The sequence below is a fragment of the Serratia sp. BNK-23 genome, from assembly GCF_047456145.1.
Taxonomy (GTDB): Bacteria; Pseudomonadota; Gammaproteobacteria; order Enterobacterales; family Enterobacteriaceae; genus Serratia; species Serratia nematodiphila.
In genome coordinates, this window is sequence record NZ_CP179900.1 from 3,916,993 (window position 1) to 4,028,546 (window position 111,554).

Consider the following 111,554-nt stretch of genomic DNA (forward strand, 5'->3'; position numbering starts at 1 on the left):
CCGGTATGCTCGGCCATCAGTTCGTTCATGCGCGCTTTCACCTTGAGGATTTCACGCGCGTGGATTTCGATGTCCGTCGCCTGGCCCTGGTAGCCGCCCAGCGGCTGGTGAATCATCACGCGCGAGTTCGGCAGGCAGAAACGTTTGCCTTTGGCGCCCGCGGTCAGCAGGAAGGAGCCCATCGAGCACGCCTGGCCCATACAGATGGTGCTGACGTCCGGCTTGATGAACTTCATGGTGTCGTAAATTGACATGCCCGCGGTAATTACCCCACCCGGCGAGTTGATGTAGAGGTAAATGTCTTTTTCCGGGCTTTCCGCTTCGAGGAACAACATTTGCGCCACGATCAGGTTGGCCATGTGATCTTCCACCTGGCCGGTCAGGAAAATGATGCGCTCTTTCAGCAGGCGGGAATAAATGTCGTAAGAACGCTCCCCGCGTGAAGTCTGCTCTACCACCATCGGCACCAGCGCCATGTTCGGTGCAAATTGATCTCGTTCGCCACTGTATGACATTACCGTCTCCTAATAGAAATTGCCTTGGCGGCCAGGGTGTCACCCTAATACGCCGATTCTACTTGAGAACGGCCATGATGACTATGCTCAAGCATTCGACCCGCGCCACACGTACCCGACGGTTATTTCATCCCGCGCACTTTGGCAAACAGCCCCAGAATTATTCTTTACAGATTGGGGGAGCCCGGCGCGATTTCAAGCCCAGAGGCCGATTTTCTCCGCGCGCCGAAAACGATGCCGTTATTCTGACCGTTATCATGCCAGCCAGTTCCCCAGGCAACAGGGTAAATATAGTGCATATTGCCCCGCTTAACCTGAGATTAATCAGCAACGTGGCAAAAAGAAAAGCCCGCAACCTGAGGTTGCGGGCTTTTTCATCGTGCGCCGGTTCGCCAGGCGAAACCGGGGGCGCCGTTCATCGCGCCCGGCACGCCGGCATTACGCCTGTTGAGTCTGGTTCATCAGCTCGCTGAAGGTAGTGGCTTTTTCAGTCACTTTCGCTTTCGCCAGCAGGGCTTCAACCGCTTGCTCTTCCAGAGCCACGTTGCGCATGTTGTTCATCAGCTCTTTGTTTTTGCTGTAGAACTCAATGACTTCGCTCGGATCTTCGTAGGCAGAAGCCATTTCTTCGATCAGCGTCTTCACGCGGTCTTCGTCAGCTTTCAGATCGTTGGTGCTGATCACTTCGCCCAGCAGCAGGCCAACCACTACGCGGCGTTTCGCTTGCTCTTCGAACAGTTCACGTGGCAGTTCCAGCGCTTGCTTCTCGTTGCCGCCGAAACGCTGTGCAGCCTGACGACGCAGCACGTCGATTTCGCCGTCGATCAGGGCAGCAGGCACGTCGATTTCGTTCGCGCTCACCAGGCCTTCGATCGCCTGAGACTTGATGCGGTTACGCACGGCGCCTTTCAGCTCGCGCTCCATGTTCTTGCGAACCTCGGTGCGCAGGCCGGCAACGGAACCGTCCGCCACGCCGAAACGCTTGATGAACTCTTCGGTCAGTTCCGGCAGCTCGCGCTCTTCAACTTTCTTCAGCACGATAGCGAATTTGGCCGCTTTGCCCTTCAGGTTTTCCGCATGGTAGTCTTCCGGGAAGTTCACGTCGATGGAGAACTCTTCGCCCGCTTTGTGACCGACCAGGCCTTCTTCGAAGCCTGGGATCATGCGGCCCTGGCCCATTGCCAGCACGAAGTCGGACGCTTTGCCGCCTTCGAACTCTTCACCGTCGATAGAACCGGTGAAGTCAACGGTCACGCGATCTTCAGCTTCCGCCGCGCGATCGGTTTCTTTCCAGGTGGCCTGCTGCTTGCGCAGGGTATCCAGCATCGCGTCGACGTCTTCGTCGTTCACTTCAACTACGGGTTTTTCGACTTCGATGTTTTCCAGGCCTTTCAGCTCAACTTCTGGATACACTTCGAATTCAACGGCGAAAGTGAAGTCTTCACCTTCTTTGTACTCGCCCGGCACGTAGTTTGGTGCGCCGGCCGGATTAATCTTTTCTTTGATGATCGCGTCAACGAAGCTGCGCTGCATCGCTTCGCCCAGCACGTCCTGACGAACAGAGGCGCCGTAACGCTGTTCCACGATGTTCATCGGCACTTTGCCTTTGCGGAAGCCGTCGATACGCACGCTTTTCGCTGCGTTGATCAGCTCTTTCTTCACCGCCTGCTTGATAGTATCAGCCGGTACAGTAATAGAGAGACGGCGCCCAAGGCCTTGAGTGGTTTCTACTGAAACTTGCATCTTGTTACCTCAAAAAAATCACAGTGCTCGGTCAACTCCGTTCCAAGAACCAGGACGGCTACAGATAAGAACCGAGTTCCCTGATGACAGAAGCGTCCCGAAACCATTCCGGAAAAATAAGACGCGACATTATAGCGGCGCATGCGTGGCGAGTCGAGGAAAGCTAGGCGGCGCAGGCGCGCTAAAACTCACACTTTTGCCGATTCGATCGCCCAAAGGCCGCCAAAACAGACCGAACGTTGGCCACATTGCGCGTCGGCCGTGTCGTCGTCAAAAACAGAAACGGCCCGCAGGCCGTTTCAAAATTCGTCAGTAGTAATACCCTAATTCAAGGGCAAAGTTCCACTGATACCTGAAAATTTCCCCCTCAGGCCAGCGTGCCGGCGCCGCGGCACGGCGGCGAGGCCGGCACGGTATCCTGCAGACCTTCCCACTCTTTGAGCGTATAGGTGTGCAGCGCCAGCGCGTGTACGCCGTCCGCCAGCTCCTCCGACAATACGCCGTAGATGGAGCGGTGGCGCGTCAAAAAACGTTCGCCGACGAAGCGATCGCTGACCAATACCACTTTGAAATGGCTTTCTGAACCCGCCGGAACGTTATGACGATAGCTTTCATCAACGACTTCCAGATACGCGGGCTCAAACGCCGCCCTTAACTTTGCTTCTATTTGCTCGCGAATCATAGGATCTCCTTACAACACCGGCAGAGGACCGTGCCCATCTAGTTCAATATTAGCCGGTTTTCCCCCGTTTAGACCATCGCCGGGACAAATTTCTCTTTTCTGCGGTCAAATGATGAGCGCCATCCCCGCCGCTTGGGGGATTATCCGATTGAGCGGGCCAAAAAAGCGTGTTTTTATCAACGGCAGGTAAAAATTTGTCACTCAGGCGCCTTCCGCGCTTCCACCGCACGGCGGCGATGCTATGATGTCGGCAATTTGTTGTCGGCTATCCCGCTCTGATTATTACTAAATCCATCGAGAATGAGACAGAAAACATGTTAAAGAAACTTTGTCTTCCTTTGCTGGCCGCCCTGCTGCTGGCCGGCTGCGCGACCAGCAGCAACACCCTGAACGTCACGCCGAAAATCGTTCTGCCGCAGCAGGATCCTACCCTGCAGGGCATCACTGTCAGCATCAACGGCGCGGATCAGCGCGCCGACCAGGCGCTGGCCAAGGTGAACCGCGACGGCCAGTTGGTCACGCTAACGCCATCGCGCGATCTGCGTTTCCTGCTGCAGGAAGTGCTGGAGAAACAGATGGGCGCACGCGGCTACATGATCGGTGCCGACGGCCCGGTGGCGCTGCAAATCGTCGTCAATAACCTGTACGCGGACGTCGCCGAAGGTAACCTGCGCTACAACATCACCACCAAAGCCGACATTTCGATCATCGCCCAGGCGAAGAACGGCAACAAGCAGGTGAAGAATTACCGCTCGACCTATAACGTGCAGGGCGCCTTCACGGCGACCAACGAGAAGATCACCGACGCCGTCAACTCCGTGCTGGGCGACGTGATCGCCGACATGGCTCAGGACACCAGCGTCAACGATTTCATCAAGCAAAACGCGCGCTAATCGGCGCGCCTGGCGCCGCCCGGCGGATCGGGCGGCGCAGACAGGGAACTCATGTCGAAACACTATCTGAACATCTTCACCCAGCGTAACTCCGCCATTCTGCTGCTGCTGGGCTTCGCGTCGGGTCTGCCGCTGGCATTGACCTCCGGCACGCTGCAAGCCTGGATGACCGTCGAAAATATCGATCTGAAAACCATCGGCATCTTCTCGCTGGTAGGCCAGGCCTACGTCTTCAAATTCCTCTGGTCGCCGTTCATGGACCGCTATACCCCGCCGTTTCTCGGGCGGCGGCGCGGTTGGCTGCTGATCAGCCAGCTGTTGCTGGTGGCGGCGATTGTGGCGATGGGCTTTATGCAACCCGCGCAGCACCTGTGGTGGCTGGCGGCGTTGGCGGTGCTGGTGGCGTTCTGCTCCGCCTCGCAAGATATCGTGTTCGACGCCTATAAAACCGATCTGCTGAAAGCCGAAGAACGCGGCACGGGCGCGGCGATCTCGGTGCTGGGTTATCGGCTGGCGATGCTGGTTTCCGGCGGCCTGGCGCTGTGGCTGGCGGATCGCTATTTCGGCTGGCAAGCCACCTACTGGCTGATGGCCGGATTGATGCTGATCGGCGTGGCCGCCACGCTGTTGGCGCCGGAGCCGGATGAAAGCATCCCGGCGCCGCGCACCATGGAACAGGCGGTCGTCGCGCCGCTGCGCGATTTCTTCGGCCGCAACAACGCCTGGCTGATCCTGCTGCTAATCGTGATGTACAAAATGGGCGACGCCTTCGCCGGCAGCCTGAGTACCACCTTCCTGATCCGCGGCGTGGGGTTCGACGCCGGTGAAGTCGGGCTGGTGAACAAAACCCTCGGCCTGTTCGCGACCATCGTCGGCGCCCTGTTCGGCGGCGTGCTGATGCAACGTCTCAGCCTGTTCCGCGCGCTGATGCTGTTCGGCGTCCTGCAGGCGGTCTCCAATCTCGGGTATTGGATCCTGGCGGTGACCGACAAGAGCCTGCTCACCATGGGCAGCGCCATCTTCCTCGAAAATCTGTGTGGCGGCATGGGCACCGCGGCCTTCGTGGCGCTGCTAATGACGCTGTGCAACCGGTCGTTCTCCGCCACCCAGTTCGCGCTGCTGTCGGCGCTGTCCGCCGTAGGGCGCGTCTATGTCGGCCCGATCGCCGGCTGGTTCGTTGAAGCCCACGGTTGGCCGTTGTTCTACCTGTTCTCTATCGCCGCTGCCCTGCCCGGCTTGCTGCTGCTCGGTATCTGTCGTCAGACGCTGGAGCACACCCAGCAGCATGGCAATTTTATGCCGCGCACTGAGTTTTCAGAATCTTACCGTTGGGCGCTGCGCTTACTGACGCTAGGCTGTTCGCTGTTGGGCCTGTGGTTGCTGTTGCTTATCACCAATGCGCTGGATTGGACTCAGGCCCCGCAGTTGGCCGATCGGCTGCTGCAGGTCGGCGCCGCGTTGAGCCTGCTCGGCGTCGCCATGGGCAGTACGTTGGATTACCTCGCCCTGCGCCGCACCCGTTTGGCATAATCTGACCGGCCGGTGATTTCACCGGCCGAAAAAAAGCGATCCGGGGATATATTTATTTCGGTAAAAAAAGATAATCGGCGCGGAAATTATTTTTTTATCCGACTGCCGCACTCGGAAATAAAATTAAATTCACCTTTAAGACACAATTATTTTACATTAAATAAACCTTTTCTGCGTATTTCCCCGCCGCGCATTTCTTCGCCAAATTCATCATACCTTTAGTTTTCCTTAACATACGGGCTGCTCGTCACGATTCAGCGTGCCAACGCGTTGTTGTCATTGGTAAATTGTCACGCAGGGTTACATCTGTGACCCCCTTAACAGAAAGTGTCAACAAGCCGCTGACACTCCCTTAAGCATGTTTACAGTACTGCAACCTTCCCGTAAAATGCCCGCACACATGAAACGACAATTGAGCCTTTGTTATTGAGGTCGTTAGATGAGACTTAAGAAATACAATAAAAGTATTGGGATGCTGTCATTAATCGCAGGCACTGTATTGCTCAGTGGCTGCGATATGGTTTTGATGAATCCCAAAGGAGCAATTGGTGTTGAGCAACGGACACTGATTATCACTGCAATCGCATTGATGTTGATCGTAGTGGTGCCAGTTATCTTCATGGCGTTCGCCTTTGCCTGGAAGTATCGCGCTTCCAACAAAGACGCCAAGTACAGTCCGAACTGGGCCCACTCCAACAAGATCGAAGCGGTCGTCTGGACCATTCCTATCATTATCATCGCCATCCTTGGCACCATTACCTGGAAGACCACCCACGAACTCGATCCGTTCAAGCCGATTGTCACCGACAAGAAGCCGATGACGATCGAAGTGGTGTCGCTCGACTGGAAATGGCTGTTCATCTACCCGGAACAAGGCATTGCGACCGTTAATGAGCTGGCTTTCCCGAAAGATGTTCCAGTCGAATTCAAGATCACCTCTAACTCGGTAATGAACTCGTTCTTTATCCCGCAGTTGGGTGGACAGATTTATGCGATGGCCGGCATGCAGACCAAACTGCACCTGATCGGCAACGAAGCCGGTGCCTACAAAGGCATCTCCAGCAGCTACAGCGGCGCAGGCTTCTCCGGTATGAAATTCACCGCGATCGTTACCCCGACCGAAGGCGACTTCGATCAGTGGGTGGCCAAGGTGAAGGCATCGTCTAAAAACCTGAACACCACCGACGACTTTAACAAACTGGCAGAGCCGAGTGAAAACAACCCGGTTGAGTACTTTGCCGCTGTCAAACCGAATTTGTTCAAAGAAACAATTGCCAAATTCATGGGCGACATGGATATGCACAAGGGCGCTGGCGCGCACGAAGGCATGGACATGAGCCAAGGTATGGACATGGGTGAACATGCTGCTCACGCCGGAGCCGAGGAATAACTGATGTTGGGAAAATTAACACTTGATGCGGTTCCGTACCACGAACCGATCATCATGGTCACCGTAGCCGCAATTATTGTCGGGGGCCTGGCAGTGCTGGCGCTGCTGACGTATTTCGGTAAATGGAAGTGGCTGTGGAGCGAATGGCTGACTTCGGTCGACCATAAAAAAATTGGTATCATGTACATCATCGTGGCGATGGTCATGCTGCTGCGCGGCTTTGCCGACGCCATCATGATGCGTAGCCAGCAGGCGTTGGCGTCCGCCGGCGAAGCCGGGTTCCTGCCGCCGCACCACTACGACCAGATCTTCACCGCGCACGGCGTCATCATGATCTTCTTCATGGCGATGCCTTTCGTGGTTGGCCTGATGAACGTCGTGGTGCCGCTGCAAATCGGTGCGCGCGACGTCGCCTTCCCGTTCCTGAACTCCCTGAGCTTCTGGTTCTTCGTGGTGGGCGTGGTGCTGATCAACATCTCCCTGGGGGTCGGTGAGTTCGCTCAGACCGGTTGGCTGGCGTATCCGCCGCTGTCGGGTAAAGAGTACAGTCCTGGCGTCGGGGTCGATTACTGGATCTGGAGTCTGCAGATTTCCGGTCTGGGTACCCTGCTGACCGGCGTGAACTTCTTCGCCACCATTCTGAAGATGCGTGCCCCTGGCATGCCTATGATGAAGATGCCGGTGTTCACCTGGGCGGCGCTGTGTACCAACGTCCTGATCATCGTTTCTTTCCCAATTCTGACCGTCACCATCGCGCTGCTGACCCTGGATCGCTATCTGGGCACCCATTTCTTCACCAATGATATGGGCGGCAACATGATGATGTACATCAACCTGATTTGGGCCTGGGGTCACCCAGAGGTGTATATCCTGGTTCTGCCGGTGTTCGGCGTGTTTTCCGAAGTCACCGCGACCTTCTCCAGAAAACGCCTGTTCGGCTATACCTCACTGGTATGGGCAACCATCGCGATCACCGTTCTGTCGTTCATCGTCTGGCTGCACCACTTCTTCACCATGGGGTCCGGCGCGAACGTTAACGCCTTCTTCGGTATCGCCACCATGATCATTTCCATCCCGACCGGGGTGAAAATCTTCAACTGGCTGTTCACCATGTATCAGGGCCGCATCAAGCTCAACTCCGCAATGCTGTGGACCGTTGGCTTCATCATCACCTTCTCCGTGGGTGGTATGACCGGCGTTCTGCTGGCGGTGCCGGGCGCGAACTTCGTGCTGCACAACAGCCTGTTCCTGATCGCGCACTTCCACAACGTCATCATCGGCGGCGTGGTGTTCGGTTGCTTCGCGGGCCTGACCTACTGGTTCCCGAAATCCTTTGGCTTCACGCTGAACGAAAAATGGGGCATCCGCGCGTTCTGGTTCTGGATCATCGGCTTCTTCACCGCCTTCATGCCGCTGTACGCATTGGGCTTTATGGGCATGACCCGTCGTATCAGCCAGAACATCAACCCTGAGTTCCACCCTCTGCTGCTGGTTGCAGCCGGCGGTGCGGCGCTGATCGCCTGCGGCATCCTGTGCCAGCTGACCCAGATCTTCGTCAGTATCCGTGACCGCGAACAGAACCGCGATCTGACCGGTGACCCATGGGGTGCTCGTACTCTGGAGTGGTCAACTTCGTCTCCACCGCCGTTCTATAACTTTGCCGTAGTGCCGCAGATTCATGACCGTGACGAATTCTGGGACATGAAAGAAAAAGGTGAAGCCTATAAGAAACCGGCTAAATACGAACCGATTCATATGCCTAAGAACACCGGCGCCGGCGTTATCATCGCCTTCTTCAGCCTGGTATTCGGTTTCGCAATGATTTGGGAAATCTGGTGGATGGCTCTGGCCGGCTTCATCGGTATGATCGTTGTCTGGATCGGCAAGAGCTTCGATCACGATGTTGACTACTATGTGCAGGTTGATGAAATCGAGCGCATTGAGAACCAACACTACGAACAAATCCGTAAAGCAGGCGTGAACCATGTCAACTGAAACTCTGACCAATCATAACGCAGCCCATGCAGAGCATGGGCACCACGACGCGGGAGAGACCAAAGTCTTCGGATTCTGGATCTACCTGATGAGCGACTGTATTTTGTTTGCGAGCTTGTTCGCGACTTATGCAGTCCTGGTGAACGGGACCGCTGGCGGTCCCTCAGGCAAAGACATCTTCGACCTGAAGTTTGTTCTGGTCGAAACTTTCCTGCTGTTGTTCAGCTCCATCACCTACGGCATGGCGATGATCGCCATGAACAAGGGTAAAGTTGGCGGTGTAAACACCTGGTTGTTCCTGACCTTCCTGTTTGGTCTGGGCTTCGTGGCGATGGAAATCTATGAATTCCATCACCTGATCGCCGAAGGCTTCGGGCCAGATCGCAGCGCGTTCCTGTCCAGCTTCTTCGCGCTGGTCGGCACCCACGGTCTGCACGTGACTTCCGGCCTGATTTGGATCATCGTGCTGATGATTCAGGTGAGCAAGTTCGGCCTGACCGCGACCAACAAAACCCGCCTGATGTGCCTGAGCCTGTTCTGGCACTTCCTGGACGTGGTCTGGATCTGCGTATTTACCGTTGTCTACCTGCTGGGGGTTATGTAATGAGCCATTCATCCCATGAAACCTCTCACGGCGGCGCAAGCCACGGCAGCGTGAAGTCATACCTGATCGGCTTTATCCTGTCGATCATCCTGACGGTAATTCCATTTGCGATGGTAATGAACGGCACTGCCTCTCATTCCACCATCCTGGCGGTTGTTGTCGGTATGGCGGTTATCCAGGTGATTGTTCACCTGGTTTACTTCCTGCACATGAACACCTCATCGGAAGAGCGCTGGAACCTGGTGGCATTGCTGTTCACCGCTATGATCATCGGTATCGTTGTTGTAGGTTCACTCTGGATTATGTACAACCTCAACATCAATATGATGGTCGATTAAGAGCTGAGCTGCACGTGATGATTAAGCAATACCTGCAAGTCACTAAACCAGGAATTATTTTCGGCAATTTAATTTCTGTCGTTGGGGGATTCCTGCTCGCTTCCAAAGGGAGCATCGACTATCCCCTGTTTCTCGCCACCCTGGTGGGTGTCTCGTTGGTGGTCGCGTCGGGCTGTGTGTTTAACAACTACATCGACCGCGACATCGACAAGAAAATGGAGAGAACGAAGAATCGGGTGCTGGTAAAAGGCCTGATCGCGCCGAGTGTCACCCTGGTTTATGCGACCGTGTTGGGTATTGCGGGCTTCGCGTTGCTGTATATCGCGGCCAACCCGCTGGCCATGTGGCTGGCGGTGATGGGCTTCGTGGTTTATGTCGGCGTTTACAGCCTGTACATGAAACGCCATTCGGTCTACGGCACGCTGATCGGCAGCTTGTCGGGCGCCGCGCCGCCGGTTATCGGCTACTGCGCGGTGACCAACGAGTTCGACGCCGGCGCGTTGATCCTGCTGGCTATCTTTAGCCTGTGGCAGATGCCGCATTCTTATGCGATCGCTATCTTCCGCTTTAAAGATTACCAGGCGGCCAACATTCCGGTGCTGCCGGTGGTGAAAGGCATTTCCGTCGCCAAGAACCACATCACGGTCTACATCCTGGCATTTATGATCGCCACGCTGATGCTGACCCTGGTGGGCTACGCCGGCTACAAATACCTGATCGTCGCTGCGGCGGTGAGCGTATGGTGGCTGGGCATGGCGCTGCGCGGTTATAAAACCGAAAACGACAGCGTCTGGGCGCGCAAACTGTTCGTGTTCTCCATCGTCGCCATCACCTCGCTGAGCGTGATGATGTCGATCGACTTCAGCGCCACGGCGGCGCCTGAAGCGCTGGTGACCTACGTTTGGTAAGCCAAATCATCTGTGAATGGGCCGCTTTTGCGGCCCATTTTATTTGTCACGCCGAAAAGCGGCCAAACTGTAATATCTGTTAAACAACATTCGATTTACCCCCCCTGCCCCGCACACTAAAATGACGCAGCTTTACAGAAATCATGCCATCAGGCGCTGTCTCAACGTCTGATGGCATGGTTTTTACCGAGGTTTGATGTGAACGATAATTCAATGACCCCGCAGGAGCGTCGCGCCACCTGGGGATTGGGCACCGTCTTTTCCCTGCGCATGCTCGGCATGTTTATGGTATTGCCGGTGCTGACCACCTACGGCATGGCGCTCAACGGCGCCAGCGAAGCGCTGATCGGCATCGCCATCGGCATCTACGGCCTGGCGCAGGCGGTGTTTCAGATCCCGTTCGGCCTGGTGTCCGATCGCATCGGCCGTAAGCCGCTGATCGTCGGCGGCCTGCTGATCTTTGCCCTCGGCAGCGTGATCGCCGCCGCGACCGACTCTATCTGGGGCGTGATCCTCGGCCGCGCGTTGCAAGGCTCCGGCGCGATCGCCGCCGCGGTAATGGCGCTGCTCTCCGATCTGACCCGCGAGCAGAACCGCACCAAAGCGATGGCGTTCATCGGCGTCAGCTTCGGTATCACCTTCGCCATCGCCATGGTGTTGGGCCCTATAATTACCCACGCCTTCGGCCTGCATGCGCTGTTCTGGATGATCGCCGTGCTGGCGCTGGCCGGCATCGTCATCACCCTGGCGGTAGTGCCTTCCGCCGATACCCATCTGCTGAACCGCGAGTCCAGCATCGTGCGCGGCAGTTTCCGCAAAGTGCTGAGCAACTCGCGCCTGCTGAAGCTCAACTTCGGCATCATGTGTCTGCATATCCTGCTGATGTCGAGCTTCGTGGCGCTGCCGCTGGCGATGGAGAAAGCCGGGCTGGCGGCCAGCGAACACTGGATCGTCTACCTGGTGACCATGCTGGTGTCGTTCGCCGCCGTGGTGCCTTTCATCATCTATGCCGAAAAATATCGCCGCATGAAGCAGGTGTTTATGGGCTGCGTGGCGGTGCTGTTTTGCGCCGAAGTGCTGCTGTGGCTCTCCGGCGCGCACCTGTGGGGCATCATCGCCGGCGTGCAGCTGTTCTTCATGGCCTTCAACGTGATGGAAGCCATTCTGCCTTCGCTGATCAGCAAAGAATCACCGGCCGGCTATAAGGGCACCGCGATGGGAGTCTACTCCACCAGCCAGTTTATCGGCGTAGCGATCGGCGGCAGCCTCGGCGGCTGGCTGTACGGTTTGCAGGGGGCAGGCCTGGTGTTTATCGCCGGCGCGGTATTGGCCGCCGTTTGGTTCCTGGTCAGCAGCACCATGAAAGAGCCGCCGTATGTCAGCAGCCTGCGCATTACGCTGTCTGAACTGGCGGTGAAGGATTCGGCGCTGGAAAGCCGTCTGAGGGCGCAGCCCGGCGTGGCCGAGGCGATCGTGGTGCCGGAGGAGCGCAGCGCCTACGTCAAGGTGGACACCAAGCAGACCAATCGCGGTCAGTTGGAAGCGCTGGTCAATTCGCTGTAAAGAAACGGGGCCGGCAATGCCGGCCCCGTCGAGATTAATCGCGGAAGTTCTTGAACTGGAACGGCTGCCCCAGATCGCCGCCGCGCACCAGCGCCATCACGCTCTGCAAATCGTCGCGTGACTTGCCGGTCACCCGCACTTCTTCGCCCTGGATCTGCGCCTGCACCTTCAGCTTGCTGTCTTTGATCAGCTTGACGATTTTCTTCGCTACAGAGGTTTCAATCCCCTGCTTCAGCTTGGCTTCCACGCTGTAGGTTTTACCGCTGTGGGTAAACTCTTCCGGGATCTCCAGCGCGGCGCCGTCGATGCTGCGCTTGCTCAGCTTTTCGCGCAGAATGTCGAGCAGCTGCTGCACCTGGAAATCAGACTCGGTGGCAACCTTGATGCTTTGATTCTTCTCGTTTAGCTCAAAGCTGGCCGGCACGTTGCGAAAATCCCAGCGGGTGCCGAGATCGCGGGTGGCGTTCTCAACGGCGTTACGCACTTCCTGCATATCAATTTCGGAAACGATGTCGAAAGATGGCATACTTCTTCCTCCTGAATGAGTGCCTAATAGCTTAGGCGATTTTGATGCCGAGCATGATAACCGCTTTGCCGCCTCAGACAAAATCTGCTGAACGCACGCAGGGATAGCGCTTCAGGCTGCCATAAAGCCTATAGTTAGATCACGGTAATTGAGCGGTATTCCCGTGTTTCCAAGGAGACTGAATGAAAATAACCATTCTTGGTTGCGGCGCGCTCGGACAACTGTGGCTCTCCCGGCTGTATCAGCAGGGCCACGATGTACAGGGATGGCTAAGAGTGCCGCAGCCTTTTTGCGCCGTGAACGTGATCGAGCCGGAAGGCGTCTCGTTTAATCGCAATTTGCCCACCAACGATCCTGAGCACCTCGCGCAGAGCGAGCTGCTGCTGGTGACGCTGAAAGCCTGGCAGGTCTCCAGCGCGGTCAGTGCGCTGCTGCCGAAGCTGAACCCTCAGTGCGCCATTTTGCTGTTGCATAACGGCATGGGTACCCAGGAGGAGCTGCCGCAAAACGGCCAGCCCATCCTGCAGGGCACCACCACCCACGCCGCGCGCCACGAAGGCAGCACCATTATTCACGTCGCCACCGGCATCACCCACATCGGCCCCACCTCACCGGCCGCCCAGCATCTCAGCCACCTGGCGGAAGTGCTGCATCAGGCGCTGCCCGACGTCGCCTGGCACAACAACATCGCCTCGGCCAACTGGCGCAAGCTGGCGGTCAACTGCGTGATCAACCCGCTGACGGCGCTGTACGGCTGCCGCAACGGCGATCTGCAGCGCTACCCGGAGCAGATCGAAACGCTGTGTCGTGAAGTCGCCAGCGTGATGGCGATGGAGGGCTACCACACCTCCTGCGAAGGCCTGATGCAATATGTGATGGACGTGATCCACAGCACCGCCGACAACGTTTCGTCGATGCTGCAGGATATCCGCAGCCAGCGGCATACCGAGATCGACTACATCACCGGCTACCTGCTGCGCCGTGCGCGCAGTCACGGCCTCACGCTGCCGGAGAATGCGCGGCTGTTTGAATTGATTAAACGAAAGGAAAATGAATATGAGCGTATCGGCGCTGGTTTGCCTGGCACCTGGTAGCGAAGAAACCGAAGCCGTCACCACCATTGATCTGCTGGTGCGGGCGGGCGTTAAAGTCACTACCGCCAGCGTCGCCGGTGACGGCGAGCTGACTATCGTTTGTTCGCGCGGCGTCAAGCTGCTGGCCGACGCGCCGCTGGTGGCGATCGTTGATGAGCCTTTCGACGCCATCGTGCTGCCCGGCGGCCTGAAGGGGGCGGAATGCTTCCGCGACAGCCCGTTGCTGGTGGAAAAAGTGCGGCAGATGCACCTGCAGGGGAATATCGTCGCCGCCATCTGTGCGGCGCCGGCGCTGGTGCTGCAGCACCACGATCTGTTCCCGGTCGGCAACATGACCGGCTTCCCGGGCCTGAAAGACCAGATACCGGCGGAAAAATGGATGGAGCGCCGTGTGGTGTACGACGCACGCGTCAAGCTGCTCACCAGCCAGGGGCCGGGCACCGCGATGGAGTTCGCGCTGAAGCTGATCGATCTGCTGCTCGGCAAGGCCAAAGCGGCGGAGATCGCCGCGCAGCTGGTGCTGATCCCCGGGATGTACGATTTCCGCGACTGAGCGGCTTGCCGATAAAAAAAGGGCTGAACACCGGTTCAGCCCCTCTCGTTTACGCCGCTGCCCGCGTTACGGGCGATAAACTTTCACGTTGCTGAAGCCCTGCTCCAGCAGGTACAGCGCCTGCAGGCGGCTCATCACGCCGCGCTCGCAGTACAACAGATAAGTTTTGCTCTGATCCAGATCGCCGAACTGGGTGCTCAGCTTGTAGAACGGCAGCGCTTTCACTTCAACCTGTTCCAGCTGCAGCGGCTTCTCTTCCTGCTCGTCGTTGGAGCGGATATCCAGGATCACCTCGTCGGCGCCGAAGGCCGCAACGGTTTCCACTTCGGTCACCTGCTCCTGCGCCTGCTCGGCGATGGAGCGAATATCGACGTTCTTCGCTTCGCTCACCACCCGATCGAGAATGCTGAAATCGAAGTGGCTCTCTTCCTCTTCGATCTTGGCCTTGACGGCTTTCACCGTCGGGCTCTTCGAAATCACGCCGCAATATTCCGGCATGGTTTTGGCGAAGTCTTCGGTGCCGATTTCGCGCGCCAGCTTGATGATGTGCTCTTTATCGTGCGAAATCAGCGGACGCAGGATCAGCGTATCGGACGCATTGTCGATCAAGCGCAGGTTGGTCAGCGTCTGGCTGGACACCTGCCCCAGCGCTTCACCGGTCACCAGCGCCTGCACGCCATAGCGTTCGGCCACTTGCGAAGCGGCGCGCACCATCATGCGCTTGAGCACCACGCCCATCTGGCCGTCGTCGACCTTCTCCAGGATCTCGCCCACCACCGGCTCGAAGTCGATGGCGACGAAGCGCACCTTGTGCGAGCTGGCGAAACGGTTCCACAGGTAGTGCGCCACCTGCTTCACGCCAATCTCGTGCGCGGCGCCGCCCAGGTTAAAGAAGCAGAAGTGCACGCGGCAGCCGCGACGCATCAGCATATAGCTGGACACGCCCGAGTCGAAACCGCCGGAAATCAGCGACATCACGTCTTCCTGAGTGCCGACCGGATAACCGCCGATGCCTTCGAGGCGGCGTTTAACCAACATCAGCTTGTCGTCTTCGATCTCGAGGTTTACCGTGACCTGCGGGCGGGTCAGGTTAACGCGTGCGCTGTCGATATGCTGGTTCAGACCGCCGCCGACGTAGCGCTCCACGTCCTGCGAGTTGAACGCCTGCTTGCCGCGGCGCTTGACGCGCACGCAGAAGGTTTTGCCTTCCAGCTGGGCGCGGTAGGCTTCCAGCGTCTGCTCGAAGATGTGGTGAATATCGGTATAAGCGCGATCTTCCACTTCCAGAATATGGTGGATGCCGGGAATGCGCGTCAGCGCGTCGGCAATGATCGGCCGCTGGTTTTCATCTTTGGCGCGAACTTCGATATGATCCCAGTGACGGACGACCGCCAGCGTTTCATCATACTGCTTCAGGACGTTGCGAATATTGGTCGAGAGAATCTTGATAAAGCGCAAGCGCACAGATTGGCTCTTGATGGTGATTTCCGGGAACAATTTAATGATAAACTTCATGGCGGTCTTTGTTGTCAGATAAGAATTACGGCGCGGAGTATATCACCATATCGCCGTGCTCTGCGCACAAAACCACACATGAGCGCCATGATTTGCTAATCAAGATCCGCTAGGATAGGCTCTGGCGCCACGGTTCACATGATGACGTAAAAAGAAAATTATGCCGAAAAAACCAGCACAATCAGCCAGTACAGAGCAAACTGCCAGCTTTGAAAGCGCCCTCGGCGAGCTGGAAAGCATCGTGACGCGTCTGGAGTCGGGCGAACTGCCGCTGGAAGACGCGCTGAACGAATTCGAACGCGGCGTGCAGCTGGCGCGCCAAGGCCAGCAGAAACTGCAACAGGCGGAACAGCGTGTGCAGATACTTCTTAACGACAGCGCCGACGATGCGGCGCTGGCGCCTTTCACACCGGATGCCGAGTAACCGACATGTCTGAGATCGCCCCATCGGCCGCTTTTGCCGATCAACTGCAGATTTTCCGCCGGCGCGCCGATCGCGCGCTGCTGGACTTCATCGCCCCGCTGCCGTTCAACGACGGCAACATGGTGGCGGCGATGCGTCACGGCGCCTTGCTGGGCGGCAAGCGTCTGCGTCCGTTCCTGGTGTACACCACCGGCCAGATGTTCGGCGTGTCGCTGAGCAACCTGGACGCGCCGGCGGCGGCGGTGGAATGCATCCACGCCTACTCGCTGATCCATGACGATCTGCCGGCGATGGACGACGACGATCTGCGCCGTGGCCAGCCGACCTGTCACATTAAATTCGGCGAAGCCAACGCGATCCTGGCCGGCGATGCGCTGCAAACGCTGGCGTTTTCGATCCTGGCCGATGCCGAAATGCCCGACGTGGCGCTGCGCGATCGGCTGGCGATGGTTTCCGAACTGGCGAGCGCCAGCGGCGTAGCCGGCATGTGCGGCGGCCAATCGCTGGATCTGGAAGCCGAAGGCAAGCGCGTCGATCTGCAGGCGCTGGAGCAGATCCACCGCCACAAAACCGGCGCGCTGATCCGCGCGGCGGTGCGCCTGGGCGCGCTGAGCGCCGGCGAAGCCGGGCGAGCGGCGCTGCCGCAGCTGGATCGTTACGCCGCTGCGGTTGGCCTGGCGTTCCAGGTGCAGGATGACATTTTGGACGTTGTCGGCGAGACTGAAAAGATCGGCAAGCGCCAGGGCGCGGACCAACAACACGGAAAGAGTACCTACCCGGCGTTGCTCGGGCTTGACAGCGCGAAAGCAAAAGCGTGGGATCTCTATCAGGAAGCATTAGCTGCATTAGACACTTTGGCAGCGCAATCTTATAACACAGCGCCATTGCGAGCGTTAGCCAGCTTCATTATTGAACGCGACAATTAACGTGTGACGTTAACTCCTCTGATATGAGTATCGAATGAGTCTTGATATAGCCAAATACCCAACCCTGGCGCTAGCGGAAAACCCCGAGGAACTCCGTTCGCTGCCCAAAGAGAGCTTGCCGAAGCTGTGCGATGAGCTGCGGCAATACCTGCTGAACAGCGTCAGTCGCTCCAGCGGCCACTTTGCCTCCGGGCTGGGTACCGTCGAACTGACGGTGGCGTTGCATTTCGTCTACAACACGCCGTTCGATCATCTGGTGTGGGACGTCGGCCACCAGGCCTACCCGCACAAAATCCTGACCGGCCGCCGCGATCGGATCGCCACTATCCGGCAAAAGAACGGCCTGCACCCCTTCCCGTGGCGCGCCGAAAGCGAATATGACGTGCTGTCGGTCGGCCATTCGTCAACCTCGATCAGCGCCGGCCTCGGCATGGCGGTGGCGGCAGAGCGTGAAGGCAAAGGCCGCCGCACGGTGTGCGTGATCGGCGATGGCGCCATCACCGCCGGCATGGCGTTCGAAGCGATGAACCACGCCGGCGACATCAATCCGGACATGCTGGTGGTGCTGAACGACAACGAGATGTCGATCTCGGAAAACGTCGGCGCGCTGAACAACCATCTGGCGCAGCTGCTGTCCGGCAAGCTTTACTCCACCCTGCGCGAAGGCGGCAAGAAAGTGCTGGCCGGCGTGCCGCCGATCAAGGAGCTGGTGAAACGCACCGAAGAGCACCTGAAAGGCATGGTGGTGCCAGGCACGCTGTTCGAAGAGCTGGGCTTCAACTACATCGGTCCGGTAGACGGGCACGACGTACAGGGCCTGGTCGCCACGTTGAAAAACATGCGCGATCTGAAAGGCCCGCAGCTGTTGCACATCATGACCAAGAAAGGCCGCGGTTACGCGCCGGCGGAGAAGGATCCGATCAGCTTCCACGCGGTGCCGAAGTTCGATCCCGCCAGCGGCACGCTGCCGAAAAGCGCCGGCGGTCTGCCGACCTATTCGAAAATCTTCGGCGACTGGCTGTGTGAAACCGCCGCCAAAGACAGCTCACTGATGGCGATCACGCCGGCGATGCGCGAAGGCTCCGGCATGGTGCAGTTCTCGCGCGACTATCCGCAGCAATATTTCGATGTGGCGATCGCCGAGCAGCACGCGGTCACCTTCGCCGCCGGGCTGGCGATCGGCGGCTACAAGCCGGTGGTGGCGATCTATTCCACCTTCCTGCAACGCGCCTACGATCAGCTGATCCATGACGTGGCGATCCAAAACCTGCCGGTAATGTTCGCCATCGATCGCGGCGGCATCGTCGGTGCCGACGGCCAGACCCACCAGGGGGCGTTCGATCTGTCGTTCATGCGCTGCATCCCGACCATGGTGATCATGACGCCGAGCGACGAAAACGAATGCCGCCAGATGCTGTATACCGGCTATCACTATAACGACGGCCCGAGCGCCGTGCGCTATCCGCGCGGCACCGGCACCGGCGCGGCGCTGGAGCCGCTCCACATGCTGCCGATCGGCAAAGGCGTGGTGCGCCGCCAGGGGGAAAAGATCGCCATTCTCAGCTTCGGCACCCTCCTGCCGGAGGCCGCGCAAGCGGCGGAAGCGCTCAACGCCACGCTGGTCGACATGCGCTTCGTCAAGCCGCTGGACGAGCAGCTGGTGCTCGAACTGGCCGCCAGCCATGAAACGCTGGTCACGCTGGAAGAGAACGCCATCATGGGCGGCGCCGGCAGCGGCGTCAACGAACTGCTGATGGCCAAACGCCGTCCGGTGCCGGTGCTGAACCTCGGCCTGCCGGACAGCTTCGTCTCGCAGGGCACCCAGGAAGAGCTGCGCGCCGATCTGGGGCTGGACGCCGCCGGCATTCAGCGCCAAATCGAAACCTGGCTGGCGCAGTAATCGCCGCCCGCGCCTGAAAAAACGCCTCCGCTCCCGGGGGCGTTTTCGTTTCCGCCCTCCGGGATCCGCGCTACAGTTACTGTCTGAGCTGTGAATGGGAGGCAAACATGAAGTACCTGAAACTGGGCAACACCGATCTGAACGTCTCACGCATCTGCCTGGGTTGCATGACCTACGGCGAACCGAACCGCGGCAATCACGCCTGGACGCTGCCGGAAGAGAGCAGCCGCCCGCTGCTGAAACAGGCGCTGGAAGCCGGCATCAACTTTTTCGACACCGCCAACAGCTATTCCGACGGCAGCAGCGAGGAGATCCTCGGCCGGGCGCTGCGCGACTATGCACGCCGCGAAGACGTGGTGGTCGCCACCAAGGTCTATTTCCAGCTGAGCAACCTGGAGCGCGGTTTGTCGCGCGCCAAGATCATGCAGTCCATCGACGACAGCCTGCGGCGCCTGGGCACTGACTATGTCGATTTGCTGCAAATCCACCGCTGGGATTACGAAACGCCGCTGGAAGAGACGCTGGAGGCACTGCACGAGGTGGTGAAAGCCGGTAAGGCGCGTTACATCGGCGCCTCTTCCATGTACGCCTGGCAGTTCGCCAAAGCGCTGTACACCGCCGATCTGCACGGCTGGACGCGCTTCGTCAGCATGCAGGATCAATACAACCTGATCCAGCGCGAAGAAGAGCGCGAGATGCACCCGCTGTGCGCCGCCGAAGGCATCGCCGTGCTGCCGTGGAGCCCGCTGGCGCGCGGCCGCCTGACCCGCCCCTGGGGCGAAACCACCGCGCGGCTGGTCTCCGACCAGTTCGGCAAAAGCCTGTACGAGGAAACTGAAGGCATCGACGCCATCATCGCCGAACGCGTCGCCAGCCTCGCCGAAGAACGCGGCGTTTCACGCGCGCAGATCGCGCTGGCCTGGCTGCTGAACAAGCCGGCGGTCAGCGCACCGATCGTTGGCGCCTCGCGCAGCGAGCAGTTGGATGACGCCATCGCCGCGGTCGATTTGAGTCTGTCGCCGCAAGAGGTGGCGGAACTGGAGACGGCTTACGTGCCGCATCGGGTGACGGGGTTTGAATAAAGAGTAGCGGGCGCGAAACGCCGCGCCCGTCTGTCAGAACAGCCCGATCGGCCAGTGGTGGCCAATCAGGTAGATGATACCGGCGGACAGCACGCCGGCGATGATATCGTCGACCATGATGCCCATGCCGCCATGCACGTTGCGGTCGAACCAGCGGATCGGCCACGGCTTCCACATATCCAGAATGCGGAAGATGACGAAACCGGCGGCGACCCAGCGCCAGTCGTTGACCGGCAGCGCCATCAGCGTGATCCACATGCCGACGAACTCATCCCAGACGATGCTGCCGTGATCGTGCACCTTCATGTCTTTTGCCGTGCGGTGGCAAATATAGACGCCGATACAGATGCTGAACATCACCGCCAGCGAGTAGAGCTGCCACGGCAGCTGGATCAGCAGCAGCCAGAACGGGATCGCCGCCAGCGATCCCATGGTGCCCGGCATCACCGGCGACAAACCGCTGCCAAAACCGGTGGCCAGCAGGTGCCACGGATTGCTCATCCGCAGCCGACGCTTGGCTTCATCCATGAGTGCCCGGCTCCGCATTGAAATGATCGAACCCGGCCCAGTCCAGCTCTACCGCTTCGTCGTTGCGATAATAGCGGATGCCTTCAGACAGCGGACCAATTTGGCCGATGCAGGTGTAGTCGGCGCCGAGGTGGCTCAGCGCCACTTCCAACGCGCCGCGGTTGATTTCCGGTACGGTGAAGCACAGCTCGTAATCTTCGCCGCCCGCCAGCGCCCAACGCAGCGCCTGCTCGGCATCCGCGTGGCTGCTCAGCGCCTGCGACATCGGCAGCTCGTCCAGCACGATGCGTGCGCCACAGTCGCTGGCCTTCAGGATGTGTTTCAGATCGGAAATCAGGCCGTCGGAGATGTCGATCGCCGAGCTGGCCAGATCGCGCAGCGCCTGCCCCTGCAGCACCCGCGGCTGCGGGCGCAGATGGCGAGCGATCAGGTAATCGCGCGCCGCCGCCTCCGGCACCGCCAGACGATCCTGCAGAATCGCCAGACCGGCGGCGCTGTCGCCCAGCGTGCCGGTCACGTAGATCCAGTCGCCGATGCGCGCGCCGCTGCGGGTTAACGCCCGGCCGGCCGGGATCAGCCCCTGAATGGTCAAGGTCATGCTCAGCGGGCCGCGCGTGGTATCACCGCCGATCAGCTGCATGCCGTAATAGTTGAGCTGATCAAACAGGCTGTCGCTGAAGGCCTTCAGCCAGGGCTCGTTCACCTCCGGCAGGGTCAGGGCCAGCGAAAGCCACGCCGGATCGGCGCCCATCGCCGCCAGATCGCTCAGATTGACCGCCAGCGCTTTATAACCGAGATCGGCCGGATCGATGTCCGGCAAGAAGTGCACGCCCGCCACCAACGTATCGGTACTGACGGCCACCAGCTGTTTTTCCGGCACTGCCAGCAGTGCGCAGTCATCTCCAATGCCCAACTGTACATCCCGGCGCACGCGCTTAAACCGGTCAAAATAGCGGGCAATGAGGTCAAATTCGCCGCATGCCATATCGATATTCCACGAGAAGAAATTAAGGCCGGGGATACCGGCCTTAATGTTTTACTTTTTCTTGCGAAGGGTTGGCGCCACTTTATCCAGCACCCCGTTCACAAACTTGTGGCTGTCTTCCGCGCCGAAGGTTTTCGCCAGCTCGATCGCTTCGTTGATCGCCACCTTGTAAGGGACATCCTCGCGCATTTTCAGTTCAAACAGCGCGACGCGCAGCACTGCGCGCTCCACCTGGCCCAGCTCTTCGAGCTGACGCGACAGGTATGGCGCCATCAGTTCGTCCAGCATACCTGCATTCACTGCCGCGCCGGACAGCAACTCGCGAAAATAGGCGACGTCAACATCTTTGACATCCTGCTCCGTCAGGAACTGGTGTTCAACATCGGCAAGGTCGTTTTTAGACAACTGCCAAGAGTAAAGCGCTTGAACAGCGCACTCACGAGCGCGGCGACGAGCAGCAGGTTTCACGGAATTCCCCTTAACTAAATTCAGGCTTTAATAGCTTTGATAACATTAATCATTTCAAGTGCGGTCAACGCGGCTTCAGCGCCCTTGTTGCCCGCTTTGGTGCCGGCGCGTTCGATCGCCTGTTCGATGCTTTCGGTGGTCAGCACGCCAAAGGCAACCGGGATTTCGGCATTCATCGCAACGTTGCCGATGCCGGAGCTGGCTTCGCCCGCCACATATTCGAAGTGCGCGGTGCCCCCACGGATAACGGTGCCCAGCGCGATAACCGCGTCGTATTTGCCGGTTTTGGCCAATACGCTCGCCGTCAACGGCAGCTCGTAAGCGCCCGGGACCCAGACAACGGTGATGTTGTCGTCAGCAACCTGACCAATGCGTTTCAGCGCGTCGATGGCGCCTTCCAGCAGGCTGTCGTTGATGAAATTGTTAAAACGTGCAATTGCGATCGCCACACGGGCATTTGGAGTAGCAACAACACCTTCGATAACTTTCATGGGCTTTCCTTAAAAATGGGTTCAATACCCCGCAGGGGGGCGGATTCTATCATATTCTTTCATCGCCTGCGCGGCGCTTTTGTAAAACCGGCGCGCGGGCGCGAGATTCAGTGTTTCGCCCGCAGGCGCAAACGCAGATCGGGGCCGACCTGACGCACGTCGCTAAAGACGAATTCCGGTGCGTCGGCCAGACGCTCAAGGCCCGGCAGGTGGCACAGGCCACGGCCATTATCGCCCAACAGTTTTGGCGCGATGTACAAAATGAGCTCATCCACCAGGCCGGCCTGCAGCAGCGCGCCGGCCAGCGATGCGCCCGCCTCCACCCAGATTGAATTCACCTGGCGCTTGGCCAACAGCATCATCATCACCACCAGATCGACGCCGCCGCCGTGCGCCGGGCAGATAAACTGCTCAACGTCTTGCGGCCAGGTCTGTTCATCCGCCTGCAGCCGCGCCAGCCAGGTGGCGCCCGGCTGCTGCACCACGCGGTGCTGTGGGGTAATGCGATTTTGGCTGTCGAGCAGGATGCGCAGCGGCTGACGCAGATTTTCGCGCGGATAGAGGCGCTGGGTCTCGGCATCCAACTCATCCCAACGCACCGTCAGCGACGGATCGTCCGCCAGCACGGTGGCGCTGGTGCTGAGGATCGCGGCGCTCTGCGCGCGCAGGCGCTGCACGTCCTGACGCGCTTCGGGTGAGGTGATCCACTGGCTCTCGCCGGAGGCCATCGCCGTGCGCCCGTCCAGCGACGCGCCCAGCTTCAGTTGCACATAGGGGAAACCGGTGCGCATGCGTTTGAGGAAGCCCAGGTTGACCGCTTCGGCTTCGGCCAGCATCAGGCCATGACGCACCTCGACGCCGGCCTGCTGCAGCTTGTACAGCCCGCGCCCCGCCACCTGCGGATTGGGATCTTGCATCGCCGCGACCACTCGCGTTACGCCGGCGGCCACCAGCGCATCGGCGCAGGGCGGCGTGCGGCCGTGATGGCTGCACGGTTCGAGCGTGACATAGGCGGTGGCGCCGCGCGCCTTGTCGCCCGCCATACGCAGCGCGTGCACTTCCGCGTGCGGCTCGCCGGCGCGCAAGTGATAGCCTTCACCGACAATTTCGCCATCGCGCACGATAACGCAGCCGACGTTCGGATTGGGCGCGGTGGTGAAACGCCCCAGGCGCGCCAGTTCGAAGGCGCGCGCCATGTAAAATTCGTCGTGATGCATGAAAGATCCTTTAGTCTTGCAGGCGGGCGATCTCTTCGCCGAACTCGCGCACGTCCTCGAAGCTGCGGTATACCGACGCAAAGCGAATGTAGGCCACCTTATCCAGCTTTTTCAACGCGTCCATCACCAGGTTGCCCACCAGTTTGGTCGGCACTTCGCGTTCGCCGGTGGCGCGCAGTTGGGATTTGATATGGTTAAGGGCGTTTTCCACGTCGTCCGAGCTTACCGGGCGCTTTTCCAGCGCTTTCAGCATGCCGCGGCGCAATTTGTCTTCGTTGAACGGCTCGCGCACCTCATCGCTTTTAATCACTCGCGGCATCACCAACTCGGCCACCTCGAAGGTGGTGAAGCGTTCATTGCACACCAGACACTGGCGGCGGCGGCGCACTTGCGAACCGTCCCCCACCAGGCGGGAATCAATGACTTTGGTATCAACGGCGGCGCAGAAAGGGCAATGCATAACACGTCCTGATAAACGTTTTTATAGATAAATGCAGTTTACCCCGAAGTGCAGCCACAACAAAGGGCGGCGGCCATTTGTTGCGACACGCAGCCGGGAAGCGGCGCCGATATGACTTTCCCCTCCGGGCGGACTAAGCTGATAATAGGAGATTCAGCATAGGAAATCGCCGTCATGACAACCTGTTACCCCAAAATCGCCCTGCTCGCCGCCGCCGTGTTGCTGGCAGGCTGCGCGCACAACGCCGCCGTCCCTCAACTGCGCCATCAGGTCGCCGCGCTGAACCAGAAAGTGAGCGTGCTGACCGATCAAACCACCGCGCTGGAGCGGCAGAATATACTCAATCAGCACTCCGACAACGGCGTCTACCTGCTGCCGGCGGCCCGCAGCGCCGCCCGTTTGCAGAGCGGCATCGGCGAGCTGAGCGTTTCGCTGAGCCACATCAAGAGCGAAGCCAACGGCACGCAGGCGCAGCTGCATGTGCGCACCCTCTCACAGGCCACGCTGCCGCCGTTCAACGCGGTGGTGGAATGGGGCCAACTGGACGACGCCACCGGGCGGCCGTTGACCGCCGAGGCGCTGTCGCAACCGATCGCCAGCACCGACTCGCTGCTGCCGAAACCCGGCCAGGACTTTGAGCTGCGCTTCAGCGGCCTGACGCCGGAACAGCTGGGCTATATCCGTCTGCACAGTCTGGTTTCGACCGCCCAACCGGCGGTGGTGCAGCAACACTGAAAACTCGAGGCAAAAAAAAGGAGCGCCGGCGGCGCTCCTTCTCATTTCGCTGAATACTGCGGCGGTTAAGGCAGAATCGAAGGCTGATCCGCGCCCTCTTTTTCCACTTTTTGCTGCAGCATGTGCTCGCGTTTCATCCCCAGTTTCAACGCCAGCGCGGACGCGACGTAGATGGAGGAGACGGTACCGATCGACACGCCGATCAGCATCGCCAGCGAGAAGCCTTGCAGCATCGCGCCGCCGAAGATGTACAGCATCAGCACCACCATCAGGGTGGTCCCGGAGGTCATCAGCGTACGGCTCAGCGTCTGGGTCAACGACACGTTCATGATCTCGTAAGGCGTGCCGCGGCGGATCTTGCGGAAGTTCTCACGAATACGGTCGGAAACCACGATGCTGTCGTTCAGCGAGTAACCGATAACCGACATCAGGGAAGCGACGATGGTCAGGTCAATCTCGATGTGGAACAGCGACAGCACGCCCAGCGTGATGATCACGTCGTGCGCCAGCGCGATAACCGCCCCCAGCGCCAGGCGCCATTCGAAGCGGAAACCAACGTAGATCAGGATACAGATCAACGCCACCAGCAGCGCCATGCCGCCGGTTTGCGCCAGTTCGCTGCCCACGCTCGGGCCGACGAACTCGATACGCTTCACGGTGGCGTTTTTATCCACCGAGTCGTTGATCACGCCGATCACCTTGTTGCCCAGTTCCTGGCCTGCGGTGCCGGTCGCCGGTGGCATGCGCACCATCACGTCGCGGCTGCTGCCGAAGTTCTGGATGATCGGATCCTGGAACCCGGCCTTCTCCAGCGTATCGCGCATCAGGTCGAGGTTAGCCGGCTTCTCCAGGTTGATTTCAATCACCGTACCGCCGGTGAAATCCAGACCCCAGTTAAAGCCGCGCACCGACATGGTGACGATCGACGCGACCAACAGCAGCAACGAGATGCCGAAGGCCAAATAGTCCCAGCGCATAAAGTCGTAGACTTTACGGCCGTAGTTGAGTTGCTCAACAGTATAATCCTGTGCCACAACGCACTCCTCAGATAGACAGCTTGTTAATGCGTTTGCCGCCGTAAAGCAGGTTGACGATGGCACGGGTACCGACAATCGCGGTGAACATGGACGTCGCCACACCGATAGCGGTGGTGATCGCAAAGCCTTTGATCGAACCGGTGCCCACTGCGTACAGGATGACCGCGGTGATCAGGGTGGTGATGTTGGCGTCGACGATACTGGAGAACGCGCCTTTATAGCCCTCATGGATCGCCTGCTGAACGGACCGGCCGTTCTTCAGCTCCTCCTTGATACGTTCGTTAATCAGTACGTTGGCGTCGACCGCCACCGCCAGCGTCAACACGATCCCGGCAATGCCCGGCATGGTCAGCGTCGCCCCCGGCAACAGGGACATCACGCCGACGATCAGCACCAGGTTGGCGACCAGCGCCGTGGTGGCGATCACGCCGAACTTACGGTACCAGACCACCATGAAGACGATGGACGCCACCAGGCCCCACAGACAGGCTTCCAGACCTTGGGTGATGTTCTGCTGACCCAGGGTTGGACCGATGGTGCGCTCTTCGACGATCTGAATCGGCGCGATCAGCGCACCCGCACGCAGCAGCAGCGAAAGCTGACGCGCTTCGTTCGGGTTGCCGATGCCGGTGATGCGGAAGCTGTTGCCCAGACGCGACTGAATGTTCGCCACGTTGATCACTTCTTCCTGTTTCACCAGCACCGCACGGCCGTTGGCGTCTTTCTTGCCGCTGTCCTTATACTCCACGAACAGGGTCGCCATCGGCTTGCCGATGTTGTCCTTGGTGAAGTTGGACATCGACGTGCCGCCGGCGCTGTCCAGCGAGATGTTAACCTGCGGCTGGTTGTATTCGTCGGTGCTCGAAGTGGAGTCGGTGATGTGGTCACCGGTCAGGATCACGCGCTTGTACAGCACGATCGGCTGGCCGTCACGGGTGTATTTCACCTCGGAGTCGCCCGGCACGCGGCCGTTGGCCGCCGCAGTGGCATCCGCATTGGTGTTCACCAGACGGAACTCCAGGGTCGCGGTGGCGCCCAGAATTTCTTTGGCGCGCGCGGTGTCCTGAATGCCCGGCAGCTCAACCACGATGCGGTCGGCGCCCTGGCGCTGCACCAGCGGTTCGGCGACGCCGAGCTGGTTGACGCGGTTACGCAGGATAGTGATGTTCTGCTGTACGGCGTATTCGCGCGCTTCGCTCAGACGGGCGTCCGTCAGGTTGGCTTTCATGGTGTTGGCGCCGTTGGCGGACAGCACCAGATCGCGCTGACGCGGGCCGATGTAGCTGATGGCCTGGTCACGGGCCGCATCGTCGCGGAAGCGAACTTCCACGCCGTTGTTGTCCAGCTTGCGGATAGACGCGTAAGGAATGCCCTTCTCACGCAACTCGCTGCGCAGGGTATCCATGGTCTGTTCCTGCAGCTTGCTCAACGCGGTGTCCATGTCCACTTCCATCAGGAAGTGCACGCCGCCGCGCAGGTCCAGGCCGAGTTTCATCGGCTCTGCGCCCAGCATGGCCAGCCAGGTCGGCGTGGCCGGCGCCAGGTTCAGCGCCACGACGAATTTGTCACCCAGCTCGGTCACCAGCGCTTCGCGGGCGCGCAGCTGAACGTCAGGATCTTTAAAGCGAGCCAGGATGGCGCCATTTTCCAGCGCAATCGACTTGCTCGCGATGTTGTCTTTTTCTAATACGGTACGGACCTGGTCCAGCGTAGTTTCACTGGCGGCGACGCCGCGCGCGCCAGTGATTTGTACGGCCGGATCCTCACCGTAGATGTTGGGAAGCGCATAAAGCAGACCGACGAGGATCACGACGATCAACATCAGATACTTCCACAAAGGATAACGGTTTAGCACGGCAATTCCCTTCGGGAAAAAAGATTACAGGGCCTTCATGGTACCTTTCGGCAGAACGGCCGCCACGAAGTCACGCTTGATCATCACTTCCGTGGTGTCGTTCAGCGCGATGGCGATGATGCCGGTGTCGGCCACTTTGGTCACGCGACCGATCAGGCCGCCGGTGGTCAGCACTTCGTCGCCTTTACCGATGGAGTCCATCAGCTTCTTGTGATCTTTCGCGCGTTTCTGCTGTGGGCGCAGGATCATGAAGTAGAAGATCAGGCCGAACACCACCAGCATAATGATCAGAGAGTACGGGCTTCCCTGAGCCGGAGCCCCTGCGGATGCGACGGCGTCAGAAATGAAAAAGCTCATTGAAATTCCCTCATTAAGTTATCAATTATTAGATCAAGCGTTTAAAGGCGGAATCGGCTTGCCGATCCGACCATAGAAATCCGCAACAAACTGCTCTAATTTACCCTCTTCAATAGCCTGGCGTAAACCCGCCATCAGGCGCTGGTAGTGACGCAGGTTATGAATCGTGTTCAGTCGAGCACCCAATATTTCGTTGCAACGGTCGAGATGGTGCAAGTAGGCGCGGCTGTAATGGCGACAAGTGTAGCAATCACAGTCCTTATCCAGCGGAGAAGTATCATCCTTGTGCTTGGCATTACGGATTTTTACCACACCGTCAGTCACGAACAAATGGCCGTTGCGGGCGTTGCGGGTCGGCATGACGCAATCGAACATGTCGATGCCACGGCGCACGCCTTCCACCAAATCTTCCGGCTTGCCGACGCCCATCAAATAGCGTGGCTTATCTTCCGGAATTTGCGGGCAAACGTGTTCAAGAATGCGATGCATATCCTCTTTCGGCTCGCCTACAGCCAAGCCGCCCACAGCGTACCCGTCAAAGCCGATATCCACCAGCCCTTTGACGGAAACATCACGTAAATCTTCGTAAACGCCGCCCTGAATGATGCCAAACAGCGCATTTTTATTTTCCAGCTCGTCGAAACGCTGGCGGCTGCGCTGCGCCCAACGCAGCGACATTTCCATCGAGCGCTTGGCGTAGTCCCAGTCCGCCGGGTACGGCGTGCATTCATCGAAGATCATCACGATGTCGGAACCCAGGTCATACTGGATCTCCATCGATTTTTCCGGGCTCAGGAACACCTTGTCGCCGTTGATCGGGTTGCGGAAGTACACGCCTTCCTCTTTGATCTTGCGCATCGCCCCCAGGCTGAACACCTGGAAACCGCCGGAGTCGGTGAGGATCGGGCCCGGCCACTGCATGAAATCGTGCAGATCGCCGTGCAGCTTCATGATCTCCTGGCCAGGGCGCAGCCACAGGTGGAAGGTGTTGCCCAGCAGGATCTGCGCGCCGGTTTCTTTCACTTCTTCCGGCGTCATGCCCTTGACCGTGCCGTAGGTACCGACCGGCATAAAGGCCGGAGTTTCCACTACGCCGCGGTCGAAAATCAGGCGGCCGCGGCGTGCGCGGCCATCGGTAGTTTGTAGTTCGTACTTCACAAAGCCTCCAGCATCAGAGAAACAGTCTGATGTCGTTGAAACGGGGCCGCGCCGTGCGCGCAGCCCGGGAAATTAACCGCCGACGGACTCGTTTTCCGCCTGCGGATTACGGCTGATGAACATCGCATCGCCGTAGCTGAAAAAGCGATACTGCTCGGCCACCGCCTGCTGATAGGCGTTCATGGTATTTTTATAGCCGGCGAAGGCCGACACCAGCATGATCAGGGTGGACTCCGGCAGGTGGAAGTTGGTCACCAGCGCGTCGATCACCTGGTAGTGATAGCCCGGATAGATAAAGATGCTGGTGTCGCCGAAGAACGGCGCAATCAGCGCCTCTTTGCTGGCCGCCGCGGCGCTTTCCAGCGAACGCACCGAGGTGGTACCCACAGCCACCACGCGCTTGCCGCGCGCTTTGCAGGCCAGCACCGCATCCACGACCTCCTGCGGCACCTCGGCGTATTCGGCGTGCATCACGTGATCTTCGATGGTTTCCACGCGCACCGGCTGGAAGGTGCCGGCACCGACGTGCAGCGTCACGAACGCCATTTCCACGCCCTTGGCGCGCAGCGCCGCCAGCAGCGGTTCGTCGAAGTGCAGGCCGGCGGTCGGCGCGGCGACCGCGCCCGGCTTCTCGCTATAAACCGTCTGATACAGCTCGCGGTCGGCGTCTTCATCCGGGCGAGCGATATACGGCGGCAGCGGCATATGGCCGGCGGCGTTGAGGATAGTGAACACGTCGCGCTCGTCGTTGAAGCGCAGCTCGAACAGCGTCTCGTGGCGCGCCACCATGGTGGCGGCGATGCTCTCGTCATCCCCCAGCAGCAGCTCGGCGCCCGGCTTGGGCGCTTTCGACGCGCGCACGTGCGCCAGCACGCGATGGTCGTCCAGCACGCGCTCCACCAGCACTTCAATCTTGCCGCCGCTGACCTTGCGGCCGAACATGCGCGCCGGGATCACGCGGGTATTGTTGAACACCAGCAGATCGCCGGCCTCCAGCTTGTCCAGCAGATCGGTGAATACGCCATGCGTCAGCGCCCCGCTCGGCCCGTCCAGCTGCAGCAGGCGGCATGCGCTGCGCTCGGCCTGGGGATAATGGGCAATCAGGGATTCGGGAAGTTCAAACGAAAAATCAGCGACGCGCATGGGTATTCACTTCTTCAATTTAGGACTGGTTGGTAAAAAACAGGCGGCCTAGTCTAAAGCCGGGGGCGGTCAGCGGCAAGAAATAAGGAGGATTTGCCTGACTTCAGGTATAGTTGAGGGATGAATTTTCTCGCTCATCTTCACCTGGCCATGCTGGCGGACAGCTCGCTGCTGGGCAACCTGCTGGCCGACTTCGTGCGCGGCAATCCCGCCGCCGACTACCAGCCCGATGTGGTGGCCGGCATCATGATGCACCGCCGCGTCGACGTGTTGACCGACAGCCTGCCGCAGGTGAAAGCCTGCCGCGACTATTTCAGCGCCCCCTACCGCCGCGTGGCGCCAATTACCCTCGACGTGGTGTGGGACCATTTTCTGGCGCGCCACTGGCAGCAGCTGGAGCCCTCGCGCGATCTGCACCAGTTCACCCAGGAAGCCCGCAGCCAGATCGAACCTTACCTGCCGCTCACGCCGCCGCGTTTTCAGAACCTGAACGGCTATCTGTGGCCGGAGCGCTGGCTGGAACGCTACGCCGAATTGCCGTTCATCGCCCGGGTGCTGCAGGGCATGGCCAGCCGCCGCCCGCGTCTTGAGGCGCTGGCCGGCTCGTTCGCCGACGTCGAACAACATTATCATCAGCTTGAAACACAATTCTGGCAGTTTTATCCGCAAATGATGCGGCAGGCGAAGGAAAAAACGCTCTGAGGTCAAGCCCAAGCGTTTGAAATTGCAGCGCCTTGCAAGAATTTACGTTTTGCCGCTTGCCCTTTTGTGGGAAAAGGTTATTTTTAAAGCTCGATAAATTATATCAACGACTTTGATAGGTGAAAGCTATCTCATCGATTGGTCTTTTACCCTTTATTCACCAAGTCACGGCCCCTATACTGGCCCTTGTTTTTTACATCCACCCTTTAACACCTATTACAGGAGTAATTATGGTCCTGGTAACTCGTCAAGCCCCTGACTTCACTGCAGCTGCCGTACTGGGTAGCGGCGAAATCGTTGAAAACTTCAACCTGAAGAAGCACCTGAACGGCAAACCAGCCGTGCTGTTCTTCTGGCCAATGGACTTCACCTTCGTATGCCCTTCCGAGCTGATCGCTTTCGATCACCGCTATGAAGAGTTCCAGAAGCGTGGCGTTGAAGTGGTTGGCGTTTCCTTCGACTCAGAATTCGTTCACAACGCATGGCGTAAAACCCCTGTCGACAAAGGCGGCATCGGTGAAGTGAAATACGCAATGGTTGCTGACGTTAAGCGTGAAATCCAGAAAGCTTACGGCATCGAACACCCGGAAGCCGGCGTTGCGCTGCGCGGCTCCTTCCTGATCGACAAAGACGGCATCGTGCGTGCTCAGGTGGTTAACGACCTGCCAATCGGCCGTAACATCGACGAAATGATCCGTACCGTTGACGCGCTGCAATTCCACGAAGAGCACGGTGAAGTGTGCCCGGCTCAGTGGGAAAAAGGCAAAGCAGGTATGGGCGCTTCCCCAGACGGCGTAGCAAAATACCTGTCTGAAAACGCTGCCAAGCTGTAATTTCAGCCTGATAGTGAATCAACCGGCCCACGGGCCGGTTTTTTTGTGCCCCTTTTTAGGGCAATATGCCCGCCTTCAGTGCTTTATTTCCCTGTTTCCGCTCACATTTCCCACCCTGTTCACCGCGCGTACGCCCATCTGCGGCTACTATCAATAACGCTGGCTCGCGCTTTGCAAGCGAACACAACACAATAAAAAACTGACAGGGTAGGAATAACTATGTTTTTACAGAAATGGAGCAAACCCCTGACCATGGCGGCGCTGCTGGTCAGCGGCAGCCTGTATGCGGCATCCAACCCGGCGGTGGAAGCCCAAAACGGCATGGTGGTCACCTCGCAGCATCTGGCCTCGCAGGTCGGCGTGGATATCCTGAAAATGGGCGGCAACGCCATCGACGCCGCCGTGGCGGTCGGCTATGCGCAGGCGGTGGTTAACCCCTGCTGCGGCAACATCGGCGGCGGCGGCTTTATGACCGTCCACCTGGCGGACGGCACCGACACCTTCATCAACTTCCGCGAAACCGCGCCGGCGGCGGCCAGCGCCAACATGTATCTGGATGCCGACGGCAAGGTGAAGAAAGATGCCAGCCTGTACGGCTATCTGGCGGCGGGCGTGCCGGGCACCGTGCTGGGAATGGAAACCGCGCGCGAGAAGTACGGCAAACTGAGCCGCGAACAGGTGCTGGCGCCGGCGATCAAGCTGGCGCGCGAAGGCTTTGTGCTGACCCGCGCCGATACCGATATTCTCGACACCACCGTTGCACGTTTCAAACAGGATCCCGAGTCGGCCAAAATCTTCCTGCGCCCGGACGGCAGCCCGCTGCAGCCGGGGGACAAACTGGTGCAAACCGATCTGGCCAATACGCTGGAAGCCATCGCCAAAGGGGGAACCGACGCCTTCTACAAAGGCAAGATCCCGCAGGCGGTAGAGGCGGCGGCCAAACAGGGCGGCGGCATTTTGACGGCGGCCGACTTCGCCAACTATAAAGTCACCGAAACCCCACCGATCACCTGCAGCTATCGCGGCTACAAGTTCGTGTCGGCGCCGCCTCCCAGCTCCGGCGGCGTGACGCTGTGCGAAATCCTCAACGTGGTGGAAGGCTATGACCTGAAAAGCATGGGCTTCAACTCGGCGGCGGCCATTCATACCATGACCGAGGCGATGCGCCATGCCTACATGGACCGCAACACCTACCTCGGCGACCCGGAATTCATCAAGAACCCGCTCGACCGGCTGGTGAGCAAGAGCTACGCCGAGCAGATCCGCAAGAAAATCGTCGCGGACAAGGCCACGCCGTCGGAAAACGTGCAGCCCGGCATGGAACCGCATGAGAAGCCGGAAACCACCCACTATTCGATCGTCGATCACGACGGCAACGCGGTCTCCACCACCTATACCGTCAACGGCCGCTTCGGCGCCGTGGTGATCGCACCGGGCACCGGCTTCTTCCTCAACGACGAGATGGACGATTTTACGGTCAAAGTGGGCGAGAAAAACCTGTACGGGCTGGTGCAGGGCACCGCCAACAGCATTGCCCCCGGTAAGCGCCCACTATCGTCAATGAGCCCGACGCTGGTGACCAAGGACAACAAGATCTTTATGGTGCTGGGCTCGCCGGGCGGTTCGCGCATTATCACCATCACCCTGCAGACCGCGTTAAACGTGATCGACCACGGCATGGCGCCACAGGAAGCGGTGGACGCGCCGCGCATCCATCACCAATGGCTGCCGGATGAGGTGTACTACGAACAGCGCGGCGTTTCCGCCGATACGCTGAAGCTGCTGAGCGGCATGGGTTATAAGATGGTCGAGCAAACGCCGTGGGGCGCCGCCGAACTGATTCTGGTCGGTTTACCGGGCGCGGCGGGCGTCAGCCCGGCCAACTCCGGCAACGATTCGGCAGTTTCCGGTAAAGTGCGTGAAGGCTACCTGTACGGCGCCAACGACGTGCGCCGTCCGGCAGGCTCCGCGGTCGGTTACTGATGTAAATACCCACTCACCTTAATCGCGGGGGCGTTTCTGCCCCCGCACTCCCTTTAGCCCTCGCAGCGCCATACGGTGGCCGACTCTTCCGCCAACTGCAGGCGCAACCCGCCCGCCGTTTCGCTCAACTCTCCCCGCCCTTCCACACGCCGCCACGGGCCACGCGCCAACAGCGGGTTATGCGGCAGCTGCGCCTGGCCGCTGCCGTCGCGCTGCAGCGCCACCAACACCTGCTCCTGCTGATACAGACGCACGAACACCAGCGTTTCGCCGCTGGCGTACAGCACCTGACAGCCGCCGCGGCGCAAGGCCAGGCTCTGTTTACGCAGCGTCGCCATGCGCTGGAACAGCGCCAGCAGCGGCCGGTCCCAGTCGCCGACGTCCCACGGGAACGGCTTGCGGCAGAACGGATCGTTGCCGCCGTCCAACCCAATCTCATCGCCATAATAGAGGCAAGGCACACCGATCCAGCTCAGCAGCCACACCGCCGCCATCTGCATGCGCGCCGCGTTCCCCTGCAACAGCGTGAGGAAACGCGCGGTATCGTGGCTGTCCAGCTGATTGAACTGGATCAGCTGGCGGCTGTGCGGCAGCCCGGCGCGGTAGCCGTCCATCCACTGCGCGCACCCGGCGGCGTCCAGCCGCACCGGGTGGTAGGCCACGTCCAGCCCCGCTAAAAACGCCCGCACCGGCAGCGCGAATCCCATGTAGTTCATCGCCGCATCCTCCACGCCGGCGTGCAGCCAGCGGCGCGCGTCGCCGAAGTGCTCGCCCAAGACATAGGCCTGCGGATTCTCCTGCTTCACCGCCTGATAGATGCCCGCCAGGTGGCGCAGATTGCCGGTGGCGCCGCCGTTCTCCCCCAGCATATGCACCACGTCCAGCCGCCAGCCGTCGATGCTGTACGGCGGGCGCAGCCAGTGACGCACCACGCTGCCTTCGCCCTGATAAATCGCTTCCGCCACCTGCGGCTCGGCGAAGTTGAGCTTCGGCAGGCTGGCGTTGCCCTTCCAGTCGAGCGCGCGGCCGTCCGGGTAGAAGTTGAACCAGCCGCGATACGGCGAATCGGGGTGGTGACAGGCGCCGTTTTCGCCCTGACGATGGCGGTCAAACCACGGGTGCGAATCGCCGGTGTGGTTGAATACCCCGTCCAGCACCAGTTTCATGCCCACCTTGTGAGTGCTTACTCGCAAACGCTGCAGCGCCGCGTTGCCGCCGAAGTGCGGATCGACCTGGTAATAATCCTCGGTATCGTACTTATGCACGCTCGGCGCGGTAAAAATCGGGTTCAGGTACAACGCCGTCACGCCCAGTTGCTGCAGGTACGGCAGTTTGCCGCTGATGCCGTCCAGATCGCCGCCGTAAAAGGTCGAGGCGGCGTGGCGATCCTCCAACGGGTGCTGCCAGTCGCGCCGAATTACCTCGGCGCCGGCCGCATGATGGCGATAGCTGCCGCTCTGGATGCCGTGCTCGCCGCCGCTGCTGGCGAAGCGATCGGGGAAAATCTGGTAGAACAGCTGATCCGCCACCCACTCGGGGCCATTGTCAGGATCGTCGATGGCGAACTGCGCCAGCTGGCCCGGCGGCGTTGGCGACCACCCCTGCGGGCCGAACCACTGTTGGCGATCGGCCCACAGCAGCTTGAAGCAGTATCGCCGCGTCGGCTCGCCCTCATTCAGCGTCAGGCTGGCCTGGTAGCGCCGCATCCCCTCGTGGCGCTGCGCTTTCATCACCAGCAGCCACTCTTCATTGTCCGGTTCGGCGCGCAAAAACACCCGTTCCGGCAGTTCATCCCCTTGTAACCACAGCGTGATATCCAAACGTTGCCCTTGCTTCACAACAAAAGGCGGGACCGGTTGATGCCAGGCGTTAAGCATACTGTTCTCCTGCTGTACCAAACGAAATCGACGGCGTTCTTCAAGAAACGAACAATGCCACGTTAAGTGCAACTCCCCCTCCTCTCTGGCCGCAAAACCCGGGGATGAGCCGGGGGGCGGAGACCGAAAAATAACGCTAACTTGATGTAAAAAAAGGTAAACAGGTACAAATCCTGCACGTTACCCCTTAGGCTAACGCGTTTTAAGTTTACAGGATATTTTTTGCGCATTTTTTAAGGAGCGGTAATGCAACAACAGATAACGCGCTGGCTGGAACAGTTTGGTTTGGAATTCGGCGGAGTGATGTCGCTGTTGATGGTATTGGGGTTGATTGTTCTGATCTCGGTAGCGATCCACCTGGTGCTGCACCGGGTGGTGTTGGCTGCTCTTCAGCGCCGTGGCCAGCAGTCGCAGCGCGTCTGGCAACAGGCCATCACCCAATACAAACTGTTCCAGCGCGTGGCGCTGCTGCTGCAAGGGGTGATCATCAGCATCCAGGCGACGCTGTGGCTGCAGAGCGGCAGCCAGACCCAGGCGGTGATCGTCACCGCCGCGCAGGTATGGATCCTCGCCTTTACCCTGCTGTCGCTGTTCTCGCTGCTGGATACGCTGCTGGCGCTGCTGCGCCAAAGCCCGATTTCCAATCAGCTGCCGCTGCGCGGCATTTTCCAGGGCCTGAAACTGGTGGCGGCGATCCTGATCGGCATCATGATCGTCTCATTGCTGATGGGCAAATCGCCGCTGCTGCTGCTCAGCGGCCTGGGCGCCATGACCGCGGTCTTGATGTTGGTGTTCAAGGATCCGATCCTCGGGCTGGTGGCCGGCATTCAGCTCTCCGCCAACGATATGCTCAAGATCGGCGACTGGCTGGAAATGCCGAAATACGGCGCCGACGGCGCGGTCACCGACATCGGCCTGACCACGGTCAAAGTGCGCAACTGGGACAACACCGTCACCACCATCCCCACCTACGCGCTGATCTCCGACTCATTCAAGAACTGGCGTTCGATGTCGGAATCCGGCGGGCGCCGCATCAAGCGCAGCTTGAATATCGACACCAGCAGCGTGCACTTCCTGTCGGAAGAGGAACAGCGCCGCCTGCAGCGCAACCCGCTGCTGCACAGCTATCTGAATAACAAAACCCAGGAGCTGAGCCAGCACAACCAGGAGATCGCCGTCGATCTGGCCTCGCCGCTCAACGGCCGCCGTCTCACCAACCTCGGCACGCTGCGCGCCTATCTGGAAGCCTACCTGCGCGCTCATCCGCGTATTCACCAGAACATGACGCTGATGGTGCGCCAGCTGGCGCCGACGCCGGAGGGCCTGCCGCTGGAAATCTACGCCTTCACCAACACCACGGTTTGGGCGGAGTATGAAAGCATTCAGGCGGATATTTTCGACCATATCCTGGCGGTGATCGACGAGTTCGGCCTGCGCGTGCATCAGACGCCGACCGGCAACGACCTGCGCGGCATGCTGCGACAAAGCGCGAACGCTTCCTGACGTCGGCTGACGTAACTGTGTCTGCTGGTAATTATTCGCTTTCAATTGCCAGCAGATATCTCCATCCCCTTCTTTTCCCCGGTGAAAACGGCGTTAATGCGCCATCACCTTCACCACCGAGAGGGAAAGCTCTTGCTTAAACGGTTACGTCATCGGCTGTTCACCCTGATGGCCACGCTGCTGTTTATCGGCTGCCTGCACAGCGCATCGCTGGATGAAAGCCGCATGCCCCGCAATCTGCAACCTTCGCTGAGCGCCCTTAGCAGCAATCTGCAGGACATTCGCGAAGTGCTGGCACGCTGCGCCGGCGAGGAAGAGGAGGAACGCCTGAACGACGGCGGTATGCGCATCGAAGCGCGCGCCGCCGGGGATGAGGAAGTGGAAGATAAACCCTAAAAAAACACCGGCCTCAGCCGGTGTTTTTCCATTTAGTCTTGCTGCGTCGCCAACAGCGCGCGTTTTTTCTGGCGGTTGACCTTGAACCAGTACCCCGCCAGCAGCAACACCACCCAGACCAGGCCGGCGTACAGCGAGACGCGCGTGGTCGGGAAGTAGCCGATCAGGCCGATGATGAATACCAGGAACACGATCGCCACCACCGAGGTGAACACCCCGCCGCGCAGCGGGAACGCCAGCTGCTTCACCTGCTCTTTGCTCAGGCTGCGGCGGAAGGCGATTTGGGAGAACAGGATCATGATCCACACCCACACGGTGGCGAAGGTCGCCAGGGAGGCGATCACCAGGAATACGCTCTCCGGCATGATGTAGTTGAGGTACACCGCCAGCAGCAGCGCCAGCATCATCACCACCACCGTCACCCAGGGAATGCCGCGTTTCGACACCTTGCTGAACATCTTCGGCGCATGGCCCTGCTCGGCCATGCCATGCAGCATGCGGCCAACGCCGAACACGTCGCTGTTGATCGCCGACAGCGAAGCGGTGATCACCACGAAGTTGAGGATGCCTGCCGCCACGGTGATGCCCATATGCTGGAAGGTCAGCACGAACGGGCTGCCGTTGGTGCCCACCTGGTTCCACGGGTAGATCGACATGATGACAAACAGCGTACCGACGTAGAACACCAGAATGCGCCACGGCACCGAGTTGATGGCTTTAGGAATCGATTTTTTCGGATCTTTGGCTTCGCCGGCGGTGATGCCGATGATTTCAATGCCGCCGTAAGCGAACATCACCAGCTGCAGCGACAGGATCATGCCGATAACGCCGTTGCTGAAGAAGCCGCCGTTCGACCACAGGTTATGAATGCCGGTCGGTTGCCCGCCGTTGCCGATACCCCAGATGATGATGCCGATGCCGGCCGCGATCATGATGATGATGGTGGCGACCTTGAAGAACGAGAACCAGAACTCCAGCTCGCCGAACACCTTGACGCTCATCAGGTTGATGGCGCCGATGATCAGCACCACGCTCAGCACCCAGATCCAGTGCGGCACTTCCGGGAACCAGACGCCCATATAGATGCCGAAGGCGGTCACGTCGGCGATGGCGACAATCAGGATTTCAAAGCAGTAAGTCCAGCCGGTGATGTAACCCGCCATCGGGCCGAGGTAGTCCTGCGCGTAGCGGGAAAATGAGCTGGCCTGCGGGTTATTGACCGACATCTCTCCCAGTGCGCGCATGATGATGAAGGCCACGATGCCGCCGATCAGGTAAGCCAGCAGCACGCTCGGGCCGGCCATTTTGATGGCGTCCGCCGAGCCGTAGAACAACCCGGTGCCGATGGCCGACCCCAGCGCCATAAAGCGAATATGGCGCGTACTGAGGCCGCGTTTCAGCTTATTGTCGGAGGCGGTGGTGGGTGACTGTTGTTGCATGAAGATGACCCATAGTTTTAAACGTAAAAAAGCCACGGACATGTCCGTGGCCCTGGATTAAGCCGGGGGATTATCAGTGCGCGGTCACTTGGGAACGCGTGCACACCCGATCATAAATCGCGACCAGCGCCAGCATCAGCAGCGAAGGCGGCAACCATGCCAACCCCTGCTCCGCCAGCGGCAGATGAGTGGTCCAGGCCGGCAGCAGCTGCTGGAAGCTGGACGCTTTCACCGCGTCAAGGATACCAAACAACAGGCTGACAAGCATCACCGGCGCGATGATACGCGGCGCGCTGTGCCACCAACGCAGGGTGAAGCTCAGCACCACCAGCACGATGCACGGCGGGTAAATCGCGGTCAGCACCGGAATGGAGATCTGGATCAGGTGGCTCAGGCCGAGGTTGGACACCACCATCGAGAACAGTCCCAGGATAAACACCAGCGTCTTGTAAGAGAACGGCAGGTATTGCGCGAAGAACTCGGCGCAGGCGCAGGTCAGGCCTACCGCGGTCACCATGCAGGCGATGAAGATCAGCGCCGCCAGGAAGAAGCTGCCCAGGCCGCCGAAGGTGTTCTGAACGTAAGCGTGCAGGATCACCGCGCCGTTGGTGGCGTCAGGCACCAGCGCGCCGCTGCCGGAACCCAGCTTGAACAGGCTCAGGTACACCAGCGTCAGGCCCACGCCGGCGATCAAACCGGCCAGAATGGTGTAACGGGTCAACAGGCCGGCGTCTTTCACGCCGCGCGAGCGCGCCGCGTTGACGATAACGATGCCGAACACCAGCGCGCCCAGCGTATCCATGGTCAGATAGCCGTTAACGAAGCCGGAGGAGAAAGGCACGCTCTGATAAGCCGTCGTCGCCGGAATCGGCGCGCCGGCAGGCCACAGCAGCGCGGCGATGCCCAGTACGGCCAGTGCGACGATCTTCAGCGGCGCCAACACATGGCCAACGGTATCGAGCAGGCGGCCCGGATACAGAGAGATGCCGATCACCAGCGCGAAATACACCAGGCTATAGATGAACAGCGGCATGGCGCCGTCGCCGGTCAGCGGGGCGATGCCCACCTCAAAGGACACGGTGGCGGTGCGCGGCGTGGCGAACAGCGGGCCGACGGCCAGGTAGCAGACAGTCGCCAGCAGCAGGCCGGCGCCGCGGCCGATCGGCGAACTGAGGGCGTCGATGCCGCCGCCGACGCGCGCCAGCGCGATGACGGTGATGACCGGCAGGCCCACGGCGGTGATCAGGAAGCCCAGCGCCGCAGTCCATACATGTTCACCGGACTGCAAGCCGACCATCGGCGGGAAGATGATGTTCCCGGCCCCAACGAATAAGGCAAAGGTCATAAAGCCCAGTGCCAGGATATCTTTTGACGTTAAACGATGACTCATACGATGTCGTGTTGCCTGTTCAAATGAAAAAAATTGTCCGATAGCGTGGTGGCGAAACGCCCCACCCGGTTGCCGGCATGCCCGATCGTCGCCGCGCCAAATAAGCACCCTAAACGCAGTCGATCCGGCGTTTATGTCCCTATTCGAAAGTGGCCGCTCATGAAGATGGGCAAAATTTTAGGAGTTATAAAAATGGAGGTTTAATCCGACAACGAAGGCTAAGGTAAACGTTTATAGCGCTTCAAGGCAAGACGCACGGCGAAAAGCAGAGCTATCGACCATATAAACTTTAGCCACCAGTCGATCATATTGGCTATCAATAAATATACACTACATGATTTGTATCATTTTTGAACAACGAATTCACGAAACGTGAAGCATATATCACTTTACCGCGCGAAAACGCCAATAGATGCCCGATTTTCGCGTGGTATAAGCTCCGTTTTGCCGTGAAAAAAGGCGAAAATTACGCCGCTTTTTGTCGCTTATTGCACCGTGGCCGGCGCGAGCGGTGGCAACCCGAGCGCCTGGCGGGTCTTCTGCAGGGCGGCCGGCGGCAGTGGCAGATAGCCGTCGTGATTGACCAGGCTTTGCCCTGGTGTCGACAGCACGCGATCGAGAAACGCGGCGGTCAGCGGCTCCAGCGGTTGATGGGGGGCTTTATTGATATAGATATACAGATAGCGCGACAGCGGGTAGCGATCGTTGCGCACGTTGGCGGCGGTAGGCGCGACATAGTCTTCTCCCGACTCCGCCAGCGGCAGCAGCCGCACGCCGCTGGCGCGAAAACCGATGCTGGCGTAGCCGATGCCGTTGAGCGAACCGGCCACCGCCTGCACTACCGAGGCCGAACCGGGCAGCTCATTGACGCGCGGCATGAAATCGCCGCCGCACAGCGCGCGCAGTTTGAAATAGCCGTAGGTGCCGGACGCCGAGTTGCGGCCGAAGCGTTGCAGCGAGCGCGTCGCCCAGTCGCCGCGCAGCCCCAGCTCGCCCCAGCGCGTCAGCGGCTGGCTTTCGCCGCAGCGCCGGGTGGCGGAGAAAATGCGGTCGAGCTGCTGCAGGTTGAGGCCGCGCAGCGGATTGTCCTGATGCACCAACACCACCAGCGCATCCACCGCTACCGGCACCGCCAGCGGCGCATAGCCGTAACGGTGTTCGAACGCCGAAACCTCGGCCGCCTTCATCGGCCGGCTCATCGGGCCCAGCTGCGCGGCGCCCGCCGCCAACGCGGTCGGCGCGGTCGACGAACCGGCGGCCTGGATCTGCAGGTTGACGTTGGGATAATGCTGGCTGAAATCCTGCGCCCACAGCGCCATCAGATTCGCCAGCGTGTCGGAGCCGACGCTGGACAGGTTGCCCGCCAACATGCCGTCAGGCTGCGCCAGCGCGCCGCGTCCGGCCAGCAGCGCCAGGCAAAGCAACAGCCCTCGGGTGATTCGGGTCATACCGGTGTCTCGCGTTAATTTTTCACCGCATTCTCTGATAAAGCGGCGGGAACAATCAACCGATTGGGCAAGGTAAAGATAAAGCGGGTGCCGATCCCCGGTTCGCTGAGGATCTCCAGCCGCGCGTCGTGATGGCTGAGCGCGTGCTTGACGATCGCCAGCCCCAGCCCGCTGCCGCCGGTCTGGCGCGAGCGGGCCTTGTCGACGCGGTAGAAACGCTCGGTCAGGCGCGGCAGGTGCTCGGCGGCGATGCCAGGCCCGTTGTCGCTGACCTGGAACTGCGCGCCATGCGCCGTCTGCTGCCAGCTGACTTCGATATGGGTGCCCTTCGGCGTGTGGTTGACCGCATTGTACACCAGGTTAGACACCGCGCTGCGCAACTGGTCTTCATTGCCGAACACGTTGAGCTGTTCGTTCACCCGGAAGGTGATCTCGTGATTGCCACCGCTCAGCGATTGCGCCTCACGCTGCAACACCCGCAGCATCAGCGGAATATCCACCCGCTCGTTCATGTCGACATTGGGCGCCGCCTCGATGCGCGACAACGTCAGCAGCTGCTTGACCAGCCCGTCCATCCGGCGGGTCTGCTCTTGCATGGTGCTCAGCGCCTTGCTGCGCAGCGAGCCATCCTGCTCTTCGTCGCCCATCATCTCCAGATAGCCCTGCAGCACCGTCAGCGGCGTGCGCAGCTCATGGCTGACGTTGGCGAAGAAGTTGCGCCGCGCGCCCTCCAACTGACGCATCTGGGTGACGTCGCGCGCCACCATCAGCAATTGCCCTTCGGAATACGGCATCACGCGGAATTCGACGTAGTGTTCGTTGTTCAGCTGCAGCGTCAGCGGGCGCGAAAACTCCTGCTGTTGCAGATAGAGGCTGAATTCCGGATAACGCAGCAGGTTAAGGATGTGCTGGCCGTTGTCTTCCGGCCAGCGAAAGCCGAGCAGATGCTGCGCCAGCCCGTTGCACCAGAAGATATTGCCTTCGACGGTGGTCATCACCACCGCGTCAGGCAGCGATTCGGCCCCGCTGCGAAAGCGCTTGATCAGCAGCGCCAGCTCGCGCCGGCGGCGGCGGTTGCGCTGCTGCATCTGATACAGGCCATAGAACAGCGGCTCCCAGCTCCAGCGGCCGGGCGGCGGCGTCATGCTGCGGTCGATCCACAGCCAATGGGAGAGTTTGAGCTGGTTGTAGAAATTCCACACCAGCGCAGCCAGCGCAGAGGCCAGCAGGAACCAGGGCAGATAACCGAAAATCAGCCCCAGCAGTAAGGCGGGCAGACAGAAAAGAGCCAGCTCCAAAGCCAGCCTCTTCCACGACAGACGTTCTAACACGGCATATTCTCCAGCGCGGCGCGATCAGTAGCGCGTTGAGAACCGGTAGCCGGTGCCCCGAACGGTTTGAACCATTTTATCATGCCCACTGGTTTCTAACGCCTTGCGGAGCCGACGGATATGCACGTCAACGGTACGGTCTTCCACATAAACGTTAGTGCCCCAGACGTGATTAAGCAACTGCTCGCGGCTATAAACCCGCTCCGGGTGGGTCATAAAGAAGTGCAGCAGCTTGAACTCGGTCGGCCCCATATCCAGCGCCTGATCGTTCGCCATTACGCGGTGGGAGGACGGATCCAGGCTTAGCCCTTGCATTTCAATCACTTCTTCCACCGCCATCGGCGAAATGCGGCGCATGACCGCTTTGATGCGCGCCACCAGCTCCTTGGGCGAGAACGGCTTGGTGATGTAATCATCCGCCCCCACTTCCAGGCCGCGCACCCGGTCTTCTTCTTCGCCGCGCGCGGTCAGCATCATCACCGGGATATCTCGGGTCAGCGCTTCGCGCTTCATATGTTTGATAAACTGAATGCCGGAACCGCCGGGCAACATCCAGTCAAGCAACACCAAATCAGGGAACGGCTCAGACAGACGCGTCACGGCGCTGTCATAATCTTCGGCTTCCAACGGTTGGTAACCATTCTGTTCCAACACAAAGCACACCATCTCACGGATCGGCGCTTCGTCTTCCACCACCAGTATGCGTCTTGCCATCGTCAATCCTGCCAATGTGTTAGCGACTTTTCGGGCGCCATTATGCGTCAGTTTTGTGACACTTTTATGAAAAAAACCGGCTGTTATAGGCAGTAAGCATAGCGATTATTTCCCGCAGTAACGAAAAATCATCCGGTTGTCATCATCATTGCGCCGGGACAGCCGCCGCCGCGGCCTTTATAATCATCGCCATTATCTTTACATCCGGGAGTGTCATGCGCCTGATCCACACCTCTGACTGGCACCTTGGCCAGTACTTTTTCACCAAAAGCCGCGCCGCCGAGCACCAGGCTTTTCTGAACTGGCTGATCGAACAGGTAGATCAGCAGCAGGTGGATGCGCTGATCGTCGCCGGGGATCTGTTCGATACCGGCTCACCGCCCAGCTATGCCCGCGAGCTGTACAACCGCTTCGTGGTGGAACTGCAGCGCACCGGCTGCCAGCTGGTGGTGCTGGGCGGCAACCACGACTCGGTGGCGACGCTGAACGAATCGCGTGAGCTGCTCTCCTGCCTGAACACCACGGTGATCGCCAGCGCGCAGGGCGCCCCGGAACAGCAGATCGTGGTGCTTAACCAACGCGACGGCCAGCCGGGCGCGGTGCTGTGCGCCATCCCGTTCCTGCGGCCGCGCGATCTGCTCACCAGCCGCGCCGGCGAATCCGGCGCGCAGAAACAGCAGGCGCTGCAGGAAGCCATCGCCGAACATTATCAAGCGCTGTATCAGGCGGCCTGCGAGCGCCGCGACCAGTTGGGCCTGCCACTGCCGATCGTCGCCACCGGCCACCTGACCACCGTCGGCGTTACCACCTCCGACTCGGTGCGCGACATCTATATCGGCACCCTCGACGCCTTCCCGGCGCAGACCTTCCCCCCGCCGACTATATCGCGCTGGGCCACATTCACCGCGCGCAGAACGTCGCCAAATCGGAGCATATTCGCTATAGCGGCTCGCCGATCCCGCTGAGCTTCGATGAGCTGGGCAAAGCCAAAAGCGTCTTCCTGGTGGATTTCGCCGACGGCGCTTTGCAGCGGGTAGAAACGTTAACGATCCCGCAGTTTCAGCCCATGCAACTGATCAAAGGCGATCTGGCCGAGATCGAACGGCAGCTGCGGCAATTTGCCGACTATGCCGGCGAGCTGCCGGTGTGGCTGGATATCGAAGTGGCGACGCAGGACTACCTCAGCGATATCCAGCGCCGCATCCAGCTGATGGCGGATGCGCTGCCGGTGGAAGTGGTGCTGCTGCGGCGCAGTAAAGAGCAGCGCCGCCAGGCGATCGCGCAGCAGGATAAGGAAACGCTCAACGAGCTGAGCGTCAACGAGGTGTTCGAACGGCGCCTGGCGCAGGAGGCCGACATGCCCGAAGCGCGCCAACGGCGGATGCACCAACTGTTCCGCCAGGTGGTCGAGGCGGTGCAGCACAACCCTGAAGAGAGCAACCCATGAAAATCCTCAGCCTGCGGTTAAAAAACCTCAACTCGCTGCAGGGCGAATGGAAGATTGACTTCACCGCCGAGCCGTTCGCCAGCAACGGCCTGTTCGCCATTACCGGCCCGACCGGCGCGGGCAAAACCACCCTGCTGGACGCCATCTGCCTGGCGCTGTACCACCAGACGCCGCGTCTCAACGTCACGCCAAGCCAGAATGAACTGATGACCCGCCACACCGCCGAATCGCTGGCGGAGGTCGAGTTCGAGGTCAAGGGCATCGGCTATCGCGCCTTCTGGAGCCAGCGCCGCGCCAAAAACGCGCCGGACGGCAATCTGCAGGCGCCGAAGGTCGAACTGGCGCGCCGCGAGGACGGCAAGATCCTGGCGGACAAGGTGCGCGACAAGCTGGAGCTTACCGCCGCCATCACCGGGCTGGACTTTGGCCGCTTCACCAAATCGATGATGCTGTCCCAGGGGCAGTTCGCCGCCTTCCTCAACGCCGACGCCAACGATCGCGCCGAGCTGCTGGAAGAGCTGACCGGCACCGAAATCTACGGGCGGTTGTCCGAACAGGTGTTCGAGTCGCACAAGCAGGCCAAAACCGATCTGGATGCGTTGCATCAACGCGCCAGCGGCATCGAACTGCTGAACGACGAACAGCGCCAGTCTCTGACCGAACAGCTGGCGGCGCTGAGCGCGCAGGAAATCGCTCTCGGCGAACAAACCCAGCGGCAGCAACAGGCGCTGAGCTGGCTGCAGCAATGGCAACGCCTCCGGCAACAGCAAAGCGAGGGGCAATTGCGGCTGGACACCGCCCAGCGCGAGCAGGCGGAGGCCGCCCCGCAGCTGCAGCGGCTGGCGCTCAGCGAGCCGGCCGAGAAATTGCGGCCGCTGCGCGGTGAACGCGATCGCTGCCGCGCCGAGCTGCAAACGATACAACAGCAGGCAGCCCAGCTGACGCAACAGCAGGAACAGCAGTCGGCGCAGTTGACCCCGCTGCAGCAGGCGGTGGAGAAAACCCGCCAGGCGCAGCAAGCGCATGCCGAACACATGCGGCAACAGCAACAGCTGATCGACGAGCAGGTCGCCCCGCTCGACCATCAAATAACCCAACTGCAGTCGACACAGGCCGAACGTAGACAGGCCGGCGATGCCGCCGCGCAGCAGTTCGCCCAGCAGCAGACCGCGCTGGAGCAGCTCACCGCTCAGCGCAGCCAACTGACGAGGCAGGCCGCACAGCATCAGCAGCAGTTGAACACGCTGACCGAAGCGCTGGCCGTTCAACAGCAACAGCAGCAGGCGCTGGAGGCGCAAACGCCGCTGGCCCCGCTGCGCCAGCGCCTGGGCGTCCTGGCGGATCTGCGCCCGACGCGCCAGCAGCTGTTTACTCTCGCTTCTTTATCGCAGCAAATCGTTAAACGGCTGGAACAACAGCGGCAAGAGCTAAACAGCGGTCAACATGAACTTACCCAGTTGGAACCACAGCTAGAACTCATCCGTCAGCGATTTAAGCAGCAGAAAGCCCACCAGGCCGATGTTGAAAAAACCTATGCGCTGGAACAACGGATCGTGGGTCTGGAGGCCGAGCGCGCCCGTTTGCAACCCGGCGCCCCCTGCCCGCTGTGCGGCTCATGCGAGCACCCGGCGGTAGAACAATACCAAGAGGTAAAACTGTCAGAAACCGCGCAACGTCTGGAGCAAATGAAAGTCCAGACCGAAGCATTGCAAAAACAAGGCGTCGAGCTGCGAGCCCGTTACGACAACCTGCAACAGCAATTGCAGCGTCAGCAGCAAACCATCGCGCAGGATGAACAACAGCTGGCCGGCCAACAGCAGCAGTGGCGGCAGCTCAGCGCGCCGCTGGCGTTCGACTTTACGCTGGCGGATGGCGAGCAACTCAGCGCCTGGCTTAGTTGCTGCGACGACGAAGAACGGCGCGGGCAACAGGCGCTGCAGCAGCATGAACAGGCGGCGCAGGCGGTACAGCAGGCGAAGGATGCGCTCATCGCTCTGCAAACGCAGCAGCAGCAGACGCAGCAACAGCTGGCGTTGCTCGAAGAACGCTTTACGCTGCTGCAGAAAGCCCACGCCGACAGCCTGCAACAGCAGCAAGAGCTGCAACAACGCTGGCAAGAAGGCGAGAAGACCCTTGCCGAACGACGCGCGCAGCGGCTGACGCTGTTCGGCGAACAGCAGGTCGCCGAGGTGCGCGAACAGCTGCGCGCCAAACAAACCGCCTGTGAACAGGTCAGTTTGCAGGCCGCCGAGCAGTGGCAAAAGGCGCAGGAACTGCGCGAGCGCCTGGCCGGCCAGCAGGCCGGGTTGCAACAACAACACACCCAGATGCAGGAGCGGCTGCAGCAGGCGCAGCAGCAGTGGCAGCAGGCGCTGGCCGACAGCGAATTCGCCGATGAAACCGCCTTCGCCGCCGCGCTGCTGGACGATGTCCTGCGCCGCGAATTGCAGCAGCGCAAAGAGCAGTTGCAACAGCGGCAGGTAGAGGCCACCGCCCTGCTGACACAGGCGACGCAAACGCTGGAGCAGCACCGGCAGAACCGCCCTGAAGGGCTGGATAAAGCCAACGCGGATCTCGATGCGCTCACCCAATCGCTGGCCGAGCTGGCGCAGCAGTTGAAAACGTTGCAGCTGCGTCAGGGCGAACTGCGCAATCAGCTGGCAAGCGACGCCGAACGCCGTCTCAATCAGCAGGCGCTATTCGAGCAGATCGCCCGCAGCCAGCAAGACTACGATGACTGGAGCTACCTCAACCAACTGATCGGCTCGAAAGAAGGCGACAAGTTCCGCCGCTTCGCTCAGGGGCTGACGCTCGATCATCTGGTGTATCTGGCCAACCTTCAGCTCGGCCGGCTGCACGGGCGCTACCTGCTGCAGCGCAAGACCAGCGACGCGCTGGAGCTGCAGGTGGTGGACACCTGGCAGGCGGACGCGCTGCGCGATACCCGCACCCTGTCCGGCGGCGAGAGTTTCCTGGTCAGCCTGGCGTTGGCGCTGGCGTTGTCCGATCTGGTCAGCCATAAAACCAGCATCGACTCGCTGTTCCTCGACGAAGGCTTCGGCACGCTGGACGCCGAAACCCTCGATACCGCGCTGGATGCGCTGGACAGCCTGAACGCCTCCGGCAAAACCATCGGCGTGATCAGCCACGTCGAGGCGATGAAAGAACGCATTCCGGTGCAGATCAAAGTGAAAAAGGTCAACGGGCTCGGCGTCAGCCGGCTGGAGGCGCACTTCAGGCTGGAATGATCCCGCGGCTTGCGGCGCAGAAGTGTGACCGCGGCGGCACTCCGCGGTGAAAAGCGTTGAGCCGCGGCGGGCACGGGTTATTATGCCAGCATAACAGGATTGTTACTGTATCCCCTCCGCCGCTCAGGCCGCAGGACAGAAACATAAAATACAGGCAAAACCTGACGCCCGGGATCGCTTCCGGGCGTCAGGTTTTTTCGTTTTCAGGATGCTGAAACACCGGGAAAAACCATGAAAATCGCTAAGATACTCAATAATAACGTGGTGATTACGCTGGACGACCGTCAGGCAGAGACGGTGGTGATGGGAAAAGGAATCGGCTTTAAAAAGAAGCCCGGCGATACGCTGGACGAAAGCCTGATCGAAAAGGTGTTCACCCATAACGGCGGTGAAATCGCCGAGCGCTATAAAGAGCTGCTCGCCGAGATCCCATTGGCCTGCGTCACCACTGCCGACAGGATTATTACTCTCGCCCGCGAACGCCTGCCGGGCAAGCTGCATAACATCGTCTACATCACGCTGACCGATCACATCCACTTCGCCCTGCAGCGCCATGCGCAAGGGCTGGATATCAAAAATGCGCTGCTGTGGGAGATTAAAAAACTCTACCCGGCCGAATTCGCCGTCGGGCTGGAGGCGCTGGCTCTGATCGCCCAGCGGCTGGATACCGCGCTGCCGGAAGACGAAGCCGGATTTATTGCCCTGCACCTGGTCAACGCCCAGCTTAACGACGAGATGCACAACACGCTGCACATTACCCGCGTGATGCAAGAGATCCTCAACCTGGTCAAATACCATTTCCGCTTTGATTACAACGAGGAATCCCTGAGCTACCACCGGTTCGTCACCCACTTGAAATTCTTCGCCCAACGGCTGCTGGGGAAAAACTACGTCGACAGCGACGACGACTCGCTGTATCAGGTGGTGAAAGAGAAGTACCGCGAGTCATTCGCCTGCGCAGGTAAGATCAACCGCCACATCGAAAAGCACTATCAGCACCAGCTCACCACGGAAGAGATGATGTTCCTGACCATTCATATCGAACGGGTGCGCAGCGAAAGCGAGGAAAAGCCGGTTTAACGGCGGGCGTCCGCCACCCGCACGCCGTACTGCGGAAACACCGCGTCGGCGGAAATCAGCGTCAGCCCCTCGGCCTGCGCCTGCGCGATCAGCATGCGATCGAAAGGATCCTGATGGTGTGGCGGCAGCTGCCCGGCCTGTTGGCAATGAAAGGCGTCCATCGGCAGCGACAGAAAATCTTCGGCCTCGATGATCGCAAAGATGTCTTCCGGCAGCGCCAGCTTGCCCAGCGCCTGCTTAATCGAGATCTCCCAAATGCTGGCCGCGCTGACGTACACCGCATTGCCCGGATCGGCGATCTGCCTTTTGGCGTTCGCGCCCAGGCAGGCGTCATCGATCAGCCACCACAGCAACGCGTGGGTATCCAGCAGCAGGCGCTTCATTCATCGCCCTCAAACAGCGCCGCAATGGCCGCATCCCCGGCGTTGAAATCCGCCGGCACGGTGAACCTGCCCTTGGCGGCGCCAGGGCGGCGCGCTTCCCCCTTGATGGCGACCAGCTGTACGTACGGCTTCCCTGCTTTTGCAATAATCACGGTTTCTCCCTCTGCGGCTCTGTCCGCCAGTTGGCTCAGATTGGATTTGGCTTCGTGCATATTGGCCTGAATCGGCATACGCGTCCTCCTTAGCTAAGTTAGCTAAAGCATAAAGCGCCGTCCAGTTTTTGTACAGTGAAGGGTTTAAAGCGCGAGCAGCCTCGCGCTTTGTTGCAACGCTTAGCGCTGCTGTTGCGGCCACAGCCAGGCCGCACCGCGCACGCCGCTGGAATCGCCGTGAACCGCCTTGCGGATCGGCGTTTCACACTCGCCGCCGAACACCCAGCCTTTCACCAGTTGCGGCACCGTGCGATACAGACGATCCACGTTGCTCATGCCGCCGCCGAGCACTACCACGTCCGGATCCAGCATGTTGATCACGTGCGCCAGCGATTTCGCCAATCGCATTTCGTAGCGGCCAATCGCCTGCTCCGCCAACGCATCGCCCCGCTCGCTCAGCGCCATGATCTCATGCCCTTGCAGCGCATTGCCGCTCAGGCGCGCATAGTCGGTGGCGAAACCGGTGCCAGAAATAAAGGTTTCGATGCAGCCCGGCTTGCCGCAGTAGCACGGCACTTCGCGGGCGTAGCGCAGCTCATCGTCATCCTGCCACGGCAGCGGATTGTGCCCCCATTCGCCGGCGATGCCGTTGCCGCCGGCATGCGCCTGGCCGTTCAGCGCCACGCCGGCGCCGCAGCCGGTGCCGATGATGACCGCAAACACGGTTTTCGCGCCGGCGCCGGCGCCATCGGTGGCTTCCGACACCGCCAGGCAGTTGGCGTCGTTGGCGATGCGCACCTCGCGCGCCAGCAAGGCCGACAGATCCTTATCCAGCGGCTGACCGTTGAGCCACACCGAGTTGGCGTTCTTTACTCGCCCGGTAAACGGCGACAGCGTGCCGGGAATGCCGATCCCGACCGATCCTCGTTCGCCGGTATGATCCTCCGCCAGTTTCACCAGCCCGGCGATCGCCGCCAGGGTTTGCCGGTAGTCATGGCGCGGCGTGGCGATGCGATGGCGAAACAGCTCCCGCCCGTCATTCGCCAACGCGATCACTTCAATTTTCGTTCCACCCAAGTCGATGCCAATGCGCACGTATTTTTTCTCCTCGATGCCGCGCAGCGTTGTCACAGCCTAATGTAAGCGCGCGAATGAATCACCTGTTTCCCATTCTCCGTCCCGTCCTTCCCTGGTGCGCAAAGCGACGCAATTCGGAGAGAATGGGGCGATTTTTCAGCGTCAATTCGTTATCATGCCGCCCTGCTTTTGACGAATCAGCGTGCCGAACGCACGCCCAGCCAGGGATAACATTATGCTGTGGTTTAAGAATTTGATGGTTTACCGTTTGAGCCGCGAAGTGGCGTTAAACGCGGATGAAATGGAAAAACAACTCAGCGCGTTCGCCTTCACGCCGTGCGGCAGCCAGGACATGGCGAAGACCGGCTGGGTCTCCCCGATGGGCTCGCACAGCGATGCGCTGACGCACGCGGTCAACGGCCAGATCGTCATCTGCGCGCGCAAGGAAGAGAAAATCCTGCCGTCGCCGGTGATCAAGCAAGAGCTGCAGGCCAAGATTGAGCGCCTGGAGGCGGAGCAACACCGCAAACTGAAGAAAACCGAGAAGGACGCGCTGAAGGATGAAGTGCTGCACAGCCTGCTGCCGCGCGCGTTCAGCCGCTTCAACCAGACCTTCATGTGGATAGACACCGTCAACGATCTGATCATGGTCGACGCAGCCAGCGCTAAACGCGCCGAAGACACGCTGGCGCTGCTGCGTAAAAGCCTCGGCTCGCTGCCGGTGGTGCCGCTGACCATGGAAAGCCCGATCGAACTGACGCTGACCGAATGGGTGCGTTCCGGTGAGATGCCGGCCGGCTTCGCCATTCAGGATGAAGCGGAACTGAAAGCGATTCTGGAAGAAGGCGGCGTGATCCGCTGCAAGAAGCAGAATCTGATCAGCGACGAAATCGCGGTGCACATCGAAGCCGGCAAGCTGGTGACCAAGCTGGCGGTGGATTGGCAGGAGCGCATCCAGCTGATGCTGTCGGACGACGGTTCGCTCAAGCGCCTGAAGTTCGCCGACACGCTGCGCGAACAGAACGACGACATCGATCGCGACGACTTCGCCCAGCGCTTTGACGCCGACTTTATCCTGATGACCAGCGAGCTGGCGGCGTTGATCAAAAACACCATCGAAGCGCTCGGCGGCGAAGCCCAGCGTTAATCCCGCCGCAGAAACGACCAGGGCCCAGCCTTCGCTGAGCCCTGCGTTCCCCTAACGAGCAACGTTTATTTGCTCAGGTAGCGGCACAGATAGGCGGTGGCGTCGGCCACCTGCAGGTTGAACTCGCTGTGCCCCGGCACGAAGAACTTCTCGCCCGGCGTAAACACTTGCCAGTCCGGCGCTCCCGGCAGCAGCACTTTCAGCGCCCCGGTGATCACCGTCATTTCTTCCGGCTGCGCGGTGGAGAAGGTGTATTCGCCCTCTTCCATCACACCCACGCTGGTAAGACCGATGCTGCTACTGTCAAAACCGATAGACTTCACTTTTCCGGCAAAATACTCATTCACTTTCAGCATAGACTGGCACCCGCGTAATCATCTTGATGGAAAATCCATATTGGGGGATTGCGGTTGATCTGTCACTGGTTTTTCGCGCGAAATGCGATCGCGGCGCAGAGTAAAACGCTACAGGCCCTCTCGCCGACAGTCAGGGCTGCTGAAGCCCGGGGCGCCTCACGGGCGCAAAACGCCCGTAGTCGCGTCGAGCGCAGATTTATGGCTATTTGAATCAGTCGATTAACTCTGCGGCCAGCTTGGCGACCAGTACGTTCGACAGCAGCACCGGTACCGACAGACGCGCCTGCAGAAAAGCGCGGTGACGCTGGTGATAACCGATACAATCGAGCACCACCACCTCCGCCCCCTGCCGCAGCAGGGTGCAAGCCGCCTGCTCCAGCGCAGCGTCATCCGCCAGATAGGGGCTGGCGACGGCATAGCTCGGCGGCGCCGCCAGCTGCCGCCATTTGCGCGCCTGCTGCCCAACCTGTTCAGCCACCGGCACCACGATGCCGACACGGTGTGTGCCGACGATCGCAGAGATCAACGGCGGGATAATGCGATCCGGTTCCAGCAACAGCACCCGTTCCGCCTGCAATCGACCGAATTCGCCGGTGCATAGCAACAGAATCACCTCGCATCCCGTCGCTTCCAGTTCGCGGATCTTCTCCTGCAACCCGCTTTCGACGCGAGCGGCGCCGAGCGTCACCTGCGTACCGTCCAAAAGACGCGACACCAGCAGCTTGTCGCCCTGTTGCGGTGCATAACGCTCGGCGATCTGCCCGATATCCAGGCCGTCCAGCAAACCGACGTGCCTCACTCGCTCCGCCGGCAGATAAGCAGACAGCAGCGGCATGATATCGCTGCGCGGCGCCTGACCGATGGTCAGCGTGGCGAATGAAGCCGTCATGGGTCTATCTCCTTTTTTGCAGGTGGCTCAGACTGCCGTACAGCGCCAGCAGCCGGTCGTATTCGGTGGCATCATAGAACCGGCAGGTACCGCGGCCGAATTCTTTGGCGACTTCCACCGCGAATTTGACCGCCAACGCGATGTCCGTTTCGTGGCTGGCTCCGGTACCGCAGCCCGGCACCACTGATTCGCTGCAGATCGCCACGCCGACCACCGGCGCTGCAGTAGCGGTCGAGGGCTGCAAGATGCTGTTGAGGTGATGTACACCGTTGCCGTAAGGGGTGATGTCCTGCGTGGTGATCGGGAAAGTCACCGCCGGCCGGCCGCTGGTCATCTCCATGATGCGCAGCAGATCTTCCGCCACCCGCAGGATGTACCCCTCTTTCACCGTCGGCGACAGCGCATAGCCTTTATGATTGATGATGCGGTTGCCTTTGGTGGTGTCGATCGACAGGATGGCGTCAGCCTCCGGCACCACTTCGTTATCGTTCATCGTCACGTCATCGATCGGTGAATCCATAAAATCAACCGGATCGTGCGGCCGGGTCGGCGCGTTCGGGCAAATATGGGTGGTGACGATCACATCGCCCGGCAGCATGTCGCCCTTGCGCTGCATCTCCGCCAACTTCAGCGCGGCGGCAATGGCGGCGATCGCGCCGTCGCCGTCGGACACCAGCCCGATTCGCGTCGGCCGCGCGCCAATGCCGCCCAGGCGGCCGATAATGCCCAGCGTCGGCGCCGCACCACCGCCGAATTTTCCTGCACTGCCGGGGATCTCGATACGCACGAAATCGGTGCCGCCCTTCGGCCCCTCGGCGCGCAAGGTGCTGGCCCGGATCGCCGGGTAAGACGCAAACAGGTCGACGACGTCTTGGCCGCTGACGAATGCGCTATCAATCAATTCAAAAACCTGCAGCGTTTGTTGCAAACTCATGGTCGTTTTACCTCACCAATGTCATCGGCAGGAGCTATTTGCCCTTGCTGGAAAAAATCGAGCTGAAGAAGTTGTAGAGCGCATCGCCGGCGATAAATCCGGCCGCCATAATCTCCATCGGCGTGCGGCCACGATCCCCCCAACGTCGCAGGATCGCCACACGCAGCGCGATGCCGACCAGCACCGCCCACCCGGCCAAGGCGTTGTTGATCAGCAGGCCGGTTGCCAGAAGCACGCCGAGCTGGCGTTTAGGGCCGCCGACCAGCTGCACCAAGGCGCCGGGGATCGCCCAGATCAACAGACTCCAGGCGATGCCCGGCTGCGCGCCGGCCTCGATGGTTTTGGCGTAAACGCGCGCGACCGGCGGGATCAGATCCTGCAGGAAATAGCTGTGGTAAGAGAGGTAAACCACCGGAATGGCGATGATGAAAGCGATCAACGCCGCAAACAGCTGAATGCGACGCCCCAGCAGCTCTTGCTGCAGATCCTCACCGTAGCCGCGCAGGATGAAGCCGGCTTTCAAATCAAAGCCCATGTCGGCGAAGGCCGGCCCGGTGGCGGCGGTAAAACCGGTCAGGATGCATAGCGCCAGCGGTGGGAAACCGATCAGGATACCGACTATCAGGGTGATCAACGCCACCGCGAACGCGGGAAACCAGCCGGAGTGCATGGCAGCGATACCGACGATCAACTCATGAACGAAAGCGGCAAACGCCGCGTAAATCACGAACAGCGCCAACATCGGCAGCGACATCTCGCTAAACAGCCCGCCGACCAGGGCCAAAAAAGCGGCGATGACGATATAGCCGACCGCGCCCAGACCGAGCGCTTTGCTTACGGCGCTGTCGGGTTGGGTATAACCGGCGCTATCAGCGCGGCGGCTGCGGATCACCTGCGCGACCTGGATCAGCGCCACCAGGCCAGCGCCAACCATCACGCCGTGCGGAATAAAATGGGCGTTAATATCGAATCCGGCCACCGGCTCGGCGTAGGCCCGCAGCAATAGCCCGACGCCGAACATGCTCAGCGCCCAGATATTGCCGATAAAGGCGGTGCCGAAAGCCGCCATGGGGATCTTGAGCATTGATCCAGCGATGCCCACCACTACGCCCACCACCAGGAGCCAGGCCTGCTTGCCGCCGCGATCGCCGGCTTTAATCGCCTCTGCGGCGGCGACGCCCGGCGGCCAGGCATTGGCGGCGGGGAACACTTTGGTATCGAACAGACGATAAAGCAGATAGGCGTCGAGCAGCATCGCCGCCGCCACGCCGCAGAACATCGGTAAAATAAGCTGCGGTTGCCCCATCACGTAAGGCACCGCAATCGGCATCAGCAGACAGTTGGCTGCACCGAAAGTGGCGGAGGAGATCACCGTTTGCGCCAGGTTCTGGGTATGCACCGAACGATAGCGTTGGAACATCTGTAGCGGGATGCGCGCCAACAGCATGGCGATCAGCGCGCCGATGATCGAAGTGTTGGGCGTCACGCCCAGCGTGGTGATCAGTTGAACGCCGATGATCGCCCCCATCACCGAAAGTAGCGCCATGACCAACAGCGTGCCGGCCGCTTTTAGCGGATTATTTGATTTCATGCTTGGTTTCCCTGAATATTCCCTGCCGCATGACGGAAATAACGCCAGGCGATAGCTCGCCGCAGCAGTTCCATTATTTGGAACTGTTGGCGTCATAACGTGATTATTTTCTTATTCAGCCTGCCTATTTCTTAACAATAAAATACGGTGGAATATAACTAATGAGTTCCCTGGTGTCGGCACTCGTTAATTATGATGGAATGCTACAGCTCTGACGCGTTATTTGATCTGCTGCCAATAATCATCGCCATATTTTTCCGCCAGTTGGCAGGTGACTGCGGTTAATTCGGCCAGAACTTCCGGTACGAACGGCTGTTCCTCACCCTGCGAAGGGAAGGACAGACACAGCCCCACCGTCTCGCTGCCGTGCTTGTTCACCAGCGCGGTCGCCAGCGAACTGATGCTGTTCAGGGTTTCATTGCGTGCCAACGACCATCCCTGGTGCCTCACCTGCTGCAACTTCTGCAACAGCGCATCCAGCGTTTGCGGCGCATTGGGCGAAGCCGCCCGGTAACCGCCGGCATAACGCGCTCGAACCTGCTCGTCGCTTTCACGCGCCAGTATCGCCCGGCCGACCGAGGTTTCCGCCGCCGGTGAACGGTAACCCGCCGGAGTGACCACCTGCAAAAAGTGGCGGCCGGGAAACATGCGCATCACCATGATATCCTGCCCCTCCAATACCGAAAGGTAGCCGGTACACGCCGTCTGGCGACACAGCTGCGCCATACTGGTCGCCAGGCTGTCCACCAGCGGCATCGACAGATAGTGGCTGGATACCGCCAGCAACAGCGCACCGATGCGGTAACGCCGGCTATCGGGATCGCGCTCCAGCATGCCCTGATTTTCCATGGTCTGCAGCAGGCGCGACACCGTGCTTTTTGGCAGCGCCAATTGATCCACCACGTCGCTGAATGCTATACCCGGCTGACCATGCATCACGCGTTGTTGAGTAAAGAGTTTTAATACCGCAGCGGCATTTTCCAGCGTTGTCATGATCCACCTTTTTCCACTATATGGAACTCAGTTCCTGTTTTATAATTAAAAACTAAAACCCGAACTCCACAGCGTCAAGCTGTTTATTTTTTATCAGCAGAAAAATAAAAGGCATTCGTGCTTTTTAAATTAAAATATCGCGCAGAACGCCAACTTCGTCACGTTGATTAAAATAACGATACGCTTTGAAAATAATAAATAGCAGGACAAGCTGCTGAAAAATGGTTTTGTTCGGGGGATATCTCGTCGCGACTCAAAAACCCGCGCCGCGCAAACTGAAATCGATCGGCAGCGTCAATTCCACCGTGCCGTTGACGTAGGCGTCCGACGGCGGCGTGGGCAGCGGCGAAGCGCGTTTGACCAGCGCCTGGATTTCACGATCCAGCGACGGCAGCCCGGCGCTGCTGACCAGCGTCACCGCCAGCACGTGGCCCTGTCTGTCCAACGTGAAACGCACCTGCCCGACGCCCTGGCGCTTCAGCCGCAGTGCGTCTTTGGGGTAACGCTTAAAGCGATTCAGGCGGCCGCTGATGCGGCTGCGCCAGTTGTCCTCCCCCGCCTGAGCATAGGGCGTCAGGCGAGTTTGCGGCGCGGCCGTTTTATCCGCGCGACCCGGCGGCGGCGCGCCGGCGCTTTGTTCCTGAACCTTCGGCGGCGCGATGATTCTCTCGTGCGGCGGCGTGCGGGGCAGGTTGTTTTTCTTCATCGGCTTAGGCGGTTTTTTCTGTTTCGGCGGCACGGCGATGTTCGGCTGCGCGGCGTCAGGCGCTTTCACTAGCGGCAACGGCTCCAGTGGCGCCGGCGGTTCAACCTGAGGCGGCGGCGTCCTTTGTCCCGGCGGTTGTTTCGCCTCGGCCGGGGCCTGCGGCGCGGCGGCCATCAGCACCATCACCGCCGGCGGCGGCACCCACGGCGGCTCGGCCTTGTCTCGCCAAGGCCAAAGCAGCGCGGCAACCAGCAGATGCAGCGCCAGCACCAACACCAGACAACGGCGCCAGGGCATGGCGGTGCCGGGTGCGGCGAAAGGCAGCGGCGAAACCGACATGCTCACTCTTCCGTCAGCGCCAAATGGAGGCGATCGGTCAGCGGTTTGAACAGATAGTTCATCATCGAACGCTCACCGGTGCGGATGAAGCCTTCGACCGGCATCCCTGGGCGGATCTCCAACCCGCTCAAGCGTTGCAATCCTTCTTCGCTGACCTTGGCGCGCACGCTGTAATAAGGCGCGCCGCTTTTCTCGTCGGTCAGGCGATCGGCCCCGACCAGCGTCACTTCGCCCTCGACGCGCGGCGTGGTGCTTTGGTTGAACGCCGAGAACAACAATTCGACCGGCAACCCCACCTGCACTTTATCGATCAACTCGACCGGGATGCGCGCTTCTACCTGCAGCCCGCGATCGCTGGGCACGATCTCCATCAGTTGCTGACCGGCGCCAATCACGCCGCCTTCGGTGAACACGCTCAACCCCACCACGGTGCCCGCCACCGGCGCTTTCACCTGCGTATGCCCCAGATCGGCCTCCGCCTTGGCCAGGCGGTTATCCAGCTCGTCCAGCTTCATCCGTACCTCGGCCAATTGGCTGCTGACCTCTTTTTGATACTCCTCCCGCCGCTGGATCGCCCGCAGTTTCAGCTCCAGGATCTGGCGCCCCAGACGGCCGATATTGCCGCTGTCCTCGGATGCCTGGCCGTCGATCTGCGCATGCTGCCCCTCCAGATCCAGCAGCCGATTGCGCGCCACATACCCTTGCGCCGCCAGCTTGCGCATGCCGCCCAGTTGCTCCTGCAGCATGGCCTTTTGCCGTTGCTTGCTGGCGTAAGACTGCCGAACCCCTTCCAACATCGCCTGCGATCCGGCGATGCTTTCCGCGATCGCCGCCAGCTCGCTCTGCAGCGCCGCACGGCGGCTGGTGAACAGCTGTTGCTGCAGCAGCATCAGCGACATCACCTCCGGCTCTTCTCGCCGCGTTTGCAGCGATGGCGGGAAAGCGATCGCTTGCAGACCGTCGCGCTCGGCTTGCAGCCGCGCCTGCTGCGCGGCATTGCTCAACTGCTGGCTGCGCAGCGCATCGCGCTGGGTGCGGCTGTCGACGGTATCCATCAACAACAGCACCTGCCCGGCGCGGACCCGGTCGCCCTCATGCACCTGAATCTGCGACACCACCCCGCCGCTCGGGTGCTGCACCGCCTTGCGGTTGCCGGCCACCACCACGCTGCCGGAAACCGGCACGCCTTTGTCCAGCGGCGCCAACAGCCCCCACAGCAGGAAACCGCCAAACCCCAACAGCACCAGCCAGCCTCCCAGCCGCAGATAACGGCCTTCGTCGAACTGCCGGGAAAGGGCGTCGATATCGCCGGGGATCACACTCTGATTGCTCATACTTTTCGTTCACCGCTGGCCGTTTTGGCGAAGTTGGCGTAATTGACGTTGAAGCCGCCGTTGCTGCGCCCGGCATTGGCCGGTGCGGCGGCAGCGGCGGGCGCAAAACCAGGCAGTTTTTTCAGGATGGCGTCGCTGGGGCCGAAGTGCTGTATCTGGCCGGCGCTCAGCACCAGCAATTTGTCGGTGGCCGCCAGGATCGCCGGTTTGTGGGTCACCAACACGATGGTGGTGCCACGCGCCTTCAGCGCTTCGATCGCCCGCTGCAGCGCCCCTTCCCCTTCGCGATCGAGGTTGGCGTTCGGTTCGTCCAGCACCACCAGCGCCGGAGATCCATACAGCGCGCGCGCCAGCGCCACCCGCTGACGTTGGCCGCCGGACAGGCCGCTGCCGCCTTCACCCAGCTCGGTCTCATAGCCTTTCGGTAAATGCAGGATCAGCTGATGCACGCCGGCCAGCGCCGCCGCGGCCACCACCTTCTCGGCGTCGACCTGCCCAAAGCGAGCGATGTTGTCCGTCAGGGTGCCGGCGAACAGCTGGATATCCTGCGGCAAGTAACCGATATGCGGCCCGAGTTGTTGCTTGTCCCACTGCTGAATGTCTGCACCGTCCAGCCGCACGTCGCCGCTGAGCGGCGTCAGCGCGCCAACCAGTTGGCGCATCAGCAGGGTTTTGCCGGAGCCGGACGCGCCAATCACGCCCAGCACCTCGCCGGCCTCCAGACGAAAACTGACGCCGTGCAACACCGGCGCCGTGCCGCCTGGCGCACTGGCGGTCAGCTGATTCACGGCCAATGTACCGCCGGGCGCCGGCAGCGGCAGACTCGGTATTCGTGGCGGGTTAGCGGCCAGCATCACCTCCAGCCGCTGCAGGGACTGGCGCGCCGATGACCACGGCTTCCAGGCGCCGATCAGCTGATCGATCGGCCCCAGCACCCTGCCGATCAGGATCGATCCGGCGATCATCATGCCCGGCGTAATGTCGCCGTTGACCGCCAGCAGCGCGCCGCAGCCCAACATCAGCGACTGCAGCGCCAGCCGCACGGTTTTCGACCAGGCAGTGACCGCGGCGATTTTCTCGCTGGCGCGGTTCTGCAGCAGCAGGAACTGCTGATGCTGCCGCAGCCAGCGCAGGCGCAAGTCGGTCAACATGCCCATGGCGGCGATGGCTTCGGCATTGCGCAGGTTGCCGTTGGCCTGCTGCGTGGCGCTCAGCGCGACGCGGCCGGCCTCCGCCAGCGGCGCCTGCGACACCCGCTGGTTGAGCCAGGCCAGCAGCACCAGCACGATCACCCCGGCGCTGGCCAACGCGCCAAGCCAGGGATGGAGCAGAAAAACCACCAGCAGATAAACCGGGAACCAGGGGGCATCGAAAAAGGCGAACAGCGCATTGCCGGTGGCGAACTGGCGCAGGTTGGTCAGATCGTTCAGCGCCTGCCCCGCCAGCGGGTTGCCGGTTTTCAAATTGGTTTCGAAGGCGGCGTCATAGACTCGCTGATTGAGGCGCATATCCATCTGGGCGCCAAGGCGGATCACCACCTGGCTGCGCACCCACTCCAGCAGGCCCATAAACAGGTAAAGGCCGACCACCATCAGGGTCAGCATCGCCAGCGTCATGCGGTTGCCCGACGGCAACACGCGATCGTAGACCTGCAGCATATACAGCGCCGGGGCCAGCATCAGCAGGTTGATCACTGCGGTAAACAGCGCAATGCCCCAAAATCCGCGCCGGTATGCGGCCAGCACGCTCATCACTTCTCCGCGCCTGACGGCGTTTTTCATGGCGTTTTCCATCGGCTAAAAACGAGAAAACGCCCGCCGGGGCACGCGGCGCCGGCGGGCAAACGGCCGCGATCAGGCCGCCAGCAATTCCGGGCTGTCGGCGTGCTGCACGCCCACCGCCGTCGCCGCCGCCACCTGATCGAAGGTGGAGTTGACGCTCAGACCGTAGTCGTCGAGGATGCCGTTCAGCGCGGTTTCCAGCGCGCCGGTATCGCCGGACATCAGGCCGTACACCACCTGGTGTACCACGCCATCGTGGCCCTGCGCCTGCAGGCTGCTGAGATTCAGGCCGCCGAAGCTGACGTCAGGAACCTGGATGTTGTACGGTGTAGAGCCGCCGCCGTTCAGGCCGTCGCCGAACGACAGGGAGTCCAGTTGACCGTACAGGGTGTGCGCCGGTGCGTTGAACAGGGTGTAGGTCAGGTTGCCGCCCGCCACGAACGAGGTGATGTTGTTGGCGGTGCTGGTCACGGCATATTGGCTGCCGGACAGGCTGCCGCCGTAGAAACCGCCGCTGTTGGAGTCGGTGACATTACCGTTGGTGTGGTTGATATCGCCAAACGACGACGCCCACTCGTTCAGATAGTTATGGATGCTGTAGCTGCCGAAACTGCTGTCATAATTGACTGAAAATGCCATTTCTCTATCTCCATTGATGAACGGCGCCCCTTGCGAGGCGACCTCTGTGCTCAACGATGAGCAACGCCCTTTTACTGCTTAAAAACGGTACTCCACCCCGCCCTGCACGCTGCGGCCGCGCCCCAGGGTATTGGCCAGCGTCTCGCCGTAGCTGACGACGTAGGCGCGGTTGGTCAGGTTCTCCACCGAGCCGCGCAGCGTCAGGCTGTCGGTCAGTTTGTAGCTGGCGTACAGATCGAACAGGGTGTATTTCGGCCAGTCGGCCAGATACGGGTAGTTGGACGGCACCGAGCTGTCCTGATAGCCCGGCGCGAAGCGCACGGTCACCCCGGCGTCCAGCTTGCGATCGAAAGCGCGGCCGCCCAGCGTCACCGAACCGCGATCGCCCGGCAGGTAAGCGGCGGTGCCGAACTGCGAGCCGCCGTCGCAGGACACGGCGTCATTCGCCGTCGGATCCTGCTCCGCGTAGAAATTGCCCGGCCGGGAGTTGGCGCCGTAACGCAGGCGATTGCCCAGCCAGGCGTTCCTGGAGCAAAACTCGTTTTTACCGATCATGTGGGTGTAGGTCAGGTCGGCGTAGAACACCCCGGCGTCATAGTTGAGCTGGTACTCCAGCCCGCGGAAACGGGTTTTCGACAGATTGTTGACGTAGGCGGCGTTGCCGATGCTCGGCTGCACCAGCCCCGGCTTGTCCCGGTTAATCGCCAGGTTGATGTAGTTATCCACTTTGGTGTCGAAATAGGCCACCTTGGCCACCAACCGATCGCCCTCAAACCACAGGTCAGGCTGCTGTACGTTGAACCCCACTTCCCAGGCGCGCGAGCGCTCGGCCTGCAGGAACGGGTTGGGATATTGCGTAGAGGTGCTGTGCGCGCTGCCGTTGGTCAGCGTTTCAGTGATCGCCGGCGGCCGCCAGGATTTGCCGTAGGTGGTATACAGCTCCAGCCACTCCACGCCGGGGCGCACCGCCAGCGCCAGCGTCGGCGACAGCTTGCCCTGATCGCGATCGACGTTCCACTCCTGCTGCGTGGTCGTCGCCAGGCAGTTGCGCAGCCGCAGCTGTTTGCAGGGATTCTCCGCCGTATACGGGAAGTCGGCGTAGCTCAGACCGGTCTGGCCGCGCAGGCGATAGCGGTCGTAACGCAGCCCGCCTTCCAACGTCAGCCAGCCGTCGTAGTCATAGGTCAGATTGGCGAACAGGCTGGCTACCGAACGGTTGCCGGCCGGCGTCACCCCATCCATGCCTTGGCGGGAAGAGTCGCTGGTGGCTTTGTCGTAATAGAACTCCAGCCCGTAATTGGCGCGGAAGTCATGCCCCGGCGCCAGGCTGAAGCGCGAGGTGTTTTGCGCCTGTGCGCCATAGGTACGCAGACGGGTGCGCGTCGCGTAGCCGTTGTCCAGCAGCGAACTGGTGCTGTAGGTGTCGCTGTCATCCTGAGTATCGACGTAATACAGCTTGGCCTGAAAATCGAGCCAGTCGACGTCTTCCGGCGCCAGGCTGTAGTCGAACGCCGCGTTGCGCGCCATCACGTCGGTGTAGCCGGTGCGCTTCCAGCCCAGTTCGTAGGGCGGGCGAGTGCCCAGGTTAGTCAAGGTGCCGGCGATCGGCGATGCGGTCTGGGTCTGCAGATAACTCAGCTGCAGGCGCTGGTTGGCGGGCAGGTTCCAGCCCACCTTGGCCAGCCGCGAGTGCATGCGGTAATGGGTGTCGGGGATTTTGTTGTTCTTGATGCTCTCGGCGTAGCGATCGTAATTGCCGGTGTCGTTATTGATGCGAATGTTGCCGATGTCGCCCTTATTGCCGGGCCAATAGTCGCCGAGGTGGCGTTCGCTGGCGGCCAGCAGGATATCGCCGGTTTCGTTGCCCAATGCCAGTATGCCGCTGCCGATGAAGTGGGTGCCGTTATCGCCGGTGCTGGCGTGCAGCTTGCCGCCCAGCTCTTTGCCCGGCGCCAGGAAATCGCTCGCGCTGACGGTATTGAAGGTGGCGATGCCGCCGAGCGTGCCGGCGCTGCCCATACCGCCGCTGGTACCCTTGTCGATGGTTACGCCGGACAGCAGCTCGGAATCGATATACATGGTGCCGTTACGCTGGCCATGGCCGCTCTTTTGAAAATTCTGCCGCATGCCGTCGATATTCATGTTCACCCGGCCATAGTCTTGTATGCCGCGGATGTTGACCGACAGCGCCGGATCTTGCTGGCTGACGCTGGAATAGGCCCCCGTGGTCTGTTCCAGAATATCGGCCGCGTGCCGCGCCGGGCGGTTGTCCATCTGTTCGCGGCTAATGACGCTGACCGAGCGCGGTTCGTCGTAAACCCAATCGTTGGCGTTGATGCCGCCGGCGCCCAGCACCGTCAGGCTGTCCAGCGCCAGCGCGCCGCCCTCTACGTTAGCCGTCGGCAGCCGGCTCAATACGATCTGCCCCTGCGGCTGCAGGCGGAAAGCCACCGGATTGCCGCCGATCAAGCGCCTCAGGCCCTGTTCAACGCTCATGCTGCCGTTCAGCACCGCCGCCTGCATGCCGTCGAGCTTCACCTCGTCGAAAAACACCTGCATGCCGGCCTGCTCGGCGAAGCGCAACATGGCGCTCTGCAGCGGCTGCGCCGCAATGTTGAAATGCTTTTGCTGTGCGGCCTGCGCACCGTTCGCCTCAGCCTGGACGGCGAGCGCCACAGCCGGCTGAGTCAACATCATCGCCGCCAGCGCGGCGCGTACCGCCGTGGCCAAGCGGCCGGCCGGCGTGGTTCCCTTGTGAATAAGCATGCGTGTGTGTTCCACCCGAAAGAATGTCAAACCAAATGATAATGGAAATCAATCTCGTTTAAACATAAGGACGTTCCGGGAGGCAAAAACCCGTAAAGATTTTTTACAGAAAGTGAAAATAGCGGCGAAACAGGCATCCCGGCCCGCCTGCACCGCTCAGTAAAGCAGCGTGATGCCGGGGAGATTCAGCTGGCGGGCGGAGAGTTCCTGACGAATGGCGCCGACGCCGTCGTCGAGTTTATTGAGCGCGAACACGCCGCTGACCGTACGCGATCTGAGTTCGGGATTGATCGCTACGATGCGGGTCTCGCGATAGCGGTTGAGCTGCGCGAGCGCCTGCGTCAGCGGTTGGCGGTCGATCACCAGCCAGCCGCGCCGCCAGGCGTCATCACCGGCCGTTTGCCGCGTCAGCTGCAGCTGCCCGTTGCGGTAATGCGCCGCCTGGCGTTGCGCGACCACCAGCGAACGCTCACCGCGCTCAAGCGTTACCCGCACGCTGTGCTGATGCACGCTGACGTCGACGCCCTGCTCGGTGCGCGCCACGCTGAACTCGGTGCCCAGTGCCTGGGTGACGCCGTTTTCCGCCTCCACCCTGAACGGGCGACTTTCCGGCCCGCCCAACGGCGCGACGACAAAATAGGCGGCGCCGCTAAGCAGCCGCACCTTGCGTTCGCCTGCGGAATACGCCAGTGCGATCGCGCTGTCGCTGTCCAGCGCCACCCGGCTGCCGTCCGGCAACGCAACTTCGCGCACCTCGCCGCGAACGGTTTGGTAATCCGCCTGCATGCCAATCCATAGATCCGGCCCGCGATAAACGCCGAAGGAAACGGCGATCGCCACCGCCGCCGCCACCGCCCAGCGGGGCCACCTGCGATGGGATGACGTTTTCAGCGTCGCCACCTGCGGTTGTAACGCCTGCCGCTGCTCAGGCGGCAGCTGTCCCAGCGTCGTCCACAGCAGGCGAGCCTGACGCAGCGCCGCCGGATGCTGCGGATCGGCGGCCAGCCAGGCGTCCAACGCTCGCCGCCGATCGGCCGGCAGCGCCCCTTCGGCCAGGCTCACGGCCCAGGCGGCCGCCTGCTGTCGCGCCTGTGCGGTTAGCGGTTTCATAATGGCATAGACCTCTGTTTTTTCTGGTTATAGGTTAAGACGTCTGAGCGCGGATAAACCCGTAAAAAAATTGCCATTATTGTTCTTCCATCCGCGCCATCAGCCGCTCGAGCGCGCTGGCCAGGTGTTTTTCCACCGTGCTGAGCGACACGCCCAGCTGCGCCGCCACCTGCGCCTGGGTCAGGCCATCGAGCCGGTTAAGGCGGAAAATCTGCTGCGTGCGCGGCGGCATGTCCGCCAGCGCCTGCTGCAACAGCTGCAGCAATTGGCTATCGATCGCCAGTTGTTCAAGCGCCGGTTCACCGGAGGGATACTGCGCCAGAATGTCGTCTTCGACCGCTTCGGTCTGCCGCCGCTGCTGCTGGCGCAGATGGTCGAACATCAGGTTTTTGGCGGTTTTATACAGGTAGGCTTCGATATCGAGAATGTTACCCTGCGGATATTGCTCGGTAAGGCGGGTAAAACTTTCCTGCGCCAAATCCGCGGCCAGCTGAGGGTCGCGCAGTTTGGCGTTCAAATAGGCTTGCAGCGGCCGCATATGGCGCAGAAACAGCGCCTGCAACTCGGAATTGGACATCTCTTTTCCCAGAAGTGAAACACCCAATAGGGGCGATAAAAATCACATAAATGATTATCATTATCAATATTGTTCTGGGAAATATGTGCTAACGCGGGGGGATAAACAGGAAACCGGCCTGACGCCGGTTTCCGCTGGGCTGCAGGTCAGTGCTCTAGCGCCTCGTCTTCATAGCGGTGCTTGGCGTCGAGCGCTTCCTGCTCGGTTTCATGTTCACTGAGCAGCGTATTCGGCTCAATGTCGTCGGTGCGCACCTCAAAGCGGCGCAGATGCAGGTTCGGGTCCCCCCGAAACACCTCTACGACGCGGGCACTCCGTGGATAAGCAGGTTGATCATTTTCGCGCATGCCGTTCTCCCGTGTGTTTCACACAGTAGCAAGTATAGCAGCCGCCCTCATTCCGACACGCGCGAACCAAGATCGCGATCGCCGGGAGCCCCCGTCAACAGCTCGGTCAATTCGTCGCAGGCGCAAATACGCCCTTCACGCACGGTGAAGTGCGCCAACACCCGCACGCGGCAGCGGGAACCGTCACGCTTTTCCACCTCGACCAGATGGTGGGTCAGCACCGCCTCGCCCTGCTCCGCCGCCGCGATCACGCTCAGCGTCATGCGGCGAGTTTGCCGCTTCAGCAGCGCCATATGCTGCTCAAACTGCTCGAAGTGCAGCACCTTGCCATCCACCTGCTGGCGGTAGCCTGCGCTGAAGCGGGCGGCGAGCTGGGCCGGCCGATGCTCCGGGCTGGCGACGATCTGCTGCAGCGTATCGAGCACCAGATTCAGCGGGGTAAGTTGAGTCATCACATTTCTCCGAAATAGGGTGAACGGCGATCCTATCCCGGCCAGGCGATGGCATAATAACCACATCAAGACTTTCAATAACGTTAAACGGCCAACATGACGCAGATCCGCAGCCAACGCCTTCAGCATGAAAAAAAGCACCTGACGCCCTGGCACCGGCACGAAGGCGGCCAGATCTATCTCTTGACGCGCGGCATGCTGGCAATGGAACTCCCGGGCCGGCAATGGGCGATCACCGGCGGCACGCTGGGCTGGCTGCCGCCGGGATGCGCCCATCAGGCGCTGGCCTGTGGCGACGTGGCGGGCTGGAGCCTGTATCTGCCGATGGAAAGCGTGCCGGAGATGCCGCCGCTGCCGCAGCTGTTCACGGCCTCTGCGTTGTTGCAGGCCCTGGTGGAGCGCATCGCGCAGTTCCCCGCCGGCCCGCTGAGTGCGCCGCAACGGCGGCTGCTGCAGGTGCTGCTGGACGAAATGCACGCGGCAAGCCGCGCGCCGTTGCAATTGCCGCTGCCGCAGGACGCCCGGTTGCTGAACATCGCCCGTGCGCTGCTGAACGATCCCGCCAGCCCGCGCAGCCAGCGCGACTGGGCCATCTGGGCCGGGCTCAGCCCGCGCACCCTGAGCCGCCGTTTTCTGCAGGAAACCGGCATCAGCTTCGCGCTGTGGCGCCAGCAGGCGCGGGTATTGCGTTCACTGGAGGGGTTATCACGCGGCGAAGCGGTTGGCGAGGTGGCCGACGCCTGCGGCTATGATAACGTCAGCGCCTACATCGCCGCCTTTCGCCGCCGCTTCGGCGTCACGCCCGGGGCCTACTTTGCGGCCGCTCGGCAAACGGAATAGAAAAACGGGCGCACAGCGCCTGAAGAGAAGAAAAGGTTATTTCACCGTCTCACGCGGCAGCACCGCGAGGATTTGTTCCACCACCCGCTGCGGATCGGCGGCGCCGTCCATCACGTAATGTGCGGCATCCTGATACAGCGCTTCCCGCGCGGCCAGCACCTCGCGCATCTCTTCGGCGATCGGCCTGCCGGTGAGCGTCGGGCGCTGCGCATCTTCCGGGTACTCTTCCAACCGCTGCGCCAACACGCTGGCCGGCGCGCGCAGGTAGATAACGGTGCCATGCTGGCGCATAAACTGACGATTCTCTTCCGCCAGGATCGCGCCGCCGCCGGTGGCAACTATAGTTGACGGCTTAGTCACGGTTTGCAACGCGACGGTCTCACGGCGGCGGAACCCCAGCCAACCCTCGCGCTCGACCATTTCCGCCACGCTCATCTGCGCCGCCTGCTGCATAAACAGATCGGTATCGACGAATTGATAGCCCAACGCCAGCGCCAATGCGCGGCCTACCGTGGTCTTGCCGGCTCCGCGAGCGCCTATCATGAACAGGGTTTGTGTCATTACGGGTTGTCCCTTATGCGGTGACTTGAGTGCATTGCATACCAAAATGCCGAGCGGGTGCGATGGCGTGGTGGCAGCATCATACCCTGCCCGCTCTGTATTTCAATATTTACGATAGTGTAAATTCCATGGCACAGCGACTGCCGACGGCAAAGCCGTGCGCCAGATCCTCATCCAGATGCCGCCGCAAGGCGGCCGTGAGCTGCGCGCCCTCAAGCGGCCGGAATCCCAGCCGCCGGTAGTAAGGCGCATTCCACGGCACCTCAATGAAGGTGGTGAGCGTCAGGCGGCCGGCCCCCTGCCGTTTGGCTTCTTCCGCCACCGCGCCGATCAGGCGGCGGCCGACGCCCTGCCGCTGCCAGGTGCCGGCGACCGACAATTCGGCGATGTGCCAGTCTTCCCCCTGAGCCAGCACGGCGATGAAACCGGCGCACTCGCCGTTGTCGCTTTCCGCCAGCCATTCACGGCGCTCGGCGATAAACGCGGCATGCTGCTGCGGGGCCATCACCTCGCCTTCGGCAATAAAGCGCCATTCCGGCTGTTGGCGAAACAACTGCGCCGCCGAGCGTTCAACCGCCATCAGATGCGCGATATCCCGCTGCTGCGCCAAACGAATCTGCAGGCTCATGGGTTCTCCTTAACGTTGGGGCGGTTATTTAAGCAAATTTCACCGCCCGTGGCTTAGAAATCGACACTGCCGCGCAGCACCACCTCACGCGGTTCCCCCACCGCCACGCGCAAATTGCCGCCGCTGGACGGGTAGTAGGTTTTATCGAACAGGTTCTTCACGTTCAGTTGCCATTTCACCCGATAGCCGTTGATCGGCATGGTGTAAGCGGCGAACGCATCGGCAACGGTGTAGTTATCCAGGTAGAAACTGTTGGCGGCGTCACCCGGGCGGCGCCCTACGTAGCGCGCACCGGCGCCAATGCGCACCTCATCGCCGCTGTAGAGACCCGGGCTGCCCAGGTTCTGGCTCAGGAACAGCGAGGCGGTGTGGCGCGCCACGTTGGTCATCTCTTTGCCCTTGTTGTCCGGATCGTCCACCACCCGTGCGTCGGTATACGCATAGGAACCGATCAGGCTCAGCGAGTCGGTGAGATTACCGGCCACGTCCAGCTCCACGCCCTGCGAACGCACGCGCCCGGCGGTGCGCGTCACGGTTTCGCCCGCCACCAGCTCACTGACCATCACGTTGCGCTTGGTGATGTCGAACAGCGCCAACGTGCCGGTAACACCGTTCGGCAGCGCCAGCTTGCCGCCGACTTCCCACGACTTGCCCTGCTCCGGCGGCAGCGAATCAATCTGGGTGGCGATGGAAGAGTTCGGCTTGAACGACTCGGTATAGCTGCTGTACAGCGACATGTAAGGCGTCAGCTTGTAGACCACCCCGGCGCGCGGCACCAGCTTGCCGTCCGAGCTGTCGGTATTGGTCTGGAACGGCCGCCCCTTGCCGGCATAGACGTCGAAAGCGTCGTAGCGCAGCCCGCCCATCACCAGCCATTTATCGGTTAGCTGGATGGAATCCTGCATAAACCAGCCGTAGCTGGTGAGATTTTCCCGCTGGTCGCTGTCTTTGGCGCTGACCGCCGTCGACGGCGGCATCAGGCCGTATACCGGATGATAAATATTGAAATCGCTGTTCTTTTTACCGCGGATCATGTCGCCGCGGTAGGTACGGTTATCTTCAAAATCAAAGCCGAACAGCATCTGGTGGTTGATGCTGCCCCAGTCCACGTCACCATTGAACGTCAGCTGCACCGCGTTGGCGTGGCTGACGGCATGGGCGGTCGAGTCGGCCTGGCGGCTCAATGCGCCGCTCTCCGGGTCCAGCGCCGTGGCGCGCGCCTGGTTGTCGCTGTAGCTGTTGCGGCTGTAGGCGTAGGTCAGCGAGCTTTTCCAGCGCTCATTGAGCGTTTGATCGATCCGCAGGGTGACGCTGTCCTGATCGCCGCGGGTGGCGTTATAAGCCTCGTCGAAACGGCGATCGCGCGGCGTATTCACCGGTTTGCCGGTGCGCGAATCGATAATGGTGCCGCGATCGAACGGCACCAGATATTCCATATGTTCATAGGCCAACCGCACGGTGGTGTTCTCGCCGTACCACATCAGCGAGGGCGCGATCACCGTCTGGCGATTGCGGCCAAAGTTGCGCCAGTAATCGGTTTCATCGTGATCGACGATCATCCGATAGGCAAACCCCGACGTGCCGAGCGGCCCGGTAACGTCGAGCTGGCCACCGCCGCCGTTGAAACTGCTGCCCCAGCCTTCCACGTGGGTATGCTGCTGCAGCTGGGGTTTTTTGGTGATCATGTTGATCATCCCGCCCGGCTCGCCCATGCCGTACAGCATCGAGGCCGGCCCCTTGAGCACCTCCACCCGCTCGGTGGTCGGCGTAAAGTTGCGCGCCTGCACCGAGCGCACGCCGTCGCGCAGAATGGAGCCGTCGCGGTTGTCGCCGAAGCCGCGTTTCATTACCGCGTCCTGGGTGCCCCCCAACGTGTTGGCCTGGGTTATGCCGCTGACGTTGTACAGCGCTTCGTCCAGGCTGCTGACCGCCTGATCGGTAATCACCTGTTGCGGCACCACGTCGATCGCCTGCGGCACGTTCAGCAGGTTGGTTTCGCTGCGGGTGCCGGTAACGCTGGTCAACGGCTGATAGCTCTGCACGCCGTCGGCGTCTTTGCGGCCGACCACCACCAGGCTCTCTTCCTGCGGCGCGGCTTTTTCCGCCGCCCACGCCGGCGATGTCGCGCAGGCTGCCAAAGGCAATGCGCACCACCAGCCGCGCTTGTTGTTATTCATTATCTAACTGACTCCAATAGGTCCCTGAAAAAGGTAACGGCAAAAACTGCTGATACAGCTGTTGGAAGGTCTGCTGCGGGTTGATGTCGGCGAACAGATCCGGGTAAAACGCTTTGGCGAACATCTCGACCAGCACGACATGGTACGGGCTGAGGTAAAAGTTGTGCCAGACGCTCCAGGCGCGGTGGTTTTTCACCGCCTGCAGGCTGGCCAGCATCGGCTGTTTGGCGATCAGTTGGCGGAAGCTGTCGGCGGCCTCTTGTCGGCTGACCTGCGGCCCGAGGCGCAGATCGGACAGCCGTTTGCCCTGCGGGCCGGCCATGCCGGTGGCGAGGTACACGTCGGGATTGGCGCTCAGAATGGTTTCCGGGTTCAGCTCGCCATACACCCCTTTGACGCTGGCGTTGGCGATGTTGTCGCCGCCGGCGAAGGTCAGCAGATCGCCGAGATTGCCGTGCGCGGCGGTGGTGCAACAGGTGTCGCGCCGCCCCAGATGCAGGTGCAGCATCACCTTGGGCTTCGGCCCCTGATAGCCCGCCAGCCGTTGCCGGATCACCGTCATATGCTGCTGATAAAACGCGATGAACTGCTCGGCGCGTTGCTGGCGATTGAGCACTTCGCCCAGCAGCCGCACGCTCGGCACGGTGTTGTTCAGCAGATCGATGCGCAGATCGACGTAGATCACCGCCACGCCGGCCTTACTCAGTGCGGAAACCAGCAGATCGTTGTCGCCGTCTTCACGCGCGTAGCGCGCCAGGATCACCAGATCCGGCTTCAGCTGCAGCAGGCTTTCGATGTTGACCTGGCGAAAGTTATTGCCGCTGATGACGGGGATCTGGGCTATCTGTGGAAACTTCTGCGTATACAGCTGCCAGCTTTGCGCATCAAAGCGCGCCAGATCCGCCGGCCAGCCGACGATGCGCTGCGCCGGGTTGCCCGGCTCCAGCAGCGCCAGCGTATACAGCATGCGGCTCTCCCCCACCACGATGCGCTGCGGGTTGTCCGGCACCGCGACCTGGCGGCCGGTGATGTCGGTTACCGTCTTCGCCTGGGCGGAGAACATGCCGAACCACAGGGAAAGCAGCAGTAAAATGAGGGAAGTGCGCATGATTGAGCCGAAACGGGGGAAATAGTGCGCGCATGATAATCACTCTCATTAGCACTTGCAATCCCACGCCGCCATTGCCAAAAGAAATCCGGGAAACGGCGCCGGGCGCGCGGCAAACACGGCGAAACCGCTAAAATAGCGGCTTTAAAAAGTTAAAAAAATGGCGGAAAAATCGGTTAAATAGGAGGGGGAAACAGCAAAAAAACCGGGAGACCGCCATGACTCAACGCATCATTCCGCTGTCGGAGTGCCCGCAGTTTGCCGATGTGTGCGCCGCCTGGGCTTTCGGCCAATGGGGGTCACAGCGCGGCGGTTCGCTGGCGCGCACCCAGCTGCGTTTCGCCCAATGCAGCCGGCCAAGCGACGATCACCTGACGCTGATGATGATCGACGGCGATCGTCCGGTCGGCATGGCCAGCCTGTGGCCCAGCGACGATCATCAGCGCCAGGATCTCACTCCGTGGCTGGCCGGCGTCTTCGTGCATCCCGATCACCGCCGCAAGGGCATCGCCCACTGTCTGGAGATGGCCATCGTCGAGGCGGCGCGGCAACGCCATCACTCGGTTCTGCATCTCATCACCGACAAGTCGGAAGCGCTGTACGCCGGCTGGGGTTGGCAACCTCTGGAGCGCCGGCGGCAGCATGACGAAGAGGTGGTGGTGATGGCGAAAACGCTGTAGCTAACGCGGCGTACAGACATACACCAGCGCCGGCGGGAAGTTGCGCACTACCCGCAGGCGCTTCCAGTGAAAATAGCGCGACAGCAATTTTTCCGACAGGTGGCTGTATTGGAACAACACCAGCGTGCCGTTGCGCGCCAGCAGCCGCTGCCGGGCCTGCTGAAGAATGCGCACGCTGATCCTGACCGGGATCGACAACAGCGGCAGGCAGGAAAACACCACGTCGTAATCGGTGGCCATCCGGGTCGCCGAATGGCCCATCACCTGCAGCCGCCGATCGTCAATCCCGCGCAGCCGATGCACGAAATGGGGTTGGATTTCGAAGGCCTCCAGCGCCGCATCGGCGCGCATCCGCCCCAGAATACGTTTGGTCAACACCCCGTCGGCCGCGCCCAGTTCCGCGATCGACAGCGCCCGGGTCCATTCAACCTGATTCAGCATCGCCTGACACAGCCACGGGGAAGAAGGCGCCAGCGTACCGACGGTGCGCGGTGAAGCCATAAATTGCTGCAGGTAAGCGAAGTGATTCATCAGTTGCAGCCGGGTCGCATTTAACATTGAGGCCTCCTTGGGTTAAGCCCTCAATGTGAGCCGAATTTCTTAAGTAATCATTAACATGATTCCGAAAGCGGCAGACACAGTTGTAATAAAATGCAACCTCATCAACGGCACGCAAAGAAAAACGGCCGTAATAATGACCTGAGAATAAATCGTTTATACACCGACTATTCAGATAATTATTGCGACCGTTTATTTTATTGGCCGCGTTGCCGCGGCCAGAGCGTAAAAAAACCAATGCTTAGCGATAAATTTCCGCATTGCCGCGCCAGTTGCTGGAATCCCCGGGGGTGTCCAGACCGATAATGCGATAATGGCTGGCGCCGTCCGCCGCGGCTTTTTCTTTAAGGGCGGTGATGGCATCATGCGGTGAGCCGCTAATGCCGGAAACCGACACGACGCCGATGCTTTGCAGATTGGCGGCCTGCTCGCTGTTGACCTGTTTCACCGACGACAGCGGCGCGGCGAAAGTGGAGAAAGAAGCGGCGGCGATCAATACGGCTGCGATACTTGGGATGAGTTTCATGATTGACTCCAGGTGTTCTTGTTTATTAGCTCGTGGTCAGTGATGTTAATTATCCGCTAGCCAATGAAAACGGACGTCATGCAACGTAAAGAACATCAATCATTGTGAGGAGAATAAGGAGGAAGTAAGAGCGGGTGTGTATTTTCAGGCGGGAATGACTTTATAGACCTCACCTTACCCCTATTTGATGAACAATTAAAGACGGTGCGAGATAAAGCATGCGCGCCGCGTCTATTTAAGATTTTTTACCCGCCGGAGCGCGCTGAGCTACGCTGATTTTGTGGCTTACCCTTTTAAGGAAGAACGCTTATGTCGCAAAACCTGCTGCGCGTGCGTGACGGTCAGGGCGCGTCGGTCTCATTTTCCGAGCTGCTGTTCGATCTGATCTACGTTTTCGCCGTGACCCAACTTTCCCACTATCTGTTGCATCACCTGACACTGACCGGCGCGCTGGAAACCCTGCTGCTGTGGTTTGCCGTCTGGCTGGCCTGGCAATACACCGCCTGGGTCACCAACTGGTTCAATCCGGATACCCGCCAGATCCGCCTGCTGCTGTTCTCGATCATGCTGCTGGGGCTGTTCGCCGCCGCCGCGCTGCCGCAGGCGTTTGGCGAGCGCGGCCTGATCTTCGCGCTGTTTTATGTCGCTATTCAGGTCGGCCGCTCCGCCACGGTATTGCGCCTGCTGGCGCCTGGCCACCCATTGAAACAAAACTTTCGCCGCATCCTCGGCTGGCTGTGCATCTCCGCCGTCTTCTGGATCGCCGGCGGGCTGGCGGAAGGCCATACTCGCCTGGCGCTGTGGGCGATCGCCGTCTTGTGCGAATACGTCTCGCCGATGTTCGGTTTTCGCCTGCCGGTGCTGGGGCGCTCGGACAGCAGCAGCGAATGGACCATCGAAGGCCACCATCTGGCGGAGCGCTGCCAGCTGTTCGTGATCGTGGCGCTGGGGGAAACCATTCTGATCACCGGCGCCACCCTGAGCGAAATGGAAAGCTGGAGCCTGCCGGTGCTCATCGCTTCGCTGGTGGCCTTTCTCGGCAGCCTGGCGATGTGGTGGGTTTACTTCGACACCAGCAGCAAAGCCGGCAGCCACGCCATCAGCCAAGCGGAAAACCCCGGCCAGCTGGGCGCTTATTTCCACTACGTGCACGTCGCGCTGGTGGGAGCCATCATCGTCTGCGCCGTGGCCAACGAGCTGGTGATCGCCCATCCTGACGGCCGCATCCAACACGCCACGGCGGCGGTGCTGCTGCTCGGCCCGGCGATTTACCTGTTCGCCAACGCGCTGTATAAACGGTTGGTGTATCGCCGCTTCCCGCTGTCGCACCTGGTTGGGCTGCTGACGCTGGCGGTATTGGCCCCCGCCGCCTATTTAACCGATCTGCTGATGGTCAATGGCCTGACGACGCTGATCATGGTGGTGGTGGCGGTGTGGGAGAGCATCTCGCGCGGCAGAGCGCCGCAGCGGCACGCGGAGACCTGAAGCAAACGGGGGCGTCACCGCCCCCGCTGTGAGATTGATGACAAACCTCATGCCATTGCCGGGTTTGCAGAGAGCAGCGGATAAAAAAACAAGGAAAATCAATTTATTGATTTTCGGCTGATGGCCACAAAGGAGGAAAAACCACGTTTTTTCCTCCTTTTTCAACGGTCTGACGGGGGCGCTGTCGCCCCTTCTCGATCACTTCAAGGGTTGCGGCAAGGTGAGCACCCAGAGCTCACTCAGCGACTCCGGCTGCTCCAGAGGGCGCAATTCGATACGGGCATCGGTCTTGTCGCCGTCGAGGCTCAACCGCCCTCCTTTCTCCAGCTGGTAGTCACCGATTTTTTTGCTCTTTGGCGACGCATCCACCAGCTTCGCCTGCAAGCCGAAATCGTTGTCATTGATCACCGCCAGTGTGCGATCGTCGATCAGCGCCAACCCTTCCGCTTTCTCCTGGCGCCAGCCCAACTGGCGCAGATCCGCCACTTCCCGTTTCTGCGCCAGCTTCACGCCGCGTTTAGCCAGCTCTTGCGCATCGTCGAACTCCAGCGCTTTACCCTGGCCGTCAAACGTACTCAGATCGCTGGCCTGCGCGAGATCCACCAGATAGATCTTGTTGATCATCGTCTTATCTTTATCGGTTCCCTGTTCAATCAACAGGATGCGCTGGTTGTCCAACGCCACGATATCGCCAATCTTGGCGTCTTTGGCTTTTTTATAGCGGTCGATATCGATGGGATAGCCATACATCGCAGTTTTGCCACTGCGCGGATCGAAGCTCACCAGCCGGGTAAACTGCGCCTTGTTTTTGCTTTTACCATCAACATCCAGCGTGCTCTGCACCGCCGCCAGAATGCGTCCATCCGGCATCCGGGTCAGCCCCTCAAAACCGCGGTTAGGCTGGCGCCACTTCAGGATGTTCGGCAAACCGCTCGCCACCGCCTGCTCGCCGGCCTGCGGCGTTGGGCCATATTTGGCGAGAATTTTGCCTTTGTCGTCGACATGGATCAGAAACGGGCCATACTCGTCACACAGCCAATAGCCGCCGTTGCCGTCACCGATGATACCTTCGGTATCCAACCCACGGCGATCGCCAGACAGCGGTTGCAGCGCGTCGTTCAACGCCACTTCGTTCGTGGAACCAATCAGCTCGCTCGGCAGCGGCAGCCCGCTAATCGGCCCTTTTTCGTCATGCAAGGGCCGCGCATTCTCGGCCACGGCCTTGCCGCCGCCGATACGAATGTCCATCAACAGAGGCGTGAATTGCGGATTGGCGAAAATCTTGGCTTCTTGCTTGCCCACCGCAGGGGCATCAGCATTCGGGCCGCGATCGGTCAGCGTCGTCAGCACCAGATCGTCGCCCTGCTTGCGATTGAACGACAGCCCTGAGCCGATCCCCACCGGCAACCCCTGCGGGAAATGCTTGGCAAACGCCCCCTGATAGGCGACGCGTTCCCCGCCGGGGAAGCCGACCACATAACGCGCCACCTCAATATCTGCAGCGTAGGTGAATACCGGAAACAGCGAAGCCAACAGCAGGGAGAGCGATTTTATTCTCATGTTTTTTACCCGAGGTTGAATGAAGCGTTATCAGGCAGAAGAAGATATTAATTTTGCATGACACTTAGATGACAACAGGCGCTTCGTCAAATGTAAAACAAGCAATAAGGTTGGCTGACAAATAGAAATTAGCAATTAACCTGAGCGTATTGAATGGATAAAACCGCTGGAAAAAACCGCCCGAAAATAGCCCGCCATTTTGCTTAGGGTAAATTCTTATAGCAAAGATAAAAAAATCGGCAAACGCGCGTCGGCACGGGAAAAAACGGTGTTTTTCTCATAGACAAAATAAAATACCGGGGATTTAATACCGCCGTTATTCAAGGTGCATTAAGAAAATTCTATAGAATATCTGCATGAACTCAAAAAGCTGTTCTATAGTTTTTAGTGCTAACGCCCGTTAGTCTATTCCGCAGGATGGAATCTATGTCAAAGCGACTTTTTGCTGAATTTTTTGGCACATTTTGGTTGGTGTTTGGTGGTTGTGGTAGCGCAGTATTGGCAGCGGCATTCCCACAGCTGGGTATTGGTTTCCTCGGCGTCGCGCTCGCTTTCGGTCTGACCGTGGTGACGATGGCCTATGCCGTCGGCCATATTTCCGGCGGGCATTTTAACCCGGCCGTCACCGTCGGCTTATTCGCCGGCGGCCGTTTCGCGGCGAAAGACGTTATTCCTTACGTTATCGCTCAGGTCATCGGCGGTATCGCCGCAGCGGCGGTGCTGTATTTGATCGCCAGCGGCAAAGCCGGTTTCGACGCCACCGCAGGCGGCTTCGCCTCCAACGGTTACGGCGAACACTCACCGGGCGGTTATTCTCTGCAAGCCGCGATCGTGATTGAGCTGGTACTGACCGCCTTCTTCCTGATCGTTATTCACGGCGTGACCGACAAGCGCGCGCCGGCAGGCTTTGCCCCGCTGGCTATCGGCCTGACGCTGACGCTGATCCACCTGATCAGCATCCCGGTGACCAACACCTCCGTCAACCCGGCGCGCAGCACCGGCGTAGCGATCTTCCAGGGCACCTGGGCGCTGCAGCAGCTGTGGGTATTCTGGCTGGTGCCGCTGGTCGGCGGCATTATCGGCGGCCTGATCTACCGCTGCCTGCTGGAAGACAAAAAATAAGCGTATCGCAGTCGATCGCGTTTCACGGGGCAGCCTTCATCGGCTGCCCCGTTGCTTTCAGCCCTTCGTCACTTCAAACATCATGATATCGCTGGTAAAGGAGCCGTCCGGCTGAATGGCGAAATGCGCCGCTACCTCTTCCGACACGCTTTGCTGCAGCGCGCGGATCGCGGTAACGAAATGCGCCGGCGTGCGCATGCGCGCCACCCAGCTACCGAACTCCAGCATCAAGCGATCCGCCGTCACCTCACGCACCACCAACCCAGCTTCGGTCAATAACCTCAACCACTCGCCCGGCGCATAGTTGCGCACGTGCGAGGTGTCGCGCAGCACTTCCACGGTTTGCAGGTAGATATCCAGCAGCGGATGCCCCGGCGAGACCACGTCCATAATGATCGCTCTGCCGCCCGGTTTGAGTACCCGCCTGACCTCGCGCAGCGCCTGGCCGACGTCGTGCCAGTGGTGCGCCGAATAGCGGCTGATGACCAGATCGAAGCTGGCGTCTTCAAACGGTAAAGACTCCGCCACGCCCTGCTGCTGCTGAATGTTATTCAGGCCTTTTTCCGCCGCCGCCTGCTTCACCACCGCCAACATTTGCGCCGACAGATCGTAGGCCACCACCTGCGCTACCCTGGCAGCCGCGGTGAAGCTGGCATGCCCGGCGCCGCAGCCCAGATCGAGCAGGCGCGCGCCGGCGTGCGGTTCCAGTAACTGTGCAAGGCGTTGCAAATCCTTGCCCTGCGCGTGTACCGCGCTGGTTAAGTAGGCGTTGGCCTGCTCGCCGAACTGCCGGTCTACCGCGTTTTTATGGCTGTTGCTGATGCTCATGTTTGCTCCCGTTATTATCCGGCTTGCGCCTGTGCCTGAAGGCTTTCGGCTACTATAATCAGGCTACTATACGGGTACAATATGAGCAGTTATCCTGGTATAAATAGGTACCACGCTATGTCATCAGAAGCCTTATCCGGGCCAAAGGCCCTCGGCGCGTTCCTGCGGGCGCACCGCGAACGCATCACGCCGGAAATGCTCGGCCTGCCCAGCTCCTCGCGCCGTCGCACCAGCGGCCTGCGGCGCGAAGAGCTGGCGCAAATCAGCGGCATCAGCGCCACCTGGTATACTTGGATCGAACAGGGCCGCGAGGTATCCATTTCCCCCTATACGCTGGCACGCATCGCCAAGGCGCTGCGGCTCGGCCCCGCCGAACGCCACTATCTGTTTACCCTGGCGCGCGTCGCCGATCCTGAGCAGGAAACGCACCGCGAAACCGCCAATGACGCGGTGCTGCAAAGCGTGCATCAGATGACGGTGCCCTGCTATCTGTTGGACGTGACCTGGAACGTCGTCGCCTGGAACCCGCAGGCGACGACGCTATTCAGCGGCTGGCTGGATGCGGCCAACAGCCCCAACCTGCTGCACTTCATGTTCTTCCACCCGCTGGCGAAAACGCTGGTCAGCGATTGGGAAGAACGCGCGCGCCGCGTGGTGGCCGAGTTTCGCGCCGAGACCAGCCATCATCAAAATACCGAAGAGATGCGCGCCTTTGTGCGCAACATGACGCACAACAGCGCGGACTTTAATCACTGGTGGAAGCAGCATGACGTGATGGCGCGCGAAGGCGGCGAAAGAACCTTCGAGCATCCTCAGCAAGGCGCGCTGCGCTATCGCCAGCTCACCTTCCACCCGGCAGAGCACGCCGGTCTGAAGCTGGTGATGCTGATCCCGCTGCCGCAATTGGTAACAAATTCATAGGCAAGTTTACCCGCCATTTATTTATTGGTTCATGTAAACGCGCTAGGGTGATTGTTACGGATGATAATGATCATCCAGCACCGTTATTTATCTCCTGAGGTACTCCTATGCAATCCGAAGAACAACGCCTTATCGATGGTCTGTTTGGCCGCCTGAAAGAAGCCGAGACCAAGACGGGCCCACGGGATCTCCAGGCAGAGCAGCAAATCAACCAGCATATTCGCGAGCAGCCTTCCGCCCCTTATTACATGGCGCAGGCGATGATCATTCAGGAAGCGGCGCTCAAGCAGATGGATCAGCGGGTCAAAGAGCTGGAGGCCCAGGTGGCGCAGCTGCAGCAAACCGCCAACGGCCAGCAGAGCAGCGGCGGCTTCCTGGCCGGTCTGTTCGGCGGCGGCAGCCGCACGCCAAGCCCGCGTGAACAGTATCAGGCGCAGCAGCAAAATACGGCGGCCTGGAACAACGCGCAGCAGGGGGGCTACGCGCAGCAGCAGCCTGCCTATGCCCAACCGCAGCAGGCGGCGCCCTCACGCGCCGGCGGCTTCCTGGGAGGCGCCTTGCAAACGGCGGCGGGCGTCGCCGGCGGCGTGGTGTTGGCCGACATGCTGACCGGCATGTTCCGCCATTCGCAACCACAGGAAATCGTAAATATTATCGAGGAAACCCCGGCGCCGCTGGACGACAGCGCAATGCGCAATTTCGACGCCTCCAACAACCTTGATACCTTCAACAACGGCGATGGTGGCAGCTTCCTGAACCAGGACAACGGCTTCCAGAACGCCAGCTATCAGGACGACACGGATTACGCCGACGACGATTACAGCGACGACGACGACTCCTTCCTGTAATTCACTTCGCCCCCTCTCACCCGCAGAGGGGGATTTCCCGTTTCACCAATCTGGTCTACAGTGAACACTGTTCATTTATCCAGCCGGGAGAAACGATGATGAGCCTTACTCCTTCAGACCCTTTTTTCAGCGAACGCCTGCAGATGCGCCCGCCGGTGATGGCGGATCTCGAACGCTTCTACGCCATCTTCGGCGATCCGCAAACCCAGCGTTTCAATCCCGCCGGCCCGCTCACCAGCGAAGCGCAGGCTATCTCGGCGCTGCAAGAGAGAATTTCCGGGTGGCAACAACACGGTTACGGTTCCTGGGCGATCGCCCTGCGCGAACGGCCGGATTGGATCATCGGCTTTGGCGGATTGTCCTGGAAACCGCTCGGCGCACAGCGCACCGTGAACCTCGGCTATCGATTCGATACTCGCGTCTGGGGCATGGGGTTGGCCACCGAGATGGCGCGGGCTTCGCTGCAATATGGTTTTGTCGGATTGGCGATGGAGGAAATTTCCGCCATTGTGCGCGCGGAGAATCAGGCGTCGTGGCGAGTGCTGGAAAAGATCGGCATGCGGCGGGTGGATACGCTGGATGACGTGCCCGGCGCGGCGCCGAGCCTGGTGTATACACTAAAGCGCGGCGACTATCAGGGCTGATCGTCGCTGATTCTGGCCAATGCCATGCGATAAGATTTGACCTTCTTACGCTTTTTCAGCCAGGTGGTGGTCGACACGATGAACACCGCGCCCGACATCGCCAACACGCCGGTCGGGTGGCCGTAAAACACCATCAAGGCAAAGTACACGGCGGAAACGATCGCCACCCATTTCGCCGTATTGCCCATGTCGTTTTTCTCCTGGGTCAAACGGCGAATGCGCTCTTCTTCACTGATTCCCATACGCGCTCCTTGTTGGTTGAATGTTCCATTATATGGAGCTGGAGTGCTGATATTTCAAGCGGTTGGATGGTAAAGAAGCGTAAAGCTCAGGCCGGCGGTTCCCGTCGCCGCGGCAGATAGCGCCCGGGCTGATCGGCACCCGGCAGACCGGCGCCGTCGTTGCGGCCAAACAGCCGGTAGCGATTGCCGGCGACCGCGTCGTACACCTTGTCCGCCAGCTTCGACGGCAGATAACGCCCCAGCGCCAGCGCGCGGTATGGCCAGGTCATTTGGCGCAGCGCCTGAAACAACGCCGCCGAGCGCAGCCAATAGCGCCCCTGCTCAACATAGACCACGGAATCGAAACGATCGGTCGGCAACCCCAACGCCAGCAGGATCGCCTGCCCTTCGACGGATTGCACCGTTGCCAACAGAATACGCCGCTGCCGATCGGCGCGAATAAGGTATCTCACCAGCCCGTGACACAGATTGCATTCGCCGTCGAACAACAGCACGCGATCGCCGGGCTGGAGATAAGGCAGCTGTGATAAAGGGGTCATCCCGCCTCCCGAAAAACGCTCTCCTTAGCCTAACGCGCCTGGTGCGCCCAGGCCAGAGCGGGATGACAGGGCCCGTTAAGGCGCAGGCGGTGCGTCAGGCACGGCCACCACCGCGATGCGCACTTCATAGTGTTTGGCGGTGCCGGCCGGGATCACCGCCGTCAGTTTGTTGATGGTTTCCACCGGATTGTCGCTGGCCGAGGTGGCGCAGAACAGCTCACCGCCGTGGCAGAACCCCGGCTTGGGCGGGTGCCCGCCCGGGAAAGGCGGCATGCGCATCGGCGCATCCATCAAAGGCGGCAACGCCTTGGCCGCAGGCTTCTCAGGCGCCGACATCGCGCTCGCGCTGAACAATAGCGCCATGCCCATGCAGGGCAGCGCCAGGATCTTGATTGCTTGTTTCATTGAATTAGCCTCATTTGCCGGGTTCGGGATTACGCTACCCCGCCCCCGGCCAATGAGAAAGCCGCTTTTCGCTACCTTTTCGCCCCGCTGCGCTTTGCTTACATCCCGCGTCTAACGTGATGAAAGGCGAAAGGTTGAGTAAAGGGCCGTCGCGTTACTTACCGTTGGTCAGCGTGTTGTAGCTGGTCATCAGATTGCGGTAGTCCGGGATATGGTTGGAGAACAGCGTGCCCAGGCCTTCGATATCGTTGCGCCAGTCGCGGTGCAGCTCGCAGGCGACGCCGAACCAGGTCATCAACTGCGCGCCGGCGGCTTCCATGCGGCTCCAGGCCGACTGACGGGTCAGTTCATTGAAGGTGCCGGAGGCGTCGGTCACCACAAACACTTCGAACCCTTCATTGAGCGCAGACAGCGCCGGGAATGCCACGCACACTTCGGTCACCACGCCGGCAATGATCAGTTGCTTGCGGCCGGTGGCTTTTACCGCTTTGACGAAGTCGTCGTTGTCCCAGGCGTTGATCTGGCCAGGGCGCGGAATAAAGGGAGCATCGGGGAATTGGGCTTTCAGTTCCGGCACCAGCGGGCCGTTGGGGCCGTTTTCAAAACTGGTGGTCAGAATGGTCGGCAGGTTGAAATACTTCGCTAAATCACCCAGCGCCAGCACGTTGTTTTTAAACCGATCGGGATCGATGTCGCGCACCAGCGAAAGCAGCCCTGCCTGATGATCCACCAGCAATACGGCGGCCTGATCTTTGTCGAGGCGTTTGTAATTTGCAGTCATGGTTTTACTCCTGTGGGGTTTGATGTTGCGGATGAAATGCCCCGCCGGTGTGGCGGGGCGTTGAGGTTTAAGTGTGGCATCTGGAACCGAGAACACTTCCCGCCCCAGATGCCAAGGTTCAACCGGCGCTCGCTTCGGCGTTCATGCTGCCGAACTTGCCGCTGTTGAAATCGCGGAACGCCTGCTGGATTTCCGCTTCGCTGTTCATGACGAACGGGCCGTAGCCGACGATAGGCTCATCGATCGGTTCGCCGCTCAGCACCAACAGCGCGACGTCGTTGTTGGCTTCGATAGTGATCGAATCCCCCGCCCGGTCGAAACGCACCATCTGGGTTTCACGCACCACATCTTCGCCGTTAACCAGGATCGCGCCGTGCAGCATCACCAGCGCCAGCGTATGGCCTTCTTTCACCGTCAGCGTGGTGGTATGGCCGGCATTCAGCTTCATATCCCACACGTTGAGCGGGCTGAAAGTGCGCGCCGGGCCGGCATGGCCGCCGAAGTCACCGGCGATCACCCGCACCTGCCCTGCGCCGTCCGCCAGCGGAACCACCGGAATATCGGCGTTCAGCAGCGTCTGGTAACCCGGCTCGGCCATTTTGTCCTTGGCCGGCAGGTTGACCCACAGCTGCACCATTTCCATGGTGCCGCCGTTGCGCGAGAAGTCTCGCGAATGGAACTCTTCGTGCAGGATGCCGGAGGCGGCGGTCATCCACTGGACGTCGCCGGGGCCAATCACCCCACCGCTGCCGGTCGAGTCACGGTGTTCCACTTCGCCCTGATAGACGATGGTCACCGTTTCAAACCCGCGATGCGGGTGCTGACCCACGCCACGGGTGCCGGAGGCGGAACGGAATTTGGTCGGCGCCGCGTGATCCAGCAGCAGGAACGGGCTCATTTCCGCCCCCAAATCGTTATAAGAGAACAGCGAATTCACCAGGAAACCGTTACCGACCCAGTGTGCTTCCGGGCTGTTGTGAATACCGAGGATTTTTTTCATCTTGAACTCCCGTTTCAGACCTCACGGCCTTAAGTTGATGTCAGAAGTTTAATCCGCCGGGGTTTGCTGCAGTAGTAGGCAAGATGTACACTCAGCGTTCTACTGATAGAACGATAAGGGATGCGATGCTGACCGATCTGAACGATCTGTTTTTCTTCGCCAGCGTGGTCGATCACCAGGGATTCGCCCCCGCCGGCCGGGCGCTGGGCATTCCCAAATCCAAGCTCAGCCGCCGCGTGGCGCTGCTGGAGGAGCGGTTGGGCGTGCGCCTGATCCAGCGCTCGACGCGGCGCTTCTCGGTGACCGAGGTCGGCCAAACCTATTACGCGCACTGCAAGGCGATGCTGGTGGAAGCGGAAGCGGCGCAGCAGGCGATCGAGCAGACGCGCGCCGAGCCCTGCGGCACGGTGCGCATGTCCTGCCCGGTGGCGATCCTGCACACCCGCGTCGGCAGCATGGTGGCGGCCTTTATGGCCGATTATCCCAAGGTGACGGTGCATCTGGAGGCCACCAACCGCCGGGTGGACGTGGTGGGGGAAGGGTTGGATCTGGCGATCCGGGTGCGGCCGCCGCCGCTGGAGGACAGCGATCTGGTGCTGAAAATCCTGGCGCAGCGCACCTGGTGTGTCGCCGCCAGCCCGGCGCTGGTGCGCACCCTCGGGCCGGCGCAAACGCCGGAAGACCTGCGTAAATACCCGACGCTCGATCTCGGCCCCGCGCGCGGTCAGCACCAATGGCGGCTGAGCGGCCCGCAGGGTGAACGGGTGGAGTGGGAGCACACGCCGCGACTGGTCACCGACGACATGCTGATGCTGCGCACCGCTGCCATCGCCGGCGCCGGCATCGTCCAACTGCCGGCGATGATGATGCGCGACGACATGCTGCGCGGCGAGCTGGTGCAACTGTTGCCGGGCTGGCAGCCGCAGGGCGGCGTGGTGCATGCGGTTTACCCGTCGCGCCGCGGCCTGCTGCCGGCGGTGCGGCTGCTGCTCGACTATCTGGGCGAGCAATTCGCCAGCATTGAAGAAGAGTGATCAGGCGGTGATTTCGATCGCGTTGCCGTCTGGATCGCGAATGACGGCCTCGTAGAAGCCGTCGCCGGTCCAGCGCGGCGCGGACAGCAAAATGCCCTCCTGCTGCGCGCGCTGCGCCAACCGATCGACCTGCCGCTCATCCCCGAGCGACAGTGCGATGTGCGCCCAACCGACCCGCTCCTCCTGCTCCTGCGCCGGCAGCAACGTCGGCACGCGCATGATCTCCAGCGACGGCCCGGCCGCCAGGCTGACGAAGCGGGAAACGAACCCCGGCCGGTTGCGGCTGATATACTCCTCCCCCGCGGCACCATTGAAATAACGCTGCCAAAATGCCAGCTGCGCGTCGATGTCACGGGTCCACAGAGCAACATGGGCTATTTTCATCATCATTCTCCGGTCGGTAAATCGCTGTGCCAAACCTGGCCGCCGCCCTGCGCCACCTGCAGCTCAAGCTGCGGGTGCGCGCCGCGCGCCGTCACCAGATGATCCACCCGCCCGGCGGGCAGGAAGGGGTAAGGGGCGTAGGTATTGAGCTTGTCGCGGGTGCACAGCACCGCCACGCTGCCGGCGCGCGTCAACAGCCGCTTTTTGAAGGTGGCGTCCTGGTAGCTCAGCGCGGAGAAGCCGCCGGCCGGGTCGTAGGCGCAGATGCCGGTAAACACCAAATCGAAATGGAAACCGTCGATCTCTTCCGCAGCCTTGGCGTCCACGCAGCCGCCGACCTGCGCATCCAACTCGCCGCCGATCAGGATGGTGCGGATCCCCGGCCGCTCCAGCATTTTGCCGGCGATGCTCAATGCATTGGTCACCACCGTCAAACGCCGGTCGCGCGGCAACAGATCCGCCAGATACAGGTGGGTGCTGCCGGCGTCGAGGAAGATCAGCTGTTCTTCACCGATCACCCCCAGCGCGGTCTGCGCCAGCGTCAGCTTCTCGTCACCGCTGAGCGCAATGCGCGTCGCAACGGGGCCTTCGGCCGGCGTCGGCGCTAACGCGCCGCCATAGATGCGTTTACACAGGTTCTGCGCCGCCAGCTGGCGCAGATCGCGGCGAATGGTCGCTTCGGTGGTGTTCAGCCGCTGCGCCATCTCCAGGGCCAGCACCCGCCCCTGTTGGCGGAGCGTGTCAAGAATGGCCTGGTGACGCTCATTCGGTAACAGTTTGGACATCATTTCAATCCGGTGACGCTAAAGTGATCACAAATGTACACAAACAAACACAAACGTACAATGCAGAGCGGAAGAAAAATCGCCGGGCAGGATTTTCGCCTGCGGGATGTTGGCTATACTGAGGCAAGCGAAGTTACCGCAGACGTAACGGCTTGGACGCTAAGGGAAAACGATGTTATTGACGATCGCAAGGTGGCTGTTTCAACTCCCCGGGAAGCTGTTCGGGCTGATTTTCAAAAATCGCCTGAGGATATTTTTGTTCTTCATGCTGGTCGCCGTTGGGGTGCTCGGCGCCAAGCGCTATCTGCGCGCCCACCAATATGACGACGAGTTCAGTCTCGCCGCCCCCGCCGATTACAATCGCGCCATCAAGCGCGAAATGCCGCTGCGGGAGGCGCGCGAACAGTGCGGCGGGCCGCTGCATGACAATGCCGGGCAGCCGTGGCCCGCCTCAGCGGGTTATCTGCATCAGCCAACGCGGCTGCCCGCATCCGGCCTGCATCGGCTGACGTTGGATAATCAGGGCAACGATTTCGCGGTGCTGGTCAAGCTGGAAACGCCAGCGGCGCCGCAACAGCTGGCGGAAGTCTTTATTCCGCCCGCCGGCAGCTTCGAGGTGAAAATCAATGCGAACGCGGAACACGTGATGAAAATCAAGAATATCAAGACCGGCTGCATGTTCCGCTCCCGGCCGTTCAACCTGGATAAACAGCGTGATTGGCGCATGCCGCTGACGCTGCAGAAGGACGGCAGCCTGCAGCTGCAGCCGATAGGCGATCGCCAATTCTGAGCGGGCGCCGGGCAGCAGAGCCGGCGCCGCATAGGGTTACTTTTTCACCGGATGATCGCGGCGGAACAGTTCCCAGCTTTCAATTTCCTGCCCACTCGGCAAGGTACAGGTAGAATACTGGCCTGCAGCATTCTCTTTGGCGTTCAGCTTGCCGCCGATTTGGGTGCAGTACACGTCGGCCGGGTTCGCCATGCCGATCGGTTTCACCTGCGGCGGCGGCGGCGCATCGTTGGATTTCACGGAACACCCCTGCAACATCGTCATCCCTGCCAACAGGGAAAGCATCAACGTTTTTTTCATTTTTCCAGCTTATGCAAAATACCCACGGCGGAACGCTCCGCCGTGGGTTGATCATGAAATAAAGGATTTGCCCTGTTTCAGCACCAGATCGCAGGCTTTCTGTTTCACCTTCTCGGTGATCTGCGAGGTGCCCAGGCTGTTCAGATCCAGGCTCTTGCCTTCGCCGGTCTGCAGCAAGCCGCCCAGGCCCTGCTGATAATCCTGGCTCTTGGCGTTTTCGGTGCTGGTGATGCCCAGCTTGCTGAGCAGCTGATCTTTCACCCCTTCGGCACCGTTAGCCGACAGCACGTTGTTTTTCACGCAGTACTGCAGGATACCGGCGGCATTGGTCATGCTGCTGGAGCTCAACGCCTTGTCGCCGCCGTTCAGCAGGCCGGTCAACGAGGAGAGCGACATGCCGCCGCTGCTGTCGCCGCCCGACTTGCTCAGTTCGCCCGCCGCGCTGCTGAGGGAATCCATCAGCCCGGCGGCCTGGGTGGCGCCGCTGGCCAGGGTCGCGGACAGCGCCAAAGCCAGCAATAAACGATGTTTGGTGATCATAGTGGTGAAACTCCTGTCATAACGGCATGCAATCGGCGCAACGCGCCGGGATACCTCTCCGACGCCGCCTGCGGCGACAAGTTCCTTTTATCTCGCCACCGCGCCGTTTTTCGGAATTCAGGAAGTTTAGAACTGCCAGCGCAGCCAGGCGAAGAACACGTTGCCGTTGTTATAGGTGCCGGGAATGTAGGTCGCCTGGAACGTCAGCCGCTGATAGCCGATAGAGGCCAGCGGCAGCGGCGCCGGGATAGGGATGTAATTCCAGTTGTCGCGCGCGGTGACGCTGGCGGTGAAGCCCAGCCCCAGGCGGAAATCCTTGTCATCCAGCGGGCGCCAGATCTTCTCGTAGGCGTAGCCGCCGATCGGCTCCCATTTGTTGAAGGAATCCTTGAACGCCATGATGTAGATGCCGTGCCAGTCACCGTCGCTGTCGTAGCGGGAGATGCCGTAACCGGTGCCCCACGGGCGTTCGTTGTACTTATCGATATGCTCATCATCATAAGTCCAACGGTTGTGCCAGGTGATGGCCGGGATATAGAGATCGTGGTTAGGCGAGTTGTTCCAGGTCTCCGCCACGTTATGGGTAAAACGCTGCCATAGACCCGGTTTTTCAGCCTGCGCGGTATTGCCACTTTCTGTACCAACCTCAGCGTAAGAAGGCAGTGCAGGAAATATCAACGCCAGAGAACATGCCAAAAGAGTCCGTTTGAGAAACATCGTAAAGCTCCTGTAAAAATACGGCCGCAGATTTTTACCGATAGCCCAGGCAAGATCAAGCTGTATCTAATTTATCCAACGCCCGTTGTGCTTTGGTTAAGTTTAGCACCGGAAAATTCCCGATAACTTTTAACAGGCTGCACCGGCCTGCGTATGCTATCGCCTTTCGGGCGGCAAAGCCGTGGGAAAAGTCCGCTTTGTCGCACACGACTCGCGGGCAAGGTGCTTGACCAACACATCGACATCGAGACGATTCACAAACTCCAGGGAATAAGAGGAATAGAGACCGAACAGGCGATTTTGGTGCCCGACCACCACCAGATCGATACCGGCCTGATGAATGAAATCACTGACGTCCTTAAAGCGCCGGATAGTGACGATTTCCTTGACCGCAACCGGCGCCTCGACGGCGCTCACCAGCCGGTTCAGCATCGCCTTGGCGGCGATCACCTCCTGCGCCTGGCGATCTTTGACCAGCGCATCGCTGCCGTACTCCAGCTCCGCATAGTCGGCGTTAAGGTGGCCGACGGTGATGGCGATCGGCAGCCCACCCACCATCGCCACCGTTTTACGCAGCAACGGCAGCCCATCGCGCTCATCGTGAATCAGTACCAGAATGTGTCGATAGCCTTTCATCACACGCCCCCCTCTCAGGCCAGCACCGCTGGGACATGAGCCCCTCTGGTAGGTATACGCCATCTGTGCGCACGTAGAGAAAAGTTTACGTATCACTTCCCACGGAATGTGATGGCTACCACGATATCTTAGCCCCCGTGGCGGCGTATTTTAACGCCGGCCCGACGTGGCGCGCATTGCGGCATCTGTAAAGTAAAACTGACAACCATGACCGAATAAAAAAACCTCATTGTTAATTTTTTGTTTTTAATTGGTTGCTGGAAGGTTTCTTTAAATAAGCGTGCGGCGGATCACCAAAATCCCCCTTTACGTCAGCGTCGGTTTTTCTTTCTCAGACTCACAGCCGGGTGCCGCCTGGCAGGATTTAACGCGGCATCAAAAGTACCGGGTAACTCCCCCTGCGTCATGATAAATGCCAACGCGGCGCCGTTTCTCTGCTGATATTCCATCAAGGAAAAATACCGCCGCACGCCAATACGCAATACCCCTACTTTTTATGTATTACTCAATCGCGTAAAGCGCCGAATACAAACCGCCCATTTTCCGGCTGCCAACCCTATCTTGAACAAGCCGACACTTTAAATAACTGTTAATGCTAACGACACAACATCGCCAGCAATTTATTTTTGCTGATTTTCGCCTGACAAAATAAAGATAAATAATCCGGAGCAATCAATGAAAATAACTATCGGGTCATTCATTCTGCAACAGCTTCACGCCCTGAACGTCGATCGTATTTATGGCGTGCCCGGCGACTATAACCTCAGCCTGCTGGAGCTGCTGGAAAACGACGAGCGGCTGGCGTTTGTCGGCAACTGTAATGAATTGAACGCCTCCTACGCCGCCGACGGTTACGCACGGATGAAAGGCGCCGGCGCGCTGATCGTCACCTACGGCGTCGGCGATCTGGCCGCGCTGTCCGGCATCGCCGGCGCCTATGCCGAATCCTCGCCGGTGGTCTGCATCGCCGGCACGCCGCCGCTGCACGCGATGAAGAATCATCAGCTATTGCACCATACCCTGGGCGACGGCAATTTCGACAACGTCATGAACTGCTTTAAACAATTCACCGTCGCTCAGGCTCTTATCACGCCGGAAAATGCCGCGCAGGAAATTCCACGCGTTATTTCTCGCGCCTGGATAGAGAAGAAACCGGTGTATTTACAGCTGCCGTCTGATATTTGCGACGTCGAAATTGAAATCACCGCAGCCGCAGCAGCGCCGCAATTGCCGGCGAGCGATAAATACAATGTGCAATTGGCGGCAATGGCGCTGTTAACCAAAATAAAGCGCGCGCAGCGCCCGATCATATTGGTCGACCAAATGGTGGATCGCTATCAGCTGCAGCAGCAGGTTATCGAGGTCGCTCACCGCTTCGCCATACCGCTGACCAATATGCCAACCGCCAAATGCATTATCCCGGAAAACACTGCCGGCTGGATGGGCGGCTACAGCGGCAACCTGTCGCGCCCCGAATTGTATGAACGCATGGCCCACTCAGACTGCGTGCTGAGTTTCGGCGTGCGTCTGGTGGACTCCACCACCGGCTATTTCTCGCAGCAAATTCCCGCCGCCGCTCAGGTGGATATTCAGCCGTTCTCGATGACGTTGGACAACACCTCCTACCCGGCGGTAGCGACGGCGGATCTGCTGCAGGCGCTGCTGGATCTGAGCGAAGACGCGCCGGCGCAGCTTTTATCACCGCTGGCCGATCCGCGTGACAAGCTGGCGACGCCGAGCGACGCGCCTATCGACCAGGCCTATCTGTGGCGGCGGATCCAACGCTTCATCCGGGCGGATGACGTGGTGGTGGTGGAAAACGGCACCTCCGGCGCGGCCATCGGCGGCATGCGCATGCCGGACGGCGTCAAGGTGGTCAACCAACCGATTTGGGGCTCGATCGGTTATACCCTGCCGGCGCTGCTCGGCACCCTGATGGCGGCCCCTGAGCGCCGTCACCTGCTGTTCATCGGCGACGGCTCCTTCCAGCTTACCGCGCAGGAAGTGTCCACCCTGCTGCGCTGCGAACAAAAGCCGATCATCTTCCTGATCAACAACGACGGTTACACTATCGAACGCTATATCCTCGGCGAAAACTCGTCCTACAACGACATCAGCCCGTGGGACTACGCCAAACTGCCGGCGGTATTGAATACCCAGGCGCAGCCGTTCAGCGTGGCGGTGGAAACCACACAACAGCTGGAAATGGCCCTGGAACACGCCTCACGGCAGGATCGGCTGGCGTTTATCGAGGTGAAAGTGCCGATGATGGACACGCCGCCGGTGATGAAAGAGTTCTGTAACCGCTGCAACAGCTTTAACTTCGGCCTGACCAACCCGCGCCGCAGCGCCTGAGGCGCGATGATCGCGCCGTCGGTGGTTCAGGCCACCGGCGGCGTTTTTCATACCGTTACCCGCCGGCGCGCGCCATGCAGCGCTGCCGGCGTTCATCCACCCGCTTGGCGAACCAGGCGGTGGTCAGCTTGCGGGTGATTTTCGGGCTTTCCAGCTGAATACCCGGCAGCATCTCACGCGGCAGCTTGCCGCCCGCCAACGCATAGACCTTCTTATACAGGTCGGTATCGGCAAAGTCAGCCGTATCGCCTTTCTCAAGCGCCCGGCGAATGGCGCTGTCGCTCATGTTCAGGCGCTTGCCGAGCGTACGCACCGCCAGCTCGGTCGAGCCGGGCTTGTCGCTGCTGAAATCGATCAGATCGCCGTCCAGCGCCAGCGGAATGGCGCTCGCCCGGCTGACCGCGTTTTGGAACGCCGCGTTGCGGCTGGCGTACCAGCCGGCGTTGAAGTCGGCAAAGCGGTAAATCGGCCGGCTGTAATCGGCCGGGTACCCCAGCAAATGCATAATGCCGAAGTACATGCCGCCGCGCCGGCTGAAAACTTCGCGGCGAATCGAGCCGTCGACCGGATAAGGATACCCTTTGGCGTGCGCCTCGGCGAAGGCGATGCTCACCTGCATCGGGCCGCCGGTATGTACCGGGTTCAAATGGCCGAACAGCTTCTGTCCCATCGGCACGCGGTCGATCATGTCATCGAAGATATCGCTCAGATCCTTCTCCGTGCGCACCTTATCCAGACGCTCGCTGTAGCTCTGGCCGTTCGACGACGAGATCTTCAACGCGGTATGCACCAAAAAGTTCGGGATGTGCATCTGATCGGCACGGCGGTCGATCTCTTTCCAGGCGATCTTCGGCAGCCCCGGCACCTGCGGGTTAGCCTGGAACGTCGACTCTTGTTCGGTCACCGCCAGCACCGAACACAGGTTCTCATCGCTCGGTTCAATGCCCTGCGCGGCGAAGGCGGCGGTAATATCGGTGGCCCAGCCCTGACGATCGCCGGCGTTGGCCGGGATCAGCGTCATCAGTCGGGCTTTGACGTCGGCGGGGCGCGCCGCCGGCACCGTGGTGGTGGTTTTGCTGGTACAGCCCGCCAGCGCCAGCAGCGCGGCCAGGCTCAGCAAACGGAAGGGCATCGGGTGGAATAAACGAGATATCGGCATCTTTTCCCTGAACGTGATGACATGAACAGCACTGAAATTAGCCCAGCCGCCGCGCACAATCCAGTATAAAGATATCGCCGCGCCTTTCCGTCAGGCCGCTATGTTCAAACGATCGATAAAGATGTATTTTATATACATCATATAAATCACTTTGTTTGCCCAGCCAGAGGAGCCCCCTATGGAGCAGCAGCTGCTTTGCTATAAAACCCTGCCGGAATGGAACAGCGACACACTGCCGGAAGCCTTTCGCCAGCGCCACAACACCCAGAGCGGCACCTGGGCGAAGCTCACCGTGCTGAGCGGCAACCTGACGTTCGCCATGATGACCGAAGACGGCGCTACCACCGAGACCTGGCAGTTTAGCCCCGAAAGCCAGCCGCCGTTTATCGAACCGCAGCAGTGGCATCGCATCGTTTCCTTCTCGGACGACATGACCTGCCGGCTGGCGTTCTACTGCACGCCGGAAGATTACTACCACAAGAAATACGAACTGACGCGCACCCACTCCGAAGTGATCGAGGCGGCGGCGCGCATCGCACCGGGCAAGGCGCTGGATCTGGGCTGCGGCGGCGGCCGCAATTCGCTCTATCTCAATCTGAAAGGTTTCGACGTCACCGCCTGGGACAAGCACGCGCCGTCGATAGCTCGCCTCAATCAGATCATCGACGCCGAGCAGCTGACCCGCCTGAGCGCCGGGGTGCAGGATCTCAATACTCACCGCTTCAGCGGCGAGTACGACTTCATCCTGTCCACCGTGGTGTTGATGTTCCTCGAGCGCCAGCAGATCCCGCATATCGTGCAAAACATGCAGGACAGCACCGTGCCCGGCGGCCATAATCTGATCGTGGCGGCGATGGATACCGAAGATTATCCCTGCCCGCTGCCGTTCCCGTTCACCTTCAAGCCGGGCGAGCTGAAGCACTATTACCGCGACTGGCAGATCCTCAAATACAACGAGGACGTCGGGCAACTGCACAAGACCGACGCCGCCGGCAACCGCATCTCGCTGCGCTTCGCCACCCTGCTGGCGCGCAAGCTATAACGCGTCGTGAAAGATCACCCCTAGCGTGTGGCGTTGGCCGGTGCGTATCCGGCTGACGCCGTGGCGCAGATTGACCCGATAGTAGCCTCTCGCCCCCGCCACCGGCCGATGATGCACCGCGAACACCACCGCGTCGCCCTGCTGCAAGGGCACCACCTCCGGCCGGCTCTGCATCCGCGGCCGCTGCTCGGTCAGCACAAACTCGCCGCCGGTGAAATCCCGTTCAGGGGCGGAGAGCAAAAACGCTACCTGCAGCGGAAACACCCGTTCGCCGTACAGATCCTGATGCAGGCAGTTGTAATCCCCCTCCGTGTAACGCAACAGCAGCGGCGTTGGCCGCCGCTGGCCGGCCTGATGGCATTCAGTCAGGTAGGCCTCGTGTTCGGCGGGATAACGCGCCGCCAGACCCAGCATGGCGTTCCAGCGATTGGCCAACGGCGCCAACCGCGCGTACAGCAGGCCGCGCACTTCGGCCACCGGGGGCGGTAACGGATACGCAAAATACTGGTACTCGCCGCGACCAAAACCGTGCCGCGCCATGACAATGCGGCTGCGGAAGTGCTCGCCATGCGGATAAAGCGCCGCCAATTGCCGGCACAGCTCGGCGCTGAGCACGCCCGGCAGGCGCGCGCCCCCCTGCGCATCAAGTTCGCGTTCGATCGCCGCCCAGTCCAATTCGGCCAACCGCGCCGCCAGCGCGCCGCTCATCGCTGCGCCTCCTTTTCCAGCAAGGCTTTCTTGCGCTCGACGCCCCAGCGATAACCGGACAAGGCGCCGTCGTTGCGCACCACCCGGTGACAGGGGATTGCCACCGCCAGCACGTTGGCGGCGCAGGCGCCGGCCACCGCGCGCACCGCTTTCGGCGCGCCGATGCGCCGGGCGATATCGGCATAGCTGACGGTTTCGCCGACCGGTATCGCCTGCAGCGCCCGCCAGACCCGCTGTTGAAACGCAGTGCCGCGAATATCCAGCGGCAGCGCCAGCCCGCTCTCCGGCGCTTCGATCAGGCCCACCACCTGCGCCATCAGCGCTTCATACTGCGCGTCACCGCCGATCAGCTCGGCGTTGGGGAATTTATCCTGCAGATCCTGCACCAGCTGCTGCGCATCGTCCCCCAGCAGAATGGCGCAAATGCCCACCTCGCTCTGCGCCGCCAGGATATCGCCCAGCGAACAGCGCCCGACGGCGAAATGGATGCGCATGCCTTTGCCACCCGCCCGGTAGGCCTTCGGCGTCATGCCCAGCGCGGCGTTGGCTTGCTGGTAGAAGCGGCCGTTGGCGCCATAGCCGGCGTCGAAGATCGCGTCGGTCACCGTCTCCTGCTGCGAAAGACCGGTGCGCAAGCGCTGGCTACGCTGCGCGTCGGCGTAGCCTTTCGGCGTCAGGCCGGTGATCGCTTTAAACAGCCGGTGGAAATGGTATTGGCTCAACCCGACGTGGCGCGCCAGCGTCTGCAGCGACGGCGCTTTCTCCGCCCGTTCGATATAGCGGCAGGCCTCGGCTATCTGCCGCGCATGCTGCTCTGTCAACGGCGTCAGCCCCTGGCGGCAGCGTTTGCAGGGCCGATAACCCGCCGCCTCCGCCTGTTCCGCATCGTCGAACAGCTCCACGTTTTGCCGATTCGGCTGGCGTGACGGGCAGGAAGGCGAGCAATACACGCCGGTGGTTTTCACCGCGTAGATAAAGCGGCCGTCGGCGTGCTTGTCGCGGCTGACGATCGCCAGCCAGCGCGGATCGGCGCTGTCGATTACGTTTTTCATCATCCGTTCCTCACTGCGGTTTCGATGTTAACCAGCATAGTGACGGGCCGTTGGCGAAACACGCCGACTCTTGCTTTTTAATTCGACGCCGACGTTTTCAACAATGTTTCGACAATTTTTAACCAACAACATGAAGTTTATTACGTTGCCAACCCGCTTGCACGGCGTTAGGATCGCGGCCGGCCACGGGCGTGGCCAGTGTTTTTGCCTGTTAGTTGCGCGCATGGAGAGGTTATTGTGTTAGAGAGTTTTGGCGTCCTGAATTTATGGACCTATTTGGCCGGGGTGGTCTTCATCATCATTCTGCCGGGGCCGAATACGCTGTACGTGCTGAAAACCGGCATATCGCGCGGCGTGCGCGCCGGCTACACCGCGGCGCTGGGCGTGTTTATCGGCGATGCGATCCTGATCTTCTGCGCCTATATCGGCGTGGCGTCGCTGATCCGCACCACGCCGTTCCTGTTTACCCTGGTGCGTTTTCTCGGCGCGATTTACCTGCTGTTCCTCGGCGCAAAAATCCTCTACGCCACCTTCGTGCAGAAGGCACAGGCGCAACAGCAGCAAATTGAAGGCGGCCACAGCATTCTGCGCAAGTCGCTGACGCTGAGCCTGACCAACCCGAAAGCCATTCTGTTTTACGTGTCGTTCTTCGTGCAGTTCATCGACTTCAACTACGCGCACACCGGGCTGTCGTTCACCATTCTGGCGCTGATCCTCGAAGCCGTCAGCTTTATCTACATGAGCACGCTGATCTTCTCCGGCGCGATGCTGGCGCATTTCTTCAACCACAAGAAAGGCCTGGCGAAGCTCGGCAACGGCCTGATCGGCCTGCTGTTCCTCGGTTTCGCCACCCGTCTGGCGACCCTGAGCTCGTGATCCCTCCCGGCCGGCGCCCGCCGGCCGCGGTTTACTCTCCCGTCACGGCAAAATGACACGCAGGACAAACCGAATGTCAGGCAGACCAAAGCCGCCGCTTTCCCACTGATCTAGACTTGCAGGGTTAACGATAACCTGATGAGCCTGATCGGAGGATGTATGTCTGACAATACCGTAGCCGTGCTGGATAGCGTGTCGCGTTTTCTCGATCGTCAGCATGGGCTGTATATCGACGGCCAGTGGCGCGCGTCCGCCGCGGAAGGCCGCCTGGCGGTGTACAACCCCGCCAATGGGCAGCAGATCGCCACCACCGCCGACGCCAATGAACACGACGTCGCGCTGGCGGTGCAGTCCGCCCACAAAGCCTTCAGCGAAGGCGTCTGGGCGCAGCGTCTGCCGGTAGAGCGTGAACGCATCCTGCTGCGCTTCGCCGATCTGGTGGAGCAGCACGCCGAAGAATTGGCGCAGCTCGAAACCCTTGAACAGGGCAAATCCATCAACATCGCCCGCGCCTTCGAAGTCGGCAGCACCCTGAACTGGATGCGCTACACCGCCGGGCTGGCGACCAAAATCACCGGCCAGACGCTGGATGTCTCCATTCCGATGCCACCGGGCGCCAAATATCAGGTTTATACCCGCAAAGAGCCGATCGGCGTGGTCGCCGGCATCGTGCCCTGGAACTTCCCGCTGATGATCGGCATGTGGAAAGTGATGCCAGCGCTGGCCGCGGGCTGCTCCATCGTCATCAAGCCCTCGGAAACCACCCCGCTCACCCTGCTGCGCATCGCCGAACTGGCGAGCGAAGCCGGCGTGCCGCCGGGCGCGTTCAACGTGGTCACCGGCCGCGGCACCGTGTGCGGCAAGGCGCTGACCGAACATCCGCTGATCGCCAAAGTCAGCTTTACCGGCTCCACGCCGGTGGGCAAAAGCATCGCGCGCGCGGCGGCGGATCGCCTGACCCGCGTGACGCTGGAGCTGGGCGGCAAAAACCCGGCCATCGTGCTGAAAGATGCCGATCCGCAGCAGGTGATCGAAGGCCTGATGCTCGGCAGCTTCCTCAACCAGGGGCAGGTGTGTGCCGCCAGCTCGCGAATCTATATCGAAGCGCCGATTTATGATCGGTTGGTGGCCGGATTCGAACAGGCGGTGAAATCGCTGTCGGTCGGGCCGGGGATGGATACCGGCGCGCAAATCAACCCGCTGGTGTCGCTCGCGCACCGCAACAAGGTGGCGGCCTACCTGGACGACGCCCGGGCGAAAAACGCCGAGCTTATCGGCGGCGCGGCCGGGCCGGACGCCAACGGCTTCTACATTCCGCCGACCCTGGTGATCAACCCGGACGATCGGCTGAACCTGACGCGCGAGGAAGTGTTCGGCCCGGTGGTCAACCTGATCCGGGTGGCGAGCGCCGAAGAAGCGCTGAGCAAGGCCAACGACACCGACTTCGGGCTGACCGCCAGCCTGTGGACCACCAGCCTGCAGCAGGCGATGGCGCTGACGCCGCGCATTCAGGCCGGCACCGTGTGGGTCAACACCCATACGCTGATCGACCCGAACATGCCGTTCGGCGGGTTCAAACAGTCGGGCAGCGGCCGTGATTTCGGCCCGGATTGGCTGGACGCTTACACCGAGTCGAAATCGGTTTGCATCCGCTATTGAGTGAAGCGGCGCGGGCCTGGCCCGCGCCCTGGCTTACTGATACTGCCGGCGGTACTCGCTCGGCGACATGCCGAAACGCTGCTTGAAAGCGGTCGAGAAATGGCTGTGATCGGCGAAGCCCCAGTCGAGGCTGACTCCGGCCAGCTTTTCTTGCCCGGCGGCGCTGCGCAGCGCCTGCGCGCACAGATCCAGCCTGCGGTTCCTGATGTACTGGGCCACCACCAGCCCCTGGCGGGCGAACAGCCGATACAGACTGCGCAGCGACACCCCCAACTCGGCCGCCACCCACTCAGGGCGCAGCTGCGCCGACTGAATATGCCTGTCGATCAACGCCAGCGCCTTGTCGAAGACCGGTTGTTGCCCCTCAGGACGCGCCTGTTCGAGCGCCAACGCCGGGCGCAGCAGCGCCGCCAGCGCATTCAGCACCGCCTCGCTTTCCGCCGCGGCGAGCTGAGGATCCTGCATGCTGCTCAGCACCAGCTGGCGGCTGAGGCGCACCGCGCTGAGCTCGGCCCCGAGACGCTGCGCACCAGGCGGCGGCAGCGGCAGGCAGCCGCGCGGCAACAACAGGGAGATTTGGCGCGAATCGCGCTGGAAGGTGAAGCTGCTGGGCCGTGAGGCATCGATCAGCGTCATGTCGCCGGGGGAGAGCAGCGTTTGGCGATCGCCCTGCTCCATCAACGCACTGCCGCGCAACTGGATGACGGTGAAAAAGTGCGCGCCGTCGCTGCGGGCGATCTCACGCGGCGTGCGGTACAACCGGGCCTGAGACACGTCGACCACGCTCAGGCGCAGGGCATGGGCGCGAAACTCCTGCATCGCCCCGCGAAAGCCGGGCCCCAACGTTTTCGCGCAGAATCGGCCGCAGGCGGTGTTGATTTTCCCCAGCCACTCTTCGAAGCCGACGTCCCGGAGCGTTGCCAATGCCGTCATGATCTCTCCCTTCAAACAGCAGCGGTGCTGCGCCGTTGAACAGAAAAACACCATAACAATCCGTTAACACACAATCAATGGCGAACGGGGGATTTGGCGCCGCGATCACAGATCACCGGGCGCCGGGGAAGCATCGCCTTAAGGCTGCGTGTCCAACAGATGGCGCACCACCGCCGCGTACTCTTTGGCGTAACCTTCGACGCTGGTGCTGGCCATGCCGGCATTATCTATCTTGTATTTGCCTGCCACGTAGAACGACGGGGTGCCGCGAACCTCGAACGCTTTCACCGCTTCATTCTGCTTGGCGATCAACCCTTTGACCAGCAGGCTGTGGCGCGCGTTTTCATAGGTGGCGGCATCGATGCCGGCCGCCGTGAACACCCGCTGAATATCGTCGGCGCCGTTGACGGCGCGCTGTTTCTGCACCGCGTCAAACATCGCGCCTTCAATCTTGTCTTCCACGCCCAGCACCGTCGCCACCGCCCAGGCTTCGGTCAGCTCATTGCCCAGTTTGCCCATCAGGCTGACGTGATATTTGGTGACTTTCTCACCGGCGGGCAGCACCTGCGCCACGGTGCTGCCTACGCGGTAGGTTTCGGCGAACTGATAGCAAGGCCCGCAGTAGAAGGAGAAAAACTCCACCACCGCCGGTGCGGCGGCCACCGGCTTATCCAGCCGGGTATATTGCTCGCCCGCACGGTAATCCGCGGCCTGCACCGCGGGCAGCGCCAACATCAATACGACGGCGGCGGCGAACGAACGCTTAACTTTTGCCAACATAAACACTCCTGGTTTCTTCTATGAACATCGTCCTTAGCGGCGGTTTTTATAATCAAATAACCGCCAGAAGGCCAGTTTTTATTACCTTCTGTTTATGTGGGATTAAGTCAGCGCCCTTCGTAGCCGTCCCAATAGGCGCCTACCGCTTCCTGCGACAGCACCTGGCGGCGTTTAGGATTGTCGGTGCTGCTGTAGGCGCGATTGATGAAAATGGTTTTGTGTTCCATATTCTGCTGGAATTCCGGGCTGGCCAGGTAGTCGGCCTTTTTCTGCGCTTCGCTGCGCACCACGCCCGCCGCGCGATCCTTTTTCCCCTGCTGATAGAACTGTTCGAACATCGGCACGGCTTTTTTAATGCTGCCGTTCACATCGGTGCGGAATTGTGGATCGAAGTCGTCGCGGGTTTGATAAACGTAGTGTTTGGCATGCTGCTCTGCGCTGCTGAGGGAGTGGGTGCAGGCGCTGAGCGCCAACAGCGGCAACAGCAGCGCCGCGCTTTTCAGTCTTTTCATGTCGTCTGTCCCTGTCAGTGAGGAAGGTTCCTTTAGCGCCAAGAGCATAGCGCCGGCCCCCGGTGAACGTCAAACGACAAAATACGCATCACTTTGTTTTATATTAATATTATATACATTGATTGGTATTCATTGCCTGAAACACTATGCTTTAACAGAACAGGGTAAACACTCACCGACAGCGAGGCGGCCAATGAAACCGATCGACAAAAGCGTGGGGGAGTACGACCTCACGGCGGAAAAAAAAGCGGGCATGATCACCGGCACCATCCGCGGTGAACTGCCGGACAGCGACGCCAATCTGCCGCTGCTGCCCTTCTCCGGCACCTTCGCCGGCCCGAGCGTGGCCGAAGCCATCGCCGATATTCAGCAGCAGTTCCCCGACATCGAACCGGCGATTATCGACGATTTGCGCGAGGAACTGCTGAAGGCCGGGTTCTAAGCCGGATCTCGGTGCCGCACGAACGGACTGTAGACCGGCGCGCCGGGCTTCAGCGCCAGATCGGCGTCAAAATCTTCATTACGGTTGAACGGCACCGCCGGCCAGGCGGCAAGGTCGCTTATGCCAGCCCGATATGCCTGCGTCACCTGCGCCAACGCGGCGTTTTGCGCCTGCCGCTCCTCGCCCGCCAGCCCGCCGCGCACGCCATAGACCAGGAACGGCTCCAGCACGCTAAAGCCGATATAGTGCAGCGCATGCATGATCGGCCACAGCATCAGCCGCATGTCGCCGTCGCGCCCGTCCGACGCGCAGGCCTGTGCGGAAGCGCCGGCGGTGACGGTCAGCAGCGCCCGCTTGCCGCGCATCACGCCGTTCTCATGGCGGTGGCGGCTGTCGTAGAGCCCGCCGTAAACAAACACCCGATCCATCCAGCCCTTGATGATGGCCGGCGCGCCGAACCACCAGAAAGGAAACTGCAGCACCAGCGTATCCGCCCAGCGCAGCAGCTCGATATGCCGCCGGATCTCCGCCGGCAGCGCCTGGATCGTCCAGTGATGGCGCTGCTCCTGCATCGCATCGAACCGGTCCGCCTGCTTTCTGCTGGGGTAGTGGCCGGCGCCCTCGCGCGGATCAAACCCCTCCTGATACAGATCGACCGTTTTCACCTGATGCCCCTGCGCCAGCCAGGCCTGCCGCGCCTGTTCGGCCAAATGGGCATTGAAAGAATGCGGCTCGGGGTGAGCCAGCACAATCAGCACGTTCATCCTGTTTCTCCCGTTGTAAGGTGGTGCTGTTATGCTGTGGCTTTATCGCCCCCTTGGCAATTACGCACCTGAAGGTAACCCCCAATGGCTTATCCCGGCGACGTCTATTCGAGCAAGTGCTCCGCGCGCGATGCGCTGGCGCTGATTTCCGGCAAGTGGGTGATGCTGATCCTGCCCGCGCTGGCGCAGCGGCCGATGCGCAACGGCGAGCTGCTGCGCCGCATCGACGGCATTTCGCAGAAGGTGCTGACGCAAACGCTGCGCCAGCTGGAACGCAACGGGCTGCTCGAGCGGCTGGATTTAAGTGAAAAGAATCAGGCCCATGTGGAATACCGCCTCAGCGCCGTCGCCTGCTCGCTGGTCGAGACGCTGACGGCGCTGGATAAGTGGGCGGAATACCACTTCCCCGAGCTGGACGCCGCCCGCGAGCGCTATGATGCAGACCGCAAACGCGAGGCCGATTAAAGCGGTTTGGCCCGCAGCGTCTCGCCGCTGCGCACGAAGTTGCCCGCCCCCAGATGATGAATGGTGTGCAGATCCGCATTGGCGGCGGTGAAGTGCCAGTGCCCCTGTTGGAACACCCGCTCGTCCGCCGCCGCGCTCAGCACCTCGCCGAAGCAGGTGTCGTATTTTTCCTGCGCGCCGCTTTCCGGCAGCAGCCGACACTCCAGCCACGCCACGCAACCCTCTTCGATCAGCGGCACCTGCAGCGTGGCGCTCGGCGTCGCGGCGATATGGAAACGGGAAAATTTGTCTTCATCCAGCCCGGACACGCTGCCGACCGCGTAGGTGGCGTCAATGAACATGGCCGCCGGCACGCAAATGCCGAATGCGCCGCTCTCCTCGATCATTTGCCGGCTGTGTGCGCCTTTATCGACCACGATGGCGATGCGCGGCGGGCTGAACTCCACCGGCATCGACCAGGCGGCGGCCATCACGTTGCGTTTGGCGCCGTCGCGGCTGCGGCTGGTGATCAATACCGTCGGGCCATGGTTCAGCAGGCGGCTGGCGTGTTCAAGGGCGACAGAGCGAAAGTGGCTCATCGGGAAATCCTTGCGAGTGACTGTTTGCCCAGCAGTGTAGATCTGCGCCGCAATGGCAGGCAACGCGGGGCGCACAGAATGCACCGATGAGGCGCTTGTTCCCCATCTCGCCATCCGTTATCTATAGTTAGATCAATTCGCCGGTAACGGCTCATTCCACCTGAGGATCTTGCCTTGACGTTTTTAAAACACCCTATCGCCGGATTGGTGCTGGCCGGCTGCGGCCTGTTGTCGGCGGGCGGCGCGCTGGCCGCTTCCGATGCGCTGGTGTACTGCACCGTCGCCTCGCCGGAATCGTTCAACCCGCAGCTCTCCAGCTCCGGGCCGACCTTTATCGCCACCTCGCAGGTGCTGTACAACCGCCTGGTGACGCTGCGCGAAAGCGATAAAACGCCCGCCCCTTCGCTGGCCACCGAGTGGAGCGTTAGCCCGGACGGCAAGACCTACACCTTCACCCTGCGCCAGGGCGTGAAATTCAACAGCAACAAATACTTCACCCCAACGCGCGACTTCAACGCCGAAGACGTGGTGTTCACCGTGATGCGGCAGAAGGATCCCGCCAACCCGTATCACAAGGTCTCCGGCGGCAACTATGAATACTTCACCGACATGGGTCTGGATAAGCTGATCACCAAGGTGGAAGCGGTGGACGAACACCACGTGCGCTTCACGCTGAGCCAGCCCAACGCCGCCTTCGTCGCCGACTGGGCGATGGATTTCGCCTCGATCCTGTCCGCCGAGTACGCCGACGCGATGCTGAAAAAGGGCACGCCGGAATACGTCGACAACTGGCCGATCGGCACCGGGCCGTTCGCGCTGCAGCAGTACAAGCAGGATTCGCTGATCCGCTACATCGCCAACCCGCACTACTGGCAGGGCGACGTGGCCAGCAAGCACCTGATCTTCTCGATTACGCCGGATCCGCAAACCCGGCTGGCCAAGCTGAAAACCAACGAATGCCAGATCATCCCGGCACCGCTGCCGGAGCAATTCGCCGCCATCAAGGCCGACGGCAATCTGCAACTGCACGACATTACCGGGCTGAACGTCGGCTATCTGGCGTTCAACACCCAGAAAAAACCGTTCGACAACCTGCTGGTGCGCCAGGCGCTGAGCTACGCGGTAGACAAGAAAGCGATCGTCGCCGCCGTGTTCAAAGACAGCGGCACCCCGGCCAACTCGCTGCTGCCGCCGGGCATGTTGGGCTACAACGATAAACTGCCGGAGTACGCCTACGATCCGCAGAAGGCGCGCGAACTGCTGAAGCAAGCCGGGCTGGAGCAGGGCTTTGAGACCGATATCTGGTCGATGCCGGTACAGCGCCCCTACAACCCGAACTCGAAGCGCATCGCCGAGATGATTCAGAGCGACTGGGCGAAGGTGGGCGTGAAGGCCAAGATCGTCACCTGGGAGTGGGGCCAGTATCTGGCCGGGCTGCGCAAAGGTGAGCAACAGAGCGCGCTGTACGGCTGGGTGTCCGACAATGGCGATCCGGACAACTTCGCCACCCTGCTCGGCTGCGCCGGCGTGCAGAGCGGCGCCAACGTGGCGCGCTGGTGCGATAAGGATTATGACAGCCTGATCCAGCAGGCGATCCAGGAGAACCAGCCGCAGGCGCGCGCCAGGCTGTATCAACAGGCGCAGGTGATCTTCGCCAAACAGGCGCCGTGGCTGCCGCTGGCCACCGGCAAAGTGTTCTACGCCACCCGCAGCAACCTGAGCGGCTACGTGGTGGACGTGAACGGCAGCGACTTCGCCAAGGCCAAATTAAACTGATCCCAGGCGCCGCGGCGAGAGCTGCGGCGCTACCCGCCTCATCGCTTAATAAGCTGCCAGCCTCTGAACCTACCGCGCATTAACTTCACAACTTACGATGCTAACTGCCTCCCCTGTCGCCAGGCACTTAACCCACTAAATTCATAGCTTAATAAGCGGCGTAATCCCTGGCATTTTGCTTAAACTGCATGCAGGCGCTTTCCTCGCCTGTAACATTTAGTTACCATCGGCACACAGACCCTTTAACATCAAAAGGTAACCCGGTGCAGAACACCTATATGCCGTGGCAAATTCGCCTGCACTGGCTGGTGGCGATCCTGCTGGTCATCACCTGTGTCACCATCGAGCTGCGCGGCTATGCCGAACCGGGCAGCGCCCCCTGGTACGCGCTGGTTGTCACCCACTTCAGCTGCGGCGTGACGGTGTTTGCGCTGATGCTGGCCCGCCTGCTCCTGCGCCGGCGCCACGCCTCGCCCGCCATCGCGCCCAAACCGCCGAAGTGGCAAACCGGCCTGGCGCACCTGACGCACGCCCTGATTTACCTGCTGCTGCTGACGCTGCCGGTACTGGGGGTGTATTCGCGCTATCTGGGCGGCAAGGAGTGGTATCTGTTCGGCCTGTCGATGCCGTTCGCCGACGTGGCCGATCGGCCGCAGGCACGAATGATTATCGGCTGGCACAAAACGCTGGCGTCATTCGGCTACTGGCTGATCGGCCTGCATACCGCCGCCGCGCTGTTCCACCACTATATCGTCAAGGACAATGCGCTGGTGCGCATGCTGCCGCTGATGAAAAAACGCTGAATACCCGGCGCCAGGGATGAATTTTCGGGCCACGCCCACTGACAGGGAATGACATGCAAACCCAATTTTTTAATGTGACCGTCGAACAATGCGCCTGCCAGCAGACGGCGCCCGACAATCTGGTGAGGCTCATCGCCTCCGGCCAGACGTTCTTTTTTTACCGCGACGACTTCAGCGACAGCGAAAATCTGCTGGCCAGGCTCGCCGCCGGCGATCGGGTGAAGATCGGTGCCCACCGCCTGCAAGACGGCAGCTACTGGCTGCACTGGCTGCTGCACGGCACGAAAGGCCGGCTGGAACCCGACAGAACGCTGAAATACAAGCTGAAATACTTTGCCCTGCTGCTGCTGGGCGCGGTGCTGGCCGGCGGTTTCCCGGCGGCCTTTTTCATCATGGACGGGGAAGATTCCTGGCTGACCATCGTCCTGTTCTTTATCGCCATCATCGCCGGCCTTATCGGCATCGGCATGGCGCTGTTCGTCGGTTCGGAGCTCCTGCTGATCGGCCACCGCGGCCGCAGGCGCCTGCTCCGGGCGCTGGATCGCGTGCTGCAGGGGCAAGACATCACGCCGCCCGGCTCACTCAGCCTGAAAATCCCCGGCATCAAATACCGGGCTGTCCGCGCAGACGCTGTGCCGGCAACCGCACCGCTGCAGACCGCGCCCCTCCTCCCGGACGGCGTCGAGACCTCCGGCATCGAGACGGTCAACGCCCTGAACTACGAACTCTGCCACTATGAGATCCCGCGGCAGGTGCAGTATTTGGATACGTATGCGTGGCGTCAGAAGGAGACGCACTTCGCGTTGACGACCCGCGCGCTCAATGTCCCCAATACCAAACTGCATCCGGTATTTCGTCGGCAACATCCGCTTTTCATCGCCAAAGGCGATCCGCTGCAGGTGCTGTATTGCGAGAACGACGTCATTCCCGAGTTGCCCAAAGTGCGTGGGATCATCAATCATCGCGATCGCCAAACCTATCTCATCGGCGGCAGCCGCTACTTCACCGAAGCCGGTCTTAACCTGTGCGCGCGCGTTGTCTTCATTTTTGGGGCAATCGTGGCGTGTTTTGTACTCGGCATGATGGTGGTGGATAACGCCGATACCCCGGCCGGCTTTCACCTGGATGCCTGGACCCTGAAGCGTCTCGGCAGCGAATTGCCGCCGATTATTCTGCTGCTGATGCTGATGGTCAGCGGCCTGGCGCTGTTGATCGAGGGGTTCGCCCAGATCTGCCGCCTGTACTCTTTTGACCAGCACCGCACGTTTAAAACGTTTAAATACCTGAGAAATCTGCGCCGCAGTTTATGGCGGCAGGCTCAGGTGACGGAGCTGAAATGATGACGTTAGCGCTTTATAAAAGACCCCTTATTATCCTGACGCTGTTTTTGGCCAGCGCGCTGGGCGTCTATTTGCTCGCCCCTGAGCAACGCTATGCGCAGTGGCAATGGACTCAGGGCGACCAGGCGTTGCCGACAATAGCCCGTTACGATCTCATCCACAGCTACCCGGCGCAGGACGGCGCCCTGCTGCTCACCAGCAAAAGAAGTGAAGACCGCGCGTACAATAGCTTTTACGGCTGGGCGGCCAACTACCTCAGCCAGGTGCTGTTTGCCGGCCCCAAAGGGTTACAGATGCTGGGGGAACTCGACGACTTGATCCACGATGCGGTTTGCGGCGAGCAGGAGTGCGTGCTTTTTCTCTCTAAGGGCCGCAGGCTGGTTGATGTGCAACGGGGCACCATCGGGGCGCTGATCCCCTGGCCGGAGGGCGACGACAACCGGCCTTCCTTTGTCGGCGGCAAACTGGTGGCGCAACCGGGAAAACGCGCGCTGTATCTCATCAGCACCGAAGGCGTATTCTACAGCCCGGACTTCGGCGCCCATTGGCGGCAGACGCTGGATCTGCCGGCGCTGCTGGACGCGCGGCAACTGCTGGGCTTTGAGCGCGGCGAGGAGGACTCACCGACGGCTTACGCCTCCGGTAAGCGCAAATCCGTACCCGAGATCTTCACCGCCGTTGATGGCGATCGCGTGCATTTCTGGATGAACCCGGTGCTCGGATCCGGCGCGTTACACATCGCCGTTAACGGTAAAACCGGCGAGGTGATTGAACTGCATTGGCTGCTGGTGCGCGTGGAGGAAAGCGCGCAGGCTCCGGATGGCGGCATCTACCTGATCGCCCAAACGCTGGACAGAGGAGTGTATCAGCTTCTGCGTTATCAATCCGACGGGCAGTTGAAGGTGCTGCTGGAGACCGGCGATAAATCGCTGTATCAGCTCTGGGCGGGCAACGATAAGCTGGTCGCCCAAACGGATAACGGCGATGCCCGTCTTTCGCTGATTTTCGATCTGCGCTCATCCGAAGTGCGCTACCGACAGCCGTTGGAGTACCGCTACAACGGGCGCGACGACGCACGCCAAACCGTGATCGAACCGGAAAGCCACTATGGCGATGACGGGGAGACCCCGGCGCTGCCCTACTTCATTCGCTATCGCTCCACCACGCCGTGAACATAAGGAACTTGCCATGCTGTTAGGTTATGGCGCCGGCGTCGCCGGCCTGCTGGCGCTGTTATTGGCCCTGCTGCTCGCCGGCATCCTGCTCGCCTGGTGGGGCTGGCGATATGCCGCCGCCCGCTGCGGCCGCCCGCGCCCGCCGCTTTCCTGGGGCGGCTATCTGTTGGCCTCGGCGCTGGCGATCTACCCGGTAGCGTTCGCGCTGATGCTGATCGACATTGCCATCCAGGATCTCAAGAGCCAGCGGGCGGAAGAACGCTGGAATCGGCGCAGCTACCTGACGCTCGAGGCGGCCAGGCCGTTCGGCGAAATCACCCTGCCAAAGGGAAGCTGGGTAAACCGGCAGGAGCCGCGCCAGCCCGGCACCGAAGACAGCCCCATCACGATGGACGGTGTAACCGCCGTGCGCTTCCCTCAGCCGCAAAGCGTGGCCGGCGTGCCGATCATCGCTTTTGAGGTTTTACCGCCGGTGATGGAGCTGGCAGATGCGCATACCTTCACCCGTCCAACCGGCCAAAGGGCGCACTGCGAAGCCGGTTGGCTGGTCTCTTTCTCTTTGCCGTCGGATCAGCCGGCCCCGCAGTGGGAGGAGTGGCAGGCCGGGCTGCCCGCAGCGGCGTTTCGGCCCAGCGGCTGGCTCTTTAAGGAGTGCTTCTCCGGCAGCCCTATCGCAGTACTGACCTTGCAGCACGGCGAAGTCAGGGTGCTGCCTTAAGCGTTAGACCGTGGCGTAATTTTCAAAAGGCCGTTCCGGCAGATCTCAGTGAAGACAGCACCACGCTATCCCTTGAAGATCAGTCGGGAGTTGGTCTGATTGCGAAAACGCAGCTGATCGATACCGATCTGCGAGTGATTCGCCGCTTCACGCGCCGCCAGAATGGTGCCGTGGTGCGGCGATTTGCCGCACACCGGGTCGGCGTTGTCGGCGTTGCCGGTCAGCATGAACGCCTGGCAGCGGCAGCCGCCGTAGTCTTGCTCTTTCTCCGAACAGGACCGGCAGGGCTCCGGCATCCAGTCATAGCCGCGATAGCGGTTAAAGCCGAAGGAGTGGTACCAGATATGCTGCAGATCGTGCTCCAGCACCGACGGAAACGTAATCGGTAACTGACGGGCGCTGTGGCAGGGTAACGCCATGCCTTCCGGCGTCACGCTCATGAAGATGGCGCCCCAACCGCCCATGCAGCCTTTAGGCCGCTCCTCGTAGTAATCCGGCGTGACGAACAGCAGGTTGGCCAGTTTGCCGTCGGCGGCCATGCGCTCGCGATAGCGTTTCACCACCGCTTCTGCCTCGGCGATCTGTTCGCGGGTCGGCAGCAGCCCTTCGCGGTTCAGGTGCGCCCAGCCGTAGAACTGGCAGGTCGCCAGCTCGACGTCGTCGGCATCCAGCTGGATCGCCAGTTCGATGATGCGGTCGATCTGGCCGATATTATGGCGATGCAACACGAAGTTGAGCACCATCGGATAGCCGAGCGCCTTGACTGCCCTGGCCATCGCCAGCTTCTGCTGAAACGCCCTGGCGGAGCCCGCCAGCGCGGCGTTCAACGTTTCGTCGCTGGCCTGAAAACTGATCTGAATATGATCCAGCCCGGCGTCGGCGAAGGTTTGCAGTTTCTTCTCGGTCAGGCCGATGCCGGAGGTGATCAGGTTGGTGTAAAACCCGAGATCGCGCGCGGCGGCGATCAGCTCGGGCAGGTCTTTACGCACCAGCGGCTCGCCGCCGGAGAAGCCGAGCTGCACGCTGCCCATCGCCCGCGCCTGGCGAAACACCTCGATCCACTGCGCGGTGGTCAGCTCTTTTTCCTGCGCGGCAAAATCGAGCGGGTTGGAGCAGTACGGACACTGCAGCGGGCAGCGGTAGGTCAGCTCCGCCAGCAGCCAGAGGGGCGGATTCACCGCCGGCGCACGTGGTTCAGTCACGGAAGGTCACCCATTTTTGTTCGTAGGCGCGCTGGAAAAACTCCAGCACGTCGTCCGCCAACCCGTCGGCGCCGGGGAAGCGGGCGTTCAGCTGCGCGATGATGCCATTCAGCGTGGTGTTGCCGTCGACCAGCTGCAAGATGGCGGCGGCGCTGTCGTTCAGCTTGGCCATGCCTTCCGGGTAGAGGATCACGTGGCTGTTTTGCACCGGCTCCCATTGCAGGCGGTAGCCACGGCGGAATACCGGGGTATGTTCAGGGTTCAGCGTCATTACACCAGCCTCTGGTTGTGCCAGACCCGCGCGGCGGTCACGCTGTGGTAAGGCGGGCGGTTCAGGGTATAGGCCATGATCATGGCGTCCAGCATGCTCCACAGAATGTCCAGCTTGAACTGCAGGATTTCCAGCATGCGCTGCTGCTTTTCTACGGTGTCGCAATAGTCCAGCGCCAGCGCCAGGCCGTGTTCCACGTCGCGGTTGGCCTGGCCGAGGCGGCTGCGGAAATAGTCGTAACCGGCGGCGTCGATCCACGGGTAGTGTTGCGGCCAGCTGTCGAGGCGCGACTGGTGGATCTGCGGCGCGAACAGTTCGGTCAGCGAGCTGCAGGCGGCTTCCTGCCAGCAGGCGCGGCGCGCGAAGTTGACGTAGGCATCCACCGCAAAGCGCACGCCGGGCAGCACCAGCTGTTCAGAAAGCAGGGCGTCGCGCTGCAGGCCGACGGCCTCGCCGAGGCGCAGCCAGGCCTCGATGCCGCCTTCGCTGCCGCCGTAGCCGTCGTGATCCAGAATACGCTGCACCCATTTACGGCGGGTGTCCGGCTGCGGACAGTTGGCCATGATCGCCGCATCCTTGATCGGAATGCTGGTCTGGTAGTAGAAACGGTTGGCCACCCAGCCCTGGATCTGCTCGCGGGTCGCTTCGCCGTTGTGCATTGCGATGTGGTACGGGTGGTGAATGTGGTAATAAGCGCCTTTGGCGCGCAGCGCCGCTTCAAATGCC

At 60.7% G+C, this 111,554-nt stretch carries 112 protein-coding genes and 1 pseudogene (2 of these 113 only partly in view); 44 read left to right on the top strand and 69 right to left on the bottom strand.

What is annotated here, in order from left to right:
• The 3 genes from clpP to bolA form a co-directional block, all read right to left on the bottom strand.
• On the bottom strand, window positions 1–515 hold the 5' portion of the coding sequence (gene clpP / locus ACMGF9_RS18635; RefSeq protein ID WP_015376845.1) for an ATP-dependent Clp endopeptidase proteolytic subunit ClpP. Its footprint begins 109 nt before the window's first position; 515 of the gene's 624 nt are visible here — the first part of the coding sequence; the start codon lies at window positions 513–515; its stop codon lies beyond the left edge, outside the window.
• A gap of 438 nt (window positions 516–953) precedes the next feature.
• Window positions 954–2,258: a trigger factor gene (tig, locus tag ACMGF9_RS18640; protein ID WP_031300019.1), complete on the bottom strand. Its 1,305-nt coding sequence runs from the start codon at window positions 2,256–2,258 to the stop codon at window positions 954–956.
• A gap of 367 nt (window positions 2,259–2,625) precedes the next feature.
• Window positions 2,626–2,940: a transcriptional regulator BolA gene (gene bolA, locus ACMGF9_RS18645; protein WP_004940361.1), complete on the bottom strand. Its 315-nt coding sequence runs from the start codon at window positions 2,938–2,940 to the stop codon at window positions 2,626–2,628.
• Window positions 2,941–3,254: 314 nt separating this feature from the next.
• Between bolA and ACMGF9_RS18650 the strand changes: the two genes are divergently transcribed.
• From ACMGF9_RS18650 to ACMGF9_RS18685, 8 genes are all read left to right on the top strand, one after another.
• Window positions 3,255–3,833 carry a lipoprotein gene (locus ACMGF9_RS18650; RefSeq protein WP_076740504.1) on the top strand — a complete coding sequence of 193 codons (579 nt, stop codon included), beginning with the start codon at window positions 3,255–3,257 and terminating at the stop codon, window positions 3,831–3,833.
• A 51-nt stretch (window positions 3,834–3,884) separates the two neighbouring features.
• Window positions 3,885–5,363 (top strand): muropeptide MFS transporter AmpG, encoded by a 1,479-nt coding sequence (gene ampG / locus ACMGF9_RS18655; protein WP_015376843.1) that lies wholly within the window; start codon window positions 3,885–3,887, stop codon window positions 5,361–5,363.
• A gap of 439 nt (window positions 5,364–5,802) precedes the next feature.
• A complete protein-coding gene (gene cyoA, locus ACMGF9_RS18660; protein WP_004940365.1) occupies window positions 5,803–6,753 on the top strand; it encodes a cytochrome o ubiquinol oxidase subunit II in 951 nt (316 codons plus the stop codon).
• Between the two features lie 3 nt (window positions 6,754–6,756).
• Complete coding sequence (gene cyoB, locus ACMGF9_RS18665; RefSeq protein WP_004940366.1) at window positions 6,757–8,748, top strand: cytochrome o ubiquinol oxidase subunit I; 1,992 nt, start codon at window positions 6,757–6,759, stop codon at window positions 8,746–8,748.
• On the top strand, window positions 8,738–9,352 hold the full coding sequence (locus ACMGF9_RS18670; protein ID WP_004940367.1) for a cytochrome o ubiquinol oxidase subunit III: 615 nt from the start codon (window positions 8,738–8,740) through the stop codon (window positions 9,350–9,352). The genes cyoB and ACMGF9_RS18670 overlap by 11 nt, the downstream gene beginning before the upstream one ends.
• Window positions 9,352–9,690, top strand: a complete 339-nt coding sequence (locus tag ACMGF9_RS18675) for a cytochrome o ubiquinol oxidase subunit IV (protein WP_004940369.1) — start codon at window positions 9,352–9,354, stop codon at window positions 9,688–9,690. Before ACMGF9_RS18670 ends, ACMGF9_RS18675 begins: the two co-directional genes overlap by 1 nt.
• Before the next feature lie 17 nt (window positions 9,691–9,707).
• On the top strand, window positions 9,708–10,598 hold the full coding sequence (gene cyoE, locus ACMGF9_RS18680; RefSeq protein ID WP_015376842.1) for a heme o synthase: 891 nt from the start codon (window positions 9,708–9,710) through the stop codon (window positions 10,596–10,598).
• Between the two features lie 198 nt (window positions 10,599–10,796).
• Window positions 10,797–12,161: an MFS transporter gene (locus ACMGF9_RS18685; RefSeq protein ID WP_076740506.1), complete on the top strand. Its 1,365-nt coding sequence runs from the start codon at window positions 10,797–10,799 to the stop codon at window positions 12,159–12,161.
• Between the two features lie 34 nt (window positions 12,162–12,195).
• On the opposite strand, the gene ACMGF9_RS18690 is transcribed toward ACMGF9_RS18685, so the two are convergent.
• Window positions 12,196–12,687, bottom strand: a complete 492-nt coding sequence (locus tag ACMGF9_RS18690; RefSeq protein ID WP_004940373.1) for a YajQ family cyclic di-GMP-binding protein — start codon at window positions 12,685–12,687, stop codon at window positions 12,196–12,198.
• Between the two features lie 182 nt (window positions 12,688–12,869).
• Here ACMGF9_RS18690 and panE point away from each other — a divergent pair, with 182 nt between their 5' ends.
• Window positions 12,870–13,781 (top strand): 2-dehydropantoate 2-reductase, encoded by a 912-nt coding sequence (gene panE, locus ACMGF9_RS18695; protein ID WP_004940375.1) that lies wholly within the window; start codon window positions 12,870–12,872, stop codon window positions 13,779–13,781.
• On the top strand, window positions 13,744–14,334 hold the full coding sequence (gene yajL / locus ACMGF9_RS18700) for a protein deglycase YajL (protein WP_004940376.1): 591 nt from the start codon (window positions 13,744–13,746) through the stop codon (window positions 14,332–14,334). The genes panE and yajL overlap by 38 nt, the downstream gene beginning before the upstream one ends.
• A gap of 66 nt (window positions 14,335–14,400) precedes the next feature.
• Here yajL and thiI read toward each other — a convergent pair whose 3' ends face one another.
• Window positions 14,401–15,849 carry a tRNA uracil 4-sulfurtransferase ThiI gene (gene thiI / locus ACMGF9_RS18705; protein WP_015376839.1) on the bottom strand — a complete coding sequence of 483 codons (1,449 nt, stop codon included), beginning with the start codon at window positions 15,847–15,849 and terminating at the stop codon, window positions 14,401–14,403.
• Between the two features lie 160 nt (window positions 15,850–16,009).
• On the opposite strand from thiI, the gene xseB reads away from it, so the two are divergent.
• From xseB to ACMGF9_RS18725, 4 genes are all read left to right on the top strand, one after another.
• Window positions 16,010–16,273 carry an exodeoxyribonuclease VII small subunit gene (xseB, locus tag ACMGF9_RS18710; RefSeq protein WP_015376838.1) on the top strand — a complete coding sequence of 88 codons (264 nt, stop codon included), beginning with the start codon at window positions 16,010–16,012 and terminating at the stop codon, window positions 16,271–16,273.
• Between the two features lie 5 nt (window positions 16,274–16,278).
• Window positions 16,279–17,199, top strand: a complete 921-nt coding sequence (ispA, locus tag ACMGF9_RS18715) for a (2E,6E)-farnesyl diphosphate synthase (protein ID WP_118892390.1) — start codon at window positions 16,279–16,281, stop codon at window positions 17,197–17,199.
• Window positions 17,200–17,233: 34 nt separating this feature from the next.
• The gene (gene dxs, locus ACMGF9_RS18720) at window positions 17,234–19,099 is read left to right on the top strand and encodes a 1-deoxy-D-xylulose-5-phosphate synthase (protein ID WP_118892391.1); all 1,866 of its coding nucleotides are present in this window, start codon (window positions 17,234–17,236) and stop codon (window positions 19,097–19,099) included.
• 107 nt (window positions 19,100–19,206) lie between these two features.
• The gene (locus ACMGF9_RS18725) at window positions 19,207–20,181 is read left to right on the top strand and encodes an aldo/keto reductase (RefSeq protein ID WP_414160362.1); all 975 of its coding nucleotides are present in this window, start codon (window positions 19,207–19,209) and stop codon (window positions 20,179–20,181) included.
• 33 nt (window positions 20,182–20,214) lie between these two features.
• On the opposite strand, the gene pgpA is transcribed toward ACMGF9_RS18725, so the two are convergent.
• From pgpA to nrdR, 6 genes are all read right to left on the bottom strand, one after another.
• Window positions 20,215–20,709 (bottom strand): phosphatidylglycerophosphatase A, encoded by a 495-nt coding sequence (pgpA, locus tag ACMGF9_RS18730; protein WP_004940382.1) that lies wholly within the window; start codon window positions 20,707–20,709, stop codon window positions 20,215–20,217.
• Window positions 20,702–21,694, bottom strand: coding sequence for a thiamine-phosphate kinase (gene thiL / locus ACMGF9_RS18735; RefSeq protein WP_015376834.1), 993 nt, complete (start codon window positions 21,692–21,694; stop codon window positions 20,702–20,704). The genes pgpA and thiL overlap by 8 nt, the downstream gene beginning before the upstream one ends.
• 51 nt (window positions 21,695–21,745) lie before the next feature.
• Window positions 21,746–22,162: a transcription antitermination factor NusB gene (gene nusB / locus ACMGF9_RS18740; protein ID WP_004940384.1), complete on the bottom strand. Its 417-nt coding sequence runs from the start codon at window positions 22,160–22,162 to the stop codon at window positions 21,746–21,748.
• Between the two features lie 20 nt (window positions 22,163–22,182).
• A complete protein-coding gene (gene ribE, locus ACMGF9_RS18745; protein WP_004940385.1) occupies window positions 22,183–22,653 on the bottom strand; it encodes a 6,7-dimethyl-8-ribityllumazine synthase in 471 nt (156 codons plus the stop codon).
• 107 nt (window positions 22,654–22,760) lie between these two features.
• Window positions 22,761–23,870 (bottom strand): bifunctional diaminohydroxyphosphoribosylaminopyrimidine deaminase/5-amino-6-(5-phosphoribosylamino)uracil reductase RibD, encoded by a 1,110-nt coding sequence (ribD, locus tag ACMGF9_RS18750; protein ID WP_015376833.1) that lies wholly within the window; start codon window positions 23,868–23,870, stop codon window positions 22,761–22,763.
• A gap of 10 nt (window positions 23,871–23,880) precedes the next feature.
• Window positions 23,881–24,330 (bottom strand): transcriptional regulator NrdR, encoded by a 450-nt coding sequence (gene nrdR, locus ACMGF9_RS18755; RefSeq protein WP_004940387.1) that lies wholly within the window; start codon window positions 24,328–24,330, stop codon window positions 23,881–23,883.
• A gap of 174 nt (window positions 24,331–24,504) precedes the next feature.
• On the opposite strand from nrdR, the gene ACMGF9_RS18760 reads away from it, so the two are divergent.
• Window positions 24,505–25,065: a DUF3251 domain-containing protein gene (locus ACMGF9_RS18760; RefSeq protein WP_414160363.1), complete on the top strand. Its 561-nt coding sequence runs from the start codon at window positions 24,505–24,507 to the stop codon at window positions 25,063–25,065.
• A gap of 65 nt (window positions 25,066–25,130) precedes the next feature.
• Here ACMGF9_RS18760 and secF read toward each other — a convergent pair whose 3' ends face one another.
• The 5 genes from secF to queA all read right to left on the bottom strand — a co-directional run bounded on the left by secF (window position 25,131) and on the right by queA (window position 30,615).
• Window positions 25,131–26,099 carry a protein translocase subunit SecF gene (gene secF / locus ACMGF9_RS18765; RefSeq protein WP_004940389.1) on the bottom strand — a complete coding sequence of 323 codons (969 nt, stop codon included), beginning with the start codon at window positions 26,097–26,099 and terminating at the stop codon, window positions 25,131–25,133.
• 10 nt (window positions 26,100–26,109) lie between these two features.
• A complete protein-coding gene (gene secD, locus ACMGF9_RS18770) occupies window positions 26,110–27,957 on the bottom strand; it encodes a protein translocase subunit SecD (protein ID WP_004940390.1) in 1,848 nt (615 codons plus the stop codon).
• A 24-nt stretch (window positions 27,958–27,981) separates the two neighbouring features.
• Entirely contained in the window at window positions 27,982–28,314 is a 333-nt protein-coding gene (gene yajC, locus ACMGF9_RS18775) for a preprotein translocase subunit YajC (RefSeq protein ID WP_004940391.1), read from the bottom strand.
• A gap of 33 nt (window positions 28,315–28,347) precedes the next feature.
• A complete protein-coding gene (tgt, locus tag ACMGF9_RS18780) occupies window positions 28,348–29,472 on the bottom strand; it encodes a tRNA guanosine(34) transglycosylase Tgt (RefSeq protein ID WP_016928877.1) in 1,125 nt (374 codons plus the stop codon).
• Window positions 29,473–29,544: 72 nt separating this feature from the next.
• Window positions 29,545–30,615: a tRNA preQ1(34) S-adenosylmethionine ribosyltransferase-isomerase QueA gene (gene queA / locus ACMGF9_RS18785; protein WP_004940394.1), complete on the bottom strand. Its 1,071-nt coding sequence runs from the start codon at window positions 30,613–30,615 to the stop codon at window positions 29,545–29,547.
• A 120-nt stretch (window positions 30,616–30,735) separates the two neighbouring features.
• On the opposite strand from queA, the gene ACMGF9_RS18790 reads away from it, so the two are divergent.
• From ACMGF9_RS18790 to ggt, 3 genes are all read left to right on the top strand, one after another.
• The gene (locus ACMGF9_RS18790) at window positions 30,736–31,317 is read left to right on the top strand and encodes an ACP phosphodiesterase (protein ID WP_015376830.1); all 582 of its coding nucleotides are present in this window, start codon (window positions 30,736–30,738) and stop codon (window positions 31,315–31,317) included.
• Window positions 31,318–31,547: 230 nt separating this feature from the next.
• The gene (locus ACMGF9_RS18795) at window positions 31,548–32,150 is read left to right on the top strand and encodes a peroxiredoxin C (RefSeq protein WP_004940403.1); all 603 of its coding nucleotides are present in this window, start codon (window positions 31,548–31,550) and stop codon (window positions 32,148–32,150) included.
• A gap of 219 nt (window positions 32,151–32,369) precedes the next feature.
• Window positions 32,370–34,133 carry a gamma-glutamyltransferase gene (gene ggt / locus ACMGF9_RS18800; RefSeq protein ID WP_414160364.1) on the top strand — a complete coding sequence of 588 codons (1,764 nt, stop codon included), beginning with the start codon at window positions 32,370–32,372 and terminating at the stop codon, window positions 34,131–34,133.
• Window positions 34,134–34,186: 53 nt separating this feature from the next.
• Here ggt and malZ read toward each other — a convergent pair whose 3' ends face one another.
• Window positions 34,187–36,010 carry a maltodextrin glucosidase gene (gene malZ, locus ACMGF9_RS18805; protein WP_414160365.1) on the bottom strand — a complete coding sequence of 608 codons (1,824 nt, stop codon included), beginning with the start codon at window positions 36,008–36,010 and terminating at the stop codon, window positions 34,187–34,189.
• 246 nt (window positions 36,011–36,256) lie between these two features.
• Between malZ and ACMGF9_RS18810 the strand changes: the two genes are divergently transcribed.
• Window positions 36,257–37,513, top strand: coding sequence for a mechanosensitive ion channel family protein (locus ACMGF9_RS18810; RefSeq protein WP_118892394.1), 1,257 nt, complete (start codon window positions 36,257–36,259; stop codon window positions 37,511–37,513).
• Between the two features lie 132 nt (window positions 37,514–37,645).
• A complete protein-coding gene (locus ACMGF9_RS18815; protein ID WP_015376826.1) occupies window positions 37,646–37,909 on the top strand; it encodes a hypothetical protein in 264 nt (87 codons plus the stop codon).
• A gap of 32 nt (window positions 37,910–37,941) precedes the next feature.
• Here the strand turns inward: ACMGF9_RS18815 and proY are convergent, their stop codons facing one another.
• The 5 genes from proY to phoB all read right to left on the bottom strand — a co-directional run bounded on the left by proY (window position 37,942) and on the right by phoB (window position 44,231).
• Window positions 37,942–39,348 (bottom strand): proline-specific permease ProY, encoded by a 1,407-nt coding sequence (proY, locus tag ACMGF9_RS18820; RefSeq protein WP_004940425.1) that lies wholly within the window; start codon window positions 39,346–39,348, stop codon window positions 37,942–37,944.
• Between the two features lie 73 nt (window positions 39,349–39,421).
• The gene (brnQ, locus tag ACMGF9_RS18825) at window positions 39,422–40,738 is read right to left on the bottom strand and encodes a branched-chain amino acid transport system II carrier protein (protein ID WP_021504688.1); all 1,317 of its coding nucleotides are present in this window, start codon (window positions 40,736–40,738) and stop codon (window positions 39,422–39,424) included.
• A 485-nt stretch (window positions 40,739–41,223) separates the two neighbouring features.
• Window positions 41,224–42,186 carry a PstS family phosphate ABC transporter substrate-binding protein gene (locus ACMGF9_RS18830; protein WP_004940432.1) on the bottom strand — a complete coding sequence of 321 codons (963 nt, stop codon included), beginning with the start codon at window positions 42,184–42,186 and terminating at the stop codon, window positions 41,224–41,226.
• A 14-nt stretch (window positions 42,187–42,200) separates the two neighbouring features.
• Entirely contained in the window at window positions 42,201–43,517 is a 1,317-nt protein-coding gene (gene phoR / locus ACMGF9_RS18835) for a phosphate regulon sensor histidine kinase PhoR (protein ID WP_414160366.1), read from the bottom strand.
• Window positions 43,518–43,541: 24 nt separating this feature from the next.
• Window positions 43,542–44,231 carry a phosphate response regulator transcription factor PhoB gene (gene phoB, locus ACMGF9_RS18840; RefSeq protein WP_004940438.1) on the bottom strand — a complete coding sequence of 230 codons (690 nt, stop codon included), beginning with the start codon at window positions 44,229–44,231 and terminating at the stop codon, window positions 43,542–43,544.
• 215 nt (window positions 44,232–44,446) lie between these two features.
• On the opposite strand from phoB, the pseudogene sbcD reads away from it, so the two are divergent.
• The 3 genes and pseudogenes from sbcD (at window position 44,447) to licT (ending at window position 50,006) form a co-directional block, all read left to right on the top strand.
• Window positions 44,447–45,678 (top strand): annotated as a pseudogene (sbcD, locus tag ACMGF9_RS18845) (exonuclease subunit SbcD).
• Entirely contained in the window at window positions 45,675–48,926 is a 3,252-nt protein-coding gene (gene sbcC, locus ACMGF9_RS18850; protein ID WP_414160367.1) for an exonuclease subunit SbcC, read from the top strand. The pseudogene sbcD and the gene sbcC overlap by 4 nt, the downstream one beginning before the upstream one ends.
• 231 nt (window positions 48,927–49,157) lie before the next feature.
• Window positions 49,158–50,006, top strand: a complete 849-nt coding sequence (gene licT, locus ACMGF9_RS18855; RefSeq protein WP_015376821.1) for a BglG family transcription antiterminator LicT — start codon at window positions 49,158–49,160, stop codon at window positions 50,004–50,006.
• Here the strand turns inward: licT and ACMGF9_RS18860 are convergent.
• From ACMGF9_RS18860 to mak, 3 genes are all read right to left on the bottom strand, one after another.
• A complete protein-coding gene (locus ACMGF9_RS18860) occupies window positions 50,003–50,389 on the bottom strand; it encodes a type II toxin-antitoxin system VapC family toxin (protein WP_015376820.1) in 387 nt (128 codons plus the stop codon). The genes licT and ACMGF9_RS18860 overlap by 4 nt on opposite strands.
• Entirely contained in the window at window positions 50,386–50,619 is a 234-nt protein-coding gene (locus tag ACMGF9_RS18865) for a type II toxin-antitoxin system Phd/YefM family antitoxin (RefSeq protein ID WP_004940455.1), read from the bottom strand. The genes ACMGF9_RS18860 and ACMGF9_RS18865 overlap by 4 nt, the downstream gene beginning before the upstream one ends.
• Window positions 50,620–50,721: 102 nt before the next feature.
• Window positions 50,722–51,636: a fructokinase gene (mak, locus tag ACMGF9_RS18870; protein ID WP_031300025.1), complete on the bottom strand. Its 915-nt coding sequence runs from the start codon at window positions 51,634–51,636 to the stop codon at window positions 50,722–50,724.
• A 217-nt stretch (window positions 51,637–51,853) separates the two neighbouring features.
• On the opposite strand from mak, the gene rdgC reads away from it, so the two are divergent.
• A complete protein-coding gene (rdgC, locus tag ACMGF9_RS18875; RefSeq protein WP_004940461.1) occupies window positions 51,854–52,765 on the top strand; it encodes a recombination-associated protein RdgC in 912 nt (303 codons plus the stop codon).
• A gap of 65 nt (window positions 52,766–52,830) precedes the next feature.
• Here the strand turns inward: rdgC and ppnP are convergent, their stop codons facing one another.
• From ppnP to ACMGF9_RS18945, 14 genes are all read right to left on the bottom strand, one after another.
• A complete protein-coding gene (gene ppnP, locus ACMGF9_RS18880) occupies window positions 52,831–53,121 on the bottom strand; it encodes a pyrimidine/purine nucleoside phosphorylase (protein ID WP_004940463.1) in 291 nt (96 codons plus the stop codon).
• Between the two features lie 211 nt (window positions 53,122–53,332).
• Window positions 53,333–54,010, bottom strand: coding sequence for an AroM family protein (locus ACMGF9_RS18885; RefSeq protein WP_004940465.1), 678 nt, complete (start codon window positions 54,008–54,010; stop codon window positions 53,333–53,335).
• A gap of 4 nt (window positions 54,011–54,014) precedes the next feature.
• A complete protein-coding gene (locus ACMGF9_RS18890; protein WP_076740513.1) occupies window positions 54,015–54,944 on the bottom strand; it encodes a DUF1177 domain-containing protein in 930 nt (309 codons plus the stop codon).
• Between the two features lie 34 nt (window positions 54,945–54,978).
• Entirely contained in the window at window positions 54,979–56,535 is a 1,557-nt protein-coding gene (locus ACMGF9_RS18895; protein ID WP_044031846.1) for an OPT/YSL family transporter, read from the bottom strand.
• A 219-nt stretch (window positions 56,536–56,754) separates the two neighbouring features.
• Window positions 56,755–57,528 carry an IclR family transcriptional regulator gene (locus ACMGF9_RS18900; RefSeq protein WP_414160368.1) on the bottom strand — a complete coding sequence of 258 codons (774 nt, stop codon included), beginning with the start codon at window positions 57,526–57,528 and terminating at the stop codon, window positions 56,755–56,757.
• Between the two features lie 253 nt (window positions 57,529–57,781).
• Window positions 57,782–58,573, bottom strand: a complete 792-nt coding sequence (locus tag ACMGF9_RS18905; protein ID WP_242141907.1) for an energy transducer TonB — start codon at window positions 58,571–58,573, stop codon at window positions 57,782–57,784.
• Window positions 58,574–58,575: 2 nt separating this feature from the next.
• Entirely contained in the window at window positions 58,576–59,907 is a 1,332-nt protein-coding gene (locus tag ACMGF9_RS18910) for an HlyD family type I secretion periplasmic adaptor subunit (protein WP_004940475.1), read from the bottom strand.
• Window positions 59,904–61,688 carry a type I secretion system permease/ATPase gene (locus ACMGF9_RS18915; RefSeq protein WP_414160369.1) on the bottom strand — a complete coding sequence of 595 codons (1,785 nt, stop codon included), beginning with the start codon at window positions 61,686–61,688 and terminating at the stop codon, window positions 59,904–59,906. The genes ACMGF9_RS18910 and ACMGF9_RS18915 overlap by 4 nt, the downstream gene beginning before the upstream one ends.
• 72 nt (window positions 61,689–61,760) lie before the next feature.
• Entirely contained in the window at window positions 61,761–62,327 is a 567-nt protein-coding gene (locus ACMGF9_RS18920) for a heme acquisition protein HasA (protein ID WP_004940479.1), read from the bottom strand.
• A gap of 78 nt (window positions 62,328–62,405) precedes the next feature.
• Complete coding sequence (locus ACMGF9_RS18925) at window positions 62,406–65,093, bottom strand: TonB-dependent receptor (RefSeq protein ID WP_088381280.1); 2,688 nt, start codon at window positions 65,091–65,093, stop codon at window positions 62,406–62,408.
• A gap of 156 nt (window positions 65,094–65,249) precedes the next feature.
• Entirely contained in the window at window positions 65,250–66,203 is a 954-nt protein-coding gene (locus ACMGF9_RS18930) for a FecR family protein (protein WP_044031851.1), read from the bottom strand.
• A gap of 76 nt (window positions 66,204–66,279) precedes the next feature.
• A complete protein-coding gene (locus ACMGF9_RS18935) occupies window positions 66,280–66,780 on the bottom strand; it encodes an RNA polymerase sigma factor (protein WP_004940490.1) in 501 nt (166 codons plus the stop codon).
• Window positions 66,781–66,926: 146 nt separating this feature from the next.
• Complete coding sequence (locus ACMGF9_RS18940) at window positions 66,927–67,127, bottom strand: YaiA family protein (protein WP_015376810.1); 201 nt, start codon at window positions 67,125–67,127, stop codon at window positions 66,927–66,929.
• Between the two features lie 47 nt (window positions 67,128–67,174).
• On the bottom strand, window positions 67,175–67,579 hold the full coding sequence (locus tag ACMGF9_RS18945; RefSeq protein ID WP_015376809.1) for a nuclear transport factor 2 family protein: 405 nt from the start codon (window positions 67,577–67,579) through the stop codon (window positions 67,175–67,177).
• A 96-nt stretch (window positions 67,580–67,675) separates the two neighbouring features.
• Between ACMGF9_RS18945 and ACMGF9_RS18950 the strand changes: the two genes are divergently transcribed.
• A complete protein-coding gene (locus tag ACMGF9_RS18950) occupies window positions 67,676–68,419 on the top strand; it encodes a helix-turn-helix domain-containing protein (RefSeq protein ID WP_021504702.1) in 744 nt (247 codons plus the stop codon).
• 36 nt (window positions 68,420–68,455) lie between these two features.
• On the opposite strand, the gene aroL is transcribed toward ACMGF9_RS18950, so the two are convergent.
• From aroL to ACMGF9_RS18970, 4 genes are all read right to left on the bottom strand, one after another.
• Entirely contained in the window at window positions 68,456–68,980 is a 525-nt protein-coding gene (aroL, locus tag ACMGF9_RS18955) for a shikimate kinase AroL (protein WP_004940499.1), read from the bottom strand.
• 109 nt (window positions 68,981–69,089) lie between these two features.
• Window positions 69,090–69,608, bottom strand: a complete 519-nt coding sequence (locus ACMGF9_RS18960) for a GNAT family N-acetyltransferase (RefSeq protein ID WP_004940503.1) — start codon at window positions 69,606–69,608, stop codon at window positions 69,090–69,092.
• Between the two features lie 53 nt (window positions 69,609–69,661).
• The gene (locus ACMGF9_RS18965) at window positions 69,662–71,785 is read right to left on the bottom strand and encodes a TonB-dependent siderophore receptor (RefSeq protein WP_118892402.1); all 2,124 of its coding nucleotides are present in this window, start codon (window positions 71,783–71,785) and stop codon (window positions 69,662–69,664) included.
• Entirely contained in the window at window positions 71,778–72,893 is a 1,116-nt protein-coding gene (locus ACMGF9_RS18970; protein WP_088381277.1) for an ABC transporter substrate-binding protein, read from the bottom strand. Before ACMGF9_RS18970 ends, ACMGF9_RS18965 begins: the two co-directional genes overlap by 8 nt.
• 218 nt (window positions 72,894–73,111) lie before the next feature.
• Here ACMGF9_RS18970 and ACMGF9_RS18975 point away from each other — a divergent pair, with 218 nt between their 5' ends.
• Entirely contained in the window at window positions 73,112–73,573 is a 462-nt protein-coding gene (locus ACMGF9_RS18975) for a GNAT family N-acetyltransferase (protein WP_015376805.1), read from the top strand.
• Here ACMGF9_RS18975 and ACMGF9_RS18980 read toward each other — a convergent pair whose 3' ends face one another.
• Both ACMGF9_RS18980 and ACMGF9_RS18985 read right to left on the bottom strand, forming a co-directional pair.
• A complete protein-coding gene (locus tag ACMGF9_RS18980) occupies window positions 73,574–74,131 on the bottom strand; it encodes a class I SAM-dependent methyltransferase (RefSeq protein WP_033642027.1) in 558 nt (185 codons plus the stop codon).
• A gap of 241 nt (window positions 74,132–74,372) precedes the next feature.
• On the bottom strand, window positions 74,373–74,657 hold the full coding sequence (locus ACMGF9_RS18985) for a YdgH/BhsA/McbA-like domain containing protein (protein WP_004940519.1): 285 nt from the start codon (window positions 74,655–74,657) through the stop codon (window positions 74,373–74,375).
• A 309-nt stretch (window positions 74,658–74,966) separates the two neighbouring features.
• Between ACMGF9_RS18985 and ACMGF9_RS18990 the strand changes: the two genes are divergently transcribed.
• Window positions 74,967–76,142, top strand: coding sequence for a low temperature requirement protein A (locus tag ACMGF9_RS18990; protein ID WP_088381276.1), 1,176 nt, complete (start codon window positions 74,967–74,969; stop codon window positions 76,140–76,142).
• A gap of 198 nt (window positions 76,143–76,340) precedes the next feature.
• Here ACMGF9_RS18990 and ACMGF9_RS18995 read toward each other — a convergent pair whose 3' ends face one another.
• Window positions 76,341–77,702 carry an esterase-like activity of phytase family protein gene (locus tag ACMGF9_RS18995; RefSeq protein WP_015376802.1) on the bottom strand — a complete coding sequence of 454 codons (1,362 nt, stop codon included), beginning with the start codon at window positions 77,700–77,702 and terminating at the stop codon, window positions 76,341–76,343.
• Between the two features lie 426 nt (window positions 77,703–78,128).
• Between ACMGF9_RS18995 and aqpZ the strand changes: the two genes are divergently transcribed.
• A complete protein-coding gene (gene aqpZ, locus ACMGF9_RS19000; RefSeq protein WP_004940529.1) occupies window positions 78,129–78,824 on the top strand; it encodes an aquaporin Z in 696 nt (231 codons plus the stop codon).
• Window positions 78,825–78,881: 57 nt separating this feature from the next.
• Here aqpZ and ACMGF9_RS19005 read toward each other — a convergent pair whose 3' ends face one another.
• On the bottom strand, window positions 78,882–79,652 hold the full coding sequence (locus tag ACMGF9_RS19005; RefSeq protein ID WP_088381275.1) for a class I SAM-dependent methyltransferase: 771 nt from the start codon (window positions 79,650–79,652) through the stop codon (window positions 78,882–78,884).
• A gap of 117 nt (window positions 79,653–79,769) precedes the next feature.
• Here ACMGF9_RS19005 and ACMGF9_RS19010 point away from each other — a divergent pair, with 117 nt between their 5' ends.
• From ACMGF9_RS19010 to ACMGF9_RS19020, 3 genes are all read left to right on the top strand, one after another.
• Window positions 79,770–80,573 (top strand): helix-turn-helix transcriptional regulator, encoded by an 804-nt coding sequence (locus ACMGF9_RS19010; protein WP_414160370.1) that lies wholly within the window; start codon window positions 79,770–79,772, stop codon window positions 80,571–80,573.
• A gap of 107 nt (window positions 80,574–80,680) precedes the next feature.
• On the top strand, window positions 80,681–81,421 hold the full coding sequence (locus ACMGF9_RS19015) for a DUF2076 domain-containing protein (protein ID WP_004928461.1): 741 nt from the start codon (window positions 80,681–80,683) through the stop codon (window positions 81,419–81,421).
• Between the two features lie 95 nt (window positions 81,422–81,516).
• Window positions 81,517–82,065, top strand: a complete 549-nt coding sequence (locus ACMGF9_RS19020) for a GNAT family N-acetyltransferase (RefSeq protein ID WP_015376798.1) — start codon at window positions 81,517–81,519, stop codon at window positions 82,063–82,065.
• On the opposite strand, the gene ACMGF9_RS19025 is transcribed toward ACMGF9_RS19020, so the two are convergent.
• The 5 genes from ACMGF9_RS19025 to ACMGF9_RS19045 all read right to left on the bottom strand — a co-directional run bounded on the left by ACMGF9_RS19025 (window position 82,056) and on the right by ACMGF9_RS19045 (window position 85,032).
• On the bottom strand, window positions 82,056–82,307 hold the full coding sequence (locus ACMGF9_RS19025; RefSeq protein WP_004928468.1) for a hypothetical protein: 252 nt from the start codon (window positions 82,305–82,307) through the stop codon (window positions 82,056–82,058). The two genes, ACMGF9_RS19020 and ACMGF9_RS19025, sit on opposite strands and share 10 nt — an antisense overlap.
• A gap of 86 nt (window positions 82,308–82,393) precedes the next feature.
• Window positions 82,394–82,846 (bottom strand): thiol-disulfide oxidoreductase DCC family protein, encoded by a 453-nt coding sequence (locus tag ACMGF9_RS19030; RefSeq protein ID WP_380692714.1) that lies wholly within the window; start codon window positions 82,844–82,846, stop codon window positions 82,394–82,396.
• Window positions 82,847–82,921: 75 nt separating this feature from the next.
• Window positions 82,922–83,251 carry a hypothetical protein gene (locus ACMGF9_RS19035; protein WP_414160371.1) on the bottom strand — a complete coding sequence of 110 codons (330 nt, stop codon included), beginning with the start codon at window positions 83,249–83,251 and terminating at the stop codon, window positions 82,922–82,924.
• 154 nt (window positions 83,252–83,405) lie between these two features.
• The gene (gene ycaC / locus ACMGF9_RS19040) at window positions 83,406–84,032 is read right to left on the bottom strand and encodes an isochorismate family cysteine hydrolase YcaC (protein ID WP_004928476.1); all 627 of its coding nucleotides are present in this window, start codon (window positions 84,030–84,032) and stop codon (window positions 83,406–83,408) included.
• 118 nt (window positions 84,033–84,150) lie between these two features.
• Complete coding sequence (locus tag ACMGF9_RS19045) at window positions 84,151–85,032, bottom strand: pirin family protein (protein ID WP_015376795.1); 882 nt, start codon at window positions 85,030–85,032, stop codon at window positions 84,151–84,153.
• Window positions 85,033–85,157: 125 nt separating this feature from the next.
• On the opposite strand from ACMGF9_RS19045, the gene ACMGF9_RS19050 reads away from it, so the two are divergent.
• On the top strand, window positions 85,158–86,066 hold the full coding sequence (locus ACMGF9_RS19050; protein WP_261438251.1) for a LysR family transcriptional regulator: 909 nt from the start codon (window positions 85,158–85,160) through the stop codon (window positions 86,064–86,066).
• Here ACMGF9_RS19050 and ACMGF9_RS19055 read toward each other — a convergent pair whose 3' ends face one another.
• Both ACMGF9_RS19055 and ACMGF9_RS19060 read right to left on the bottom strand, forming a co-directional pair.
• A complete protein-coding gene (locus tag ACMGF9_RS19055) occupies window positions 86,067–86,450 on the bottom strand; it encodes a VOC family protein (RefSeq protein WP_031300031.1) in 384 nt (127 codons plus the stop codon). It lies immediately after the preceding gene.
• Between the two features lie 2 nt (window positions 86,451–86,452).
• Window positions 86,453–87,235 carry a DeoR/GlpR family DNA-binding transcription regulator gene (locus ACMGF9_RS19060; protein WP_021504716.1) on the bottom strand — a complete coding sequence of 261 codons (783 nt, stop codon included), beginning with the start codon at window positions 87,233–87,235 and terminating at the stop codon, window positions 86,453–86,455.
• A 172-nt stretch (window positions 87,236–87,407) separates the two neighbouring features.
• Here ACMGF9_RS19060 and ACMGF9_RS19065 point away from each other — a divergent pair, with 172 nt between their 5' ends.
• A complete protein-coding gene (locus ACMGF9_RS19065; RefSeq protein WP_015376791.1) occupies window positions 87,408–88,025 on the top strand; it encodes a hypothetical protein in 618 nt (205 codons plus the stop codon).
• A 36-nt stretch (window positions 88,026–88,061) separates the two neighbouring features.
• On the opposite strand, the gene ACMGF9_RS19070 is transcribed toward ACMGF9_RS19065, so the two are convergent.
• From ACMGF9_RS19070 to ACMGF9_RS19085, 4 genes are all read right to left on the bottom strand, one after another.
• Window positions 88,062–88,325 (bottom strand): DUF333 domain-containing protein, encoded by a 264-nt coding sequence (locus tag ACMGF9_RS19070; protein ID WP_004940597.1) that lies wholly within the window; start codon window positions 88,323–88,325, stop codon window positions 88,062–88,064.
• A gap of 51 nt (window positions 88,326–88,376) precedes the next feature.
• Entirely contained in the window at window positions 88,377–88,865 is a 489-nt protein-coding gene (locus ACMGF9_RS19075) for a DUF2501 domain-containing protein (RefSeq protein ID WP_015376789.1), read from the bottom strand.
• A 126-nt stretch (window positions 88,866–88,991) separates the two neighbouring features.
• A complete protein-coding gene (gene pagP / locus ACMGF9_RS19080; RefSeq protein ID WP_414160372.1) occupies window positions 88,992–89,582 on the bottom strand; it encodes a lipid IV(A) palmitoyltransferase PagP in 591 nt (196 codons plus the stop codon).
• 156 nt (window positions 89,583–89,738) lie between these two features.
• A complete protein-coding gene (locus ACMGF9_RS19085) occupies window positions 89,739–90,218 on the bottom strand; it encodes a universal stress protein (protein WP_414160373.1) in 480 nt (159 codons plus the stop codon).
• A gap of 675 nt (window positions 90,219–90,893) precedes the next feature.
• Here ACMGF9_RS19085 and ACMGF9_RS19090 point away from each other — a divergent pair.
• The gene (locus ACMGF9_RS19090; RefSeq protein WP_118892410.1) at window positions 90,894–92,573 is read left to right on the top strand and encodes an alpha-keto acid decarboxylase family protein; all 1,680 of its coding nucleotides are present in this window, start codon (window positions 90,894–90,896) and stop codon (window positions 92,571–92,573) included.
• Between the two features lie 55 nt (window positions 92,574–92,628).
• Here ACMGF9_RS19090 and ACMGF9_RS19095 read toward each other — a convergent pair whose 3' ends face one another.
• Entirely contained in the window at window positions 92,629–93,732 is a 1,104-nt protein-coding gene (locus tag ACMGF9_RS19095; RefSeq protein ID WP_118892411.1) for a DUF1615 domain-containing protein, read from the bottom strand.
• Between the two features lie 178 nt (window positions 93,733–93,910).
• Here ACMGF9_RS19095 and tehB point away from each other — a divergent pair, with 178 nt between their 5' ends.
• Window positions 93,911–94,774: an SAM-dependent methyltransferase TehB gene (tehB, locus tag ACMGF9_RS19100; protein ID WP_004940615.1), complete on the top strand. Its 864-nt coding sequence runs from the start codon at window positions 93,911–93,913 to the stop codon at window positions 94,772–94,774.
• On the opposite strand, the gene ACMGF9_RS19105 is transcribed toward tehB, so the two are convergent.
• Entirely contained in the window at window positions 94,769–95,482 is a 714-nt protein-coding gene (locus ACMGF9_RS19105; RefSeq protein WP_015376783.1) for a 2OG-Fe(II) oxygenase, read from the bottom strand. The two genes, tehB and ACMGF9_RS19105, sit on opposite strands and share 6 nt — an antisense overlap.
• Entirely contained in the window at window positions 95,479–96,534 is a 1,056-nt protein-coding gene (gene ada, locus ACMGF9_RS19110) for a bifunctional DNA-binding transcriptional regulator/O6-methylguanine-DNA methyltransferase Ada (RefSeq protein ID WP_021504722.1), read from the bottom strand. Before ada ends, ACMGF9_RS19105 begins: the two co-directional genes overlap by 4 nt.
• A gap of 237 nt (window positions 96,535–96,771) precedes the next feature.
• Here ada and leuE point away from each other — a divergent pair, with 237 nt between their 5' ends.
• Together leuE and ACMGF9_RS19120 are read left to right on the top strand one after the other, a co-directional pair.
• On the top strand, window positions 96,772–97,410 hold the full coding sequence (leuE, locus tag ACMGF9_RS19115) for a leucine efflux protein LeuE (protein WP_004940625.1): 639 nt from the start codon (window positions 96,772–96,774) through the stop codon (window positions 97,408–97,410).
• A gap of 159 nt (window positions 97,411–97,569) precedes the next feature.
• On the top strand, window positions 97,570–99,069 hold the full coding sequence (locus ACMGF9_RS19120; RefSeq protein ID WP_004940628.1) for an aldehyde dehydrogenase family protein: 1,500 nt from the start codon (window positions 97,570–97,572) through the stop codon (window positions 99,067–99,069).
• 33 nt (window positions 99,070–99,102) lie between these two features.
• Here ACMGF9_RS19120 and feaR read toward each other — a convergent pair whose 3' ends face one another.
• The 3 genes from feaR to ACMGF9_RS19135 all read right to left on the bottom strand — a co-directional run bounded on the left by feaR (window position 99,103) and on the right by ACMGF9_RS19135 (window position 101,294).
• Window positions 99,103–100,002 carry a transcriptional regulator FeaR gene (feaR, locus tag ACMGF9_RS19125; RefSeq protein ID WP_021504724.1) on the bottom strand — a complete coding sequence of 300 codons (900 nt, stop codon included), beginning with the start codon at window positions 100,000–100,002 and terminating at the stop codon, window positions 99,103–99,105.
• Window positions 100,003–100,140: 138 nt separating this feature from the next.
• Window positions 100,141–100,782 carry a DsbA family protein gene (locus ACMGF9_RS19130; protein WP_351006713.1) on the bottom strand — a complete coding sequence of 214 codons (642 nt, stop codon included), beginning with the start codon at window positions 100,780–100,782 and terminating at the stop codon, window positions 100,141–100,143.
• A gap of 107 nt (window positions 100,783–100,889) precedes the next feature.
• Window positions 100,890–101,294 (bottom strand): Exc2 family lipoprotein, encoded by a 405-nt coding sequence (locus ACMGF9_RS19135; RefSeq protein ID WP_414160374.1) that lies wholly within the window; start codon window positions 101,292–101,294, stop codon window positions 100,890–100,892.
• A 193-nt stretch (window positions 101,295–101,487) separates the two neighbouring features.
• Between ACMGF9_RS19135 and ACMGF9_RS19140 the strand changes: the two genes are divergently transcribed.
• Window positions 101,488–101,736 carry a hypothetical protein gene (locus tag ACMGF9_RS19140; protein WP_004940639.1) on the top strand — a complete coding sequence of 83 codons (249 nt, stop codon included), beginning with the start codon at window positions 101,488–101,490 and terminating at the stop codon, window positions 101,734–101,736.
• Here the strand turns inward: ACMGF9_RS19140 and ACMGF9_RS19145 are convergent.
• Entirely contained in the window at window positions 101,733–102,500 is a 768-nt protein-coding gene (locus ACMGF9_RS19145; RefSeq protein ID WP_076740528.1) for an NAD(P)H-dependent oxidoreductase, read from the bottom strand. The two genes, ACMGF9_RS19140 and ACMGF9_RS19145, sit on opposite strands and share 4 nt — an antisense overlap.
• An 84-nt stretch (window positions 102,501–102,584) precedes the next feature.
• Between ACMGF9_RS19145 and ACMGF9_RS19150 the strand changes: the two genes are divergently transcribed.
• Complete coding sequence (locus tag ACMGF9_RS19150) at window positions 102,585–102,965, top strand: winged helix-turn-helix transcriptional regulator (RefSeq protein WP_004940645.1); 381 nt, start codon at window positions 102,585–102,587, stop codon at window positions 102,963–102,965.
• Here the strand turns inward: ACMGF9_RS19150 and ACMGF9_RS19155 are convergent.
• The gene (locus ACMGF9_RS19155; RefSeq protein WP_414160375.1) at window positions 102,962–103,543 is read right to left on the bottom strand and encodes a flavin reductase family protein; all 582 of its coding nucleotides are present in this window, start codon (window positions 103,541–103,543) and stop codon (window positions 102,962–102,964) included. The two genes, ACMGF9_RS19150 and ACMGF9_RS19155, sit on opposite strands and share 4 nt — an antisense overlap.
• Before the next feature lie 174 nt (window positions 103,544–103,717).
• Between ACMGF9_RS19155 and ACMGF9_RS19160 the strand changes: the two genes are divergently transcribed.
• The 5 genes from ACMGF9_RS19160 to ACMGF9_RS19180 all read left to right on the top strand — a co-directional run bounded on the left by ACMGF9_RS19160 (window position 103,718) and on the right by ACMGF9_RS19180 (window position 109,355).
• The gene (locus ACMGF9_RS19160) at window positions 103,718–105,319 is read left to right on the top strand and encodes an ABC transporter substrate-binding protein (protein WP_015376775.1); all 1,602 of its coding nucleotides are present in this window, start codon (window positions 103,718–103,720) and stop codon (window positions 105,317–105,319) included.
• Between the two features lie 278 nt (window positions 105,320–105,597).
• Window positions 105,598–106,122 carry a cytochrome b561 gene (gene cybB / locus ACMGF9_RS19165; RefSeq protein WP_118892710.1) on the top strand — a complete coding sequence of 175 codons (525 nt, stop codon included), beginning with the start codon at window positions 105,598–105,600 and terminating at the stop codon, window positions 106,120–106,122.
• Between the two features lie 53 nt (window positions 106,123–106,175).
• Window positions 106,176–107,462 (top strand): hypothetical protein, encoded by a 1,287-nt coding sequence (locus ACMGF9_RS19170; RefSeq protein ID WP_118892414.1) that lies wholly within the window; start codon window positions 106,176–106,178, stop codon window positions 107,460–107,462.
• On the top strand, window positions 107,459–108,634 hold the full coding sequence (locus ACMGF9_RS19175; protein ID WP_118892415.1) for a hypothetical protein: 1,176 nt from the start codon (window positions 107,459–107,461) through the stop codon (window positions 108,632–108,634). The genes ACMGF9_RS19170 and ACMGF9_RS19175 overlap by 4 nt, the downstream gene beginning before the upstream one ends.
• Window positions 108,635–108,650: 16 nt before the next feature.
• The gene (locus ACMGF9_RS19180) at window positions 108,651–109,355 is read left to right on the top strand and encodes a hypothetical protein (protein ID WP_021504731.1); all 705 of its coding nucleotides are present in this window, start codon (window positions 108,651–108,653) and stop codon (window positions 109,353–109,355) included.
• A 65-nt stretch (window positions 109,356–109,420) separates the two neighbouring features.
• Here the strand turns inward: ACMGF9_RS19180 and pqqE are convergent, their stop codons facing one another.
• The 3 genes in view from pqqE to pqqC are tightly spaced (each overlapping or abutting the next) and all read right to left on the bottom strand, a layout consistent with a single transcriptional unit that may run on beyond the window.
• On the bottom strand, window positions 109,421–110,557 hold the full coding sequence (gene pqqE, locus ACMGF9_RS19185; protein WP_015376771.1) for a pyrroloquinoline quinone biosynthesis protein PqqE: 1,137 nt from the start codon (window positions 110,555–110,557) through the stop codon (window positions 109,421–109,423).
• The gene (gene pqqD / locus ACMGF9_RS19190; protein ID WP_015376770.1) at window positions 110,550–110,828 is read right to left on the bottom strand and encodes a pyrroloquinoline quinone biosynthesis peptide chaperone PqqD; all 279 of its coding nucleotides are present in this window, start codon (window positions 110,826–110,828) and stop codon (window positions 110,550–110,552) included. The genes pqqE and pqqD overlap by 8 nt, the downstream gene beginning before the upstream one ends.
• Window positions 110,828–111,554, bottom strand: the 3' portion of a protein-coding gene (gene pqqC, locus ACMGF9_RS19195; RefSeq protein ID WP_130054977.1) for a pyrroloquinoline-quinone synthase PqqC. The gene runs 29 nt beyond the window's last position; 727 of the gene's 756 nt are visible here — the last part of the coding sequence; the start codon falls outside the window, past its right edge — the gene reads right to left on this strand; the stop codon is at window positions 110,828–110,830. Before pqqC ends, pqqD begins: the two co-directional genes overlap by 1 nt.

Coding starts and splice junctions, on each gene's coding strand:
- tig (WP_031300019.1), bottom strand. CDS start 2,258: ATGCAAGTTTCAGTAGAAACCACTCAAGGCCTTGGGCGCCGTCTCTCT.
- bolA (WP_004940361.1), bottom strand. CDS start 2,940: ATGATTCGCGAGCAAATAGAAGCAAAGTTAAGGGCGGCGTTTGAGCCC.
- ACMGF9_RS18650 (WP_076740504.1), top strand. CDS start 3,255: ATGTTAAAGAAACTTTGTCTTCCTTTGCTGGCCGCCCTGCTGCTGGCC.
- ampG (WP_015376843.1), top strand. CDS start 3,885: ATGTCGAAACACTATCTGAACATCTTCACCCAGCGTAACTCCGCCATT.
- cyoA (WP_004940365.1), top strand. CDS start 5,803: ATGAGACTTAAGAAATACAATAAAAGTATTGGGATGCTGTCATTAATC.
- cyoB (WP_004940366.1), top strand. CDS start 6,757: ATGTTGGGAAAATTAACACTTGATGCGGTTCCGTACCACGAACCGATC.
- ACMGF9_RS18670 (WP_004940367.1), top strand. CDS start 8,738: ATGTCAACTGAAACTCTGACCAATCATAACGCAGCCCATGCAGAGCAT.
- ACMGF9_RS18675 (WP_004940369.1), top strand. CDS start 9,352: ATGAGCCATTCATCCCATGAAACCTCTCACGGCGGCGCAAGCCACGGC.
- cyoE (WP_015376842.1), top strand. CDS start 9,708: ATGATTAAGCAATACCTGCAAGTCACTAAACCAGGAATTATTTTCGGC.
- ACMGF9_RS18690 (WP_004940373.1), bottom strand. CDS start 12,687: ATGCCATCTTTCGACATCGTTTCCGAAATTGATATGCAGGAAGTGCGT.
- panE (WP_004940375.1), top strand. CDS start 12,870: ATGAAAATAACCATTCTTGGTTGCGGCGCGCTCGGACAACTGTGGCTC.
- yajL (WP_004940376.1), top strand. CDS start 13,744: ATGAGCGTATCGGCGCTGGTTTGCCTGGCACCTGGTAGCGAAGAAACC.
- thiI (WP_015376839.1), bottom strand. CDS start 15,849: ATGAAGTTTATCATTAAATTGTTCCCGGAAATCACCATCAAGAGCCAA.
- xseB (WP_015376838.1), top strand. CDS start 16,010: ATGCCGAAAAAACCAGCACAATCAGCCAGTACAGAGCAAACTGCCAGC.
- ispA (WP_118892390.1), top strand. CDS start 16,279: ATGTCTGAGATCGCCCCATCGGCCGCTTTTGCCGATCAACTGCAGATT.
- dxs (WP_118892391.1), top strand. CDS start 17,234: ATGAGTCTTGATATAGCCAAATACCCAACCCTGGCGCTAGCGGAAAAC.
- ACMGF9_RS18725 (WP_414160362.1), top strand. CDS start 19,207: ATGAAGTACCTGAAACTGGGCAACACCGATCTGAACGTCTCACGCATC.
- pgpA (WP_004940382.1), bottom strand. CDS start 20,709: ATGGATGAAGCCAAGCGTCGGCTGCGGATGAGCAATCCGTGGCACCTG.
- thiL (WP_015376834.1), bottom strand. CDS start 21,694: ATGGCATGCGGCGAATTTGACCTCATTGCCCGCTATTTTGACCGGTTT.
- ribE (WP_004940385.1), bottom strand. CDS start 22,653: ATGAAAGTTATCGAAGGTGTTGTTGCTACTCCAAATGCCCGTGTGGCG.
- ribD (WP_015376833.1), bottom strand. CDS start 23,870: ATGCATCACGACGAATTTTACATGGCGCGCGCCTTCGAACTGGCGCGC.
- nrdR (WP_004940387.1), bottom strand. CDS start 24,330: ATGCATTGCCCTTTCTGCGCCGCCGTTGATACCAAAGTCATTGATTCC.
- ACMGF9_RS18760 (WP_414160363.1), top strand. CDS start 24,505: ATGACAACCTGTTACCCCAAAATCGCCCTGCTCGCCGCCGCCGTGTTG.
- yajC (WP_004940391.1), bottom strand. CDS start 28,314: ATGAGCTTTTTCATTTCTGACGCCGTCGCATCCGCAGGGGCTCCGGCT.
- queA (WP_004940394.1), bottom strand. CDS start 30,615: ATGCGCGTCGCTGATTTTTCGTTTGAACTTCCCGAATCCCTGATTGCC.
- ACMGF9_RS18790 (WP_015376830.1), top strand. CDS start 30,736: ATGAATTTTCTCGCTCATCTTCACCTGGCCATGCTGGCGGACAGCTCG.
- ACMGF9_RS18795 (WP_004940403.1), top strand. CDS start 31,548: ATGGTCCTGGTAACTCGTCAAGCCCCTGACTTCACTGCAGCTGCCGTA.
- ggt (WP_414160364.1), top strand. CDS start 32,370: ATGTTTTTACAGAAATGGAGCAAACCCCTGACCATGGCGGCGCTGCTG.
- malZ (WP_414160365.1), bottom strand. CDS start 36,010: ATGCTTAACGCCTGGCATCAACCGGTCCCGCCTTTTGTTGTGAAGCAA.
- ACMGF9_RS18810 (WP_118892394.1), top strand. CDS start 36,257: ATGCAACAACAGATAACGCGCTGGCTGGAACAGTTTGGTTTGGAATTC.
- proY (WP_004940425.1), bottom strand. CDS start 39,348: ATGCAACAACAGTCACCCACCACCGCCTCCGACAATAAGCTGAAACGC.
- brnQ (WP_021504688.1), bottom strand. CDS start 40,738: ATGAGTCATCGTTTAACGTCAAAAGATATCCTGGCACTGGGCTTTATG.
- ACMGF9_RS18830 (WP_004940432.1), bottom strand. CDS start 42,186: ATGACCCGAATCACCCGAGGGCTGTTGCTTTGCCTGGCGCTGCTGGCC.
- phoB (WP_004940438.1), bottom strand. CDS start 44,231: ATGGCAAGACGCATACTGGTGGTGGAAGACGAAGCGCCGATCCGTGAG.
- sbcC (WP_414160367.1), top strand. CDS start 45,675: ATGAAAATCCTCAGCCTGCGGTTAAAAAACCTCAACTCGCTGCAGGGC.
- licT (WP_015376821.1), top strand. CDS start 49,158: ATGAAAATCGCTAAGATACTCAATAATAACGTGGTGATTACGCTGGAC.
- ACMGF9_RS18860 (WP_015376820.1), bottom strand. CDS start 50,389: ATGAAGCGCCTGCTGCTGGATACCCACGCGTTGCTGTGGTGGCTGATC.
- ACMGF9_RS18865 (WP_004940455.1), bottom strand. CDS start 50,619: ATGCCGATTCAGGCCAATATGCACGAAGCCAAATCCAATCTGAGCCAA.
- rdgC (WP_004940461.1), top strand. CDS start 51,854: ATGCTGTGGTTTAAGAATTTGATGGTTTACCGTTTGAGCCGCGAAGTG.
- ppnP (WP_004940463.1), bottom strand. CDS start 53,121: ATGCTGAAAGTGAATGAGTATTTTGCCGGAAAAGTGAAGTCTATCGGT.
- ACMGF9_RS18885 (WP_004940465.1), bottom strand. CDS start 54,010: ATGACGGCTTCATTCGCCACGCTGACCATCGGTCAGGCGCCGCGCAGC.
- ACMGF9_RS18890 (WP_076740513.1), bottom strand. CDS start 54,944: ATGAGTTTGCAACAAACGCTGCAGGTTTTTGAATTGATTGATAGCGCA.
- ACMGF9_RS18895 (WP_044031846.1), bottom strand. CDS start 56,535: ATGAAATCAAATAATCCGCTAAAAGCGGCCGGCACGCTGTTGGTCATG.
- ACMGF9_RS18900 (WP_414160368.1), bottom strand. CDS start 57,528: ATGACAACGCTGGAAAATGCCGCTGCGGTATTAAAACTCTTTACTCAA.
- ACMGF9_RS18905 (WP_242141907.1), bottom strand. CDS start 58,573: ATGTCGGTTTCGCCGCTGCCTTTCGCCGCACCCGGCACCGCCATGCCC.
- ACMGF9_RS18910 (WP_004940475.1), bottom strand. CDS start 59,907: ATGAGCAATCAGAGTGTGATCCCCGGCGATATCGACGCCCTTTCCCGG.
- ACMGF9_RS18915 (WP_414160369.1), bottom strand. CDS start 61,688: ATGAAAAACGCCGTCAGGCGCGGAGAAGTGATGAGCGTGCTGGCCGCA.
- ACMGF9_RS18920 (WP_004940479.1), bottom strand. CDS start 62,327: ATGGCATTTTCAGTCAATTATGACAGCAGTTTCGGCAGCTACAGCATC.
- ACMGF9_RS18925 (WP_088381280.1), bottom strand. CDS start 65,093: ATGCTTATTCACAAGGGAACCACGCCGGCCGGCCGCTTGGCCACGGCG.
- ACMGF9_RS18930 (WP_044031851.1), bottom strand. CDS start 66,203: ATGAAACCGCTAACCGCACAGGCGCGACAGCAGGCGGCCGCCTGGGCC.
- ACMGF9_RS18935 (WP_004940490.1), bottom strand. CDS start 66,780: ATGTCCAATTCCGAGTTGCAGGCGCTGTTTCTGCGCCATATGCGGCCG.
- ACMGF9_RS18940 (WP_015376810.1), bottom strand. CDS start 67,127: ATGCGCGAAAATGATCAACCTGCTTATCCACGGAGTGCCCGCGTCGTA.
- ACMGF9_RS18945 (WP_015376809.1), bottom strand. CDS start 67,579: ATGACTCAACTTACCCCGCTGAATCTGGTGCTCGATACGCTGCAGCAG.
- ACMGF9_RS18950 (WP_021504702.1), top strand. CDS start 67,676: ATGACGCAGATCCGCAGCCAACGCCTTCAGCATGAAAAAAAGCACCTG.
- aroL (WP_004940499.1), bottom strand. CDS start 68,980: ATGACACAAACCCTGTTCATGATAGGCGCTCGCGGAGCCGGCAAGACC.
- ACMGF9_RS18960 (WP_004940503.1), bottom strand. CDS start 69,608: ATGAGCCTGCAGATTCGTTTGGCGCAGCAGCGGGATATCGCGCATCTG.
- ACMGF9_RS18965 (WP_118892402.1), bottom strand. CDS start 71,785: ATGAATAACAACAAGCGCGGCTGGTGGTGCGCATTGCCTTTGGCAGCC.
- ACMGF9_RS18970 (WP_088381277.1), bottom strand. CDS start 72,893: ATGCGCACTTCCCTCATTTTACTGCTGCTTTCCCTGTGGTTCGGCATG.
- ACMGF9_RS18975 (WP_015376805.1), top strand. CDS start 73,112: ATGACTCAACGCATCATTCCGCTGTCGGAGTGCCCGCAGTTTGCCGAT.
- ACMGF9_RS18980 (WP_033642027.1), bottom strand. CDS start 74,131: ATGTTAAATGCGACCCGGCTGCAACTGATGAATCACTTCGCTTACCTG.
- ACMGF9_RS18985 (WP_004940519.1), bottom strand. CDS start 74,657: ATGAAACTCATCCCAAGTATCGCAGCCGTATTGATCGCCGCCGCTTCT.
- ACMGF9_RS18990 (WP_088381276.1), top strand. CDS start 74,967: ATGTCGCAAAACCTGCTGCGCGTGCGTGACGGTCAGGGCGCGTCGGTC.
- ACMGF9_RS18995 (WP_015376802.1), bottom strand. CDS start 77,702: ATGAGAATAAAATCGCTCTCCCTGCTGTTGGCTTCGCTGTTTCCGGTA.
- aqpZ (WP_004940529.1), top strand. CDS start 78,129: ATGTCAAAGCGACTTTTTGCTGAATTTTTTGGCACATTTTGGTTGGTG.
- ACMGF9_RS19005 (WP_088381275.1), bottom strand. CDS start 79,652: ATGAGCATCAGCAACAGCCATAAAAACGCGGTAGACCGGCAGTTCGGC.
- ACMGF9_RS19010 (WP_414160370.1), top strand. CDS start 79,770: ATGTCATCAGAAGCCTTATCCGGGCCAAAGGCCCTCGGCGCGTTCCTG.
- ACMGF9_RS19015 (WP_004928461.1), top strand. CDS start 80,681: ATGCAATCCGAAGAACAACGCCTTATCGATGGTCTGTTTGGCCGCCTG.
- ACMGF9_RS19020 (WP_015376798.1), top strand. CDS start 81,517: ATGATGAGCCTTACTCCTTCAGACCCTTTTTTCAGCGAACGCCTGCAG.
- ACMGF9_RS19025 (WP_004928468.1), bottom strand. CDS start 82,307: ATGGGAATCAGTGAAGAAGAGCGCATTCGCCGTTTGACCCAGGAGAAA.
- ACMGF9_RS19030 (WP_380692714.1), bottom strand. CDS start 82,846: ATGACCCCTTTATCACAGCTGCCTTATCTCCAGCCCGGCGATCGCGTG.
- ACMGF9_RS19035 (WP_414160371.1), bottom strand. CDS start 83,251: ATGAAACAAGCAATCAAGATCCTGGCGCTGCCCTGCATGGGCATGGCG.
- ycaC (WP_004928476.1), bottom strand. CDS start 84,032: ATGACTGCAAATTACAAACGCCTCGACAAAGATCAGGCCGCCGTATTG.
- ACMGF9_RS19045 (WP_015376795.1), bottom strand. CDS start 85,032: ATGAAAAAAATCCTCGGTATTCACAACAGCCCGGAAGCACACTGGGTC.
- ACMGF9_RS19050 (WP_261438251.1), top strand. CDS start 85,158: ATGCTGACCGATCTGAACGATCTGTTTTTCTTCGCCAGCGTGGTCGAT.
- ACMGF9_RS19055 (WP_031300031.1), bottom strand. CDS start 86,450: ATGAAAATAGCCCATGTTGCTCTGTGGACCCGTGACATCGACGCGCAG.
- ACMGF9_RS19060 (WP_021504716.1), bottom strand. CDS start 87,235: ATGTCCAAACTGTTACCGAATGAGCGTCACCAGGCCATTCTTGACACG.
- ACMGF9_RS19065 (WP_015376791.1), top strand. CDS start 87,408: ATGTTATTGACGATCGCAAGGTGGCTGTTTCAACTCCCCGGGAAGCTG.
- ACMGF9_RS19070 (WP_004940597.1), bottom strand. CDS start 88,325: ATGAAAAAAACGTTGATGCTTTCCCTGTTGGCAGGGATGACGATGTTG.
- ACMGF9_RS19075 (WP_015376789.1), bottom strand. CDS start 88,865: ATGATCACCAAACATCGTTTATTGCTGGCTTTGGCGCTGTCCGCGACC.
- pagP (WP_414160372.1), bottom strand. CDS start 89,582: ATGTTTCTCAAACGGACTCTTTTGGCATGTTCTCTGGCGTTGATATTT.
- ACMGF9_RS19085 (WP_414160373.1), bottom strand. CDS start 90,218: ATGAAAGGCTATCGACACATTCTGGTACTGATTCACGATGAGCGCGAT.
- ACMGF9_RS19090 (WP_118892410.1), top strand. CDS start 90,894: ATGAAAATAACTATCGGGTCATTCATTCTGCAACAGCTTCACGCCCTG.
- ACMGF9_RS19095 (WP_118892411.1), bottom strand. CDS start 93,732: ATGCCGATATCTCGTTTATTCCACCCGATGCCCTTCCGTTTGCTGAGC.
- tehB (WP_004940615.1), top strand. CDS start 93,911: ATGGAGCAGCAGCTGCTTTGCTATAAAACCCTGCCGGAATGGAACAGC.
- ACMGF9_RS19105 (WP_015376783.1), bottom strand. CDS start 95,482: ATGAGCGGCGCGCTGGCGGCGCGGTTGGCCGAATTGGACTGGGCGGCG.
- ada (WP_021504722.1), bottom strand. CDS start 96,534: ATGAAAAACGTAATCGACAGCGCCGATCCGCGCTGGCTGGCGATCGTC.
- ACMGF9_RS19120 (WP_004940628.1), top strand. CDS start 97,570: ATGTCTGACAATACCGTAGCCGTGCTGGATAGCGTGTCGCGTTTTCTC.
- feaR (WP_021504724.1), bottom strand. CDS start 100,002: ATGACGGCATTGGCAACGCTCCGGGACGTCGGCTTCGAAGAGTGGCTG.
- ACMGF9_RS19130 (WP_351006713.1), bottom strand. CDS start 100,782: ATGTTGGCAAAAGTTAAGCGTTCGTTCGCCGCCGCCGTCGTATTGATG.
- ACMGF9_RS19135 (WP_414160374.1), bottom strand. CDS start 101,294: ATGAAAAGACTGAAAAGCGCGGCGCTGCTGTTGCCGCTGTTGGCGCTC.
- ACMGF9_RS19140 (WP_004940639.1), top strand. CDS start 101,488: ATGAAACCGATCGACAAAAGCGTGGGGGAGTACGACCTCACGGCGGAA.
- ACMGF9_RS19145 (WP_076740528.1), bottom strand. CDS start 102,500: ATGAACGTGCTGATTGTGCTGGCTCACCCCGAGCCGCATTCTTTCAAT.
- ACMGF9_RS19150 (WP_004940645.1), top strand. CDS start 102,585: ATGGCTTATCCCGGCGACGTCTATTCGAGCAAGTGCTCCGCGCGCGAT.
- ACMGF9_RS19155 (WP_414160375.1), bottom strand. CDS start 103,543: ATGAGCCACTTTCGCTCTGTCGCCCTTGAACACGCCAGCCGCCTGCTG.
- cybB (WP_118892710.1), top strand. CDS start 105,598: ATGCCGTGGCAAATTCGCCTGCACTGGCTGGTGGCGATCCTGCTGGTC.
- ACMGF9_RS19170 (WP_118892414.1), top strand. CDS start 106,176: ATGCAAACCCAATTTTTTAATGTGACCGTCGAACAATGCGCCTGCCAG.
- ACMGF9_RS19175 (WP_118892415.1), top strand. CDS start 107,459: ATGATGACGTTAGCGCTTTATAAAAGACCCCTTATTATCCTGACGCTG.
- ACMGF9_RS19180 (WP_021504731.1), top strand. CDS start 108,651: ATGCTGTTAGGTTATGGCGCCGGCGTCGCCGGCCTGCTGGCGCTGTTA.
- pqqD (WP_015376770.1), bottom strand. CDS start 110,828: ATGACGCTGAACCCTGAACATACCCCGGTATTCCGCCGTGGCTACCGC.